The organism is Neorhizobium sp. LjRoot104, from assembly GCF_964253725.1.
In the GTDB taxonomy this organism is placed as follows: Bacteria; Pseudomonadota; Alphaproteobacteria; order Rhizobiales; family Rhizobiaceae; genus Neorhizobium.
The window spans coordinates 169933-281627 of sequence record NZ_CAXURS020000002.1 but is presented as its reverse complement, the minus strand read 5'-3'; the positions used below and the strand labels follow the sequence as shown (position 1 = coordinate 281627).

The window sequence follows — 111695 nt, the reverse complement described above, 5'->3', positions numbered from 1 at the left end:
ACACTAGCGCCTAGCATTTTGCGAGCCGACGCCTGGGCTTTCGGATCATGGGCACGTACCCACATGCCGGCCCGCTGGAGGATCGGGATGATCGATAGGGCGGCGGATTCTCGGACGTCGTCAGTTTCCGCCTTGAAGGCCACACCCAAGATGGTAACCGTTTTCGCGTGGCCCGTCGCGCCGAGCACCTGCAAAATCCGGTGCGCCAACTCGCTTTTCCGCTTCTCGTTACAATTGATCAGCGTTTCGATCAGTGGCTGAGGCGCGTCGAAGCGCTTACCGGTGGCGGCGAAGGCGCGCGTATCCTTAGGGAAGCAGGAGCCACCGAACCCAGGGCCTGGCCGCAGGAACGCCTGACCGATGCGCCGATCAAGTCCGACTCCTTTTGCGACCGCAGTCACATCACCTCCCGCATTCTCGCAAATGTTTGCGACGTCGTTGATGAAGCCAATCTTCAATGCCAGAAAGGCATTGGCTGCATACTTGATCAGTTCCGCGTCTATCGTACTGGTGGCGACGAAGGGAACGCCGCGCTCGATCAGCGGGCGGTAAAGTTCCTTCAAGGAATTCGCAGCGCCTTCGTCGTCCGCGCCAACCACAATCCGATCCGCGTTCCTGAAGTCGGCGATGGCCGACCCTTCGCGCAAGAACTCAGGATTTGAGGCGACAGTAATACGGCGGCCAGCTCTTTTAGAAGAGATGATGTCGGCGACGGTCTTTGCCGTGCCAGCCACGACCGTCGACTTGATAACCACGACAGCGTTATCGGAAAGAAAGGGGGCGATGCCGCGTGCGGCGGCATCAACAAAGGACAGATCTATATCGCCATCGGTTGTCGACGGAGTCCCTACAGCAAGGAAAACGAAGTCGGCGTCAGCAACCGATGCGCCGATGTCAGCGGAAAAGCGTAGCCGCCCCGCTTTGCGGCCCTCGACAATCAGTTCCGCCAGGCCGGGCTCATAAATCGGCATTATTCCGTTTTTGAGATCAGCGACTCTTCCCTCATCAATATCAACACAGCAGACTTTGTAGCCGAGTGACGCGAAACAGGCGCCCGTGGTGAGACCTACATAGCCCGCACCGATCATTACAACATTCATTCCTGCCACTCCGCCATCATCGCAATTACATTGGTGGATCGAACTCTGGATCCTGTGAAGAGTTCCGGATGACATTGAAGAAGATGACGTTGCATGCGTGGGCGTAACACCAGTTAGGCTGCGACGATGTCATTGATGAAGTCACTGATGTCAAAGATGTCATAGATGAAGGAACTTTTGCGACCGACTAAGGTTCGAACCTCATCGCATGGTTCATGCTTATCAACAAAGGAGCCCTCATGGCAAAGATTCTTGTGACCGGCGGGTGCGGCTTTATTGGCCGTCATGTCACAGAGGAGCTTCTGGAACAGGGTTACGAGGTCCGTATCCTGGACGCGTTCATCGATCAAGTCCATGGCGACACAGAGGCGACTGTGGCGGAAGCGGCCGAAGTTATCCGCGGTGACGTGAGGGACAAGGGTGTTGTAGAGCAAGCGCTCATAGGCATCGATGGTGTGGTTCATCTCGCCGCCGAAGTTGGCGTCGGCCAGTCAATGTACGAAATTGCCCGTTATGTCGGCGGCAACGATTTAGGTACCGCTGTTCTTCTCGAAGCTATGATCGGCAAGCAGATCAAGCGCATTGTCGTCGCGTCATCCATGAGCGTCTATGGCGAGGGACGCTACCAAACACGCGACGGACGCTCGCTCGACTTGGTGCGGCGAAAGGCCGAGCAGATCAAAGCTGGTCGATGGGCTGCGACCGGTGCCGATGGCGAAGAACTCGTTCCGGTTCCGACCGACGAGGAAAAGCCGGTCGATCTCGCCTCCATCTATGCGCTCACCAAGTACGCCCAGGAAAAACAGGTGCTGATCTTCGGCGAGGCTTACGGCGTGGAAGCCGTGGCGCTGCGCCTCTTCAACGTATTCGGCGCTGGCCAGGCGCTGTCCAATCCCTATACCGGTGTACTTGCCAATTTCGCGTCACGACTTGCGAATGGCCAACCGCCAATGATTTTCGAGGACGGTCGGCAGCGCCGTGATTTCGTTCATGTACGCGATGTCGCCCGCGGCTTCCGTCTCGCGATGGAAAAGCCGGCAGCCAGTGGCCATGTGATTAATATTGGCAGCGGCCAAGCCTACACTATTGCTGAGGTTGCGGCCTTTCTCGCCGAGGCCATGGGCGTCCCGGAGATCTCGCCCGACATCATGAACAAGGCGCGCTCGGGTGATATCCGCAACTGCTTCGCGGATATTTCAAAGGCGCGCGAATTCCTGGGCTTTGAACCCCAGCACCGTCTTGAGAATTCGCTAGGTCCGTTTGCGGAATGGGTCCGCAGCACCGGCGCAATCGACCGCGGCGCGGAGATGAAGCGTAAGTTGGAAGAACGGGGGCTCGTATCATGACGGAGCCTCAACCAGCCGCTGCACGGGACCCTCGCCAGTATGGTTTTGTAGAATGGTTCAGGCCAGGCGAATACGAACGAACGGAGCGCCTGCTGCCGCAAATCATCGCAAGCGGCGCAAGTTATCTCCGCACGCATCTCTCATGGGCCGAATACCTCGCGCCCGGCGGCGAGGAATGGTTCGACTGGCTGATGCCGCATCTGGGCAGCCAGATCGACCTGCTGCCCTGCCTCCATTACACGCCGCCGTCGCTGTCCCGGACAGGTCGTGCCAACGGGCCGCCGCAGGACCTGAAGTCCTATGCGGATTTTCTAGATCACGTTTTGACCCGCTATGGCAAGCATTTCACCCATGTGGAATTGTGGAACGAGCCGAACAACCTCCTCGACTGGGACTGGCGCGAAGACACCGATTTCCTGCTGTTTTCCGAGATGGTCGGCGGCGCGGCTTATTGGGCCAAGCAGCGCGGCTTTAAGCCGGTGCTCGGCGGACCTTGCCCCTTCGATCCCTACTGGTTGAACCTGATGGGCGAGCGCGGCGTTCTCAACGTCGTGGACGCCGTCGGATTCCATGGCTTCCCCGGCACATGGGACAGCGAAGAGGGAACCTGGGGCGGCTGGGACATGCATCTCGGCGAAACGCGCCGGATCCTCGACCGCTTCAACCCCGCATCGGAGATCTGGATCACCGAAACCGGCTACTCCACTTGGCGCAGCGACGACATGGAGCAGGCCCGCCGGTTCATGAAGGCCCTGACCGTTCCGGCAGACCGCATGTACTGGTATTCCTGGCAGGATGTGGCGCCGGACGTGCCGGTCCAGGAAGGCTTGTGGTTCGATCCGCGGCATTATCACCTGGGCGCCGTCACGCACGACAACCAGCCGAAGTTGCTGGCCCGGCTGCTGCTGGAAGGTGGCGTGTCTCGCCTTGAGGATGTGGCCAAGCTTGCCGCGCCGAACCTTTCCACCGGCGCCGCACCGATCTTGATCACCGGCGGCAGCGGCTTCATCGGCTCCAGCCTTGCTGCCAGCTTCCTAAACGACGGCGAAGACGTCGTCATCCTCGATAACCTGGGGCGCTCGGGTGTGGATCAGAACCTCGAATGGCTGACGCAGCGGCATGGCGACCAGGTTCATCCAGTGCTCGCCGACGTGCGCGACCTGCGCGGGATAGAAGCGGCGTTCACCGACGCGAAGGCCGTTTTCCACCTGGCAGCCCAGACGGCGGTGACGACTAGCCTCGTGCATCCGCTCGATGATTTCGAGGCGAACGCACGCGGCACGATCAACGTACTCGAATCGGTGCGCAAGGCGGGCAAGCGTGCGCCAGTCATCTTTGCCAGCACCAACAAAGTATATGGCGCATTGGAAGACGTGCAGATGCTTGAGCTGGACGACCGGTATGTCCCGGCCGACGAGGCGATCCGTGCACATGGGATCGGCGAAGACCGACCGATCAACTTCTGCACCCCCTATGGGTGCTCCAAGGGCGTCGCCGACCAGTATGTGCTGGATTATGCAAAGTCCTATGACCTGCCGACGGCCGTACTGCGGATGAGCTGCATCTACGGCCCTCGCCAATTCGGCACGGAAGACCAGGGCTGGGTGGCGCATTTCCTCATTCGGGCACTGGCCGACGAGGAGATCTCCATCTACGGCGACGGCAAGCAAGTGCGCGACATCCTGCATGTAAGCGACGCAGTTTCAGCGTATCGCACTGTGCTGGGGTCAATCGACCAGGTCAAGGGTAGGGCCTTCAACCTTGGCGGCGGACCTCGGAACTCGGTGAGCATCCTCAGCGTCCTGCGCGAGATCGAGCAACTCACGGGCCGACCGCTGAACACGCAGTTTGGCGACTGGCGCGCCGGCGACCAGTATTTCTTTGTGGCAGATACCCGAACGCTGGAGAGCCAACTGGGCTGGGAGGCCAAGGTTCATTGGCGCAACGGGCTCCAGCACCTCGCAGAATGGCTGGCCGACAGCCGCTTCGGCGGACGCTCCGTGCTCCGGCAGGAAAAGCGGAAAGTTTCGGCATGACGATACCTAAAGCTTCCGCTGTTCGTATCCTTATGACCATCGATGCAGTGGGCGGCGTCTGGCGCTATGGGATGGACCTGGCCGCGAGCCTGCGCCCCCGAGGCTTTGAGTTCCTGTTCGTCGGGCTCGGCCCCAAGCCGTCGGATCGCCAACAAAGGGAAGCCGCGGAGCTTGGGCATTTGCGCTGGCTCGATGCGCCGCTGGACTGGATGGTGGAAAACGAGGACGAACTCTCCCGCGTGGGGCCGCAAATCGCGGACCTGGCGCGTGCGGAAGCGGTCGATCTCTTGCATCTCAACCTGCCTTCGCAGGCGGCTGCGATCGATACGGATATACCGGTGATCGTCATGTCTCATTCCTGCGTGGTGACCTGGTTTGCCGGCGTCCGAGGTGAAGCGGTACCAATGGACTGGCAGTGGCACCATGCGATCAACCGATGCGGACTCAACCGGGCGGACCTCGCGCTTGCGCCAAGCCGCAGCCATGCCCGCACGCTGGAGGAGACGTACGGGGCGATCGACAGGCTGCATGTGGTCTATAACGCCAGCCGGTCTGAAGAGACAGCCGAGCCCAAGGATGCGATTGTCTGCGCCGCTGCCCGATGGTGGGACGATGGCAAGAACGGGGGCGTGCTCGACGAGGCTGCGGCGTTCACTGCCTGGCCTATCATGATGGCGGGACCGAACACAGGACCTGACGGCGAGACGGTGCCGATCCGTTATGCAGAACGGCTCGGCGAGCTCCCGCATGCGGATGTTATGGCGTTGATGCGCCGCTCGTCGGTCTTTGTGTCGCCTTCCGTCTACGAACCCTTCGGGCTCGCGGCCCTTGAAGCAGCGCGCGCCCATAATGCGCTCGTTCTGGCAGACATCCCCACCTACCGCGAACTCTGGGACGGGGCTGCCCTGTTCACAGACCCCAGAGACGCCAAGGCTCTGGCCGCGGCGGTCGATTGCCTTTGCGGCGATGACGATCTGCGGACACAACTCGCGGACAAGGCTTCGGAGCGCTCCAGACGCTTCGACCTGCGGTCACAAGCCGAAGCCATGGCGGGTCTATATGGGGGCCTGCTCCGACGCACTTTAACGTTTTCCGCAGCGGAGTTAGCATGAAGTTCATTTTTTACACCCACTCGCTTATATCCGACTGGAACCACGGCAATGCGCATTTCCTGCGCGGTATCATGCGCGACCTGATCCGTCGGGGCCACCAGGCAGTGGCCCTCGAGCCTTTCGAATCCTGGAGCCGCGGTAATCTCGTGCAGGACCAGGGCGAGGCGGCACTCACAAATTTCGCCACGCATTTTCCGGAACTACACGCCGAGATCTATGGTGCGGACTTCAACCATGAAGCAGCCCTTGCCGATGCGGATGTGGTTGTGGTGCACGAGTGGACGGATCCGGCACTCGTCTCCGAAATAGGCCGCATCCGTGCCAGCGGTGGCACATTCACCCTGTTGTTCCATGACACCCATCACAGGGCGGTTTCCTCGGAAGGCGACATCGCGGGGCTGAGGCTCACTGACTACGACGGCATTCTTGCCTTCGGGGAAACGCTACGCGAGCGTTACCTCAAAGCCGGCTGGGGCAGCACCGTTTTTACATGGCATGAGGCGGGGGACGACACGCTGTTTAGGCCGATGCCAGAGGTGGACAAGCGTGGGGAGCTGATTTGGGTGGGAAACTGGGGCGACGATGAGCGCTCCGCAGAGATCATCGAGTTTCTGGTGAAGCCCGCAAAGACACTCGGCCTCAAGACGCTGGTGCATGGGGTACGCTATCCCGACCATGCGAAGCAGGCGTTGCAGGACGCCAACATCACCTTTGGCGGCTGGATCGCCAACGCCAAGGTTCCCCATGCCTTTGCCCAGCATCGGGTGACGGTGCATATTCCGCGGCGCCCTTATGTGCAAAATCTTCCGGGCATCCCGACCATCCGTCCATTCGAAGCACTTGCCTGCGGCATACCGCTGATTTCGGCGCCCTGGGACGATACGGAGCATCTGTTCCGCCCTGGCGACGACTACCTCATCGTGCAGGATGGCGAGGAGATGACCGCGCGGCTGCGGGAGGTTCTTTCCGACCGGGATTTGGCGCAATCGCTTGCCCGCTCGGGCCGCGAAACCCTGATGGCGCGCCACACCTGCCGCCACCGGGTCGACGAACTTCTCACCATCCTAGCTGACTGCGGTACCGATCGCGTCACCCGCAAACTCGTTTCTATGGAGGCCGCAGAATGAAGATCGCCTTTTACGGTTCCAGCCTCGTTTCCGCCTACTGGAATGGCGCCGCCACCTACTACCGCGGCCTTCTTCGAGCACTAGCGGATAAAGATTATGACATCACTTTCTACGAGCCTGACGTCTATGACCGGCAGAAAAACCGCGACATTGAGGCGCCGGAATGGTGCAAGGTCGTCGTCTATGAAGGGACCGTCGAGGCGCTGAAGTCTGTTGCCGCAAAGGCCGGCGAGGCCGATGTCGTCGTCAAGGCGAGCGGCGTCGGCTTCGAGGACGATCTTCTTTTGGAGGAGGTGCTGCGTGCAGCGCGGCCCAGTGCCCTCAAGATCTTCTGGGATGTTGATGCTCCCGCAACGCTTGCTGAACTGCGCGCGGCCCCCGACCACCCCATGCGCAGGGCGCTTTCCGCTATCGATCTCGTGCTGACTTATGGCGGCGGTGATCCGGTGGTCAACGCCTATCGCGCGCTCGGCGCGCGCGACTGCATTCCGATCTATAATGCGCTTGATCCGATGACACACCACCCGGTTGGGCCCGATGCGCGCTTCACCGCCGATCTCGGCTTTCTCGGCAACCGCCTACCGGACCGCGAGGCTCGGGTCGAGCATTTCTTCCTCGAGCCTGCCAACCGGCTTCAGAGCGGAAGCTTCCTGCTCGGCGGCTCCGGCTGGCAGGACAAGCCGATGGCGCCGAATGTCGACTATATTGGGCATGTCTCGACGCGTGACCACAATGCCTTCAACGTGACGCCGAAGGCCGTGCTCAATATCTCCCGCGAAAGCATGGCCGAAAACGGTTTCTCGCCGGCAACCCGCGTCTTCGAGGCGGCCGGCGCCGGCGCCTGCTTGATCACCGATTTCTGGGAAGGGATCGACCTCTTTCTCCGGCCGGAAGAGGAGGTACTCGTTGCCCGCGATGGCCAGGACGTTGCCGATATCCTGGCCGGGCTGACGACGGAGCGGGCGCAAGTGATGGGCCAGAAGGCGCTCACCCGCGTCCTTGCGGACCATACCTATGCGAGCCGCGCCGTTACCGTCGATGCTATCTTCCGCACCCATGCGGCCCGGCAGATGGAGGCGGCCGAATGACGCGCCCGCTCGACATCGTCTTTATCGGGCTTTCACTGTCGTCCTCCTGGGGCAATGGTCATGCCACGACATTCCGGGCGCTGATCCGAGGGCTCAACGAGATGGGCCATCGGGTCCTCTTCCTGGAGCGTGACGTGCCCTGGTATGCCAGCCAGCGGGATCTCCTTGAGCCCGACTTCTGCCACCTTCAGTACTATTCCAGCGTTGACGAACTGACCGGATCGTTTGCTGACGCAATCCGCGCGGCGGACGCGGTCATCATCGGTTCCTATGTGCCGGAAGGCGTTGCGGTCATCGATGCCGTGGCGGCACTGTCGCCCAAGCGCCTCTGCTTCTACGACATCGATACGCCCGTGACGCTGGCCAAGCTTGATCGCGGCGACGAGGAATATCTAGGCCTACGGCAGATCCCGGTCTTCGACGCCTATTTCTCCTTCTCGGGCGGCGAGGTGCTGACCCGGCTCGAGCACGACTACCATGCCCGCCGCGCGATCGACCTCTATTGTTCTGTTGACGCGGAACGCTACGGCAATACGGGCGAAGCCTCCCGCTGGGATCTCGGCTATCTCGGCACCTATAGCGTCGACCGCCAGCCGACGCTGGAGCGGCTTCTGATCGAACCCGCGTGGGCGCTGCCGCATCTGCGTTTCGTGGTCGCTGGTCCGCAATATCCCGACACGTTCGACTGGCCGGAGAATGTGGAGCGGATCGAGCATCTGCCGCCGCAGGACCATCCGAGCTTCTACAGCCGGCAGCGGTTCACCCTGAACGTGACGCGCGCCGACATGATCGCTGCCGGCTGGTCGCCCAGCGTGCGGCTGTTTGAGGCGGCCGCCTGCGGCACGCCGATCATCAGCGACGACTGGCGCGGTCTGGACGAGCTTCTTCCGGATGGCGAGGCGATCTCCATTGCCCGCAGCACGGACGACGTGATCACGGTCCTGACCGGCATGGACGAGCCGCATCGCATGGCAATCAGCAAGGCGGCCCATGCGCGCGTCATGCAGTCGCATACCGGCGTGGCCCGGGCCCGCCATCTGGCGTTGGCGCTCGACCGTCTTGCGGCAAGGCAGTCGGCCCGCGCCGATAGGCTCGATTGAGATTTCGGTATGAGGAGTGAGGAGAACACCATGTTGCAAAGAATGCGTGACGGAAAAACCAAGACTGTTCTCGTGGCCGGCGGCGCCGGCTTTGTCGGCTCCCATTTGTGCGATGCCCTGCTGCTGCGCGGTCACAAGGTGATCTGCGTGGACAGCTTTCTCACCGGATCCAGAGCCAATGTCCGGCCTCTGGAGAACCACCCCCGGATTCGGCTGATCGAGCAGGACATCTGCCATCTGTCGGAAATCGACGAGCCCATCCACCAGATCTACAATCTGGCCTGTGCCGCTTCACCGCCCTTATACCAAGCCGATCCGGTGCACACGATGATGACCTGCGTGGCGGGAACGGGCAATCTGCTTGCACTTGCCGAACGCCATGACGCATCCTTCCTCCAGGCCTCGACCAGTGAGGTCTATGGCGATCCCGAAGAGCATCCGCAGCGCGAGGACTATCGCGGCAATGTCAGCTGCACGGGGCCCCGTGCCTGCTATGACGAAGGCAAGCGCGCCGCAGAAGCCTTGTGCTTCGACATGCTGCGGGCCGGGCGTGCCGATGCGCGCGTGGTGCGCATCTTCAACACCTATGGCCCGCGCATGCAGCCCAATGACGGCCGCATCGTCTCAAACCTTTTAGTACAGGCCTTGTCTGGCAATTCGCTCACCATTTACGGAAGCGGCGAGCAAACGCGGTCCTTCTGCTTCGTGACAGATCTCGTGGCAGGTCTGATGGCGCTAATGGATGTCAATCCTAATCCGGGCGTGCCCGTCAACATAGGTAACCCGGGCGAGTTCACGATCAATGAGCTGGCCGAGATGATCCTGACAATGGTTCCCACGGCGTCCGAAATCGTTTACCGGCCCCTGCCGAAAGACGATCCGCAGCGTCGTCGCCCGGATATAGCCCGCGCGAAGGAACTGCTTGGCTGGGAGCCGAAGATCCCACTGTCGGAAGGCCTTCAGCAGACGGCTGATTATTTTGCTTCAGTTCTCGTCGAGACTGACCTGCGTCCGAAGACCGCGAGTGCAAAGCCCCGTGCCGGTCTAACCGATGCGTTGCCGATCGGAGCCTGAGGAATGGACGCCGGAAGAAAAGCAGACGATGACATGGAGCATCGGATCGCCGAACTTGGGCCCTGGTTCCAGAATATCCACGTGCAGGGGGTGCCGACCGCCCCAGATCACTTCTTGGGCGATTATCCTTCCTTCAAATGGCAGGGCTTCAAACAGGTGGTGCCGGAGGATCTGGGCGGGTGCAGCGTTCTCGACGTCGGGTGCAACGCCGGCTTCTATTCCTTCGAGATGAAGAAGCGTAATGCCGGCCGAGTGTTGGGGATCGACGCAGATCCGCACTACCTGCGGCAGGCTCGTTTTGTGGCAGAGCAGACGGGTCTAGACGTGGAGTTCCGCCAGATGTCCGTTTACGACGTCGGAAAGCTCGGCGAAAAGTTCGACCTCGTGATTTTCATGGGCGTGCTCTACCATCTGCGCCACCCCTTGCTTGCGCTCGACCTTCTGTATGAACATGTCGTTGGGGAACAGATGTTGTTCCAATGCCTGCAGCGCGGGGATGAACGGTTGCCGGAGCTCCAGGAAAACTACGACTTTAATGAGTGGTCCCTATTCGACCGGCATGATTATCCCAAACTCTTCTTCGTGGAGGAGCGCTACGCTTCCGATCCGACTAATTGGTTCATTCCCAATACGGCAGCTATGGAAGCCATGCTCCACAGTTCGGGCTTCGTCATCGATGCCCATCCGGAACGGGAGGTCTATCTTTGTCACCGCGGCGAGCGGCATTATGCAGTCGAGGTGCCACCTCAAATCTGCTGAAGAAAGTGAAACAGCGGGACTGAAACCTGCCTTCCTCTGTTCTGCGAATGAGCCGGCACAGAAGCGTGCCGGAAAGGTACTGGAGGTGAACCTGCTGATGAACCATGCGCACGACGAAAGCCCGACGACACCAGCAGCTGATGGCCTTACGCCGGCTCTCGCGCGGAACATCGACGCTGTCATGGTGCGGCGGCGCGAAACAGCAAATGCGGCCTCATCGCAAGAACGCGCAGCCGCTACGATCAGTCGGTTCGCGGGATCGATGCCCTTCGTCTACATTCATCTCCTTCTATATGGGACGTGGATTGTCGCCAATCTGAACTGGTTACCGGGAGTGCCCGCGTGGGATCCGTCGCTCGTCATTCTTGCTATGGAAGCTTCGGTCGAAGCTATTTTTCTCTCGACTTTTGTCCTGATAAACCAAAATCGAATGGCGGCCGAAGACGATACGCGGGCTGATCTCGATCTACAGGTGAGTTTGTTGAACGAGCACGAAACGACCCGTCTAATCGCTATGGTGGAAGCGATTGCTAAGAAGTTGAAGGTGCCGATCGAGGGCGACGAGGAGCTGAGCGAGCTGAAAAAAGATGTCGCTCCCGAGGCCGTGCTGGACCGAATTGAGGCGGAGGAGAAAGGCTAGGCGTTCACGAAGGCTCCCGCAACAAAGTCTACTCGACAGGTGTTCTAGAGTGATCAACAGGTGCCGTGGGGAATCTCAACCCAGGTCTCTCAGCATTTTGGCTTCGGCCTCCAGCAATCGGGCGACCTCCTCGAGGCTCATGTGGGTGACGCACAGATGAATGGCATTCCAGAAACCGGGTCGACGACCGCCTGAGGTACGCATCCTGCTGTTCGGCGCAGATGTGAGACAGCCGGCTATCTTAGTGCTCGCTGTTGGGGATGGTTTCGTCCGGAAGAGCGGCCAACCGTCGGAGCACGGGTACGTCCCTTGCGTCCCTTCGATAATGCGAAATGGTCATCCAATTGGGCTGCTGCGCCGAGACACTATAAATGCTTTGGAATGTTCAAATAGCTTGCCGGGTTCAATCCAGTCGCCGCTTTCGCCGCGCCGAAAAACGCTCAATTTTAGACGATGCCCGGTACATCGGCACAACGCCCGAATACTACTGGCTCTCAAGCCCAACGCAACCTAAGGCTCGCTGCAATGACAAGAAGTAACCATCCTTTATCGCAAAAGACCGAAGGGGGGCGGATTGCCCGAGATATTTTCTCGTTGGAGAAGTCACGGCATCGTAAACTTAACGGCAACGAGTGCTGATCATGGCACCCTCCTAATTCGTCGATCATGCTCGGGCGATTTTCGGCCACAGGTTCATCGCCGCTGAACGCAATTCGCGATAATGTTTGGAGGGGATGTCGTGGCGCGGGATGTGGAATAGGTTGGCGATCGGGTCATGGATAGAGACAAAGCGTTGTAGACGTCGCTGTGACTTGAAGCGTTTCATGATTCGCTCTCTCCGCCGAACTGGCTGGTGGGAATTCTCCGCCCGATTGTTCAGGCCTTTGTGGGAACGATGCTCAGCACCGGGCATGATCTCTCGCCTTGCTGCGCCGTAGGATCGCAGCTTGTCTGTAATCATCACCCGCGGCGATCGGCCCTGGCCCTTCAAGAGTTTGCGCATCAGGCGCTTGGCGGCCTTGGCATTTCGGCGGCTTTGCACGAGAACGTCCAAGACGAAGCCGTCCTGATCCACAGCACGCCACAGCCAATGCTTATTGCCACGGATTGAAACAACGGCCTCATCGAGGTGCCATTTATCGCCGAGCCGACCAGCTGAGCGGCGGCGGATCTCATTGGCGAAAGTTCGCCCAAATTTCTCTGCCCACAGCCGGACTGTCTGATGGGAGACAATGATCCCGCGGGCAGCCAGCAAGTCCTCGACCATTCGCAGGCTGAGAGGAAAACGGAAATAGAGCCACACCGCGTGGGCAATGACTTCAGCGGGGAAACGATGGCGGCGATATAACGGATCACGGTCTGTCATGGCCAGTCATTCGCACATCAAATTCCACATTCCGTTAAGTTGACGATGCCATGCCGGGTCATATTACCATCGCGGTCAATTGTCTCTCGTTGAGGACTCCGTGTTGGTAGAGGGAGACAATGAGGATTGCGATCTCGACCGCTTCGGGTGTGTGCTTTTGAAAACCTCGAACCTTGCAGGCTTGGTCAAATACCCGCTGCAGCGTGGCCAGTTCGTCTGGCTCGATTGGATCGAGCACATGAACGTGCGCAATAAGCATTCGTTCACCCCAAGCATCCCGATGCCTCAGTGTAATTCAAACGGTTTCCAATTGCTATCGGACGAAGCGGTGGCCCCGCAAGCTATCGTAATGGCGCCGGGGCGCCTGGATTTCATAGGTTGCGAGCGGCCGCGCTCGGGCGGGTAGCTATGGCCGGCCCACAACTCAAACGCTGGCCGGACGCCGGCTCGCGAGGAAGACGAGTAACCCCACCGCGACAAGCAGAGCGGCGCTAAATACAATCAAGATAGGGGCAATCGGCGCCGTAGTTTCGAGGGGAAGGGTTTGGCCGGCTGTTTCTGAAATCATGGCGGCTTCGTTTCCTAAATGCGTGGTGATCAGTCCACTTTTTTCCGGGGGATGTGGCTCGCGGACTGGAAAATCTTCGAGTAGTCCGGTGGCTTGTCCCATGCAAGCTCAGAGGAGCAACGGGGGCATGGCATTCCCGCCGCGCCACAACCGCAGCAACGCGTTCCGCTCGAAGCGCGTGTTGGATGAGCCTCGCATACCCAGCCGATATCCTGACATGTTTTGCATTGTCGCATTCCCGTCCTCCATTTCACATCCGGGAAATGGAGTCATCGGCGGCATGGTCAACGAGACCGGAACAAGAACAAACGACCAAACTTCGGACCGACGCATTGAAAGTGAGTGGAACCTCAACACCATCCTGAACCTATTGACGCTCGTCGGCATGCTGGCCGGAGGGGTGTATATCTGGGCCAACACCACGCGCGATATCGAAGACCTCATGAAATGGCGCCAGTCCCACGAGGACTACCACAAGGAGCGCCTTGCCGAGACGAGAGCGAGAGAAGCCAGTTTCAACGAACGCCTTCGCGCTGAGAAGGTGAGGGGCAACGAGGTTGACCGGAAGATCGACAATCTCACCTATCGCGTGACCGTGGCGGAGCAGTCCGCTGTCAACATCACCTCATCCATCAAGGACCTTCAGACCGGTTTCAACAAGCAGGCGTCAGACATTCAGGTTGTGAAGGAGATTTTGCAGCGCATGGAGGCGGCGCAACAGGGCCGGACTTCGCGGTAGCCGTTCGATCGCCACAAATCCATGACGAGGTCCGACGTCTAAAAGACAAAGACGAACGGGGAAAGGGCGGAGATCCAAGACGGTACGATTTTCTTCAATGTCCCAGAAACGAGCGCCAGGAGCTGGACCGGAGTAACGTCGATATAGGTACAATCACGCCCGCTTCGGTATTTGAGACGAAGTTCGCGTGCGGCTGCATCATAGATCAAGCATGCTACCCGCCTTCCAAACAAGTAAAAATACTGTTTGTTGCTTTCCATTCCGGAATCCCCACGCTGCGCACAGCTACGACATCTATCGATTTAGTCAAGTAATCGCCTACTATAAACGGAGCGATTTTGAAAGCCCCGCCACGCGGACCCGCAGCAGGGCTTCCGGAGCGCAGGGGTAACGCTTTTCAACAAGGCGCGCGCATCCTGACTACGAACTGCGCAGATGGCGTCATGTTCCGCGACAGCCGGAGGGCCATCGTGCCGTCGAAGCGAACGTCAAATATTGGTTCGCACCTCGTGGAAACCCGCCCTTCCAGGACCAGCAGCGCCAGATCGACGAGGTGAAGACCGCTCAGGGCAGCGTCTACGGCCAGCGCGCCATCACCCTCGATCTTCGGGAACGTCTTGACCGGGTCGAGCGACAACGGGTTGCTTCTCCAGGAAGCTGGCGCAGCTGGGGGAGCGGGGATCTTCCAAATGCCGTAAGTTGCTCCTCGTCGCCCCGGAACGCTTGTAACAAATCGCGCTTACGTTTGGTTCTAACTACAAACGATAATTATTTTGCATTAATGGGGAGGATATCAGTGCGCAGCGAGTTTCATGTTTCGGCGCAAATGTCAACTTTTTTCGCCATTGACGTGAATCGTCAGGTTTCTTATCTCTTCTTTATCACCCACCCGTAGCTTGCTGCGGGCTCAAAGGCCGCAAGGGGGAAACCTCTTAGCGGCCTTTGCTTTACAAGGCTGGCGATGCGGACAATCGTGTATGTTGATGGCTTTAATCTATATTATCGCATGCTCAGGGAGCGGCCTCAACATAAATGGCTCAACCCGCTAGCTCTAGCAGCGGCGGTTCTCAAGCCTGGCCAAAACATCATTAAGCTGAACTACTACATCGCGCAAGTGTCTGCCCGCGCTCACGATCCGGCGGCGCCGGCACGTCAGGCAACCTATCAAATGCACTGGCAACGGTTCCGTATATTTCGATTCACGAAGGCAACTTCATTACCACGAATCCATGGATGCCTCTTGCTCAACCGCCGGAGGCGCGGCCAAGTGGTTATGTATGGGCGCAACCATCTCCAGCCGTCGTCAGAGTTGTCAAAAGCGAGGAAAAAGGGAGCAATGTAAATCTCGCGGCCCACCTTGTGCGTGATGCGTTCACCGACGCTTTCGACGTGGCAGCCATAGTCACCAATGATACCGATCTAGTCGAACCAATCCGGATTGCAGTCCAAGAGGCAAAGAAGGTAGTCGGGCTCCTAGCGCCCGTAAAGTATCCGTCCCAAAGTTTGATGAACGTCGCCTCCTTCTACAGGCGCATTCGACCGGATCACTTAGGCAAATCTCAATTTGCTAGTCAGCTGAGCCTGGGCGATGGATCTACCATATCGAAACCCAGCACTTGGGTTTAGCGTCAATGCTTGACCTGAATCGCGGTCGCCGTATCCAGCAAAATATGCAGGTCTCGGATTATGCCGGCCGCGTCAAGAAGAGCAGCCTTGACCTAGTCGAGAGATCGGTTGCCTAAGCCAAGCGCCACCGCTGTCGTCTGCAAGTCGATCACCACATCGGCCGCAGTGTTGCTGTGAGGGATCCCGATCGTCTCCCGCATATCGCGGATCGTCGTTATCGCCCGGTTGAGTAGGCGGCGAGCTTCTTCGCCGCGGAGCTTTTCGACCTCATTCGCGGCTCGCACTAGCTCTGCGATAAATTCGTTCGTCGGGGTCAATGCAGTGTGTCCTTGTCAGGCACCATACCCGCCGAGTTCATGAATCCTGCAAGGGTATCCGCGCTGTCCTGCGGTAGGTCCCAGTAAGCCTTGCCCTCGATAATCACGGTTCGCCCGGTCGTGGTGTCGAATATCTCCCACGTAAACTCGCCGTCCTTGCGGATGTCAAAGCGGAGTTCCGTTTTTGGCATCAGGGTTTCGCCATCTGACGCCGATACGTGGTTGGCGGCGGAAGCGCTTCATGAGCTTGGGCGAGCGTTTCAAGCCAAGCCGCAAGGCCAGCGGGCACCTCTTCGTTGCCAGTTTCCAGCGCTTCGATCCATGAAAGATCACACTGCAAAGCCGACGCCAGGTTGATTGGCGTCCAGCGGATATGGCGCAGGCATTCGTTGAAGCGGTCAGGGCTCATGGGATCAGCATTGCCACCCTCTGTACGGGAGTCAAGTTGCAACGGCACGCTGTGAGTAGTAAATCCGCCGAGCGAGGGCCTCTCAAATCTGAGGGTTGCGCAGCAGCCACGATATGCTCAACTGCCGCCATGACCAAAGATGAGATAGAAGCGTTCGTGACCGCCATGATCGAGGCCGGGAGCAACGTCCAGGTGGTCGGAACAATCGGATATGTCGTAGCTGAGCCGGTCGATCCGACTGACAGAGAAGCTTACGGCAGGATCGCCCTTGTCTCCTCGGCATTCGGCGAACGAGACCATCTCAAGGATGAGATCATCGCCTACCTCCACGAGGTCGGACGTTTGGTGGATATCCCAGAGGAACCCGACACGGCCGTGCTTGGTTCGTAGGGCTGGCGGCGGGTACGTGGAGAGAAGAGACTGATCCAGCCATGCGCCGCGGGATCTAGGCGCCCCTGCTCTTACTAGGACGTCGTTCCAGTGGTGCTGGCTTGGTTCAGCAGTGTTGCGATTGCCGTGATGAGTTGCGCCTCAACAAACGGCTTTTGAAGGAGGGTGCTGCCTGGCACTCCGTGAGCTGCCCAGAGGTTAGCGCTGTCTCCTGTCATATAGATGACGGGCATAGTCGGCGTTAGCTCACGGGCTCGATGTGCAACGTCCCAACCACTTGGTCCAGCGCCAAGCCGGACGTCTGTCACTACGGCAGATAAGGTGACGTCACCCTCAACTAGGTCAATAGCTTCCTGACCGCTGCTGGCTACGACGACCGCAAATCCTGCGCCCGATAAGATCTCCTCCACCGCCAGTGAAACCAGCGGGTCATCTTCGACAAGAAGGAGTAATGGAGCTTCGGATGGTTCGTTCACTGTCAATCCCTACGATATCGAGTTTCTACCCGTCCCTGAGCAAGGCGGCTAGAACGCACAATTACCTACGTAGTTCCCCGGTCGGATCACTAAGAAAGCAGGCCGTAGTAGTGCGGCGATGCGTGCCTCCGCGAGCAGGCGCCCGTTCATACCCCGTACAGGTCGTTTGGGGAATATGGCGTGCCTAGATCGAATGACTTATTCGTCGTCAGATTGGCAGGCCTCAAATGAATGCTGACTGCAAACAGATTTTCACCGAATACATAGCCCGGGAATACGGCGACTCGCCCCTGGATATTCAGGAAACGCTCTCCCTGGCATTTGAGCAAGGTACCCAGGCTGCAAAGCACCGAGGAGATGCTAGCTCCTGTCCCTACAGCGCAGTTTCTGATCCAGAGCCTTTTCTGGCGTGGGTGGAAGGTTTCGAGTGCTGTTCTGTTCGCTGAACTGATCCGAAATCACTTTGACTTCGCGACTTCAGCTTACCTGCCTCAATACACCTTTCGGAGAAATTGATCACCTCGGCACTAGAGGCTTAAGCTTCCGGAATAGGCCGGGCAAAGAGGAGTCCCGGCTGCGAAAGCCCGCGGTTCCGGGGATTGACGCGGGCTTTCCACTACCTGTCGCCCTGATTGGCGTGGCGCGCGTTGTCACCCGTCCACATCCCATTCTTCTTTTCATAGCATTTCAACAATCCGGCTTTTACCGTCACACTGTGCAAGGCTCGCTCCGGCCAAAGGAAGTATTCGACACATCGGCAGAATCAGCCGAAGAGTCGATCAATGACAGGGAGTGGGCGCATGAAGCGACAGGAACCGGTAATTCAATCCCACCTTACTCGCCTAGAAAGGGCTTTGCGGTTAGTCTTGCTTATCATGATGATCTGCGCGCTACCCGCCACCATGGTCGCCACGATGGGCGGTGCATTAGCAGAGCATCAATCCCTGCACGGCATATTCTGCGACGAGGTCCATTATGTTGATCTTCCCGCAGATCTACTGGCAGTTGCCGGGTGAGAAACATGATAGTCGTCCGCCTCGATTGAAAGCTGAAGGCATTCAGACGGCCACAAGCCCCACAAGCTTGCGATCAACGACAATGGCGTCGAGCAGCGAACTCTTTTCGTTCAGCACAGCGAGGAGCCGGTCAATATGAGGCCAAGCCAGAGTAAGCCGGTAGATTGCCATTGCCCCCAGCGGTTCGATGTCAGGGTCATTTCGCCGAAGCTCTTCCCGCTCGAATAATGCGTCGCGCTGGCATTCCTCAAGGGAAGCCGCAAAGGCCAAGGGCTCGTCGCGGCCAGGCACGATCTGATACCCAAATACAACCAATTCCATTCGGTCCCCCCTGGGAGAAGCGCCCTCAGAGGTATACCTAGTCATCGGGATGGAGGAACTCCCAAAATCGGGGGGCAAAAGCGGATATCGTGCCTGCGCGGCGGAAGTGCGGAGGCACCCTCCATGGACGAGCGCAGGAAAAGCACTTATCACCACAGGCTACAGAATACTCATCGAGTGGAACCCCTTGCGCGAAGGTTTAAACTGCTATGGACGAAGACGCGAAAATCGCAGCTGAGTTAAAGGAGCTCGAATACAGCATCGCCCACCTTGAGAACGAGAAGCAGAAGGGCTGGCTGTCGACAAGTAAGCAGAATCAGCTCGCCGAAGACCGCGCACGGCGCGACGAAATCGTTGCGAAGGCGGCCCCCGTGACGGTCAAGGATCAAGCCACTTTGGAGGCCATCAAGGTGCTCAAATATCTGGCCTAATCAACGCCCCCCCCCTGATCTGAAATCGCGCTGTGGATGTACCCGTCCTCAGTACCCGACGCGGCTTCTTGTGATCCCTGCGGGGCGACTACCAGCCTGCTGCTCGGCGCCAGGTACCGAGACGGCTACAAATACGTCGGCAGCGTTGGTACCGGGCCAAACATGACGAGGCTCGTCGGCTGAAGAAGATGCTCGACAAGCTCAATACAAAGCGCCCGCCTGTGTGGGTCCCGGGGAAGAACCTGGTGCTGACGGCTCTGGCCCTGGTGGCCGAAGTCGAATACGGAGCTTGGACGAATGACGGAAGCTGCGGCGCATCGTTCAAGGGGCTGCGCGATCCGGACGACGTGTCGGACATCTACAGGCTGCCTGATTGAGGCTCCTAATGAATATTTTCGCGCGTGGAACTTTAGCTTGAACCTGAAGTTGGCACATCGAACGCGGAGGTTGATTTCAGTGCTTCTCCAAATGCCTGTCCCCCGTCCGTCTCCGCGTTCACTCCAACCTGTCCCCTCATGCAGCTCGGCCCGCTTCGGCGGGCATTCTTTTAGAGCATCGCATGAAACGCTTCAAGTCACAGCGTAAGCGCAATTTTCGATGCACCTTGACGGCTGCGGCACCGCTGAACCGCCATTGCTCCGGTTTCGATATCCAGCTCTCTTAGGCCGCGGTGGTCGTGGAGTAGTTGAACGGCAGCAGGTCGTCGATTTCGGCCGCTTCGTGCCGCTGCGGCAACTCAGTGAACACATGGCGCAGCCAGGTCAGTGGGTCGACGCCACATGCGCGGCAAGTCAGCATCAAACTGTAGACCACGGCGCTGGCCCTGGCTCCGTCGGCGGTGTCGGCGAACAGCCAAGATTTTCTTCCGGTCGCAAAAACTCTGATGTCGCGTTCCAGAATGTTGTTATCGATCGGCATCATGCCGTCGCTGGTGTAGCGCGTCAGATAATCCCATTGGTTGAGAGTGTAGGACACGGCATCACCGAGCTTGGTATCCGGCACGACTTTCGGCGCGATGTTGTCGAGCCAAGCCTTCAGAGCGTTCAGGACCGGCAAGCTGTGCTGTTGCCGGAAACGGCGAATGCAATCGGCCGGCGTTGTATCGGCGTCGGGCTTTTTGTCTCGCGCCTGCTTTTCGATCCGGTAGAGCTGCTCGAAGAACCGGAGTGCCTGTTCCGGCCGTCCGCCTCCGTTCTTCCTGGTTTTGAGTGCCTCGACGAAGCGCCGCCGCTCTCAGCGGGGCTGCATTTGCCCAATAAACACGCTTGCGACTGGTTATTTTCACGCATCCTCTGTCCAAAGCACCTGAAATGCGTGCGAGAAAACCATGGTAAAAAACGCCCGCGGGCGCCAACCCACCGTCAGTCAGCCCCAACGGCTTATCGGCTATGCACGCGGTTCCGGCGGGGGGAGCGCCACCGGACGCTCGAGCAGCTGCCTCGACAGTTTTTATTCGAAAGCCAAACGGCAGAAAGCTCCAGCGACTTCGAAAACAAGATTCGAAGGGCTGCATCAGCGTCGCGGGCGACTCCTCGCTGCGCACACAAATTGGTGCGCTAGCGATGATGCAGGACTTCCCAGGGGATTTGCACGTCAACGACGTCCCGTGGTTTAAGCGGAGAAGTGAGCGTGGACAAACCTGCCTCAAGACAAGCCACTACAAAAGCCTCGCGTGCAATCTCAGCTGGGATTATACCGCTCAAGACACGGCGGCATCGTTTCACCGCTTGCTCATGATGTTGCCCGTGCCGTATCGGCCACTCATTTTCCAGGAAATCGAGGGCATCGTAGATGCTGGTGAAGGTGTGCTCCAGTCCACACTGGAGACGGACCTTCACAGGACGGGTCCATCGAACATCGGTCAGAGGCATCTTACATCTCCTTCCTTGCCAACTGAACATCCCAATAGTCTAATATTGTGCCTCAGCCGCAGCGATGCAAGGTGCCATCGCATCGGGGCAGGTTCACCATTTCACGGCTGATCTCGTAACTGCTTTTGCCTTCACTGGGCCGTCACGATGCCACTGTCTTGACGGCGCTAGACGGCATCCTGAATAGGAAGGCAGTCTGTTTTGTGTCGGAGTGCACCTCCAAACGACCGCCATGGCTTCGAGCAATCTCACTGCAGATAAATAGGCCGAGGCCAAGCCCCTGCTTCTCAGCAGAGCTTGTAGCGCGGAAGAAGGGCTCGAACAGGTGGTTCTTTACGTGCTCGGGGATCGGCTTGCCCTCGTTGGCAACCGATATAACGACCTCCTTCACGCCCGGTGCCGCGACGACCTTCACCGGTCGGTTAGGAGCCCCATGCGCCAACGCGTTACCCAGCAGGTTTGAGACCAATTGCGCGACCCGGCCGCCGTCACAATGTACCTCCTCCGCGATATCAAGCGAACTCTGGATGTCTCGCCCGGGATGCGCAGTCTGTAATTCCTGGACAACCTGCTCAAGCACGGCACGCAATTCGGTCGGCCTCGGGTCGATGGCAATGCCTTGGCCGGACCGACAGCGAGCAAGATCGAGCATATCCTGGATCAGGCTGGACATGCGCTCGGTGCTTTGGCTCATCATAGCCAGAACGCGCCGTGCCGTGTCGGACTGAGGCTCCCGGGACATAATGTTAAGCCCACCGGCGATGGAAGCCAGTGGATTGCGCAGATCGTGCCCCAGGATGGCGACGAACTGCTCCCTCAATCGCGCCACTTCCTTTTCCGCAAGCTATAGCGCGGCGATCAGGATGAGACGCTTGCGACAATCTGGATGAGATTCTTAGGTCGCGGTCGGGGTCAAGTTATCATGCTGATTGCCGCTGACAAGTTCTTCGTCGTTTTCTGATTGCCGCTCCGCGACAGACAGCGTTGAGGTCCTGATTGTCGCAAACGAGGCCGGTCGGCCTCGCTGGCGCTTTTCCTCCAGTGCGGTTCTGCGGCGGTAACTCTCGACGTTCATCTCGAAGATCGTCGCATGGTGTACGAGCCGATCAACCGCTGCGAGCGTCATGGCAGGATCGGGAAAGACCCGGTTCCACTCCCCAAATGGCTGGTTTGCGGTGATCAGGATCGATCTATGCTCGTATCGTGCCGATATCAGCTCGAACAGCACGCTCGTTTCCGCCTGATCCTTGGTCACGTAGGCGAGATCATCGAGGATGAGCAGGTCGTACTTGTTGAGTTTGTCGATGGCGGATTCGAGCTGCAGTTCCCGACGAGCGACCTGGAGCTTCTGGACGAGATCGGTGGTCCGGGTGAACAGGACCCGCCATCCGTTCTCGATCAGGGCCAGGCCGATAGCGGCGGCGAGATGGCTCTTTCCTCCGCCGGGGGGACCGAACATGAGGATGTTGGCTCCTTTGGCGAGCCAACTGTCGCCGGCGGTAATTGCCATGACCTGCGCCTTCGAGATCATGGGTACAGCGTCGAAGGCGAAGCTGTCCAAGGTCTTTCCGGGCGGCAGGTGCGCTTCGGCGAGATGCCGTTCAATCCTGCGATTGGCACGCTCTGCCAGCTCGTGCTCAGCAATAGCCGACAGGAAGCGAGCTGCTGGCCATCCTTCCCGGTCCGCCTGCTCGGCAAATTGCGGCCACAGCGTTTTGATCGTCGGCAGCCGGAGCTCGTTGAGCATGATGCCGAGGCGTGCTTCATCGATGATGTGGGCGTTCTTCATGCGGCTTCTCCCGTCCCGATCAAGGCCTCATAACCGTTGAGCGATGCGAGTTGCACATGGACTGTCGGCAGCTTGGCTGGATCCGGGCCGAAGAGCGTTCGCATGGCGACCAGATCCGGTAAATCGCCGGCATCGAGTGTCCTGGCCAATTCTTCGGCAAGCTCACGCTCGCAACCGCGGTCATGCGCCAATGCCAGAAGCTCAACGGTGATCTTGCAAGCCTGCTTGTCGGGAAGATGTTCGATGAGGGCTTCGAAGGCCTTGCGGTATTCCTGACGCGGGAAGAGCTTGTCGCGATAAACGAGGCCGCGGAGCGCCATCGGCTTTTTGCGCAGGGAATGGATGACGTGGTGGTAGTTGACGACCTGATCGTGCCGCCCGTCGGGCTGGCCGCGTCCGCGGCGCAACGTCATCAGATGCGTGCCGCCGACAAAGACATCCAGCCGATCGTCGAACAGGCGAACTCGTAGCCTGTGGCCGATCAGGCGGGATGGCACGGTGTAGAAGACCTTGCGCAAGGTGAAGCCGCCCGTCCGAGACACCGTGACGACAATCTCTTCGAAGTCCGTGGTCCTGCGCTCGGGCAGCGCCTGCAGATGGGATCGTTCTGCATCAATGCGTTTGCCATGGGCAGCGTTGCGACGGCTGACGATCTCGTCGACAAAGGCGCGGTAAGAACTGAGATCGTCGAATTCCTTGGTCCCCCGCATCAGCAGGGCATCATGAACAGCGTTCTTGAGATGGCCGTGGGAGCTTTCGATCGAGCCATTCTCATGCGCGACGCCTTTGTTGTTGCGCGTCGGCGTCATTCGATAATGGGAGCAAAGCTGATCGTATCGGTGGGTGAGATCGACCTTGGCATCGGCGTCGAGGTTGCGGAATGCCGCCGACAGGCTGTCGCTCCGATGATAGAGCGGCGTACCGCCCACGGACCACAGGGCATTTTGAAGCCCTTCGGCTAAAGCGACAAAGCTCTCCCCGCCGAGAATGACATGGGCATGTTCGAAGCCCGACCAGACAAGCCGGAAGTGATAGAACAGGTGATCAAGTGGCTGGCCGGCGACCGTCACACCAAGACCGCTGGCATCGGTAAAATCCGAAAGGCCCAGCCGGCCTGGCTCGTGCATCTGGCGGAAGATGACCTCCTGCGCTTCGCCATGGACAGCACGCCACGACCGAATGCGTCGCTCAAGCGTACGGCGGATACCTTCAGAAAGCTCTGGATGTCGGCGCAGCATCTCGTTGTAGACAGCGACAGCACGGATGCCGGGTGCGGTCTTCAGGAGCGGGATGACTTCTGTCTCGAATATCGGCTCCAGAGGATCGGGGCGGCGACGACCGCGGGGCGCCTTGCTCTGAGATGGGAGCTGCGTCTCCTTGTCGAGACGGTAGGCCGTAGCCCGGCTGATCGACGCTTTTGCCGCGGCGACCTCTACGGAATGTGTTTGTCGGTACTTCATGAAGAGTCTCATCTGATGATCGGTTACATGGCGACCCGGCACAAACTGGTTCTCCAATCCAGAAAACCGCAAATGTACCGAACCGACCGCGATCTTGAGACGCCGAAATCTGCGCCACGCCGGGGTATGACTACGATCGGGCTACGCCCTCACTCCGTCACACCCCGGCGCGAGTCTCATCCTGATTGACGCTGAATCTCACCGAGATTGCCGCTACGCAGCAAGCAGCCCTTGCTCGAGCTGGAGCCGCTCGGCAATGCCTGCATCAATACGTTCTTCCAGCGTTCTGTTCAGTTCCTCGAGCTCTCGGCGGGCTCGATCGGCGGCGTTCTTCGCATCCACCAGGTCGCGCTCATATCGGCGCCGATCCGCCGCCTGGAACAGGTTATGCGGGTAAACTGCACTCCCCCGTCGCTCGAACGGCGCTCGGCTGCATTTGCCAAAACGGGGAGCTTTCGTCCATCCGGGCCGACAAGATCCAGGGCGACTTCATTGAAGTGCCCCTGCATTCGCAATAGGGGTGCAAAATGGGTTTCGTAGAAAATCTTCCCCGGAACGTTGAGCAGATCGTAGAACCGCTTGCCTAGGAGGTCGAAGCTCGGCATGCCAAGCCATCCGGCGAGCGTACGGTTGGCTTTGACAATCACGCCATCAGCGGCCAGAGAGAGGTATCCACATGGGGCATTCTCGTAGAGGTCGTCCAGATCCTCCCTGATGCCCTCCAGTCCTGTTTGAGCCTCCGCCTTACACAAAGGCTTTGATCGCGGAGATGACCTGGGCAGGCGCGCTCAGGTTCGGGCAATGTCCTGTTGCATCGATGACGACCATCTCCCCCCGTGGCAAATGATCCCGTACATATTCTCCGACGCCCTGCTGGGCGATGACATCCTGCTTGCATTGGATCACCAGCGCACGTGCCTGGCAACGCGGAAGATCCGCCCGATTGTCGGACAAAAAGGTGACGCGCGCAAACGCTTTGGCAATATCCGGGTCGGTACGGCAAAAGCTATTCACAAGCTCCTCGCTGAGCTCGGGGCGATCGGGGTTGCCCATGATCACCGGGCCCATCGCGGCGGACCATCCCATGTGATTATCGTCCAGGAACTCCAGCAGTTCCTCGATCTGTGCGCTTCGTACTTACCAGGGTTGGCACGGCGCCAGTTCGCCTGCCGGGTATCGGTTTTTAGCATCGTTGCAACGGCCCCTATCAGTCCCTGCCGTGTACCACAAAGGGCCCCATTTCAGAAAGCGGCACGGGCAAGCCGAGCTAGAGACGCCGACGTTAGCAGGCACGGCTGAGAAAGTCCTCCGTCAATGCGATTTCCAACTGGACCGAAAATCGATCACCGAGCAACTCAAGTGAAGCATCGTGTGTTTCATCCGCACCGCTACAGACTGCATCTTTGAGGAGGATGACGCGATAACCGAGGTCGATGGCTCCGATGGCTGCAGCCAGGACACACACGTCAGTCTCCCCGCCGGAGATCGCCAGGGTCTCGACACCCTCCCCCGCCAGCACGCGGTGAAGCTCGCCAGTGGTCCATGGCGAATAGGTCATCTTGTCGAAGATCCTCGCTGGCGGGACCAAGGCCTTCAAGGACGGAACGAGGTCGACCATCTCCGGTCCGAGCCGCTCGAGGGTCATCGCGTCCCACTTCTCGTAGTAGATTCGCCACATACCGCGCATGTCCTCTGCCCGCTTGGGCGGCACGAAGCGCGTAAAAACCGTCCTCTGCGAATGATGCTTTGCGATTTCTTGGATCTGAGGCGAGACCTCCTGCATCCATGGCACATGCCAAGGCGTATGTTCGGCAAACATCCGCTGCATATCGATGCATAAGTGAATCCAGCTAGTATCGGTCATCGCATCCTCCCTCCATCACGAACGAGAATAGAAAGCAGGAGTTCCTTCTGGCTGAAGTCGGTGCAGTGCCTCAATCTTGCATCATGGGTTCCTCCCGACCTGGTCGATCAGTGCCACGGGTAAGGCACGCTTGTGCTCACTGGCCCGATACATCGTAAGAATCCGTAGCCGTGCAGGCTCCGCGACCGCCTTGCCTTCAAGAAAATCGTCGATCTCCTCATAGGTGACCCCATAGACCTCTTCATCAGGACGAAGGGGCGCGTCGGATTCGAGATCCGCAGTCGGCACTTTGAACACCAATTCCAACGGAGCTCCCATATGCTCGGCTAAGGCCCTCACCCGTCGTTTGGTGAGGCCGGCAAGGGGCAATATGTCGGCTGCTCCATCGCCAAATTTAGTGAAGAACCCCATCAGGGCTTCCGCAGCTTGATCCGTTCCGATGACAAGACCGCCGGTCGCGCCAGCCAACCCGTATTGCGCGATCATCCGCTGACGCGCCTTGATGTTACCGAGATGGAAGTGTTTTCGTGCCGGCTCTACCAGATCCCCGCCTTCGACCATGACTGCATCGAGCATGGCGTCAGCAGCAGGCTTGATATCGATCGTGACGACACGATCCGGACTGATCACGGCAAGGGACCTCTGTGCGTCCGACTCGTCAGCCTGGACGCCGTAGGGCAATCTGACAGCGATAAATCTGGCGTCGTATCCATCGGCGCGGAGTTCTGAGACTGCCCTTTGTGCAAGTAGGCCAGCAGCGAGAGAGTCGACACCACCGCTAATGCCCAGGACGAAGCTCCGGCATGATGACTTGCGCAGGTAGTCGCTCAGGAACTGGTTGCGCTGTTGAACCTCGCGCTCCGCGTCGAAATCGAGGCTGACGCCGAGAGTTGCTGATATTGATTGCTGTTCTTCGCCCAATGGATCCCCCCGTAGTCTATGGCTATTGATCTCTCACAGAGCCTCTATCACAGCAACGGCTTGTCCTGTTTCCAATCGCGATAGGGCGCCAGCTTTTGGCCCGGAAACCGCCGCTCGATTTCCTCTTCGACCAGCGCAATTCGGGAGAGAGTTTCGTCCCGCTCGCTGACATCGTCCTTGCTTTGTTTTTCCAGCAGGCTCATGGCGTTGAAAACTTCGTCAATCGTCATGGCCTCAAGTCGAGATGCGAAATCTGAGATGTCTTCATGCAAGATCTCTTTAGGGTTCATCGCTGGCTTCCTCCGTTCCGTGAGAAAACCATAAGAGGTTGAATTTGTTCCCTCTCTTGGAACCATGGGGCGTCGCGTTGGTTATCAGGATACTGTCAACAGGAGACCCCCATGAAAAAAACCCTCATTCTTGCGTCCATCCTTCTCGCCACCGCCGGATCCGCGGCAATGGCGCAGTCCACCGCTGAAAAAACTGGCGTCAACTCTGTCATGGGTGTCGCCCCCAACACCGAAGACTTCGTGCTTGAGGCGGCAAGCAGCGACATGTTCGAGATTGAATCCAGCAAGCTCGCTCTGGAACGTTCGGACGAAAAGACCAAGGCGTTTGCACAGCAGATGCTGACTGACCATCAGAAGACGTCTGACGAATTGAAGGCCATGGTGACGTCCGGCAAGGTCAAGGCGACAATCCCCTCCGCGATGTCGTCCGCTCACCAGGAAATGCTCGACGACCTGAAGAAGCTTCAGGGCGACGATTTCACCAAGCAGTATCACTCCGATCAGGAAGACGTGCATGAAGATGCGGTCGATCTGTTCAAGCGCTACGGCGACGAAGGCGAGAACGCTGAGCTGAAGGCCTGGGCGGCAAAGACCCGACCAGCGCTCGAACACCATCTTCAGATGGCCACGGACATGAACAAGTAACAAAACTCTGCCCCCGCCGAAAACCTTCGCGCGGGGGCTCTTCTTTGAGGACGCCAATGCTGATCGGCTATCACGCCTCTCACGAACAGTTCTCGCCAAGTGAGTTGCTGGAATACGTCCAGGCGGCGGAACGTGCCGGCTTCCAAGCGGTCATGACTTCCGATCACCTGGCGCCGTGGAGTGCTCGGCAGGGGAACTCTGGCAACAACTGGGTCTGGCTGGGGGCGGCGATGGCGAAGACGAACTTACCGTTTGGCTCTCTCGCGATCCCAGGGGGCTGGCGTTACCATCCGGTGGTCCTGGCGCATCTCGTCGCGACCTTGAGCGAGATGTTTCCAGAGCGCCTTCGATGGATTGCTCTTGGAAGCGGCGAAGCCCTCAATGAACATGCCGTCGGACGCGGCTGGCCGGACAAAACGGAACGAAACGAAAGACTTGAGGCCGGCTCAGATATCATCCGATCGTTGCTTGCCGGTGCGACGGTGAGCTCAGACCATCCATCTCTAAGGACCGACCAGGCGAAGTTATGGTCCTTGCCGGAGAAGCCACCAATTCTGTTTGGTGCTGCGCTCACGCCGGGGACGGCCAGCCGATTGGGTGAGTGGGCGGACGGGCTGGTGACGGTTCGCAAACCCGTCCACGAAATGAAACAAATAATCGAGGCATTTCGGACTACCGGCGGCGGCGGAAAACCTCTTGCACTCCAGCTTCAGGTCTCATGGGCGCCCACCGTTGATGAGGCACGAATGGCCGCTTGGCATGAGTGGCGCAACGCTGCGGTCAAGCCGGATCTCTTGGCCGAGCTTAAAACTCCCGAAGAATTCGATGCCGCGTTACAAGATGTCTCGCCTGAAGAGCTAGATGAGTTCATCCCCCTCATAACGAATGGCCGCGACCTGCTTGATCTCATCGAGGAAAGCGCCGTGTGTGGCTTCAATGAGATCTACATCCACAACGTATCTCGTGATCAGCATGGGTTTATGGGTTTCATGGCCGAGCAGGTATTCCGCCAGCTATAGGTACGCACCGACCAGCCTTGGAGGGGGAGCAATGGTTGCCTCACCGGCGAAACTCTTAAAACTCCTGACTAAAATCCGGCATGCTTATTGGGCTCTCTCGCAAAACGTACTATCGCCCCTACAAAGAACTGTTCGTCAAAAATCATAAATGCATGTAGTCCCAAGGGAAATTACGCAGGTCCATCATGTCGTTGGTCTTCGGTGCCCTCCTTCGAACCAGGTTGTGTCAGCAACCCAACCCTACCGAAGAACATCGATGACCACCGCTAAGCCGCGCGCTCGCTACGGCGCTGTCGAGGGCGCGCTCGCGAGCGGCTTCGCTACCGCCGAGCTACACCATGTAGCTCGAGCGGCCGTCCCCGGACGGGCGGGCGGTCCTTGTCGGACCTCGTCCTGATCCGGACGTCACCTTCTCCACCGTCGTCGGGGCCGCCGCGAGATGCGTGATCCGCTGATCGAGCTCGGGCTCGTCAGCTTCTGCAAGACCACCGGCGGCAAAGGAACTGCATGTGGCCCCGCCGCTTGCGGTGGCGAAGGACAAAACACTCGCCTGGCCGGAGGCGAAAGGCTTTGCCCATCATGTCTGCCCGCGGATGGCGCGAGAACCCGTAGCCTTATCTGATCAAGATGGCCAAGAACCAGCGCAACGGCCGTATCTTCTTCGACTACCTTCGCAGCGATCGCATGGCGACTGCTGTGGCGCCATTGTCGCCGCGCGCCCGTCCTGGTGCCGCCGTATCGATGCCGCTTCCCTGAGCCCAATGAAACGGATCTCGATCCGAAGCGGTTCACGATCCGCATCGTGCCGGCGCTTCTTGTGAAGACGAACGCCTGGCAGGATTACTGCGACGGACAGCGCTCGCTGGAGCAGGCAATCAAGCGGCTCGCCAAGTCGATGAGCACGCCGCCTGAACGCGCGTTCCGTCAGATACCATAGCGCCGATCTAGTTCTTTGAGGGCAGACTGCACTTCATCGATCGAAACTGGCTATGGTGTTCCCGGCAGCCGACGGAGCGCCGGCTTGGAATCGACAGCGTAAAAGGTCCGACGCCCAAGCGGCGAGGATCGCGCGCTTGTCATCGGCGGAAAGAGCCGGTGATTTCACCGCGCCGATCAGACCGTTGCCGCCTGCTGCAACATGTTGTGCACCACCGGTCTCCTCATCACACATGCGGATCTTTGTCTCGCCGCAAGCGCGACGCGGCGATCACTTCGGTTTCCGGAGCGAGCAGGTCGTGTCTCGCGGCAAAGGCAGCAAACAGCCGCGCGCGGTCTCGGCTTCAATTTCACCGCGCAGCGCGGCACTGCACGCCTTGAGGGCGACTGAGATAGGCGTCCGCTCCGCCTCTTTCGATCGAAGGCGCGTTTTGCAGGCTTAGACCGATAATCACTATACGGTCCATGAAAATATCGGGTGGGAGGAAGCTTTCCGGATCGAGGGCCTGGTAATAAGACACGGGCGGATAGGTGCGAGGGCCACCGAGTACTTGAATGAGACTTCCCGGCTCGGGCAATTCTGCCTCGATGCCTGCGCCAGTTGCGATCATGGCGGCAAAACCGTCGTCATAACCAGGCATTTCTCGCAGCACGCCGTCGCGATGCAGGCTGACGGACGCGAGGCCGGTGAGCGCCAGTCGAGCAAGTTCCTCAAGGGGAGAACCACCGAATCTTCGATCCTTCGCTCAGTTTCTCAAGTTGCCGAAAAAATGCACCCCGCTCGGCTAGGTGAGTTTATCAACTCGCCGGATCTCGGGTGCGCGGCTGCGGCCAGTTGCACCAACGCCGGTCCCGGGCAATTTTCGCATTCTTGACTTCGATCAAGATGCGCTCGCTTCAATCGCGCTAGATGGGGCCGAAAGAGGGATGGAATATGGAACGTTTAGTATTTGAGCGAGACATCTGCGGAAAAAGCTATCGGGTTTGCGTACGAACAAGGCCGCAGAACCCTCCTATATTCACTTATCAGGTCTTTCGCGCTCTCCGCGATCGAAATATTTGGCATGGTGTCCCGCCGGCATGGAGTTGTGTTAGAGCAATGATGGATGAAGCATTCGCTTCAGACTTGGCGTCTTTCCGTACTCGAGCGGTCTAGAAATTTCGCGCTCTTAGTCTCGGATGTGGAACTATTTGTGCTGTTCGCGGTTTTTCCCCTGTCGCGAGGGCAAGACCCCCGTCCCTCAATAGATCGTTCGTCGCCCCACGAACGCGCTCTCGCGACCCCCTCACCGCACGATGCGCTAATCCGTCACAGTTAATTAGCTTGTCCTCATCCACGCGGGAAGGCATACCGGCCACGCGTCGCGTTGGTGGATACTCTCCTATCCACCCGCCGCTGCCCGACGTAGTGATCACACGCGGCCTGCGTCGGGCTCTTCGAGCTCACCCACACCGCAAATTCAGCTCAAGGGGGCGTTGCAGGCGCTTAACGGAGTTCAGGGTGGAGACGCCCTTTTCGAGGGCGCATTGCCGATCCCTAGGCCGTCATGCCTGACGGCTTACTCATTGGTCGTAATCCCGCTTGCCCCGGGGCCGTGCTCCACTTGGGAGGCGGTTGACGGGGACGCCGTATCCTTATCCAAGTTGTCGAACCGGAAAGAAAAACCCGCCTGCAAGCCCGGCAACTGCAGAACATTTTTGAGCTCACTAAAGCCGAAACGAGGGTCGCAGCAATGACTGGGACCGGGATGAACCTTTCTCAATCGCGCGGGTTCTTGGAGTTTCTCCAAACACGGTGAAGACGCATGTCAGCCGTTACTTCGGCAAAACAGGAACCCCATCGCAGGCTGAATTGGCCAAGCTGATCGCAGCGATTCCAGTTGCGGCCAAACGAACGACGGCCGTAGATCCTGATCGCAATGACACTTCACCAGGGCTTTAATCCACCTCCGCCGAACTGAACAATCTTATTACCAGTGCTGAGTCCGCCCCCCTTTCATGTCCGCTGGCGCGATCTTGGCGTCATGGACGGCGACGGCCTGCAAGAACCGCTCGAGCAGCGAGTTGAAGCTTTCCGGATTTTCCCAGAAAGGCGCGTGACCAACACCCTCCATCACATGAGCTTTGCCCTCGAAGAGCAACTGGATGTTCAAGCCCGACAGATAACTGAGTTTGACAAAAGGATCCCGCGAGCCGTTCACGAAGGCAATGGGTATGTCCGCCTGTTCGACCGTGCGGCGCTGATCGATCCCCTGCCCCCTCAGCATTGCGCGCGAGAAAACGGCTCGCAACCTTCCGTCAGAGCGTGCGATCGCGTCTCGAAAAGACGAATTGGTCGTGCCTCCGAAGCAGAGAGACTGAAACCGATCGACGTCGCGGGAAGTAAAGTTCTGTTTTGATGCAAGAAGAATATCGAATGATGGGCTAAAACCCCGCAGCATCCCGACGAGACCATTTGGGACGGGCGGCGTCCCGCATAACATGAGGCCGGAAATGTCCTTGCCGCTGCCCGCCATCTCAACCGCGACATGGCCGCCAAGTGACCATCCGAATACCGGGAAGCGGTGAAGGCCCAAGCGGGCGGCCACCTCACCTATGCAGTCCGCAAGACCGGTGACGGTGTAGGTTGATTGCGGATCTCGGGCGTCGCTCGATTCGCCGTGCCCCGGAAGATCGATCGCAATCAGCCGCCAGTTCCGGGACAGATGGCTTTGCAATTGCCTTTCAAACACGTGCTTGGAGCTGCCGGAGCCGTGTATCATAACCAGCGGCGCGGCCCCAGTCATTGTGTCGCTGATACACACGGGCCCGTGGCGGGTGTCGATTGTACGGTCAAATACGGCCATAAGCTGCGGATCCCGAAAAAGCACAGCTTCAAGACTTGCACAACAATGTCTAGGGCTGGTGCATGATCATCGTAAACCGGACATAAACAAGGTTGCGTCGGTACGAAGCATTTCGATGCAATCGTGTGTCATACATCGATCATTTGCCTTGGCGATGAATACGGGCTAGGTCTGTCGGCAGCAGCAATTGTAACCAACCTTAAAATGGTGGGCATCAAGATGCACATTCTTCTCGACTTGATCATTTCGATTGCCAGCCTGACTATCGTCGGGTTCTATGCGTGGTCGCTGCGCGGCCATTTCAACTCCCCGAAGATGGAAAACGGAGCAAAGCTGATCTCGGTGGTGGTCATCGTCACGACAGCGTTTTTCCTGTATCTGGTCTGGTCTGGAGCACAGATCCGATGGGTACAGATAGTGGGACTGGGATTTGAACTCGGGGCGGCGGGCTTATTTTGGTGGGCGGTGTCGGCGTCGAGAAAGGCCAGGTTGCGCTTTGCGTTCGACCCCGAATACCCAGATAGTCTTGTCACCGACGGCCCCTACAGATACCTGCGGCATCCGTTTTACACGTCCTACCTGTTGTTCTGGTGCGGCTGGGCCCTGGCGTCTTGGTCGATATGGTCGATCCTGCCGGTCTTATTTTTTACGATTGTCTATGTGATTGCAGCCCGCAATGAGGAGAGGAAATTCTCTCTATCACCGCTGGCATCCGAATATGAAGACTATCGGCGCAAGACGGGCTTCCTGACACCACGGTTTGATCAGCGATAGTCTGCCTCCAGCCGTGGCGTACCTCCGGCACGCGGTACGGGACGAGGCCTTGGGTCAAGCGTGGCGCGCTGTTCCGTTAATCGACACAGGAAAAATGGCGCGGAGGCTGACCGCGCCATGGCTCCCAAAAGGCCGCGTCCGAATCTGGGCGCGGCTTTTTACGTTCTTTCCATCGGTGTCGCGAAAAGCGGACCGGGAACCGCCTCGACCTCGGATCCCGCTCGTGATGAAGAACCGAGGTTGTCTGCCCAAGATGCCAACCGTCGAGCACCGCTCGCACAAGAGATTAAACAATCGCGCCGAGAACTCGCACCTCCCGCTGCGAAAACGGGAGCGGGTCATGCAGCGGTTCCGTTCGCCGGGAGCGTTGCAACGCTTCGTCCGCGTCGCTCCGCGATCCGCAACCTCCTCGTCGCCCCACGCTTCAAGCGCTCAGCTATCGACCTTCACCTGCATCGCCTTGCAGCGATGGCACATTGGAAGACCATCGCCGGCGCAGCGGTCTGATCAAGATGGGCGTCCCTGAAGAGACTGTCTCCCAAGTTAACCTGACATCTCCCGAGCGGCTGCATGGCAGCTTCGTCCTCGTGCGGATGGGCAATGACCGCGACGGCGGCAAGCGCACCAACTGGCTGCTGATCATCGCACGTGCGGGTCTCGGTCGCGCTGCCGGCGTAAGGCGGCGATCACATCGGCTTCCGGCGCCAGAAGATCATGTTTCTCGGCGAAGGCGGCAAACAGGCCGCGCGCGGTCTCGGCTTCGATCTCACCGCGCAGCGCGGCACTGCATGCCTTGAGGGCGACCGAGTGCGCGCAATCCCTCTGTGACGCCGGCCATTCAACGAGATGCCGGTAGGCGTCCATTACGCCGCGAACCTCTGCCGGAAAGCCGAGGCCGACAAGAATGGAAACAGGGTGTTTGAACATATCGGGTTTCAACGCTCTCTCCTTCCCAACCCGTCGTGTTGATGGGCGCCGCCCCAACGGCGCCCGCTTCCGCAAAAACGACCAAATCAAGCGGCCTTGCGATCCTCGATCTGCGCCGGAGGAGACGTCAAGGCCGGGGCGCTTTCGATGGTAATTTTTCGCGGTTTCAGTGCTTCCGGGATTTCACGGACGAGATCGATCGAGAGGAGACCGTTGCTCAGATCCGCTCCGTTCACCCTGACATGGTCGGCAAGCTCGAACCGGTGTTCGAACGGACGGCCGGCGATGCCCCGATGCAGGTAGCCCTCGGCAGACGTTTCCTGCTTTTTGCCGGTGACGGTTAGTAGGTTTGACTGAAAGGTGATGTCAAGATCGTCCTGCGTGAAGCCCGCCACCGCGATCGAGATCCGGTAGCCGTCATCGCCGGTCTTGACGATGTCATAGGGCGGCCAGTCGCTGATCGAGCGGGCCCGCTGGGCATTTTCCAGAAGATTGAAGACCCGGTCGAAGCCGACGCTCGAACGGAAGAGAGGTGCGTAGTCATAAGATGTTGCCATAGCCATATCCTCCTTGAAGCAACATGGGTACGGAAGCGCCGAAGCGACGCCTCCAGCAAGGCCAGCCCTATCATCAGCGGCTGGCGTCAATCGATTTGGTTTTTGACAATTTCGGATTCAAGAGTGTCGCCAGAAAAAATTCCTGGCCCTTTTTCCTCTGCCGACGCCCCTCAATCGAGCTCGGAAACCGAAGCATTATCCGATGCCAAGGCGTTGTTTAGCTGCTCCTGACAAAATGGTTTTTTTGAGCCGCGCCAGATCGCGCAGTCGGTGATGGCGTCGATGAGCAGGCGCTAGCATCCTTTCCTCGAGGCTGCCTTTATAATGGTGACATGCGCGGTCATTGAGATTTCCTTCTCGAAAGATCGGACTTTCTTTCAACACATGTTCGACGCCCTCCTGGATGTGGCAAGAACGTCCCGGCTTTGCATCAATGCGGTGCCGCATCGCAATTGATCTCTACCCGTCGATCGTCCATCTCAGCGGATCAATGCTGACAAATCGCATAGATCATTCCGGATCGTCGTTGCCGCGACGCTGGCCTGTCCCATCGCATGGCTGATCTGATCCAGGCCAATCACCACGTCTCCAGCGGCATATAGGCCCGGCACGTTCGTGCGTTGGTGACTGTCGACGCAAATGCATCCTTCCTCCGACACCGTAGCACCCACCCCTGAGGCGAGCTCAGATCTGACGTCCGATCCCAAGGCTGGGTAGATGGAGTCGAACTGGAGCGTGCCCCTGCCCGTGCGGATCACGATCGCGTCTTCGACATCGATTTCAAATGGCCCAACCTTCACCAGGATGCCCAGTTCCTGCAACCGCGCCTGCTCGCCTGCGTTGAGTTGATGTTCGCCGGAGGGCGATAGCATAGTAATATTGCGGCTATAACTTCTGAGAAACAATGCTTCCATGAACGCTTTCGAGCCGTGCCCGATAATCGCCACGCGCTTGTCCGTCACTTCGAAACCGTCGCAAACCGGGCAGTAGCGGATAAGCCCTCGTTTCAGTGCCTCGTCGTGCTTGCCCTTTGGCATCGACGGCATGCGGTTCACGACACCTGTGGCGATCAGAACCGCTCGAGCCGACACGTCACCATCGGCGAAGGAAACGACGAAATCTTTTTCTGCCCTGCGCAATGCCGTCACGCGTTGATCGTGGATCTCCGCGCCGTACATGGTGGCTTGAGCGCGCATCCGGGCGAGCAGCTCGGCGCCGTTGATGCCACCGGGAAAGCCGGCATGGTTATGAGAAACGGGGATGCTGGCCGCCCGGCTGGTTCCGTCGTCGAAAACCGCCACAGACAGATGATAGCGGGCCAGATAAAGCGCAGCCGTCAGTCCCGCCGGTCCACCTCCGACGATGATGCAGTCATTTTTCGCCAGGGTCATTCCATCGTCCATTATCAGTCATCGCGTTAGGCCGCGCAAGCTTTTGGAACAACGGCCGGTAGCGATAGTTCCCGATCCCCACGAACGACAGTCGGGCGACCGCAATTTTGAATACAGGGCTCATCGTTGGATATCTTGCCTCCGTCTGTTCAGTCTGCCGCGCTTCCGCAGCTCTGGAAGGTGGTTCGCAGCGGAGACACCGCCTGCTTCTGCTGTCGGCGCTTATCCTCGTAGCGAAGCTCGGAAGTTAGGGCGAGATACAAATTCGGTGGAGCCGTAATCTCTCGGTATGTTTGCGGAACTACGGCGCCTCGAGGGTGTTCATCCGGCGAGCGCCACAAAATCGGTCGCCATGACACCGAGCCAGGAGGAACGAATGAATACGTCAAAATCCCCAGCGGTCGTTGCATTGGAGAAAGAGCGAGCTGGGCAGCAGGCCCAAAATTCCGATGCATTGGAAGCCGGCCTCGAAGGGACTTTTCCAGCGTCTGATCCAGTCTCCTCCACGGTGACATCGATTCCCGCAGGGACTACAGTACCGCCCTCGGCCGATAAGGAGGCCGCAATTGAGGCTCCTTTGGTCGATATCGCGCTGGCGAACATTCGAGAGCACACGGATATCGCGGCGAGTGTGACACCGGACGAAGAGCTGGCCGCCCTCAGGGCCGAGGTAAACAGGCTGAGCGAAAGCGTCGCCGAAATCGGATCGGCGTCGGTTCGGATTTTGCGCGCAAAGAGCGAAGGTATGCTCGAAGATGCTCGTGCACGCATCTCGGCTCAGCCGGTGAGAGCAGTTGCCTTGGCGATGCTGGCCGGGTTCTTGTTCGGCGCCGTTCGGTGAGGCGCGGCCGTGGCTGCTCTCGTCGAAATCCTGCTTCCGGTTAGCCGGAACATGGGATCAGCTTATGGGAACATCCGCAAGCAGCTTGCGGAGAAGTTCGGGGGCGTGACGTTTCACGCGAACGCGCCCGCCGAAGGCCTCTGGAAAGATGGTGAAGTAACCAAGACAGACCAGATAATCGTGGTCGAAGTCATGGTCGATGAAATCGATCGTGAATGGTGGCGTCGTTGTCGGCAAGAGTTGGAAGCGGCGTTCGAGCAGGACGAGATCGTCTTCCGAGCAACGCCAATCGAGCGGCTTTAAAACAGCCGATAGGCGCGCAGCTTCTAATATAGGCGCTCGGGGTTCTCGCCGGAACTTCGACATCACCAACGTTGTCCTGCCAGCTCACTGGAGACCGCCGCCACGAAAGTTACGCAGGCGTCGAACGGCGGGGCGTGTTTGTACATTTTTTACGCTGACCAGGAGCAATTCATTAAGCGAGGGTCAAAAGAACAGATTTAATCGAACGCCGAAAACCTTGACATCACCGTCGGCCAGCCGCGGGGGCTGACGGGCAGGGCCGAGGCCGGATCAGGGGTGCGATGGGAAAGCTGAAGTCAAACAGCCGCGGCCAGTCGGGGACCGACCCCTCGCATATCACCGCCTGATCAGGCCCAAAAATCACATCCTGCCCATCTAGCTGTTCGCTCCAGCATAACTGCAAGCCGCTCGAGAACAGCCTGGCGCTCGGGTTCACTCAGTTCGCTGAAATTCGATCGTTGAAATTCAACGCCCGATCTCCGGTGGGGGTGACGCCGGTCAGGGCTTCATGGTTTGGATTTGAGGCCGGCGCCGACACGGTTCAGCGACGGCAAGTTGACAACGATGCGCAAGCCTTGATCTTGCCATTCGCGCGTTATCCGCCCGCCAAGCTGTTTCTCGAGCACGGCACTGAGCAAAACAGTACCAAAGCCCTTGCGCGGCGCCGCGTCGTTCGCTCTGCCGCCCTGCTCGCGCCACTCGATGATCAGCTCGCTATTGTCTTCTCGCCGCCAGGTAATCGTCAGGCTGCCGTCGGGACGCGAGAGCGCTCCATGAACCGCGGCGTTTGCGGCAAGCTCGTGCATCGCAAGACCAAGCGGCTGGACGGATGGCGAAGGGACCATGATGGACGGCCCGCCAATCTCTACGTTTCTAACGCCGTAGATGCCGACCTGGAGGCGTATGATGTCGCGAAGCGAGGCCTCCTGCCAGCCGTTCTCCGCAAGGAGCATGTGCATTCTAGCAAGCGCTTGAACGCGCTGCTGCACAGACGCGGCATAGGTTGCGGCATTGTCGGAGCGGGTTAGGCGTACAATGCTATCGACGATAGCAAGGACGTTCTTTGTCCGGTGGTCCACCTCCAGGAGTAACCGGTGCTCCGCCTCTTCAAGCGTCTGAACCTTTCGATATTCGGTGACGTCGATCTGGGAGGCGAAATAATAGGCAAGACGACCGTCGTCGTCACGGATCGGGCTGAGATGCAGCTGATTCCAGAAGGCACTACCATCCTTCCGGTAATTGAGTATTTCGACGGTGCCCTCACGCATCGCGCTGACGATGGCTCGAATTTCGGCGACCGCCTCCTTGGAGGTACTTTCCCCCTGCAGAAGCCGGCAGTTTCGTCCCAGCAGTTCCTCCGCAGAATAACCGGTAAGGTCGAGGAACGCGTCGTTTGCAAGGACAATCGGGTAGTCGGGCTGCCGCGCGTCATCAACCACGAGCGGCATCCGCGTTCGCTGAAACGCGAAGGTCGCGAGTTCCTTGTGATCGACCATGCCCTGCGTCGAGGCCGCGGCCGGCTTGTCCCCATGAATGTCCGACGGCTTGGCTTCAGTCACGGCTCACCTTCTAACGCTTGGATTGCCAAACGTCGAAGCCAGACAAATGTTTCGCCCAAGACCGTGTTTTGGCGCAGGAAGTGTGATGTTATCGACTCTATCTCGCGTTTTTCACCGGATTCACGATCACGAGGAACGGCCGATGGTTTCAGTTTCGGTCGCCAACCTGTCCATCGGTTGCCTCGTCCTCATAACCATCGGCGCAAAGGCGGGTAAATGGCAAAATCGCCAGACTTAGCCGAAGCCGGACGTGGTCGGTTGGTTCGGAGAGACTTGGCGATCCGGCTTAAAAAAATCCCGCCGGACTCGCCTTGAGCGTTCTCAAGTGCCGGTGCGCTTTTCCTCATACGGTTGGGACGGCATCGGCAGTCCAAGCCGAATGCGCTGCCCTTCTGCCCACGACCAAGCGTAATCCGCGTGGTCAAACTTCCGCTCGCTGACATGATCATCAGCGATGATCCGAACGACAGTCTTGTCGTCTATTTCGAATACCTCGACCGACCTCGGCATTTTCTCCTCCGTCGCGTTTCCCGTCGTCCCTTTGGCGATTCATAGCTGTATCGTTTTGGGACAACAGTCATCCATTGGGACTAACCACCTACTCCTTCCGGCGTAGCGGGCTCGCGCTTGACTCTATCACCGCAAAATGAGAACGTAAAGCGAACACAACGCCTCACGGCACTCCGAAAATCATGTATTTTGTAAAGGTGAGAGCGCTTCGGCGCGAGGGAGAAGTCATGTCAGCAGCTCAAAAGGAATCGGAGAAGGAGCAGGCACGCGCCGAGCTTGACGAAGTGCTCGCCTATCACGGCGGAGACGCTTTAAAGGCATTGGCAACGCTCTTGGGCCAACGCCGCAACCTTCGCGACGAGCCTGCCGTTGTGGAGCAGACCATGAGCGTTGGATACGTTCGCGGCTGGAGACCAAAATACGAGTGAGCGAGCGATGCGAAAGCGCCCGGTGAACAACCTAAAGGATTGGGAAATGGAGCTTTACGAAGCGGCTCGAACCAATCTGGTGTTCTATCAGGCATGCTAGATGTGATTGCGACCGGGGAACCTGTCATTGACGCCGCGCCGACTCGGGCGACATCACTGAGGATGAACGGTCTTGGCGCGGCTCGAACTCGATGTGGCGAATGACAACGAGCCACCCATGGATGAGGAACTGGCGGACTTGATCCAAAGCGACTGGTGACACCAGCGATACCGATTTCAAAAAATTCTTAGATGAAAAATTGCAGGTTTGCTTTTCAACCCGGTTGATTAGGATTTTGGGGTCATCGGGGTGCGGGGCATGTATTTTTCGTCGAATGACTCTCTTGAACCAGAGGATTTGTCGCTTCTGCGCCGCCTGCTTGAAGAGGTATGCCTCGCAAGGAACATCTCAATAAGTCATCCGGAAGCGGAAAAGATCGCGGCAGACTTGGTGAATTGGTATCTGTTCGGGATCAAGCAGCCAGACCAACTCAAGTCGATGCTGAATCCCCTCGACCACTAGGATAATTTGCAACACCCGCATTAATGTCGGTGCGGCGGCAGGATGGGCAGGCTGTTGCCAACTTGCCGCAGTACTTGCAAAAGCAGGTTGGGGGCGCAGATGCGCCTTCAGGGACTTGCCGCAGTGATGTAATTTGACGTGGTTCCTCCCTGGAGATGCGGTCTCCTAACTGTCGATCCGGTATCTTCTAAGCCGGATCGACTTTTCTGGAGGTATCGAGCACGGCGATGTTACGCCCCCTGCGGTTTACTTCGACCTGCGGTACTGACCCGGCAATCTAACGGGTCAGTTTCGAGTCCGGAGCCTATCCTCAGCATCACGCATTATCTCCGAAAGCCGCGCCCCGTCGTGATGAACGATGTCGATCAGGTCTTGGATGGGATAGGTCCGGGGTTCCCCATCGACAACGAGGAGAACGTGCTCGGAAGTGAGCGTCACAGTACGGCTTCGGTGAATGCGCTCAACGCCCTCATTCAAAACTGACACTATGTACATATTTCCTCCGAGTTGTGCTTCCAAACACAATCTTCGGGAAAAACGATAGGTGGGACTCCTTAACGAAGGAGCACCCGAAACCTACGAGGGTAAATCTACGCAATCTTATAGTTGGACGTACGGGATGTTTTAGTCCGCTATTGTTTCAGAGAGCCGTTCTGCTCCACGTATCATATACAGCCCCACAGTCGTAAATGCTCTTCAACGTTATTTCGGGAGTATATTTCTTACTTTGTTCGATTGCCGTTGCTCGATATTTCCTAACAACATTAGAAAGACATAAAATATAAGCCAGTCGTCGTCGCCTGATGGATTGGCGAATCCTTCGCAGTCTCATACAAGGAAGGCTACCTGATATCGGACCGTAAACCGGCGCTTCGACTTATCGTGCGGGGGCATATGACGAGAGACTTCAAGTTTAATCCGGAAAAGGCTTCAGCCCTGCTGCAGCTTTTGGCTCATCCTGCCCGTTTTCGCGTCCTCGAACTGATTACTGAGAAAGAATGGGACGTAAGCTCCCTTGCTGCCGCCGTAGGCCTCAAGCAGTCAGCACTGTCTCAGCACCTTAAGAAACTTCGAAATGCGAAGCTTGTCGAAACGCGGCGAGACCGCCAGACGGTGATGTATTTTTGTCGCGAAGAGGCTGTCGGAAAAATCCTAAACACCCTCCACCCCATCGCCCATCTTCAAGGCAAGCGGCGTCGCCGCAATTAGGCGCGGAACCTGCGATTTCAGGGGGTGATGGTTACGCCTTTCGACGCACTTGCCGATCGAAACTGCAGCCCTAATTCCGCTCTCCCCGGACGCTCTGACGGTTCCGGCGATCTGGCTCGTCGGCTGTCGAGTCCTTTTCATGAGGGCATATGAACGCGTTTTTACCACTCCTTCGAGCCATGGTTGAAAATCTGCCGGACCAGTCGGCGTCAGCTCGGGCAAGTGTCTACAGCCGTGCGCGAGACAGAATGGTCCGTGAACTGGAAAATCGAGAGCCCCCTCTATCTGAGGAACAAATCGAGAAACAGGTCGTGAAAATGCGCGACGCGATCGTTCTGATCGAGCAGAGCTACGTGGTTGATGGCTCTCTTATGGAAAACGAGAAAAAGCCGTCTGCAAGCTTATAGCATACCCCCTACTTAGACCCGCCTTCCCTTCCCGAACCGCATGCCGACACTTTTGCCAGCCGGGATATTTCGTTGCCATTCGCGAACGCTAACATCTGCTTCATCGGCGGCGGCGAGGAATGCAATTCGGGCGTCGTCAGCACTTCCCTCGCCTTGCAGGGCGCCCGAGCAGGCTCGCTTGGCACGGTCTAACGCCTACCGTAGTCAAGAGGCCACCCATACAAAAGCGCTTCATCGACAGCGGCAGGCTCTTCCTGCCGTCTAGCGGACCTACCTCCATTTGCTTGGGCCATAGATGTCAGTGCTGATGTTCGGGCGGAGCGAATAAAACGAGTTCAACCCGATCGGACCCTTCGACGTAGCCGTCATGACCCGGAGGAATAACGAAGAAATCGCCTGCTCCAATCCTGGTCTCGTTGCCCGTATCGACCATACGGACGATAAGTTTTCCGCTGAAGCAATATCCGGTGTGGTGCATGGGGCAAGAATCAGGCCCGCCAAGCAGCGGCTTCTCATCAGCTTCCCATGTCCAGCCCGGTTCGAATATTGCGTGCATTCCCGCAGTCCCGTCGGTCATTTTAACTACGGAGATATGACCACGGTCTTTCATATCCAAGAGTTGGTCGGGAGTGTCAAAGCGTCTGGTTTCGATAGCGCCGGGCATAGTTCAAGCCTCCGGGGGCGTGAATGGCAATCTTGACGCAAAAAGCCCGCGCTAACCCCCGTTGCGCGGGCCTTGATACTAAATCCGACTCTTCTCAGCGAATTTAGCATGTCCAGTATACATCCACTTCAAGCGGCTTCCAGTACCACAAGGGGCTTAGCGCTTATGGGCTAAAACCGGAAACGGAACCGGCTCCTTGGGAAACCGATTCCGCTTCAAGACAGGATTGCGGGGGTAACAATCGATGTCAGCCATTAATTATCGGTGATGCGTTTCGTAGTTCAAGTTGATACTTCGGCTTATATATTGCCACCTGCAAGCCGAAAGCTCTCAACCAAAATGAAGGTGTCACGAAAGCGCGTGACATGCTGGTGTATGAGGTCAATCAGCGTCGGAAGGGATGGCGACCTACGAACGCCAGCACCCGAGCAGCGCCGCCTTGAGCGCGTTTCCAGCTGCGCGGCAGTGATGACGCTCATGGTGATTCCTGGGATTGTCCCGTTTTGATACGGGTGCTGTGGATATTTACGACTGGTTAGGTACGTCCGCTAACGGACGTGGAACCATCCAGATCAGCGGAGAAAAATCCCCCCGTCGCGACCGATCCCCCTTGGCCCGGCAGGAGGCCTGGCACGGCGGATCACACGAGTGTGCCAGGCCTCTTGCATGTCATACCGCGCGGCCATCCAGCGGCATGGCCGCGCCATTGAAACCGCTGAACTCGGTCAGGTACAAAAGCAGTCTAGACCAATCGATCTCATCTGTTCGGGTGATGCACTATCTCAAAAGTTGTGCAATTGATCTCCTCGCCAAGAGACTGTTGAGGGCTCGAACGGGAAAAACGGGCGAGCCCTCTCTTTTTTTGAACCTGTGGTATCGCGTCGGGTTGAGGGTCTGCGTCACGGCGGACCGGTGCAGGCCCTTGCTTGGCCACCGTTGTTTCTAGAGGTTCGGCAAGGCGCGCATCAGCACACCGGAGCCGATCGACTGCGAGTCTCATCGTGACGCCTCTAAATTACGCGTCACTCAAAGAGGGATGACGAATGGACGTTTCGAAATCAGGGGAATTCGAATCGCATGGCTTGCGAGCGAGATATTGATCGGTTGATGGAAGCAAAGGATCGGAAGCGCAGCACCTCGACTACGCTGCTTTCAGTTTCGCTCATCATTTATTTTTGGATCTTCTAATCAACCTTGCAAAGATGCACTCGACCCTCCTGCCCACAGTGTTTCACTCTTGGTAGGCCAGGGGTGAGGGATCGAGCAATGGTATACGAATGGCACGACTGCCGCGCACGGCGAACCAATCTCATCAAAGTGCTGTCGGCTATGGCGGCGGGCGGCATCGTAGCTGCAGTACCGGTATGGTTTGTCGTTGAGGCAATCAGCCGTTGCCGCCTGGACGAAAGGCACTAGGGCGCGTCGCTTCTTTACTCGAGTACAGGTAAACTGAATTCATGCTTGAGGGACCTCGATGAGCTATATCTTCCATGAGCATTAAGATGCGTCGGACTGCAATCCAGGTATCTATCAGAAACTTCTTGTCGCGCACGAAGAGGCCATCCCCGCCGAAGTTGCCAGGCAATCAGAGCCAGCGACCGGACGTCGGCTTCGGGGTGATTTCGCTCGATATAGAGATAAAATCAGGATTCGGCAGGCGGCTGCAGCGCCTGTCCGTAATACGCCGATAGTGCCGGCACATCATGGATGAGGATGGGTGCCAACGCCCGTTGAGTCGCGATATCGCCGCGGTAACGCGCCGCAAGGAATTCGTCGTGCGTCTTTCGTACCCGCTCCGCGCTTTCGCGAAAAGCGGTGGAAACCGGAACCTCTTCCCGTTTGCCTTTGACCGTGATCCGGTCGAGTTCAAAGACCGCAAGATAGGGGGCTATGGCCTGCGTTGTCCGCGCGCCCAGGAGCAAAGGGACACCGTATGCCTTGGAGGCACCCTCGAGCCTGGCCGCGAGATTGACGGGGTCTCCAAGCGCCGAATAATCGAAACGGCTCGCCGAGCCCATGTTTCCGACCACGCATTCGCCGGTATTGATTCCAATTCCGATCTCCAGCGGATAATGGGTCCGTCCCGTGGCCCGCGCCTCCGCCTTCAGTGTGTCGTTCAGGGCCTCCATCGAGTCGAGCATATCAAGCGCGGCGGATACGGCATGGATTGCATGAGCCGGATCATCCAGCGGCGCATTCCAGAACGCCATCAGGCAGTCGCCGATATATTTGTCGATCGTGCCGCTGTGGGAAAGAACTATCTCGGAGAGCGGCGTCAACAGCCTGTTGATCAGCACGGTCAGTTGGTGCGGGTCTTCCTTGAGTTGCTCGGCGATCGTCGTAAAGCCGCGAACGTCGCAGAACAGGATGGAAAGCTCGCGCTTCTCACCGCCAAGCTTCAGCTTGGATGGATCGCGGGCGAGTTGATCGACTAGGGCAGGAGCAAGATATTGCGAGAAGGCTCGCGTGATCTGCCGGCGGTTCTTCCGCTCCTCGGCATAATCGAGCGTTGCCTGCGCTGCGGCGATGCCGGCAAAGGCAAGCGACGACGCCATAGGCGACAAGAAAATGCGGCCGAAACGCAGCATGATATAACTGCCAACAAACAGTATCGCTATTGCCGCCGCACAGACTACCATGGTGCGCCAGCCGGTGCCCCGCCAAACGAGCACCGCCGCCGCGAGAACGGCGACCAGCAGCAGGAACTGCGTTATTGACCCGCCGGCTTCGGTAATGGCTCTCTTGAGCCGTAGATTGTCGAATATGGTCGCCTGGACCTCGGCACCGGCCAAGAGTTTACCCGTATGCACCGTAGAAGAAGTCGGATAGGCGTCCGCTCCGCCTCTTTCGATCGAAGGCGCGTTTTGCAGGCTTAGACCGATAATCACTATACGGTCCTTGAAAATATCGGGTGGCAGGAAGCTTTCCGGATCGAGGGCCTGGTAATAAGACACGGTCGGATAGGTGCGAGGGCCACCGAGTACTTGAATGAGACTTCCCGGCTGGGGCAATTCTGCCTCGATACCTGCGGCAGTTGCGATCATGGCGGCAAAACCGTCGTCATAACCAGGCATTTCGCGCAGCACGCCGTCGCGGTGCAGGCTGACGGACGCGATGCCGGTGAGCGCCAGTCTGTCGGAAAACATCTGCAGCGGCATGACGCGGATGAACTGGTCGGCCTGGTCCGAAGTCACCAGCGTCTCGGCGCCCGCCAATACCACATCCGGCCCTAGAACCGCGGCGAGCGCCTCGTCCTCGGCCGATGTCGATGGTTCGGAAAAGATGATGTCGATGCCAATCACCTTGGCGCCGGATGCGCGAAGCTTCGAGATCAGCCCGGCATGGAGACTTCGCGGCCAGGGCCACTGCACATTGATCTCGGCCAGCGATGGCTCGTCGATCGCCACGATGATCGGCCCGTCCTTGGCGAGGGGCGCGGCTCCGATGGTCGTAAGATAGTCGAAGGCCCGGTAATCGATCAGCGGCCAGCCCGGCAACCGCATGACGAGCGCCGTCGCCCCAAAGAAGAATCCCGCCAGGATGACGACTTGCGTGCCGCGCGACGAGAAGAACCGCCTCGTGGAGAAGGAAAAAACGCGCCGGCCGGTCATCAGAAGCGAACTTTGAGCGTGCCGCGAAAGGATCGGCCCCAACCGGGCGTATTGCCGTTCAACTGGATATCTTCGTCCAGAAGATTATAGGCTGCGAGCTCAAGTTCAAACAGCTTGTCAAACGGCTCCCACGTGAGGCTGGCATCAAGCGTCCAGAAGTCATCAAGTTTGGTCCCGGCCTCATTGACGCGCTCACCAACATAGTTTGCGGCTATGGTTGCCTTGACATTGGCTTCGTTCACCCACGTGAGCGCAACCTGCCCTGCCAATTCGGGAATGTAAGGTAGCTGTCCGCCGGCAATCGGAAGGTCGCTTCCATCATCTGTGTCGGAATAGGCGATGGTCGATGACAGTCCAAAGCCATGGCCGAGCAGAAAGTTGGCGTTCAAGCTGGTGCGATCGATTGTGCCTTGATCGATATCGGCGGTCGCCGCCTGCAGGGGTATCGAAATGCTCGCATTGCGAACCTCCTGGTGCTGGAATTCCACCGCTGTGAAGAAATTCGATGTCCATTCCGCATCCCAACGCGAGGCATAGGTATCCACGTAACCGCCGGGGTTCACTGCAATCTGATTTTGTTGCAATCCAACCACTCCCACGGGAGAAAGCGTCGGAGTTGCCTGATCAAGGCTGTTCCGCATAAAGCCTGCCCTCAACCACTGATCTTGGAAAGGAGACCACGCACCTCCGATACGAGGATCCAGTCTGAATTCATTCAGGGCGCTATTCTCGATGTATGTGCCGAATAGAGCGTATTCCGCCTTCAGGTCAGGGCTGATCTCGTGCAGCAGGTCGATATATGCCCGGCCAACGGTGCTGCGATCCGAGGCGGAAGCGGTGACTGAGACGGGAGGCGGCGGGATAACGACTTCAAAGCCTTGGGATTGCCGGGCATCGATCCATCCGCCCTCGATGCCGTAACGCCAAGTGAAATCTCCCGAGCCTATGCTGTGATTGATGGCGGCAATGTATGCCCTCTGGCCCACCTCATTGGTGGTCAGCGTCGCCGCAAAAGGCCCGCCAAAACGGAATTCCTGGTATTCTCGGTTCTCGCTGTCGGTCTCATTGAAGAGCAGGGCGGCATTCAGAGTGTTCTGAAAGCCGAATGTATGGCTCCAACCAACGCCTGCATTGGTCGCTTTCGTGGAAACATCCACATTGTTGAACACCGTTAACCCGCCACCCACGTCACTTTCGAAATCCCGACTGAAATCGGTGCGGCCTTGACCGAAGTACAGCACAAAACGATCGTAAGGCGTCGGGCTTGCCGTCAGATAACCCGTACCGCTGATCGGCTTGTTCTCGGTATCGAGATCGGTCAGTGCATCGAAATCCCGGCTGTCAGGCACCCTCTGCCACTGCAGGTTACCGTAGAAGCTGATCGGGAACGGCAGATTGCTGTAGCCCTGGACCTCTCCTTCCCCGATATATCCGAGCTCGCCGCCGGCCATAGCGATCCCTCCGCCGATCGAGCCTTCGAAGAACGGCCGCCGGATGATGTTGGCGGAGCGCGAACGGCCGGAAATCACATGCGGCTCGAGCATCAGGCCCTGCAGGAATGACGAGAAGGCCTGTCCGTTCGGGGTATTATTGATGGCGTTGTCGCCGTAAAAGTAGTTGTTGACGAACGGGTTGGCGCTGCCACGGAGGCTCTGGTCGATATAGGCGGTGCCGGCGAACGGATCGAAGGCAGCGTCGCTGTAATATTCGCCCCAGGCATTCAGGCCCTGGAGACGGAATGCATTGTTGAGCGTCGATCCCGCCTGTTGGTTGGCGCCGAGCGAGGTAAAATCGCCGCCGCGAGCCTTCGAGCGGCGCAGATATTCCTGCGCGTTGCGGATGGCACCTTCCGAATCGTAATTGTCGATCGCCACCGCGGTGCGAAGCGCGGAAATCACCGGATCATTGTCGTCGAGCTGTTCTGCATTATCGGTCGCCTGTTCGGCTGGGATCCGGTCGCCCTTTTCATAATGCCCGGCCGCCAGCAACAATTGCGCCTGCGAATAGGCCGGATTGGCGACGCTTGCCGCAAGCAGGTCATCGACGGCCTTGTCCAGTTCCCCTGTCTGCAGATAGTAGCGTCCCCGCGCCACAAGCGTGATGTCAAAACCAGGATCGATGGCAAGCGCCGTATCGATCTCGCGCTTGGCATCCTCGATGCGACCCATGTCGAGATAAAAAATCGCGAGGTTGGAATGAGCCAAAGGATCTTGCGGATCGAGTTCGATCGCTTTCTTGAATGCCGCCTCGGCCTCGCGGCTGGCATTGCGCGCCGACTGTATGTTGCCAATCGCGTTCCACGTCGTCGGCGCTCCGGGTGCAACCTTGATGGCCGCCTCGAGGTCAGCGAGCGCGCCTTGATAATCGCCCTTGAAGCCGGCGCGGAAATGCGAGCGAGCCTCCAGCGCGGTGGGCTCGGCGGGATCGATCGAAAGCGATCGGTTAAGCGCCTCTTCAGCCTGTGCGCGATCGTTCAAAAGAACCGCGAGCCAGCCGCGATAGGCCGGAAGCTCCGGGTCTTCCGGATATAGGCGCTCCGCCTCCTGCAGCACTTCTATGGCGGCCTTCAGGTCCTGCAGGAAGCCGAGTGCATAGGCGCGCAGGAATGCGCCGTCGGATCCACCCACCAGTGGCGGCAGCGACTCGACCCGGTTGGGATCGGCCAGGCCCCGGGCATAATAGCCACCATAAAGCGCGATGCCCCGCCGTTTGGGGTCGAGCCCGCGCTGCGCCTTCTCGAACAGCTTGGCAGCTTCCGCGTAACGGGTCTCGCTTGCGGCAAGGACCGCCTCGATCAGGGTCACGCGCGCCTGCTGCGAGGCGGAAAGCCGCCGCCCCTTGATTGTCGCAAGGGTCTGCCGCGCCCGCTGGCGTCCTTCGAGCGAAAGCTGGGCTTCCGCAAGCGCAACCCAGTCTTCGGTATTGCGGCGCTCGGCGGGGATGGCCGTGATGCGATCGGCATTGCGGCGCATCTCGGCGACGGGCTGACCCGAGGGAGGCATCCGCTCAAATGCCTCGCGCGGCGGTAGGAAGAACAGCATCTGCTCGCGATCGTCGGAATCGACAATGACGATCTTGCGCGGCGCTTGGCCGATCGAGGCGACCGCCCCTTCGCCTTGACGCACCTCGACACTGCCCTGGGGATTGCTAAACTGCACAATGCCTTCGAGAACATTGAGCGAGGTCTGGTCGCCCTTGACTGTCATCGTCCAGTCGGTGCCGCGGATCGCGGTCGTTGCCGCTGGCGTTTGAACCTGCACACCGGGCCCGCCCCGTTCCGCACGAGCCCAGATGGTGCCAGATTGAAGCTCCAGCACGGTGTCGGCGCTCGTGCTGGCGGTGATCTGCTTGACGACAAGCGAGGAATTTCGGCCCAGTCGGACCTGCGTCCTGTCCGAAAAGAGGATCGCCAGCTGACCAGTAGCATTGGTCCGCAGCACGTCCCCGCTGACGAGATCTTGCTTCAGGTCAACGAACTGCCAGCTGGACACGTCGATGAAGCGGACCTCTTCGCCTGATTTGCGCGCGATCACAGCTCCCGCTGCTTGCCCCGATCGCTGCACGGGCTCCGCAGCCGCCGGCAAGCTTACCCCGCCGGCAAGTATAGGCAGCGCAACAGCTGCAAGATAAAATCGATTGATCCCGCCCACCATGCCTGACCACTGCTTACAAACCTGCAAGATGTCAAGACGATCTTTAGCAACGGGATTGCTTTCCGGCTGAAGTGTATTAACAGGGAAACAGTTTCGTACGGAGAGAAAGAGAGATGAGCGACTTCGACAGCGCGCCGACCGAGATGCTTGAAATGCAGATGGCATCGGACGAGATCACCGAGGAATACTTTAATCATGTCCGCAAGATAAATGATGTCTTTTATGACCAGGTCAAGCTGTCTGATCAGAAGGCCGCGTACATCTTTACCTTTATGCTCGCGTTTTTGATCTCCTCAAGCGAGGGGCGCGGAGTGTTCACCTTGGCTCGTTATACCGATGGCGCCGGGCCCGTCGCCATTGTATCGGCTCTGCTCGCCATTGCTTCGGTATCCTCCATACTCTCCGCTATTCTGGTCGTGCTGCCGCGGCGGGTGGAGAAGTCCACCTCGCTCTTCTGGGGGACATGGCCACAGCACAGGGCAATATTCGAGCACGCGGCGCAGCGCAGCGATGTGGGATATCTCTTCAAGGAATATCTGGACAACGCCGATGTCCTGTCCCTCATAGCTCGCCGCAAATACCGGTGCGTTTCCTATGCATTTCGCGGGCTGATGTTCACGGTGGTCGCATACGTCCTGCTTCTCCTGACGACCTGAGATCGCATATGCCGCGTACGCAGCATCTTCACTGACAATCAGGTCCAGATCGCTCAAATCGACGCAAAGGTCAGGGGCGTGGCTGCAGGAGCGCCAGGGCGACTGTCGCTGTCGCCAGGACGGCGGTAATGGTCATCGGCCCCGCGGCGCCGAAATGATCGACGACATAGCCGCCGACAACGGCGCCGATACTGATGGCGACCTGGAACGAGACCACCATCAGGCTGCCCACCGCCTCCAGAGCATCGGGCGCGCCGCGCGAGAGATTGGTTGGCAGCACCACCGGCGCCATGCCAAAGGCAAGGCCCCAGAGTGTAACCAAGGCGATCGCGATGGCGAAATTGACGCCCCAAAACAGCAAGGCGACCGCTGCGAACGCCATCAGCCCTGCAGTGACAGCAAGTGCCATGAGGATGCTTGTGTCGGCCATTCGCCCACCGGAGATGTTGCCGATCACCGAGGCGATGCCAAATCCAAGCAGCGCTACTGCGATGGATCTGGTTTCGAGGAGCGTCACTTGTTCAAGGAAAGGACGCACATACACCGAGCCTGCAAAATGCCCCGTCATCAGCAAAAGAATGGCAAGCATTCCCATCTGAATGCTACGTCGCCGTGTCAGCCGAAATACATCGGCGAGGCTGTTGCTGGTGCTTGCCGGCAGGGTTGGCAAGCTGAATATCTGCAGCACAAGGGCAAGTGCGGCAAGGCCCGCCGTCATCGCCATGGCGATGCGCCATCCGAGCCAGTCGCTGATCAGAGCGCCCAGTGATGGCGCGGCTATCGTAGCAAGCGAAACGCCGAGCGTGACAATAGCCATGCCCCGACCTGTCGCAGCGGAGCCCACCAGTCTCGCCACGACGGCAACTGAAAGCGCCCAAAAGCCGCTAAGGGCGATGCCAAGCCCCGCGCGGCCCAACAGCAATAGCCAGAAATCGGTCGCCAAGGATGCAAGAACATTGGAGCCGATCGCCAAGACACTAAGACCAATCAGCACCCCCTTGCGGTTCAGTCTGCCGATGAGAACATTGCTCAATAGAGCGGTCACGGCGCCGACGGAAGCGGTCGCGGTGACAACCTGTCCGGCTGTTCCCTCGGTAATCCCGAGATCGCGCGCCATGGGCGTCAACAGTCCCGCCGGCAGGAACTCAGCCGATACCAGGGCGAAGCTGGTGGCCGCCATCGAAAGAACGGCAAACCACGTCTTCGCGGTCCAGCTGGCCGTCTCTCCGGTCTCCAGTCCACTTGTCGGCGCGTCAGCCTGTGATGTCGTGTCCGTCATCGAAATATCTCCTATTTCGCAGACGTCATAGACGAACGTTTTGGGATGATCTGCATCCAAAAATCCGAAATCCATGCCAATTCGTCCAGGATGCGTGCCGCATTACGATCGAAACCAGTGTGATATTGCGTTGGAGGGCCGCTGTTCGCACGCAAGGGGACGCAACTTCACCAGTTCGCCTTCCCGAGTTTGGGACGGAATGAAGCTATGTGCGCCCTGACTAGGAGGTGCGGTTTTTTTACCTCATTGGCCACAAAAGCGCACACCATGTCGTTGCTAGAAGAGGGTGTGTGACCTTGGCCCTGTTGATCGCTCAGGCGTATAAAAGATCCGCATGCCGTCCTATCGAAGCAGTGATGATTCCGGTCGACATCTCGTAAGGTTAGGCTCTAGTCCCTCCTGAACCTCCGCTTCAGCTTGCAATCTCGGAACGCTCGGCCGGGTGCGCCCGATCGACGATCCGGACGGCCGCTTGCCGCGACCCGATCAATGCCCACGAAGTCACGTCACTCGCGCACTACCGGGGATACGTTGAAACCAGGAGAGCGAACTGCACGGGCCCGTGCTGGGATCTTGCTGATCCTGCTTCCCCGCGCCCTGCCGTATGTGTAGAAACAAGCGACGCAACCAGTCGTATGCACCAGTCGCGCCAGTCACTCCTGAGGTCATCGCCGATCATGATGAAATCATCCCTCGATCACATGCCGCTGCGCAAACAGCGCGAGCTCGGCAGGGTTCTGGAAATCCTGCATGAGGAATTCGAGGACGCCCTGAAACAGGGGACGGCCGAGTTCAAGAAGCGCGGCCGGATCCTGAAGATCATTCTGTTCGGCTCCTATGCCAAGGGCGGGTGGGTCGACGAGCCGTTCACCATGAAGGGCTACCGCTCCGATTTCGATCTGCTGATCATCGTCAACGATCGCAGGCTGTGCCAATTCGCCGACTACTGGTACAAGGCTGCCGACCGGCTGATCCGCGACAAGTCGATCGAAACACCGGTGAGCTTCATCGTTCATACCAGGCGCGAGGTGAACACCTACCTGAAGGAGGGGCAATACTTCTTCTCCGATATCCGCAAGGAAGGGATAGTCCTCTATGAGCTGGATGATGAGCCGCTTGCCGACCCGCAACCGCTGTCGCCGGCGGATCGGTTACGGGTCGCGAGAGAGCACTATGAACAGCGATCTTCGACAGCGTTGAATCTTAGGACCCTGGCGATGTCAGCGATTCAAGCCGGCATGATCAACGAAGCCGCGTTTCTTCTCCATCAATCACTTGAGCAAGCCTATTCCTGTGTCCTCCTCACACTCACGAACTATGGCCCGCCGTCCCATAACATCAAGTTCCTGCGCTCGCTTGCCGAGGAACAGGACCGCCGGCTGGCCGAGGCGTTCCCGCGCGATCAGCACCGCGAGCGCGCCTCGTTCAACACGCTGAACGAAGCCTATGTGAAGGCGCGGTATTCGAAGCATTACGAGATCAGCGAGGAGGCCCTGTCGTGGCTGGGAGAGCGGGCCGCCGTATTGCTGGAATGGGTGGAGCACGTCTGCAGGGAACATCTTGAAAGACTGCAACGGGAGTAAGCCGAACTGAAACTCGGGTGAAAAGCTTGAATCGGACAACCAAACGAGCTCAATTTCAATGCTTCCTCGTCTAGCCCGCCATGACAGGCTCGCGATTGGCGCGAAAATTGCGCACCTTGAGGACCAGCGCGTCGTCTATTTGCCTTTCATTGTCCGACCTTGAAATGGGACCGCAGAATCATTTCCGGCCGAAAGCGTTCATGTGCGTTAACGCTGCTGCGTCAATCACACCCCTGCCCGGTCCATCAGTTCCTTCAGCCCCTCGGGATACGACATCCGGTTCCGCTCGCAGAACTGCAGGAAGCGATTGAATGTGGTGATCGACGGACGGATATTGAGGTTGGCAGAGGGCTCTGCCGGCTTCCGGCGGGACAACTTCTGGGCCGGTTCGCGGGCGATGAACCCGTGGCGCTCCCCGATTTCGTCAATCTTTCGGTCTGAGATCACAGGTTCAGACTCGGTGTCAGGTTTGATATCAGCAAGCTTGCCAAAGCCTAAATTCTTGCCAGTCATGCAACAGCCCTCACATTGGCTACGAGATCGACGAGTTCCTCGGCGAGCCGCAGGGCATTGTCCCTTGCGGCTGGTAGCCCGTTCACCTCGGATGGATCAAGCTCGACCAGGTCGAGCTGGTGATAGAAGAGCGCCTTGTAGGCCGAGCGCTCGTACAGGTGGTTGCGGAAGGTGGGTACATCCCCTGCCGTGAGCTGGCTGGTAATCTGTTTTTCGAGTTTGGTGGCGATCGCCGGCGACGTTCTCGTGAACAGGATGCGGTAGGGGATCGTCTTCTCGAAAGCCTGCTCCTCCTCTTGAATGAGATGGATGGCACGCGCTGCCAGCTCGGCGTCGGTCGGGCTGGCCTGGATCGGGATGACGACCAGCTGTGCCCTGGCGAGCGCACGGGACATCAACCGGCTGGCTGTGCCTTCAAGATCCACGAACACGAACTGGTATTTCTTGCGGTACTCGTCGAGCTTTGCGGTGATGGTGCTCTCGTTGACCCCGCCATCGACAATGACAGGGTTCTTTGAGGTTCCCCGCCTCCAACCCTCGATTGGCCTGTTCGGATCGCAATCCAGAATGACGACGCTGGCGCCCTGCTGGGCTAGTGTGGTTGCGAGAACGAGTGTCGTCGTCGACTTGCCGGCCCCACCTTTTGGGTTTGCAACGGTAATGACAGGCATAGAATCTCCTTTGACGCTGAATGCGTCAGGATGCTTGCCGAAGCATTACGATGCTACTGCGTTAACGCTGACGCATCAAGCGCGTTCTTTTGCATTAACGTTGATGCGTCAATTCTGAAAACCTGTTTGAAACTGCATCGTTTCTTGAGGAGTCAGCCGATGGCATCTTCCAAAACCCTGGCAACGTGTTCTTGCTGCTCAGCGGACAGATCAATCCACAACGGCAGACGCACCAGCCTTTCCGACTGAATATTGGTCACTTGCAAGTCACCATGCGTGCGGCCATACCGCTTTCCGGCCGGCGAAGAGTGCAGCGGCACATAATGGAAGACCGAGAAGATATCACTCCTCTTCAACTCAGTAAGGACTTTCTGACGATCGATCCCCGGTGCCAGCAAAACGTAATACATGTGGGCATTGTGCTGGCATTCATCCGGCACGATGGGCCGGCGAAGCAATCCTTTGGCCTCAAGCGGTTCAAGAAGTGCGTGATAATACTGCCAGAGATTCAGCCGCTGATTGGTGATTAGCTCAGCTTCTTCGAGCTGGGCAAAAAGGAAAGCTGCTATCAGCTCGCCTGGCAAGAACGAAGAACCCACCTCCTGCCAAGTATATTTATCGACCTCGCCCCTGAAAAACCGACCCCGGTCCGTGCCTTTTTCGCGGATGATTTCGGCGCGCACTGCCAGAGCGGGGTCATTCACCAGCAGGGCTCCGCCCTCCCCTGAAATTACATTCTTGGTTTCGTGAAAGCTGTAGGCCCCGAGATCTCCAATGCTGCCCAGTGCTCGGCCCTTATAGGCTGCCATCACGCCCTGCGCCGCATCTTCCACGACCTTTAGGCTATGGCGTTTGGCTATGCTCATGATAGTGTCCATCTCGCAGGCGACACCCGCATAGTGAACCGGGGCAATGGCGCGAGTGCGCGAGGTGATCGCCGACTCGATGAGGCGCTCGTCCAGATTCAAAGTATCTCCCCGGATATCGACGAACACGGGAACGCCGCCGCGCAGCACGAATGCATTGGCGGTTGAGACGAACGTGTACGACGGCATGATGATCTCGTCACCAGGCTCGATGTCGAGAAGCAGTGCCGCCATCTCCAGGGCGGCGGTGCACGAGTGCGTCAGCAGCGGTTTAACGCATCCACTTTTGTTCCTCAGCCACTCGTGGCAACGCTTCGTGAAAGGACCGTCACCAGCGAGCATGTTGCCGAACTTGGCTTCTGCGATGTAATATAACTCTTTACCGGTCATGAAGGGCCGGTTGAAAGGGATTCTCTCGCTCACTGCTTATCCTCTTGAAGCCTGTGCCACTCGTCGGCGACGCCGCGCAGATAGTCGCTGTACTCGCATGCCGGCATGCGCTCAATCAAGGTTTCAAATTGGGCAATGCTAAGGAACCCTCTCACCAGCGCGGCCTCTTCTGGACAACCAATTTTCACGCCTTGCCGGCGTTCGATTGCTTCGATGTAGGAAGAAGCCTCATGCAGCGCGGTACTGGTACCGGCGTCAAGCCAGGCGAAGCCGCGGCTCAATCGCCGCACCTGTAGCTTGCCGAGCCTCAGGTATTCCAGATTAATGTCCGTGATCTCCAACTCGCCGCGGATGGATGGTTTTACCGCCTTCGCGATGTCCAGCACGCTGTTATCGTAGACATACACACCAGGGACCGCGTAGCTGCTTTTGGGATGCCGGGGCTTCTCTTCAATGGAGATCGCCTTTCCGTTCCGGTCGAACTCCACTACGCCATAACGCTCGGGATCCTTGACGTGGTAGGCGAAAATTGTCGCACCACCCGTAAAGCTGGAGACAGCGCGGGGAAAATCGTCGCCGCCGGAAAAGATATTGTCGCCCAGCATCAGGATCACATTATCGGAGCTCACAAAATCCGCCGCGATCAAAAACGCCTGTGCAATCCCTTCGGGTCTCGGCTGCTCGCGATACTGAATTGCCACTCCCCACTGATCGCCATCCCCAAGCAAATTTTGGTACCTAGGCAAGTCGTGCGGTGTCGCAATGAGGCAGAATTCCCTGACCCCTGACGCAATCAGAACGGTCAGAGGATAATAGATCATAGGCTTGTCAAAAACAGCCTGTAGCTGCTTACTGGAGACCTGCGTCAGGGGATACAGCCGCGAGCCCGCGCCACCAGCAAGAACAATCGCTTTCATTCATGTCTCCCCACACCGATAGCGTCGCGCCGATCGGTGTCCGTTAGATGGATGCCCTTCCACTCGACAAAATGGAAGGGATACATCAGCCTCACATCTTTCTGGCGACGAGCAGTCGCGAACCACCCAAAGGCAAATCCAAACCAGCTCGGAGGAAAGCGCTTTCAGCACGCAATATCCATCTGAAAGCACTATTGAGCAGGCTTGGAAGTTGCATCTCGGTTCGAACGTCGATTTCGTCAACCGATTTATTCCGGCTTAACAAGCGCGAAGCAAGCATCGCCGGCAGCAGGAGCGAAACGAATGAGGTGTCGCGAAGGACGGTGAAGCCCGCGGCAGTAACTTTCCTGCTCAACTCGCTGGCCGTGTACCGACGGCAATGGTGAGCGTAGTCGTCAAGGGGACTCCACAGCCATGGATGTTGCGGAACAGTCACCAGCAGCGTGCCTTTAGGCTTCAGCGCGGCGTGCATTTCCTGCAGGACGGTTTCATCTTCCTCGACGTGCTCAAGAACATCAAAAGCGCCGATGGCATCAAATTCCTCCGCGAACGGTATTGCCCGCGCATCCATTTGCATCAGCCGTGCATTAGGCAATCTCTGAGAAGCAAATCGCAAGCCCTCGATAAATATCTCGCTTCCGAAAATCTCCGCTTCAGGATATCTCTTGGTAACGCCGGAAAGAACAAAACCCGTTCCACAGCCAATTTCGAGAAAGGATCGGAAATCTGGGTGATACTTGCTCAAAGCCCATTGGATGAGATCGTTTCGGGACTGAAACCAGAAGTTTGATCCCTCAAATTCAGCTAGCTGCTTAAAATAAGATACTTCGAAACCGCCGCCTCCTTGAGCATATTCGGGAGCAAAGGCTTCGAAACCATCAATATTTTCGCCGCTCCACCCACACCGACTACAAGCGGAATGGACCAGCGGGTTAGCACATTTCAAACAAATCATCATCGCTGCTGAACCCTTTCGTCATTGCGATGATGAAACACAAAAAATCGAAGTGAGGCGAAAAGGAAAAGTGCGACGACGACTATGGATATAGCTTGCACAAATAAATGATTCCAACCGACCCGATCCACGAAGAACCATAAGATGCTATAATTCATTATATATCCCGATAGGTAGACAAGCATGTAACCGCCAAACGTAGCCCCCCCATTCCCTTTGTGCCCAAACACCCATTTTCTACTCAAAATAAAATTTAGCCCAACGCCAACGACATATATGAGCGTCATCGCAGCCTTCGGTTCAATCGTTAGTTGCGTCGCGGAAAAATACAGAAAATATCCCAGCGAGTTCATCAATATGCCAACGAGCACATAACGTATAAATGGGCCAAAGAGGCGCTTTATCTCGACGAGCCTAGTCATCGGGGGATTAGCCCTGAAGTTGGTACGTCGCTCAACCAACCATTCCTCCCAGCCGAGTGCCAATAGCCAAATTTTCATAAAAGTACGCCGAGAATCCTGCTGCCTTCATTGCCTCTTGCGTCCGTTGAACATCATAGGGCACCCTATGGAGTGAAAAGCGACCCTCATGGAAAACAGCAAACGACGCGCGGGGATCACCATCTCTTGGCTGCCCCACTGACCCCGGGTTGCAATACGCCTTGCGATCGCCCTCCCATAGCATGGGGATGTGAGTATGTCCCGACGCGAAAAGCGTACCTGGAATGTCTTTGAAATAACCTGAAGACGGCTTCATATATTCGTCCAGCGGATCTCTCCAGCCTCCGTGAACAAAACTGATACCTTGAATCATTGCCTCGGATTTGTGCCGAGACAACCACAACAGATTTGCACCGGTAATAGTCGCGCGTTGATAATCCAGGCAACGGTTTGCACTACTCGAACGAGGACACCCCTCACCGCTGGTCAGATACCAGTCATGATTCCCCATGAGCATTTGAGCACGGGAATTTTGCAATAGCTCGCAACATTCATTTACCTGCGAATAATATCCTGCTACGTCCCCAAGACAGATCAGTGTTTTTACGCCGAGCTTCTCCAACTCGTTCAACACCGCAAGCAAAGCCGGACAATTACCGTGGATATCAGAAATTATCCCGATCATAAACGATGCTATCCTCTATATATCGCGCTGCGGTGCCGCGCCGGATTTTTGGCTGAGTTATCGGATTTCCATAAAGGAAATACTCAAGCGCCATTTCAGATTCGTTGTATCCGAAAGCAGCCCTTATCGAAGTCGCACTTGAGACCCGTGGATTGATTTCAAGCAGCTTCCAATCTGCGTTGAATCGCCGAAATTGTAAATTGGTCGGCCCAACAGGCTGAAAATGAGCGAATATCGGACGAAGAGTTTCCTGCAAAGAAACATCAGTCCGGACGATTGCCTTCGCGGTCGATCCATCTACAGCGAGACGTCTCTGCAAAATTATATGGGCAAGGCACGCGCCTTCACCGTCTCCAAAAGCCGCAACCGTATACTCTTCGTCATCTGTACCGATTATCGGCTGGGCGACAAGAGTTTCGCCCATCGCTGAGGCCAGACTCTGAAATCCCGCACGGTCCTTGACTCTCACCAACCCTTTGGATGCATAGCTTCTGCGAGGCTTGACTATAAAGGGCAGCCCGAGAGTGCTTTCAAGTAAGTCAAAGTCATCGCTGCGATACGTTGGAATATTAATCGCTGGAGATACAGCCTGAATCTCCTGATACATGAGCCACTTGTCACGGGAAAGGTCAATGAGCCTTTTGCTATTCAGGCAAATTGCGACGCCCATCTTCTCGATGAGAGATCGTTTATCCGAGAAAAAATGCGTATCCTGCTCAATCCCCGGCATGATGAAATCTACCCCTGCATCCGTTATGATGCGGCTCAAAACCTCCAGATAGACTGGGTCAGCTGTGAGGGGAACCTGGAAAAATTGATCTGCCCATCGCTGACCAACGGCGTCGGAATGGATGTCGATCCCCACCAATTTCACATCATGCCGAGCCATTCTCAGTGATCGCAGAATGCCGTAACCGATGATTGCGCCGACCCCAGTTACTAGAACGGTGGTCATCGCGCGCTCCTCGTCATTTTTATTCTCTCGATTCCTTGGCGTAAATCGACTGTCTCGATCATTTCAATCTTATCATAGAAGGATGCACTGTCGGGCGCGGCAAGGCTGAAGACATCCGCTTTTGTTGTATCGAATACAATCTTCCCTTGTGTTCCAAAGACATCAAAAGCGGTCTTGGCAACCTCACTTAAAGCCCAATCCCGCTGAGATGAAACCGGAAAAGTTCCAACCACCCGTTTCTGCAAAACGCGTTTAGCAACGTCAGCCAGATCGTCGATGTGCAGATAATTTCTAACCGCATCATTGCCGCCGTGCACTACAACGTCCTTCCCCTGCGCGGCTTGGCCGATGATATGATAGAACAATGGCTGATGAATGCGATAACCATCATCGGTCCCATAAACCTGAGTGGGACGCAAAACTGTCAGGGCAATCCCGAACTTTTGAGAATAAAGGGAAGCCAGTTCATCTCCGTGCCTTTTAGACAGCGCGTAGGCGTTGAAAAAAGGGTGCCCCGGAGAGTAGTACGCAGAGGACGATGACAATAACACCAAATGGTTAGCGCCGACCTTCCGCGAGATTCTCGCCACCGTTAAACTACCAATCGCATTGACAATCTCGGACCGAAAAAAATCGTCCTCCCTTTCGCCCCCGAAATCTGCAGCGCAATGAATTACTGCATCGAACTCCTCGCCCGCAGGGAAGTGATCCTCCTGACGTTCTAAATTGAGAAAAAAATCGGCGTTTTTCCGACCAGCATAATAGACCGAGTGCTCCCGTGAGAGTAGTCCGCCGATATGACGACCAATCGTTGAAGAGCTACCAACTATCAGCACTCTCATTTATTGCTCGTAGCCTCAAATAAAAGGCCCGCCGAAAGTTCTGGATAATCGACAGCTACTTTGCACATTCCATTGATTATATCCTTGCTGAGTTCCAGCGAGATCATCTGCTTTGTTGTAATAGGCTTGAGAAATATGCCTTCCTTTCGCAGGATGCTATATCCCGCCTCCTCCAATTCAGTAGTCAAAGAGTCGACCGTATAGTACCGTCGATGCCCCAATACTAAGTCGCCCTCTCCCAAAGTAAGAACGTTGTCGAGAAGCCCAGCCGCAGCGCCAAATCTTCGGTGCAGCGAAGCCGCGTTCGGAACAGAGACAAAACATCTTCCACCTGGGACCATCAGTTCGCGGTATTTGCGTAAAATATCGGCCGGCTGGGCCACGTGCTCAAGCACAAAGCCCATAATAATGATATCAAATTTTCTTTCAGAAGAAAAATCTTCGAAAAAACCTTCAACTATCTCAGCCTTTGAAGAGGGGAATACCTTTTTGAAATTTGAGATAACCGATTCGGAGCCATCAATAACCGTATAACTCTCAAAATATTCAGAAAAATGGTTGCAGCTATAGCCGTGGCCAATGCCAAGCTCCAACACATGGTTGCTTGGTTCCGTAAGCGCCATAATCCGCCTTGGATACCAGTTCAATATAATCTCATTATCGAACTGATAGGCAAAATCGGACTTATAGGCAGGCAGATGGCTATCGAGTGACATGGCGTTCTCCTTCATACGTCTTTTTGACAATAAAAAGCGGCCTTCTCTTCACCTCTTGAAAAACCTTTGCCAAATATAGTCCGACTATTCCGATCGAAAGAATAACAAGGCCGCTAAAGAACCAGATAGAAAGCATAAGTGACGCAAAACCACCAACCACGCGTTCGGGCCAAATCAGCTTCACGCCAATTATGTAGGCTGCGTAGATAATGGATGCGATCCAGGTAAGTACACCCGTAATGAACACCATAAAAAGCGGGGCAATACTAAATGACGAAAAGGACTCCGTAACCTGCAGAAGACGCTTGCCAACACTATAGGTGGAAGCATGCCCTCTTGGACGAGGAGACTTCACAAGGGGAATGCCTTTTTGCTGGAAGCCAGCCCAGGAAAACACACCCGCAAGATACAGGACGCGGTCTTCCACCGTGAGCAGGGCGTTGACATAGTCGCGCGTCATCAACCGGCACGTCATCGGATTATGCGGTATTCTCACGCTCGACATGAAGTTTATAGACTTCCAGAATATTCTCCCCAAAAGATTGGCGCCTGCAGTCGATACCCGCCGTTCCTGAACACCGTAGACAACGTCCAAATTGCAGCGTTGAAGTTCGTCGTGAAAACGGGAAAGCCACTCGGGCTGCTCTTCCAAGTCGCAATCCATTAGAAGGACCAAATCTCCCATCGACTTCTCCAGACCCGCCACAATAGCAGCATGGTGTCCAAAATTACGAGAGAGATCAATTATGCAGATTTTCGAGTTTCTCTCTTGTAGAGAAAGCGCGACCTGTAGAGAGTCGTCTGGCGAGCCGTCATTGACTAATACAATCTCATAGTCATCTGTAAGGGACCTAACGGCGGCCGTACTTCGGCTAACGAAAGCTTCCAGATATTGCGCTGATCGATACATGGTACTTACGATAGATACCTTCAAGAACTCACCCATTTCATCTTTCGCCCCGCCTCCGGTCCGCAATTGAACAACAGGTCAAGAATAGTGACGCCATGGGTGAATTCGCCCCAGAGCTGCTGGTATTCCGGATACCCGCCGTAATCAAACCATACCAACTCAATTTTCCGCTCCCGGAAGATTCCCTCGTCAATATAGTCTCTTGCTGCAGGACCAGAGATGTATTCGGTACCACCAGCTTGCGCGCATAGGTCCGCGAGCCGTTCGGTTCTCCCGTCCCCGAGGTTATAGTCCCAAGAATTGGAAATTATGGTTCGGATAGAAAGGTATTCGCAAATCGCCTCTATGAAGGCCCTGTTAATTTGCGAAAGATTGGCGAAGGTGGAACCAAGATATAGCGGTTCAAGCCACACGGCAATTTCCTTGAAGTATGCAGCACGACGATAGTTTTGGACCAATGTCTTCCAATGCACCGCCTGCCATTTGGCATCAGTAGTTACATCACGAATACGCCTGTTTATATTCTGCCCGACCGGGATCGTTAGCCACTGAACGCCCTGCGGAGTTTTGACTTGGTTACGATTTCGCCAGTCATTCTTAGTGAACTGCATGTCGTCGTAGAGTATGAACTCATCGACCGCGGCGATCATGTCAAAATAGCCCTTCCACGGGATGTAGTTGGACTGGATGATAGCCACCTTCTTCACTTCACTTCATTTCCTTCGCTCGAATGGCTCGGCAAGCGCTCAAAGCCCCACTCGGTGCCATTACATCGTAAACTTCTTTAGGACGGCTTGTATCGTCGCCGCCTGCGCCCTCTGCAGTCTGCCACATCCCTATCTGTTGATGCCTTTCCGGAAAAGCCCCCCCTAAGCTCGGCAGGAGTTCCGTCGGGCTCAAACAACACCCAAGCTGCAGCCGATCTTTTCGCACACATATGAGGCCGCCTTCTTCAGCGTGAGTCTGCCGGGATATCCGCCTATGGTTCAAGCATGGCCGAGGTCTTTAGCTCCGAGGGCATGAAGGATGCCGGAGGACTGGCCTAATAATTTATATCTCCCATAGTTTGCAGTACAACGACTGGTGACAACACCCTCTCCGAGCACGGCTTGCCGCACAACATTTTTTCTGCATCGGAGAGAACATAAAAATTCATAGAGCATGCAGCACGACCTGAGATTCTGTGAAACAATGGATCGCATTACATAAGGAACGCTATCGGATGCCTGACTTGAAAATTCCTTTTAAAAGAGCTGAATTACAATTGTTCTTTGTTTACGCAGCCGCCCATCTTCCAATTTTTCTTTTATCAGACGCCAGGTATTGGGATGACTGGAGCCTTTCTGGCGCTAGTAAAGACATGCTTATTTCTGTTTTTACGCAAGCTGGATCTCCGCTTGTCGGCTACTATCATTACGCTATACAGACGGCTGGATGGTGGCTTTACGCCCTCTCCACGTTTGTTCTATGTTATTTTATCGTTCATGTGTTCTACCTTATACTAAAATGTCTTGATTTCCCAAAATTTGAAGCATTGTCCCTATCTTTGCTGGCGGCGACCCAACCAGTATACTATGCCAGAATTGCAGCAATCAACAATCCAGCGTCATTTTTCCTACTTACCTTCGTCGTTGCCACATATATTTTTGTCACTTCTGTAAAATATAATAATAAATTTAAAGAATACTTTTCGTATTTATTATTTATATTTTCATTTCAATTAAATTCCTTGGTTCCAGCGTTTTTGCTGGTGCTTTTCCTTGGAATATACCTCTTTTACCAAAAAGCCAAAGCTTCGGCGGACGCATTTTCTGTTAAAGGCGATTCGCGCGTAATCAAATATATTATAAAAAGGACAGCTTTGATTGTGATCATACCATTTATCTACGCTATAATTCAGCATTTTTTATTCAAAAAAAGCGGAATGTTTGCGGCTGATTACAACGTGATCAACATAAAATTCTCTGTTCTGATCTCCGAAATCAAATTAATATTTTCCTACCTATTGCCATTTGATGGAATATATCTCGGAAATAAGTTTACCGTACTAATTTTCCTGGCGGCCATGCTGGCGATTTATTTCATACCCTATCAAGGGTGCAGCCACCGCGAGACACGACATAGCGGAAGAAGACTGATCAGTATCGGTGTCGTGCTGCTGGGGCTGGGCGCTTTAGCCTATGTGATGGTCGGGAAGGAACCCTCCTATGAGACTTGGCTCACGACCCGTTTTCAGATATTACTTCCGTTTGGCGCGGCCTTTTCGACGATGGGTATATTCAAGATCATATGTGACGTTTTTCCGGCGATGAACCCCGATAAACGCCATCGTATGACAGTCGCCTCTTTTGGCGGCTTAATCGCGGTGTTGGTTGTGAATTGGTGGTTCGTCTATGGTACTTTTTACCTTGACCACCTGCGGCAGGAGGCTTTTGCTGATACCATCAGGAACACTCCCGACTTGCGGAGTCGCAATTTCGTAATCCTCGACCGATCGGGCCTGCAAGCCTTCGATACCCCCGCCGGATTGGGCGAGTACGCCGGGCTACATGAATCCGTCACCGGGAAGCGCGATGCATTGGTTCTCAACTATGAGTCCGTGGTCGCCTATGGAGGCTGGTCTGGATTCGTGAATAATTTCGGAAAGTTCTTAGGCGCTTGGACGAAAGTTGAACACGCGGCATTTGATGTTCCTGGATGCCTCTATATCATTCACCGCGGACGCGCCGGGCGAAATAAATGGTCCTATGCGGCCAGGGCTTTTTTCGTCAAGATAACGCATCCTGAACGCTATGTGGCAAGACATCTCTTGAGCTTTGACGGTCCCTTTTGCCAGTCATCCCGGTGAAAACGTGACCTAATGTGATTGTCAGGCCGTGAACTCATAAATTGAGTAGAATCGGTTATGCGAGTCGGCTAGATGCCGTATTGGGCCGGCGTCTAGTCGTAGTGAGAGCGGCGGTGCAAAACTCGGCCACAGTAGCGGCGGAATAATCCAGCCGCGGGCGGAGTAAAATCCGGCCACCTATTTCCTTTTGCCGTAGCCTGATCATTCAGCTCGCCAATAGTCGGTTTGGTGCTGGTGCGTTCTCCCTGAGGAAAGTCCAGCGCGCGCTTTCGGGCGCGAAGAAGATGTCGGCCCCGATGATGATGTCACGAGCAGCATCTGAGCCGTCGAGGAGGAAGGCCCCTGGAAAACAAACCTGTGCTACTGATAGTAGACACACCACGCGTCTGCAGAGACAATCCTTAAACTCTCTGATAACAGTAACATAGTGGAGCTTAACGCACTTTTCCAGAAGGAAAAATGGTGCTGCTAGAGAGATTTGAACTCTCGGCCTCTCCCTTACCAAGGGAGTGCTCTACCCCTGAGCTATAGCAGCGTCAGCCGGCGCGAAAGACCCGCGTCGTCGGCAGCGGCCTATTGCCATAGGTTCACCGACAGTGCAAGCCGCAAATTCCAAGTTCTTTGCCAACGAGTGGGGAAAACGTCGCTTCCGCTTTCAAGAATCCCGGTTTTTGGGTATGGAGGGCCATGGCGAATGACGAAGAACGGCACGATTCAGAAGGCGGAGAGACCGGCGAGGGCCGCGGCGAGCGGCACCGCAGGGCGGTTGAAGCCCGTGAGGCGCAGCGCAAGGCAAAGGCTGCGGCCAAACTTCGCGAGAATCTGATGCGCCGCAAGACGCAGGCGCGTGCGCGGCGGGCGGGCGAGAAGGATTCGACGGAGGGGCTGCCTGCCGCAAAAACGGACGAATCATCATAGCTTATGCGCCAGGACGGGTCAGCGAGCAGGCTATTCGGGCAGGCCATTTCAGCAATCATTGAAGCAGCGGCGGATTTCGTTTAAGGACGCCACCTTTCGCGCTCAGAAGGAAGAGTTACAACTTATGGATCGCATCAGAATTGTGGGCGGCAACGAACTCAAGGGCACCATTCCGATCTCGGGAGCGAAAAACGCCGCTCTGCCGCTGATGATCGCTTCCCTTCTGACGAGCGACACGCTGACGCTCGAAAACGTGCCGCATCTGGCCGACGTGGAACAGCTCCTGCGCATCCTCGGCAATCATGGGGTCGATGTCGCCGTCAACGGCCGACGCGAGCGTCAGGAAGAGAGTTATTCCCGCACCATCAACTTCACCTGCCGCACCATCGTCGATACGACCGCGCCCTATGAACTGGTCTCGAAGATGCGGGCGAGCTTCTGGGTCATCGGGCCGCTGCTGGCCCGCGAAGGCCAGGCGCGCGTTTCGCTGCCGGGCGGCTGCGCGATCGGCACGCGCCCGGTCGATCTCTTCCTCGAAGGCCTGCAGGCGCTCGGCGCCACGCTCGAGGTCGATGGCGGTTATGTGAACGCGACGGCGCCGAAGGGCGGTCTGATCGGGGCCACTTACGTCTTCCCGAAAGTGTCGGTCGGCGCAACCCACGTGATGATGATGGCGGCGACGCTTGCCCGTGGTACGACGGTGATCGAAAACGCCGCACGTGAGCCGGAGGTCGTCGATCTCGCAAAATGCCTGACCGCCATGGGCGCCAAGATTTCCGGCGCCGGCACCAGGACCATCACCATCGAAGGCGTCACCTCGCTTTCAGGTGCGCGCCACCGGGTCCTGCCGGATCGTATCGAGACCGGCACCTATGCCATGGCAGTTGCGATGGCCGGCGGAGACGTGGTGCTCGAGGGCACCGAAGCATCGCTGCTCGACAACGCTCTCGATACGCTGTGTCTGGCCGGCGCCCAGATCACCGAGACGGAAAGCGGGCTGCGCGTCGTGCGCAACGGCAACGGCATCCAGCCGGTCGATATCACCACCGAACCATTCCCGGGTTTCCCGACCGACCTGCAGGCTCAGTTCATGGCGCTGATGACCCGCTCTTCGGGCGTCTCGAACATTACCGAGACCATTTTCGAAAACCGCTTTATGCACGTCCAGGAACTCGCCCGCCTCGGCGCCAGGATCTCGCTATCTGGCCAGAAGGCCCGGGTAGAAGGCGTGCCGCGGCTGAAGGGTGCCCCGGTCATGGCGACCGATCTGCGCGCCTCCGTGTCGCTGGTCATTGCCGGCCTTGCCGCCGAAGGCGAGACCATGGTCAGCCGTGTCTATCACCTCGACCGCGGTTTCGAGCGGCTGGAAGAAAAGCTCACCCGCTGCGGCGCGGTGGTCGAACGCGTCAGCGACTGATCGATCCGCAAGGCTGATATTTCGTAAAGGACGGCAGGGCATTACCCTTGTCGTCCTTTTTTGCATTTCTATCTCTTTGAGACGTCCATCCCCTTTCCGCCTCATATTGTTTGATCCGGCACCTCACGGAGATTTCCCCATGACCGATATTCAAGCTCCCGTCTGGTTCATCACCGGCTGCTCCACCGGCTTCGGCCGCGAGCTCGCCAAGCTGACGATCGAGCGCGGCTGGCCGACCGTGGTCACCGCCCGCGGCAGGGATCGGGTCGCTGATCTGGCCGGCGGCAAGGATCATGTCCTGGCGCTCGATCTCGACGTGACGGACATGAAGCAGATTTCCGATGCGGTCGCCGCCGCCGAACAGAAGTTCGGCCGCATCGACGTATTGGTCAACAATGCCGGCTACGGCTACCAGGCGTCGATCGAGGAGGGCGAGGAGGACGAGATCCGCGCGATGTTCGACGCCAATGTCTTCGGCCTGTTTGCCATGACCCGCGCCGTGCTGCCTGGCATGCGTGCCCGCCGCAAGGGCCACATCCTCAACATCACCTCGATGGCCGGGTTCATGGGCCTTCCGAGCTCCGGTTATTATGCGGCGAGCAAGCACGCGGTCGAAGGTTTTTCCGATGCGCTGAGCCTCGAAGGCGCGCCGCTCGGCATCAAGGTCACCTGCGTCGAGCCGGGACCGTTCCGCACCGACTGGGCCGGCCGCTCGCTGAAGCAGACGCCGAGCACGATCGCCGATTATGCCGAGACCGCCGCCGCCCGCATGGGCGCGACATCCGGCTATAGCGGCCGCCAGCCCGGCGATCCGGTGCGCGCCGGCGAGGCGATGATCGCCGCGACAGAGGCGGCGGAAGCCCCCCGCCACCTGGTGCTCGGTGCCATCGCCTTTAACAGCGTTACCCAGAAGCTGAAGGAGCGGCTCTCCCAGATCGAACTCTGGGAGGAAATCAGCCTTTCCGCCGATTTTCCGAGCTGAATGTCGGGGCGATGGGGTCTGCCTGCGGGGCAAGCCGTGTTCTGATGACAACTAAAGCCTTGCCTGCGCGAGCAGTTCACGGGTGCGCTTCAGCGTCGACAGCAGGGCGGATTTGTAGCCGTTTTCGCTGTCGAACTGCGTCTGCTCGGCCTGCTCTTCGGGGCCGTTCGGCTCCTTTCCGCGCAGGCCGAGATAGCAATAGAAGCGCAGCTGCAGCGCGCCGGCTTCATCCTCGAACAGTTCATTGATGATGGCGCCCTCGCGGGGGCCGATTGCCTGGAAGAAGGTAACCTTGCTCTGCGGCTCGAGGATGATGATTTCCCTGATGTCAGAGCCGGCGATGGTGGCTTCGCGAACGAAATGGGTGGCACTTTCCTCCAGGACATCGCAGCGGGTGCAGAGGCCGGGTGAGAGGAACTGGCGCGCATCGCGCGCCTTCAGCTCCAGGCCCTTCCAGACCTGCTCCCGAGTAAGCTCTCTTTCCCCCTCCGGGTTCACCGGAACAGTTGCGGTCGAATAGATCATGATAACAGTCCTTTGTTTTGGATCGCGCGACTGCCTGCCTCAGGTGGAGGCAGCAGTTTCCGAGGCAAAGTTGCGATAGGAGCGGAGGGGCCGTCCGAGGATCGTCATCAGGCGTTCGAGGTCGCCGCCCTCGGGCAGCATCCCGTCGCTCAGGAACCGCTCGCCCATCATGCGCATGTCATAGGCCATCCAGGACGGCATGAACTGCTTGAGGTTCTGCTCGAAGGCTGCGGTATCGCCGCCGCCGTAGCTGATCGGGCGCGCAAGTACGTCTGACCAGATGGCGGCGATGTCCGTTCCGGTGAGCGTCTCGGGTCCGACGAGGTTGATCCGGTCGAGCGCAAGCGGCTCTGCGGCCTGTTCGCGGCGCAGCAGTTCAAGGGCCGCGATCTCGGCGATATCGCGCACATCGATCATGGCGAGGCCCTTGGCTCCGACCGGCATGGAATAAACGCCGTAGCCGGCAATGACGTCCTTGATCATCAGATCGTTCTGGATGAAGTAGGCCGGGCGCAGGATCGTGGCCTTGAAACCCATCTGCTCGATCATCCGTTCGACGCCGAACTTGCCCGCGAAATGCGGCACGTTCACGTAGACATCGGCGTGGATCACCGACAGGTAGACGATCCGCTCGATGCCGGCCGAGCGGGCGACGTTCAGCGCGACCAGCGCCTGGGTGAATTCGTCCGGTACCACTGCGTTCAAGAGGAACAATGTGGAAACTCCAGACATGGCCTTTCGCAGTGAATCGATATCGAGGAAGTCGCCCTGCACCACGCTCACGCCGGCCGGGAAAACGGCTTTGGATGGGTCGCGGATAAGAGCACGGACATCAGCGCCGCGCTTGACGAGGTGTTCGACGACTTGGCGGCCAACATTGCCTGTGGCGCCGGTAACGAGAACGGTCATGGTATCTCTCCGTGTTGGATTGCTTGACACCGCGAATATGTGTGGTTCACTGGCGGCCCAATAGACGGAAATTTTAGACGCACCGTCTCGCTGGTAGGACACATATGGATCTCCTTGCCCTCGCCGATTTCAATCTCGTCGCCCGCCACGGTGGCTTCGGCAAAGCGGCAAGGGCTACCGGCCGTCCCAAGGCAACCCTGTCCCGGCGGGTTGGAGAATTGGAAAGCAGCCTTGGCCTGCGCCTCTTCGAGCGGGGTGCGCGTGACCTGAAACTCACCGAAGAAGGACGGGCGCTCTTCGAACGGACGGCGAGGCTGCTCTCCGAACTAGACGACACGGCTTCGGCGATTGCTTCGGGCGGCCATATGCCCAAGGGGAAATTGCGTATCAGCGCGCCGGCGCTTTTCTCCCAGAGCGCGATGGGCAAGATTGCAGCGGGATTTGCCCTTAAATATCCGGAGGTGAGGCTGGAGGTGACGACCGAGGACCGGCCTGTGGACATGATCGAGGAGGGCTACGATCTGGTAATCCGAGTCAATCCAGATCCCGACATAAACCTGGTCGGACGGGCGTTTCTGCGCGACCGCCTGGTCGTCGTGGCGAGCCCTGACCTTCCTCGCTCGACCGGTGCGCTCGCTGCCCCTGGGGTTGCGCGCGGGACAGGCGAACGGCAAAAATGGCACGTGAGGACACCCGCCGGCCGGTCGACGATCAAGATCGAACCCGTGCTCGCCTTGTCGACGCTCATCATGGTCCGGGACGCGGTACGAGCCGGCGTCGGTGCAGCACGTCTTCCCATTTCGCTGGTGACCCACGACCTGGCTGACGGCACACTCGTGCATTGGGGCGATCTCGACGAGCCCGAGGTCGCTTTGTGGGCGCTCTATCCCTCCCGGCGGCTGCTCAGCGCGCGGGTGTCGGCATTCCTGGACTTTCTAAAGCAGGTCTTCCCAAATGGGACGCCGGACGAACTGGCCGCCTATATCGGCAGGTGATGACGATCGAACCGGCTTTCGGCCGTAGAAAGGCCCACGGAATGCCTGGCTGCTCCATTTCCCTCCTTGACCGTGCCGACACATCCCTCGGTGCCGGCCGATAAAGGTGCTTCCGTCTCACGCCGCCGTTGCTTCTTGCCTCGTCACATCCTATCTCAAGTTCCAGGAACTTTCGCGTGAACGCGCGCCTCTGGATGGATATTGGAAGCGATGACCGACTTGAAGCTGCTGGCCCTCGATACGGACGACCTGGGTGTGATTTCCGCCCATATGCAGGATGCGGTCTTCAAGGTGGGGGACGTGCGCTGGTCGCAGCCCGAGCGGAATTTCTCGCTTGCTGCCAACCGTTTCGTCTGGGAAAACGCCGGCGAGAAAAAACGTAAAAGCTTCGAACGCCGCCGTGCGGCGATCGTTTTCAAGCGGGTCGAGGCGGTGCGCTCGACCGGCGTCAATCGCGGCCGCACGGACGAGGTCCTGTCACTGCTGGCAATCACCTTCTCGCAGAAGGGTGACGGGCCGGAAGGAACGATCGAACTGGTCCTTTCCGGCAAATCGACGATTGCGCTCGATGTCGAATGTATCGAAGTTGCTCTTGCGGATGTCGGCGGCGCATGGGAAACGGCGTCTAAGCCCCGTCATCCCTGATCTGGCCCCTTTGCCCCAGTGGTCCGACCGGGATAACATCGTTTTTTGAGCTGGAAGGGATATCCGCTTGGCAATCTGGCTGGATCAGGCGTCGCAGGACTTTGAGGCGAAGTTTTCCGCATTTCTCTCCACCAAGCGGGAGGTCTCGGAAGATGTGAATGTGGTGGTGCGGGCCATCATCGATGATGTGCGCGCCCGCGGCGATCAGGCGCTGATCGATTATTCCGCCCGTTTCGACGGGATCGACCTCGCCAAGGCCGGGATCAGGGTCACCGAAGCCGAAATCGACGCCGCACTTGCCGCGACCGACCGGAAGGTCATGGATGCCCTGAACCTCGCCGCCGAGCGCATCGAACGCCACCATGCCCGCCAGATGCCGAAGGACGATATCTACGAGGACGCGATCGGCGTCGGCCTGGGGTCCCGCTGGACTGCGATCGAAGCGGTCGGGCTCTATGTTCCGGGCGGCACTGCTAGCTATCCGAGTTCGGTCCTCATGAATGCCGTGCCGGCAAGGGTCGCCGGCGTGCCGCGCGTGGTCATGGTCGTGCCGGCGAACGGCGGCAAGATCAACCCGGCCGTGCTCGCCGCTGCCCGCATCGCTGGCGTCACCGAAATCTACCGCATCGGCGGCGCCCAGGCTGTGGCGGCGCTTGCCTACGGCACCGAAACCATCGCCCCGGTCGCCAAGATCGTCGGCCCCGGAAACGCCTATGTGGCGGCGGCCAAGCGGCATGTCTTCGGCACTGTCGGCATCGACATGATCGCCGGCCCCTCGGAAGTCCTCGTCATCGCCGACGGCGAGAACGATCCGGACTGGCTGGCGGCCGACCTGCTCGCCCAGGCCGAACACGATGCCGGCGCCCAGTCGATCCTCGTCACCGACGATGCCGGGCTCGGCCACGCGGTGGAGGCGGCCGTCGTGCGCCAGCTGAAGACGCTGTCGCGCTCGCAGACCGCTGCCGCGAGCTGGCGCGATTTCGGCGCGATCATCCTGGTGCCGGACCTCACAGCCGCCTTGCCGCTCGCCAACCGCATCGCCGCCGAGCACTTGGAGCTCGCCGTTGCCGATCCCGACACGCTATTGCCCGGCATCCGCAATGCCGGCGCGATCTTCATCGGCCGCCATACGCCGGAGGTGATCGGCGATTATGTCGGCGGTTCCAACCACGTGCTGCCGACGGCACGCTCAGCCCGTTTCTCCTCCGGCCTTTCCGTCCTCGATTTCGTCAAGCGCACCTCGATCCTCCGGCTCGGCCCCGACCAGCTTCGCCAGCTTGCGCCCGCGGCGATCACGCTTGCCCATTCCGAAGGGCTCGATGCCCATGCCCGGTCCGTCGCCATCCGCCTGAACGGGCTCCCTCTCGACGACGAGGGTTGACGGATGGGGGCGGCGGTCTACCGGCTCTACGACGTCGTTCTGGACGACTCGATCGGGCGCTCGACGCCCGATGTGGAGCACGAGCGGGCGGTCGCCATCTTCGACCTCGTCGAGGAGAACTCGTTCGAACCGCTGGGCCATGCCGGCGGCCCTTACAAGTTGAAGCTGTCGCTGGTCGATAGCAAGCTTGTACTTGGCATCACCACGGACAAGGACGAGCAGGTCGCGACCCATATCCTGTCGCTGACCCCCTTCCGGCGGATCATCAAGGACTATTTCATGATCTGCGAAAGCTATTACGAGGCGATCCGCTCCTCGACGCCGAGCCGCATCGAGGCGATCGACATGGGCCGGCGCGGTGTCCACAACGAGGGCTCGCAGACCCTGATGGACCGGCTGGACGGCAAGATCCGCGTCGATTTCGATACCGCCCGGCGGCTCTTCACGCTGGTCTGCGTGCTCTACTGGCGCGGCTGAGCATGGAGGCAGAACGCGCCCCGGAGACGAAGATCGAGACGAAGGCCAAAAAACCGGGCGCCATTCTTTTCATGTGTGGCTTCAACGTCATCCGGTCGCCGATGGCGGAGGCCATTGCAAAGCGGCTGCTGCCACCCGATATCTACATCCAGTCGGCGGGCGTGCGCTCCGGCGAACGTGATCCCTTCGTGGATGTGGTGCTGGAGGAAGTCGGGCTGTCGATCGACCGTCATCAGCCGCGCACGCTGGAGGAGCTCGAGGACGATTTTTTCGACCTGATCGTTACGCTGACGCCGGAAGCCCACCATGCCGCACTGGAACTGACCCGTTCAAATGCCGTGGATGTGGTCTACTGGCCGACCATGGACCCGACCGCTGCAACGGGCACCCGCGACCAGCTGCTGGATGCTTATCGCGAGGTTCGCGATCACCTCTGGCGGCTGATCGAGGAGCGTCTTTGGGGCACCAGCCGGCATCCGGCCGAGACCGCCTGAAACCTCCCGCAGGGGGCCGCCTGAAACGACATTGAGAATAGCGCGCAAGCGAGGTTCACAAAGCGGACATGATTGTGTAGTTTCCGCGCAAATTTCCGGGCGGGCGCGAAACGCGTTGCCGACCCAAACCCAACACAGGAAGAAAAACTATAGATGGCTAAAGAAGAAGTCCTCGAATTCCCGGGCGTCGTGACCGAACTCCTGCCCAACGCGACGTTCCGTGTGAAGCTCGAAAACGAACACGAGATCATTGCCCACACCGCCGGCCGCATGCGCAAGAACCGCATCCGCGTTCTCGCCGGCGACAAGGTGCTTGTCGAAATGACGCCCTACGACCTGACCAAGGGCCGCATCACCTACCGCTTCAAGTAACCTTATCATCCGCGGCGGGCTCTCATGGCGCTGGAACAAAAGCTGATACTGGCCTCCGGTTCTCCGCGCCGTCTCGACCTTCTCAACCAGGCCGGCATTACGCCGGCACGGCTGATGCCGATGGATATCGACGAGACGCCGAAGAAATCCGAACATCCGCGCTCGCTCGCCCGCCGGCTTTCGACCGAAAAGGCGCAGGCGGCGCTCGGCGCCATCCGCAACGACCCGGCCTGGCGGCACAGCTATATCCTGTCGGCGGATACGGTGGTCGCCGTCGGCCGCCGCATTCTCGAAAAGACCGAATACACGCAGGAAGCCTCATCCGCCCTGCACCTGCTCTCCGGGCGCGGCCACTGGGTCTATACCGGCATCTGCCTGATCACCCCCGGCGGCCAGTTCCGCCAGAAGGTTGTTCAGACCAAGGTTCGCTTCAAGCGGCTTTCCACCCGCGAAATCGAGAGCTACATCGCGTCAGGCCAATGGCGCGGTAAGGCGGGTGCCTACGCAATCCAGGGCATTGCCGGATCCTTCGTCCAGAAGCTCGTCGGCTCCTACACCAATGTCGTCGGCCTACCGCTGTTCGAAGTGACCGGGCTTCTGGCCGGCGAAGGTTTCGACGTGGCGGCCGCCTGGCCTGAGGGTTGACATTGCGGGCTGATATCGGAGGGCCGGCAGGCCGCTCCAGCGAGGCGATATCGGGCAGCCCGAAACATGCCTCCATCCGCTTCCAAGGCCTCCCTCGCCTCTTGAAAGCTATTTCGTGCCAGAATACAAAATAGGAGTGTTAAACGATGGCGTCCGAACCCATCAAGACCGGCGGCAAGGTCGAGCCGCTCAGGAAGACGAGGCCCTGCCCGGAATGCGGCAAGCCATCCTCCCGCGAAAACTATCCTTTCTGCTCCGACCGCTGCCGCACGCTTGACCTGTCGCGCTGGCTGACGGGCTCCTATGCCATTCCGGTGGCTGACGACGAAGCAAAGGCCGAAGGCTCGGACGACTGAGCCACGAATCGAGCTAGGCAGGGTGTCTGTTTTTATTCAGGAAATTACGATTTTCGCAAACCTGTCAAAAAAGTCGGTTCTGGTGCTGGACATGGCCGAACAAGATGTTATAACCCCGCTCGCTCCGGGGGAAACGCCCCCGCCGGTCCCGACCGGAAGGCTTCATAGGCCTCGATGCCCGGATAGCTCAGTTGGTAGAGCAGCGGATTGAAAATCCGCGTGTCGGTGGTTCAAATCCGCCTCCGGGCACCATTCTAAGCCTTTAATACCGTTGGTATATTTCATTAGATCAGTATTTTCTAATAAATCCGGACTTGACAGATTTATTCGCCGGGATTGACAATTTTTGTTTTTCTGTTGTTCAGGTCAGTTCCGAAGTCGACCATGACCGCAGCCGTTTGCTTGGTCCGCTCGGCGCGCATGGAGTAGTGTTTTGTCATCGCTTCGATCGCGTGGCCTAGTCGCGGCCCATTTCAGCGAGGATCGTCCCCCACGGTGTGCCCCAAGCCCTTCAAGGTGAGGCCGGATTGGATCTTGCCTTCCTCCTGCAGTTTCTTCTTGAACTTGTTCCCAATTGGTGCCGAGCCGCTATCGGTCCACGACTTGCCACGACTGTTGGCGCAAAGCGCGGTCGCATCCTGCGCCGACTGAAGCGCCAAGGGCCTATTGGACGGGCTAAAGTACGGGTGGGTAAACCGGCTGCCGGTCCTCTGGCGCCGTGTGTCGAAACCTTTTTCCGAGACGACCGTGCGCGGCAGTGCGAGGGCGTATTGAGAGTCGAGGCCATAGAACATCATGAGGCTGATCGGAACCATGTGATTTCGCAGGGCAGAAAGAACCGCCTCTCGCTCGGTGCCAGTCCGTGGCCGGGTTTGCAGCGGCTAGATATTTGGGCCGTTTGGCCAGGCTGACATGCTGGACGGGGTTTTCTTTTACGAACCCGTACTCCATCCCCCAGCTGAACAGCAGGGACAGGACAGCGCGAACATCGTTGGCGAAACTAAACTTGTGCGCAGCCTCGGCTTTGTCGCAGATCTTCACACGAAGCCCCGCGTGAATTTCTGCAGTGCCGTATCCTCGATCGGCTGAAACGCGTCGAAAACCTTCTGGTAGTCGGCGCGGTTGCGCGGCGCTCTCTTCTGAAAGCGAGGCTGGCGCGGTACCTTTTGAGCATGCCGAACGTGCCAGGTTTGGCTTCGTGGCCTTGTGCACCTCGTTGATGCGATGAACTTCCATGTCGAAGGCGAGAATGTATTGCCACCGTCTCAGGACAGCCATCCGGCACGACCCTGCGGTGGCGTGTTAAAACCTTCAACAAGAATGTCGACGTCTCTGGCGCCGTTTTGCAGTTGACTTAGATCATGGCACCAAGGGTTTTCGGGAATGCGATGATCGTTGGCGAAGTGCCGACGCTAGATCACTTCAAGCTGGCTTTCGATGCTGTCGCAAAGCAGCGGCAATACGACAATCGCCTCACCATCGTCAGCTATGAGGGTCGCACAAAGCCGCTATGGGCCGCCGAGACGGTGGCCTACATCGCTTGGCGCGATGGCGCCTTGGACTACATGTTTGACGAACTCGCGGCGGTCGAGGCGGCGAGATCGCGCCGCCGGCGATTGAAAGTTCATCGGCCCCATCACGCCGATCGTCTGGCCGAAATGATCTAAGAGGAGCCCGCAGTGCGAGGGCCTGCGTCGGTCCGCCGTGATACAGGCCCTCAACCCGACGCAGAAGAAACAGGTTCAAAAAGAAGAGGGCTCCCGCGTTTCTCCCGTTCGAGGCCTCAACAGTCTCTTGGGGGCGGGAACATCGCAGATAACCTGACATAGCGCATCCTCCATTCAGGATAGACCTTTTTGGCGTAGCGTCCCGCCGCTGCCTGATCTCGCCACTGCGGCGGCCGAGGAAAAGGTCGGCATCTTCCCTCGCGGATTATTTTTGGGGTGCTGTGGATTGTACTGGTCTTCTGCTTGAAATCGTTGCTGGGATATGCTGATGGAGGTTGATGCATCTTCCGCCCTGGAGCAGTAGAATTGTCAAAAAAGTGGTCGTCTATATTGCGGTGGACCGATCGTTACCCGCGGTTTAGCTCACTCGTTCGTAAACTGGACCCACGCCACCTCACATATCCGAATGTCGCTATTTTTGGAGCGGACCCCGTCCTTGACCTGACAGGCCGGGTTGAAGTTCCGGTCGGGACGATCGACAATCGTACTGCCATCATCGTCTTTATTGGGCAATCTCTCAGCGTCAACAACGTCCCGACGCCATATGTGCCGGCCAATTCGGCTATTGACCAACTGAACATCTATGACGGGAAGCTGTACCAAGCCAAAGACCCGTTGCTTGGCATCAACGTAAGTGGCGGCCCCGTCACAGAAAAGCGCGGGACGTGGATGCTTGCCATGGCCGATAAGCTCATTATCGATGGACACTTCGACCGCGTTATCATTGTACCGATGGCTGTCGGGAACACCCGTGCGGACCAGTGGGCAAGCTCCACCTCTGCTCCATACCTGTTCAACAACATCAATGTCGTCGGCCTCAGGCTCCGCGACCTTGGCTTGCCCTGCACTGCAATCATGTGGGGACAAGGGGAAAGCGACACAATCGCCGGCACCTCACAGGCAGCCTACACGGCAGCCTTGAACAAGGTCATTGCAGAGTTCAATCGGGCGATCCCTGGCTGCCCGTTCTTTGTCGCCGAGGAAGCCTATTATTATGGCAAGACCAGTCCGGCAGTCCTTGCCGCGCAGGCAAGCGTCGTCAACGGCACGACGGTATTCGCAGGCGAGAATGTTGAACTGATCGGTCCTTCCGGTCGCTATGACAATACCCATTTGAACGAAGCCGGCGCCCTCCAGCGAGCCTCGCTGGCTGTCGCTGCGCTCATGGCCGCTCTCTAGACCCAGCCTCATCAGAGGAACTCGACATGGACCGCCCATTTGCCGCGGGGCCTTTGCTACGCTCACTGAATGGCAGCTCCGCAAGATCAGCAAAAGCAAGTCTGCGAGGAAGAACCTGCTCAACGCCATTGTAGCAATCGCTGGTGTCCACACGCCACATGAGCTTGCGCACGTCCTGGCGCAGGTCATGCACGAAAGCGGCGGCTTGATCTACGATCGCGAGGTCTGAGACCCCCTGGCCATCTCCGCACCACTGGCGTCTTTGTCATTTCGTCGCAGTGGGTCAGCGGGTTAAGAGAGCCTCAGCCGTGTCTGTCATTGTGGCCTTTGGTGATGATCCTCTATAAGAGCTTGCGCGTGTAGCTGGGATGTCTGTGATTTCGGAAAGGATAGCGGTTGAGATATCGGCCAGAGATCGACGGCCTCCGAGCGATTGCGGTGGTTCCCGTAATATTGTTTCACGCTGGCCTCAGCTGGTTCAGCGGGGGTTTTGTTGGTGTCGATGTTTTCTTTGTCATCAGCGGTTATCTGATAACCGGGATCATCATGAAAGAGATCGGCTCCGGCAACTTTTCGTTTGCAAGGTTCTACGAGCGCAGGTTTCGCAGGATCGTGCCCGCGTTCACGGTTGTCCTGCTTTTTTGCATGATACTGTCGTGGGTTTTCTTGCTGCCAGCGGAACTGGTTTCTTTTTATTGGAGCGTCATTTACTCGTTCGTCTTTTCAGCAAATATATTTTTTCGAGGAGAGGCGGGGTACTTTGCCACGGCTTCCGAATTAAAGCCCTTGCTCCATGTGTGGAGCCTGTCGGTGGAAGAGCAATTCTATTTGGCGTTCCCGATTGCGCTGGTGTTGCTGTCTAGATCTGGACGGCAGAAAGTTCTGATATTTTTAGCCATCGTGACTTTGGTCAGCCTATACTACGCAGAGCTTCGCAATACGTCCCGGCCTCAGGCGGCATTCTTCCTTGTCGAATATCGCGCATGGGAATTGGCGTTGGGTGCCTTTACTGCGGTCATATTCGCGGAGGGCCCCAGACCTGGGGGAGGCCTGACGAAAGAAGCATTTTGCTGGGCAGGGCTGTCGCTAATTGTTTTGTCGGTTTTCTATTTCGATCATTCGACGCCTTTTCCTGGGCTTTGGGCACTGATCCCCACATTGGGCTCTGCCCTCATTCTCGTCTTCGCTGACGAAGCGACGTACTTCGGCCGGATGATGCGCTCCAAGTACCTCGTCATGGTCGGTAGATCGAGCTATGGCGCATACCTTTGGCACAACCCGATCTTCGTCTTTACTCGTTACTTCTACGAAAATGACGCTGGTCTTCCAGTGATGATGATCATGGCGAGCGTGTCGATAGTTCTTGGCTTTCTATCCGCACAATTCATCGAACGGCCTTTCCGAGACGCACGGCGCATTCCGTTCGCTACTTTGGTGTGGAGCACGGGTGTCCCACTGCTGATCATCCTTGCCGTTAGCGTTCTCGGGGTTTGGAAGAGCGGTTTCTATGAGCGGTATTCACCAGATCAGGTCGCACTGTTGCGCGAGGGCGAAACGTCCTACAGAGACAATTTTAGGAGCTACGATCTTGGTCGTTGTTTCATCGACTACGAGCAAAGCGTCGACACTCTTTTCGCCAACAAATGCGTGTCGGAGTCCTCAAAAAGACGGGTGATCGTCTTCGGGGATTCCAAAGCGGCACATTGGATGACGGGTGTTCGCAAGGTTTTTGGAAGCGAGGACTTCGCTGTACAGCAGTGGACTGGAACGAGCTGCAGAGCTGTTGACTACGCAAAGAATCCCGACCGGTGTAAGGTTTTCTATCGCGCGTTCGTGGAAAAGATTGCTCCACAGATCAGGCCAGGGGACATCGTCGTCGTGTCATCTCGCTGGATCGGCGTCGTAATTGATGGTGGTGCCGAGTCCTTCGTCGGATCTGTCCGCGCGCTTTTCGATGTTCTCAAGGCCACGAACGCGGAAGTCATCGTTATAGGAGAGACCCCGGAGTACCCCCTCCCTCCGCAATCCCTCATGGTGAGGCAAGGCCTCAAGAACACTGGAGAGGTGTATCTGAAGGCATATGATCTCGCCGCCGCAAACCAGATCCTTGCGGCAGAAGCTCAAAGATATGGCTTTAACTTTCGCGACCCGGCGGCCTACCTCTGCAAGAGGGATCCCGAGCTACGCTGCATGGTTGCGCGCGACGGTGCATCCTATTACTTCGATGGGGGCCATTTGTCACCGCTTGGTTCGATGACGCTGTTCGAGGATTTCGCGCTTTCGGGAGAGCGAAGAAAAGCATTCCCCTGATCGAGGACCGCAAACTCTCTCCCGATGATGAGGCTGCCCCGAGGGTCACAAAGGTGAAGCCTGGTCGCTGATTTTGGTCGAAATCCGCGCCCCAGTTGGAGCGTGTGTTTCCGCAACCGGCCGGACCATCTGTTCAAACGCATGCTGAACCACTATAGCGATCCGCAGCCTACAACGATGGCAGGAACAGGAAGTTAATTCTTGAAGATTTCAAAAAGCAACAGGAACGCGCTCGATAGCGACACCATTGTACGTGTTCTTAAGCGCATCGTGGCCGAAAATGGTCGTGACCACGTCATGGGATATAGCTTCGCGATCGCCTGTCTGGTCGCGGTAGCGCTTTCTACTGCCTTCACCGCCTGGATCATGCGCGTCATTATCGACGAAGCATTCGCCAACAAACGCGCAGAGGTGGTTGGGGTCATATGCTTGTCGATTTTTCTCGCGTTTGTTCTTCGTGGATTCGCAAGTTACGGACAGGCTGTGGCTCTATCGAAAATAGGAAACAACATCGTTGCTCGCTATCAAAAGCGAGTTTACGCGCATCTCATGACTTTGTCGGTCAGCTTCTATAATGAGAATAGATCAGCGCAACTGGCTGCTCAGGTCAATCAAAATATCGGCGGCATCCGCGACGTCATGAACCTGACAGTCACTTCAGTCGCTCGCGATCTGCTCACATTCATTTCGCTTGTCGGCGTCATGATCTATCAGGATCCGCTTCTTAGCCTGATCGTCTTTGTGGCGGCACCATTGCTTGTCTTTGGTCTAAGGCACCTTTCACTGCGGCTTAGGCAAGCAACAAAGGAGGCCATCCAACTTAACAGTCGCGCCTTCGGTGTGATGCAGGAGACTATTCAAGGCATTCCCATCGTAAAGGCATTTACTATGGAGCGTGAACTTGAAAAGAAGCTGAATGAGATTATTGACCATTCAGAACGCCGGGCAAACAAGATTGCCAGGCTTTCCGAACGCAATGCACCTATGACGGAGAGTTTTGCGGGTATTGCTGTGGCAGGGGTGCTTGCATACGCCGCATATCGTTCCATCTTTTACAATGTCCCTCCAGGCGCATTCTTCTCCTTTGTGACCGCGCTGCTGCTCGCATATGATCCCGTCCGACGCCTTGCCAAGCTACAGGTTTATCTCGAGCGAGCGGCGGTCAACGCCAGAATGCTCTACGACATCCTTGATATGCAGCCCAACCAGCGCGACCTTCCCGATGCGGTGCCGCTACGAACCACGGAAGCAAGAATCGAATTCCGAAATGTTGATTTTGCTTACGGTGGCCATCCGGTGCTGAAGAATATCAGCTTTGTTGCGGAAGGCGGAAAAACAACCGCACTCGTCGGGCCTTCTGGCGCGGGCAAGTCGACCATCATTAATCTGATCCCGCGGTTTTATGATCCCACAGGGGGGCAGATCTTCATCGATGAACAGGATATTGCTCATATAACGAAGGACTCGCTGAGGCGACATCTGGCCTACGTCTCACAACAACCTTACCTTTTTGAAGGCTCTATCCGCGACAACATTCGTTACGGCCGTCCCGATGCAACGGATGCCGAAGTGGAGATCGCGGCCGAGCTTGCCTACGCCCACGATTTCATAATGGCCAAGCCATCAGGCTACGACACGCCTGTAGGTGAGAACGGCGTCACCCTTTCAGGCGGAGAACGCCAACGCCTTTCCATTGCCCGAGCCCTCGTTCGCAATGCTCCCATTCTTTTGCTGGACGAGGCAACCTCCGCACTCGACACGGAGTCCGAAGCCGCTGTTCAGATGGCTCTTGACAGAGCAATGACCGGGCGCACGGTTGTTGTGATAGCGCATCGACTTTCCACGATCGTTCAAGCGGATAAGATCGTCGTCATGCAACAAGGTAACGTCGTTGAGCAAGGCACTCATGAGACCTTGGTTCAGGTCAAGGACGGCCTTTACGCCCGATTGAACAACCTTCAGCAGCCTTTGCGCGGGGGCTAAGCGAAGTCTCCAAAGGTTCGTCGCAGTCAAGGCGGTCGTTTCCATCATTGAACGTTGGCGCCTTCAATCGCTCGCTTCTCTTCGTCGTTCCCGCGGCTACGTCGCATCATCGTATGAGGAAAGGCACTTCCCTCTTTGGCGAGGGAAAAAACCAATTGTCAGTCGGCTATCGTATCAAATCGATGCAGACGACCATTTGGTCTAGTCGCTCTTGAACGATCAGACGCGGCACGATAGAAGCGACCCCAGCTGAGGGATACCCTTTTCGGCCGGATATATTATGCTGAGGATATTATGAAAAAGGTCCTGGTGACGGGTGCCGACGGTTTCATCGGGTCTCATCTCGTAGAATCGCTGGTGAAGACGGGCGTAAGCGTTCGTGCGCTTTGCCAGTATAATTCGTCCTCAAGCTGGGGCTGGTTGGATGGATCCCAATATGCGGGAAACTTCGAAGCCGTTCTCGGCGATGTGCGCGACCCCGCGCAAATGCGCTCGATCGCAAAGGGCGTCGATACGATCTTTCATCTCGCTGCGCTGATCGCAATCCCTTACTCATATCAGGCTCCGTCCAGCTACGTCGATACCAACATTCACGGCACGCTGAATGTGCTTCAAGGCGCTCTCGATGCCGGCGTGGAATGCTTCGTTCAGACTTCGACCAGCGAGGTCTACGGAACGGCGCTCTCTGTTCCAATAAATGAAAGCCACCCTCTGCAGGCACAGTCGCCATATTCGGCGACCAAAATTGCATCCGACGCTTTGGCTTTTAGCTTCCATTCGAGCTTCAGTCTGCCTGTGGTCATCGCCCGTCCATTCAATACCTTTGGGCCAAGGCAATCAGCCAGGGCGGTCATCCCCACCGTCATCACCCAGCTTCTGAACGGACAACGATCTATAAAATTGGGCTCCGTCGCCCCAACACGCGATTTCAACTATGTTCAGGACACGTGCGACGCATTCATCGCCCTGGCCAAGGCTCCTGAAGCGATCGGCAAGACTGTCAATATCGGTTCCGGCTGCGAGATTTCCGTTCTGGATACGGTCCATCTCATTGCCCGTCTCATCGATACACCAGTCAACATTCAGTGCGACGAACAGAGACTTCGCCCCGCCAACAGCGAGGTTGAGCGGCTTCTCTGCGACAACAGCCTCATTCGCTCGCTCACTGGCTTCATGCCAAGCTATTCGCTGGAAGAGGGGCTGCGAACAACCATAAAATGGATGCGCGACCCGATCAATCTGAGCAGGTACAAGGCAACTCGATACAATGTCTAGGCGAGCAGTAATTCTGGCGGGCGGCCAAGGTACGCGGCTAAGGCCCTACACCGTGGTCCTGCCTAAGCCTTTGATGCCGATTGGCGAATATCCCATTCTTGAAGTCATCGTTCGCCAACTGATCAGTGCCGGCTTCACCCACATCACTATGGCTGTGAATCATCAGGCCGAGATCATCAAGGCTTTCTTCCAAGACGGTGCGAAGTGGGGTGTTCGGATTGATTATTCCCTGGAAGATCGGCCCTTGGGCACAATGGGTGCACTAAACCTCATTCGCGATCTGCCCGACAATTTTTTGGTGATGAACGGTGATATCCTGACCGACCTGGATTTCGCGGCGTTTCACGACAGCCATGTGCGAAGAGGCGACATATTCACGATCTCCGCCAAGAACCGCGAACACCGCATCGATTACGGAGTTTTGGACACGGACCAGCAAGGCATGCTGTGCGGCTTCCGCGAGAAGCCAGTGGCCAATTATCAGGTCAGCATGGGCGTCTATATGCTCTCGTCGAGAGCGATCGCACATTTTCCCTCCGAAGGAGCCTACGGCTTCGATCAGCTGATGCTCGATCTTCTTGCCGCAAAAAAGCCCGCCTATGTTCGACCTTTCGACGGATATTGGCTGGATATTGGCAGACCTGATGATTACGCCCTTGCCATCGAGGAGTTCGAATCGATGCGACACAAATTTTTGAATGACTGACGCGGTTGTCACCGGCGCGGGCGGTTTCATAGGCCGGAACCTGATCCAGGCGCTTGAGAACCAAGGCACCGCAACCCTCGCCCTCGATCGGACACACGACGTATCCGATCCGGCGATGTGGCGCGATCTGCCGCCGGCGTCGGTGCTGTTTCACCTGGCTGGCAGAAGCTATGTGCCCGACAGTTGGACCAATGCCTCTTCCTTCCTTGCGACGAATGTCGTCGGGACGCAGAATGCACTTGAATGGTGTAAGCGTCACGGTGCTCGCATGGTATTTGCCAGCGCCTACGTTTATGGCGTTCCCGCTCGCTTGCCAATCCGGGAAAGTGACCCGGTCAACCCTAACAATCCTTACGCAGTCTCTAAAAGGTTCGCCGAACAACTGTGCGAATTCGCGGCCATCCACGAGGATGTACCTGTTACCGCGCTGAGGATATTCAACGTTTACGGCCCAGGGCAAAGGCCTGAGTTCTTGATCCCTATGCTTATCTCGCAGATAAGCTCGAGGTCGTCAGTCAATGTAATGGACCTTACGCCTCGACGGGACTTCGTTTACATCGATGATGTCGTCGATGCATTCATCGCTGCCCTACAGGCTCCAGACGGCTATAACTGTCTAAACATCGGGTCCGGCATATCCCTGTCGGTGCAAGATATAATCGATGTCATTCAGGAGGTCTGCGGAACAAGCCTCCCAGTAAGTTCGTCTTGCGCGGCTAGGCGGAATGAGATACTTGACGTGCGCGCTGACATAGGATGCGCAGAGAAGATGATTGCATGGCGCCCGAAGTGGGATTTTTCAGCTGGCATCAAGGCTATGATAGCGGAGCGTTAGATTGACGGAGCGCAACGTCCCGATCAATAAAGGCAACTATTCCATGGATACCGACGAGCGCGAAGCCGCGTTCGAGAAGTATCGAGGCGAAGGTTGGGAAACTGAATACGCGCTCTATCGCAAAAGATGGGCGGAGTATGCCAAGAACCAGGAGGTTTCCGAATATCCTCTTCTGGTTGACTTGGAGCTTGCATCAATCTGCAACCTCCGTTGCCCAATGTGCTACACCATCAGCGACGAATTCAAGAAAAGTGTCAACACGACGCGAATGGATTGGGATCTATATCGCCGTATCATCGATGAAATCGGCGGCAAGGTTCCAGCAATTCGCTTGTCGTTGCGTGGCGAAGCGACCCTTCATCAGCGGTTTGCAGACTGTGTCCGCTATGCCAAGGACCACGGGATCAAAGAAGTTTCGACCCTTACCCACGGCTTCAAGCTCAACCGTAAATACTTCGAGCAGATCGTCGATGCCGGTATCGACTGGATCACAATCTCCATCGATGGGACCGGGCAGACCTACGAAAACATCCGTAAGCCGATCAAGTTCAACGATCTGCTTGAGAAGGTCAAGGGCATCAAGGCCTATAAGGAGGAGCGCGGTCTCAACCGGCCTGTGATCAAGGTACAGGGCATATGGCCTGCTATCAGGGAAAATCCCGATCTCTATTACGAAACGTTTGCGCCCTACGTGGATCTTGTTGCCTTCAACCCGTTGATTGACTATCTCGGAAACGATACCGACGTCGCGTACCTGGACAATTTTACCTGCCCCCAGCAGTATCAGCGCCTCGTCATTGGTGCCGATGGGCTCGTCATGAAGTGCTCGAATGACGAGGAAAACCGCGAGGTGATTGGCAACGCAAAAGACCAGACGGTGCATGAAATCTGGCACAGCGAAAAGATGAACGCAGTCCGAGCGCTCCACAAAGAACCTCAGGGCTTTTTGAAGAGCGAAGTCTGCAGGCGTTGTTATCTTCCGCGCCTGACCAGTGATGAATCTGCCGAGATTGGCGGACGGAAGGTAGTTGTTCACAACTACGTAAATCGCAGTCAAGAAATCGGGATGTGAGGTTTTGACAATGGTGGATCGCGCCTCGTATCGAAACAGGGGCGGTCTCTTTCAAAGGATAGTCTCATTCTACAAAGAGAAACGCTATCTTTCGAAGTGCGGCACTGACTTCGTGTGCAAGCCGAGCGCCGAGTTCCGTCTCGTGGACCATGCGGTCCTTGAAGTCGGCGACGGGGTCACAATTCAAGACTATTGCTTCTTCCAATTAACAATGCCACATCCCCACGTTGTCATTGGGAGCAATTCTGTTATTGGCCGCCGTAATATTATAACCGCAAAGAACCGCATAGAGATTGGCCGAAACGTTCTCATCGGATCAGACGTGCAAATAATCGATCACAGCCATGGGATTGCGCGCAACCGCCTCATTCGCGAACAGCAGGCGGAGATTGGCCAAGTCGTCATAGGAGACGATGCGTGGATCGGCGCGGGAGCCAAGATACTGATGAACAGTCGCGTTGGCAAAGGAGCCGTCATCGGGGCGAACGCGGTCGTAAGAGGGGAAATTCCTGACTATGCGATCGCTGTAGGTGTTCCCGCAAAGGTCGTGAAATACAGGGAGTAGCCGATGTTCCGCAACTATCGCACCGATCGAACGTATATCATTGCTGAAATCGGGGGTAATTTTACAACCGCCGAGCAGGCTGTGCGTCTGATCGATGAGGCCAAGGCCACGGGGGTTGATGCAGTTAAGCTCCAGACCTATCGGGCTCGAACGCTATCAACGCGCGGGGCTATGTTTGACATGGAAAACACGGGGGTCACGTCCCAGTTCGAGTTGTTCCAGCGCTACGAGGTCGATGAAAGCCTTCATGAAGAGGTGTTCAGATATGCGGAAGCACAGGGGCTTGATTGGTTCTCCTCTCCCTCTCATCAGTCTGACGTCGATCTGCTAGAGAGATGCGGCGTCGGCGCGCACAAGGTGGGTTCCGACGATGCCGTGAACCTTCCGCTCCTCCGCTACCTTGCCAATACCGGTAAGCCGATCATTCTATCGACCGGTATGTGCACCTTGGACGAGGTTCGTGATTCGGTTGCCGCCATCAAAGCCCAAAGCGATAGCCGGATTATCCTGCTACACGCTATTACGAGCTATCCAACCCATCCCGAGAACGTCAACCTCGGCGCTATGCAGTCGCTGATGCGGGAATTTCCCGGCTTGGATGTCGGCTACTCCGACCACACTCTGACGCCCGTTGCCTGTCTCTGTGCCGTTGCCATGGGTGCTCGAGCCATCGAGCGCCATTTCACCTACGATAAGAACGCAGACGGTCCTGACCATATGCTCTCGGCGGATCCAGAGGAAATGAAGTGGTTGGTAGATGCCATTCGCGCCTTTGAAGTCATGCGAGGATCAGGTGTCAAAGAACCCGCCGCAAGCGAGCGAGTGACCCGTATCAACAACAGGAAGAGTATCGTGTTGGAACGCGATTTGAAGGCTGGCGATGTGATCTCGGAAGCGGACATTGCGGTCAAGCGTCCAGGCACCGGCATTTATCCGAAACACTTTGAAGAAGTGATCGGCCGGCGGGTTGCTGTCGACCTTAAGGCCGATGCGGTATTGCAGTGGAGTAATCTTGCTTGAAATTGGGAGTGATCATTCAAGCGCGAATGGGGTCAACGCGGCTACCTGGAAAGGTCTTAACCGACATCGGAGGGAAACCCCTGCTGTCTCACGTTATCGGACGGCTGGCGACGATGCGAAACGAGGCGAAGAGCGTTGTTGCGACCTCAACAGCCTCCGAAAATGACTCCATTGAAGCTTGGTGTGTAAGCCACGAGGTGGCGGTTTTTCGGGGGGATGAACTCGATGTTCTCGATCGGTACTATCGATGCGCAATAGCTTTCGGTTTCGACAATGTTATCCGCCTGACAGCCGACAACCCGTTTACGGATATTGAGGAACTAGATCGTTTAATCGACTTCCACCTTGATGGAGCCTATGATTACACCCACGCGTTCGGCCAGCTTCCGATAGGCGTCGGGGCAGAAATCTTCACTTTCGCGGCTCTTGAACGGAGCCATCGCCAAGGGCACATGCCCCACCACCGAGAGCATGTGAACGAATATTTCACCGACCATCCGAAATATTTCAGAATAGCAGAACTGCCGATACCGGTGGCGAAGAGAGCGCCTGCCCTTCGCCTCACCGTGGACACCTATGCTGACTGGGAACGTGCCGACAACCTCGTGAAAAAATCCTCCCAGAAATGGCTAGGCACTGAAGAAGCGATCCGTTTATGTTCGTATTCTGCATAGAGAGTTCCCATACGCGGGGCTTAGGCCATCTCTATCGGTCCCTAACCTTAGCTGATGAGTTGGCAGGCAGAGGTAGGAGTGTGTGTTTCGCTTTAAACCGCCACGAAGCCTCACACGATATCGTTAAAGCGCGCGGCTTCGCTGTTTATGGGTATGATTTATACGCCGAAGCCGGAAGCTGGGAACTCGAACTTATTCGCTCCCTTGGTTCTGCTACGATCTGGGTCAATGACCGCTTGAACACGCCGGTTGCACATGCCAAGGCTGTAGTAGCGGCAGGTCTCAAGCTCGTAACGTTTGACGATAGGGGGGACGGCGCGGCATTTGCCGATCTGAATATATCAGCATTGGTATTTGAGGATATTGCCGGGCTCAAGGGTAAGGATGTCCGGAGTGGTGTTGAGTTTATGATCCTCAATCCCGAGATCGAATTATATAGGCGGCACCGCGGCAGCTTGACCTCGATATTGGTAACCATGGGCGGCGCTGACACTTATGGCGTTACGATAAAGGTGGCTCAATGGCTTCGCGACAATGCGATGCATGCTACGATTGTCACCGGTCCGGCGTTTCAACATAAAGATGAACTCGACACCATCCTCAAGGGTAACACCGAAGGTTCCTTAACTCATCGAGGTGCTGTTGCCTCCCTTGCGCAGGAAATGGCGAGCCATGACATCGCTATAACGGGCGGGGGCGTGACGCCATTCGAGGCCTGCGCGGGCGGCCTTCCCTGCATTGTGATTGCCAATGAGGATTTTGAGATTCCGGTCGGAAGAGCGTTGGAAAAGCTAGGCTGCGCAAGATTTGCAGGCCACCACAGCACTTTTGATCTCGGCCCTGCTTTCGAGGGGTTGCCTATAGGAACAATGAGTCAGGCTGCACTCGACGCCGTGGATTTGGAAGGCGTGCGCCGAGTTGGCAGCCTAATCAGGGGGTTAGAGGCCTGATGCCAACGGCCGTCATCCATCAGCCGGACTTTGCGCCATATCTTGGATTCTTCCAACGATTTCAGCATGCCGATCTCTATGTTGTGCTCGACCACGTCCAGTTTGTTCACGGCACCAGCAAGAGCTGGACGCATCGTGACAAAATCAAGACAAATGAGGGAGAGCGTTGGCTGACGATCGGAATTCACAAACCTAAGTTTGGCACCCTGATCAATCAAGTGGAACTTCTCCCTGGTTTTGATTGGGCGGAGAAGAATCTGGCGCTGCTGAGGGAAAACTATCGAAAATGCCCAGGGTGGAACGAGGTATTTCCCATCGTCGAAAAACTCTATTCTGAGCGTTTCGACCTCCTCGTCGATTTTAACCTCAATTTTCTCAAAGGGATCATGGGAATGCTCGACATTCAAATCCCAATGGTCCGCTCCAGTTCGCTCGCGGTGGATGGGAGCAAGAACGAATTACTGATCAATCTTCTGCACGAGGTGGGCGCAAACCGCTATTTATCGGGGATTGGCGCGAGAGACTACATGCGACCTGACCTGTTCGAAGCTGCTGGTATAGAACTAGTCTGGCAAAAGTTCACTCACCCCGTCTATCGACAACCATTCGGCGACTTCATACCGTTTCTCAGCATTCTGGACCTCCTGTTGAATTGTGGTATTGCAGAATCCCGCGAAGTCCTAAGGAGCTGCAAATGAATGTTCTGGCGATTGGTGCCCATTTCGACGATGTTGAATTAGGTTGCGGCGGGGCTCTGGCTCGGCATACGGCACAGGGCGACACTGTCTACGTCTACGTGGCCACCGTATCCGGATTTTCCAATCAGTACGATCAGTCGGTACGCAGCAGCCAGGTCGCTCGTGCGGAAGCCGATGCGGCAATGGAGATTCTCGGCGTCGAAAAGATGTACTGCGGCGACTTCAAGACGCTGGAAATCGAGTTTGTCGATGAGCTCAACATCGAGATTCTCAAACTTGTCCAGGATTTGAAGATCGACCTGGTTTACACCCACTGGAGTGGTGACATTCATCACGACCACCAGGCTTTGTCGCGCGCTTCGCTCCACAGTTGCCGCCACGTTCCCCGGCTCCTCATGTATCGCAGCAACTGGTATCATTCGACGGTCGATTTCCGAGGCAATTTTTACGTGGATATCACACCTCATTGGGAGCAAAAAGAAGGCGCCATTCTCGCGCATGAGTCTGAAATGGAGCGTACGGGTCGCAAGTGGGTGAGCTTCTTCCGAAATGAGGCGGAAAATGCCGGCCAACGCATCGGGGTGCAATACGCTGAGGTATTCGAGGTTGTGAAATGGCTTCAGTCATGAAGCATGACAAGCGTCGATCGATTGCCGCTCTATTATCGTCTGCGTGAAAAATTGTGGCGGAACCGCGCATCCGACGACGGATAGTCGTTTATTTAGACTTAAGCGACAGGTTATAGGTCTGAGGAATGCTTGGAACCGACCGCCGGACTTCGTTCGACAGCATCATCAAAGGCGGAGATCCGACACTTCGATGCCGGCGGAAGCATGCTAATCTGCCACCCAGTCCCAATCCGGAAAAGTAACGAGCCAACCCAGGCACGGAACTTGTTAGGCTGCCGTTCATTTTAGCTCAGCTATTTTGGCTGATTACCGTTGCTAGGAGAGAAACAAATGAAAACGACAAAAAGTGGCTTGCTGGCGACCATATTGGCGTTGTTGACAAGCTTCGGCGTTCCATCTGCACCTGCCACAGCCCAAGGATTCGAATTTGAGTTCGGAGAACGGGGCGTTAGGGTCGAACGCCCCGATGACTATGACCGCCGATACTACCGCCGCGATGACTATGACCGCCGACACTATCGCCGCGATGATCGCCGCGACCGGCCAGGTTGCAGCCCACGGGCGGCGTTGTCCGCTGCCTCACGGCACCTGAATGACCCGTTCATCAACGCTGAGAACCGAAGCTACTATTATATTGGCGGGTACGGCAAGCGGGGCGGTGCCCGGGGGCGTGTCGATTCGGTGATCATCTCCAAGGCGCCTGGGTGCCCGCGCGTATAGTAGTGGGGTGTTCCGCCAGGGGCGGTAACGGATCAAGGCTAGCGGGCGCACAGCCGTCCGTTATCGGCACGGCATCGGTAGCTCGGGTAGAAAGGTTAGTCCGACCCTCGGCAAGGTCTTAAGCCCCGTCGGTCCTTGGGTCTGCCTGCGAAAAGCCACGAGCATCTGAATTAGCCCCAAGGGGCTTGATATCGTCACTCATGATGAACTGCCAATATATCAGAGTTGGGGTAATTTTGTTACAGGCAAACACTTTTGCTGCCTCACCAGCGAGAAGCAGGAACCGCTGCCGATCCTGGCGCCACAGACATAGCCTCCATTTCTTGCGCCGGTATCCTGGAAACAGGTTTGCCCGAGGGTACCGGTGGTGACCGACGCGACAGATCGCAGGAAGCTTCTGATTGTGGAGCGAAAGCTTGAAAACAATCGTGGGCATCATCATACCCAGATTTCTGCGTTGAAGATGTTGCTCCCGGAGTTTGATGCGAACGTTGTGGCCGGAGAATCATATGATGGGTTTCTCGGGGCGGCGGTTGGAAAACTTAGCGCGACGTCGATTAAATTGGCTAGGTTGCGATCCCGATTGCAACATGGGACTGCACCTCAGAGATTGGGCGCGCTGTTCGGTGGCCTTAAGCTCGCTCATTCGGTCAGGTTGCCTAGTTCTGCCTTCGGAGCGTCGCTGGCCACGATATGCCGGCAGCTGCAATTGGGCGCGGCTGATCTTATCATCGTGCCAACAGCAGATCTTGATAGCTTTGAGTCAGCGGTTGAACTGGCGACTATATTGGCGGACAAGGCACCCAGAGTGTGCCTTCGTTTTCTTAATTCGGAATTGGGGGACCGAGATGAAAGGATCCGTGCTAAGCGGCTGAGGGCGATTCTTAGGAGATTGCCGGCGAATGTTCTCTTGTTTACCGAGACAGAGGAACTCGCAGACTATTTCCGCGACCACTTTGAAATGCCCGTGGGAGGAGGGTTTTACCTGCCTTGCAGTGTACCTGCCAGAGAAGTCCCTGACGCCGCGATCGATCGGAAGGGTAGATTCCGAATAGGGGTTTTCGGTGAGCCGAGACCTGAAAAAGGCAGTCAACGGCTTAAGTATATCGTTGCGGCAGTTGCCGAGTTGGCGGAGACTGGAAGCACGCCCCTGATTGATTTCGTCATCCAAGGTTCGGCGACGGATTTTCGTGAAGGAGGCATCTACGGAGACTTGCGGGGCTTTCTCGATGGCGGACAGAATGTGACAGTTTCTCCTCAAGACAACCGCCTTTCCCCGGAGCAATTCCAAAAGCTTTTTCATTCAGTAGATGCGGTTCTCCTGCCTTACGAAAGGACGATCTATTGCCTGCAGGGATCCGGTGTCGTTCAAGATGCAGTCGCCGGGTATAAGCCGGTCATCCACACTCAAGGAATGTCGATGATGGCGCTTCTCGCCCACGGAAATGGCGTGCCAGCGACTACGGACCGGGAATTCGCTGAAGCTATCTCAAGGGTGGCAACCGATCCTTTGCGCTTTCAGCAAGGTACAGCTCGTGCAGCCGCTTATTTTCAGGATGCCCTCGCCGCCAATCCGCTTCTGCCTCTCTTGGGCGCCCCGCTGCAAGGCAGGTGATCGGATTTAGTCGTCTGCCATACCGAAGCGGAGGTCTGGGGGCGTGTCTGATTTCGGGCTGGGGCAAGAAGTTAAGTGTCTCACTGAGTGCATAGACAGACAAGACGGTTCATCTTCGTGAGCTCCTTTGTTGCCGTTCAGAAATACCCTTGCGGCACACGTTGTGCCCGCGAAAGGCCCTTCGCATTGGAGCCGCCGCTAAGCATCCGCAGGCATCCCGGACAACCAAACCCCGAACCTATTACTGAGCTAAAAGCAGAACGTCGAGCAATTCCGGCGCGCCCTCGCCGGCTACTTGACTTTCGAAGCAGATCATTGTTCCTGCCCTTCTTGCGTAAGCAGGTGGCTTTGGGGTGAGGCGGACAAGAACGAATCCGAAAAAGCTGCAAGATTGGCGGCCTCGAAATCGATCCTCCGCCGGATATTCAACCGTCGAAGATCGAAACCCACCGTTTTACGGCGGGTTCTTATTCTTCTTGGCACGCCACTTCGTCGCCATGTAGTGGTGTGCTCGATAGCTGTGTCAAGGGTACACTGGAATATAGATTTCCTCGACGCAGCCATCCTAAAAAGGAATGTTATGTCACTGCGAAAATGGTGGTCACGACGCAAACAACGTAAGTCAGTTCTGCGAGCCCACAAAGGAGTGTCAATCTCGAAGCAAAGCCGCTTCGATAGATATACAGTATTCTCTGAGCATAACGTCCTACATAAGAACGCGGTCCTAGCAAGGACAAAACTCGGGCGCTTTACGTATATCACCGGGGCCTCCGTCACGAATGCGACGATTGGGCAGTTCTGCTCTATCGGCCCAGGTGTAAAAATAGGAGGCTTCGGTCGACACCCGGTCGATTGGGCGACGACCCACCCGGTTTTCTATTCGACGAGCAAGCAAGCCGGTGTGAGCTTCGTTGACAGTGATCATTTCGAAGAAAATGTCGGACCAGTGGACATTGGAAACGATGTCTGGATTGGCGCGAACGTTCTTATCTTGGATGGTGTAACCGTCGGTGACGGAGCAATTATCGCGGCGGGCGCGGTAGTTACTCAAAACGTTGCTTCATACGCGATTGTTGGGGGGGTACCTGCGAAGCTTATTCGCTATCGGTTTCCGCCAGTAGTAATTGAGCGCTTTTTACAGCTAAAGTGGTGGGATTGGCCGGAGGAGGAACTTCGGCGCAGAGCCGCGCAATTCCGAATGACGGCAGACGGCAATAGCCATCCTTTGTTTGAGGGCAAGCAGGCATGAAGAGCATTTTTAAACTCCTCCACCGTTCGGGAAGAGCGGCCTTGAGGACGCGTGCTCGCCAACGAAAGGATTGGCTTAAAAAAACAGACGAAGAGCGTAAGCTGCTTCTTGCAACGCAGGAGCTCCAGGATCGCCATTCGGGCCAGCGCTGCTTTCTCCTTGGAGCAGGATCATCGATTTCCCGTCAGGATCTGAGCAAGCTGGAGGGGGAAACCGTCATCAGCGTGAGCAACACGTTCGTTCACCCCCTGTTCCGAACGTTCCGACCTCGCTACCACGTCTTGCCGCCCCTAGTGTCGAGTCACGGCAAAATATACCCGACGGAAAAATTCGTCGCGTGGCTGCATGACATGGAGCAGAAAACTTTCGACGCAGAAATGGTCCTTCACATCGGCGACCGGAACATGGTTGAGCAAAATGGCCTTTTTCGCGGGCAGGTGGTCCATTGGGTTGAATACGGCTCGTGGGATGGTAGCTTCGACTTCCCGATCAATCTCGCATATATCCCTAAAATCTGGTCGGTCTCCGAGGCCGCTGTCACGCTTGCGGTTTATATGGGGTTTAGCGAAATATATTTAATTGGCTTCGATCATGACTGGTTCAACGGCAAGTTGGTGTATTTTTTCGACCATACGAAACAACACGCTATGCGGCCCGACCAAGCAAACCTTGATTTTGTGGACGCTGAATTTCAAATGCGTCGACATGCGGAAATATTCAGGAAGTATAAATATTTGAATGCGTTCCAAGGAAACATATACAATGCTAACGCCGACGAAAACCATTATTTGGATGTTTTTCCTAAGGTCGACTTTGACGGGATTTTTAGCAGCGAGTGAACTGAGCGAACCTAGGGTCTCGGTCTCCACAAATCCTAAATGGCGGTTGCCTAATCCTGCGATAGGTCATCCCTCACCCCCGGGGCCGATTCTGAATCGGTTCCATTGGCGGGAGAGGTAAATAATTGTCAAGTTCAGGCGGCACGGCCACCATCCGCCACTGGTCAACCGATCTGCCCCATTGCATGCATTCAAAATCGTTGGAAGTACCGGGATATAAAACTTGCGCGGAGTCCTGCTAAAGGGTCTCAAACGTGAGAATTGACGCCAGCACTTTTAAGACATCCATATAGATACTGCCGCGCGGTACTTGTCTCCTCTCTCTGATAATACACCCCCAATGCAACGGATTAGCCCCTTTCTGCGTTGGGCGCCATTGGCTCGCATGGTGCGGGTCGACAACATGGCATGCTGATGCGGCTCGGCGCAATTCTTGATCGCTGGAACGACCAGTCCCTCGCCCGGCAATTCCTGCTGACGGGCGGTTTGATTGCCTTCGCGGCCATGCTTCTGGTCGGCGCTTTCGTGACCAGCCTCATCGAAGCGGCAGTCACCCGCAATTCGGCCGCTTCCACCGCCCTTTATGTCGACAGCATCATCGCCCCGCTACTTCCGGACATGAAGACCAACCAGACGCTCGACGACGTCACGACCCGCGCGCTCGACGAGACCTTCGGCCAAGGGGCCCTCGGCGGTAAGGTCATATCCTTCAGGCTCTGGCGCAGGGACGGCACGATCCTCTATGCGACTGACAAAAGCATGGTGGGAAAGGAATTCGGCCCGAGCGAGAGCCTGCGGACCGCGTTTTCGGGGCAGATGGTGGCGCGCTTCGGTCTGGCCGAAGACCCGGAAAGCAAGGTCGAGCGCGCGACCGGCATACCACTTCTCGAAATCTACAATCCCATCCTGCAGCCCTGGTCGGGAGAGGTCGTCGCGGTCTCGGAATTCTACGAGGTCGCAGGTGATTTCGAGCGCAGCCTTTATCAAGCGCAGCTTCGAAGCTGGGCGGCGGTCGCCGGCGTCACGCTCGCCTTCTTCCTGATCCTCTCGGCGATCGTTTTCCGCGGCAGCCGCACGATCGACCATCAGCGGCAGGCGCTGACGCAGCGGGTGGCGGAACTCTCCGAGCTGCTTTCGCAAAACAAGGCCCTTCACGCCCGGGCCCAGCGGGCCTCGCGGCGCGCCACCGCCCTTAACGAGAGCTACCTGCGCCGGCTCGGCGCCGACCTGCATGACGGGCCGGCGCAGCTTGTGGCCTATGCGGCATTGCGGATCGACAGCCGGCTCCTGACCGATCCGGCAACACCGCCGACCGCTCGCGAAGCGGAGGTCACCACGATCAAGGCCCGCCTCGATGAGGCGATGGACGAGATCCGCAGCATCTGCACCGGGCTGGTTCTACCGCAGATCGAAGCCGCCGAGCTGCCGGACGTGCTCCACCGCGCCGTCAACGCGCACCGACAGCGCACTGGCGTCGATGTCGCGCTGGCGGTGTCGAGCGGGTCGCGGCAGCTGTCGCCCTCGGCCAAGATCTGCATCTACCGGTTCGTGCAGGAAGCGCTCAACAACGGCTTCCGCCATGGCAGAGGCATAGACCAGAGCGTTCGCCAGAGTTTCGACAACGGCAACGTCGTCATCGAAGTTGCCGACCGGGGGCCGGGGTTCGATCCTCAACGCATACGCCCCGAAGGTCTCGGGCTCGCAGGGCTCAGGGAGCGGATCGAAAGCCTCGGCGGCACATTCGCGCTCACCACATCGAAGGATGGAACCAAGGTCAGAATGTCGCTGAACGTGCATGAAATGGAGCAGGCCTGATGACAGGAATAAAGATTGCGGTCGTCGATGATCACCCGTTGTTTCGCGAAGGGGTGACGCGCAGCTTCGGGGAAATCGAGGATTTCGAGATGGTCGGCGAAGGGGGTTCCCGGGACGACGCGCTGCGCATAGTGCGGGAATTGTGCCCGGACGTGATGCTGATGGATATTTCCATGCCCGGCAACGGGCTCGAGGCAATTGCCGAAGCGCTCGATCATTGCCCGGATCTCAAGATCGTCATGCTCACCGTTTCCGAGACGAGCGAAGACATCGCGACCGCGCTGAAGCTCGGCGCAAAAGGTTATGTTCTCAAGGGCGTCGGCTCGCGCGGCCTGGCAGATGTAGTCAGAACCGTGGCGTCCGGGGAGAGCTATGTTTCGCCTGCCCTTTCGGCGCGGCTGATCGCCGGCCTGTCGGCCTCCCCGCCAAAGCCCGATCTTTTGTCCGAACTGACCGACCGCGAACAGGAGGTCCTCAGGCTGGTGGCCTCCGGACTGAGCAACAAGCGGGTGGCGCGGGAACTCGATCTTCATGAGAAGACCGTCAAACATCACATGACACGCATCCTGTCGAAGCTGAAGGTGACCAACCGGACGGAGGCAGCACTCGCTCTGCGCGATGCAACCGATCAACGCTCAGCGACCGAACGACCGCAACCTTGAGGTATCCGAGGGTGTCGCGGTTCGGTTGACGATCGTGCGGGACCGGGAATCCCGCATTTCGTAACGCCCTTGGGAAATCCGCTCCGTCGTGCCGTTGTGATGGCGCACGGTAATCGAGGTTCCACGAACGTCGACCTCGACCCCGGCTTTCGATGGAGTTGCCGGGGTTGCAGGTTGCGCGGGCGCCGCCCCGCCAGGATTTGCGGCTCCGCCTCCCGGGGCCGACCCCGCGCCCGTACCGGTTCCAGAGCCACCGGTACCTCCACCGGAGCCGGTATCGGTTCCGCCGCCGTTTCCGTTGCCGCTATTGCCGTTACCCGAACCATTTCCGTCATTACCGGATCCGCCGGCATTATCACTACCGTTGCTGTTCCCGCCGGAGCCGCCGTTGCCGTTTCCACCGTTGCTTTCGCCCGCGCCCCCGCCATTGCCATTGCCCTCCTGGGCCGCAACGCTCGACAGCGCGACCCCGAGCAAGCCATCCGCACCGGCGACAACCTTCAATGGCAGCACAGTTGCAACAATTGCGGTGAGCGCTCCGCTCAAGAACAGCATTCTACGCGTCGGCATCTTTGGCTCCTGGGTGGCCGTCTCCTGCGTGAGGCATTTCTGAAACTGTTTTGCAGGGCTAAACCCGGCATCCGCCCTGATGGTTCCGTGGCCCTCTTGCCGGTCAAAGAGCCCGCGGACCGCGATATCGGCAGCCAGCCGACAAGGCTCTGCGCTGAACAAGGACCGATGATCGCGCAGGAACCGATTCCCTCAGACAGAGAGCGCTCCCAAAGTGGCGATGAACACAAAAAGCCCCGCGACGGGAAGCAAAAGCCATCTGGCCTGGAAAACGCTGTTGTCCATGACGGAACCTCCTGAAAACCTTCAGGATCAACGACACCTTATCAGCACAGTTCCGCTATTTCATCCTCCTTTGGACCTTTACCTCGCCAGGTCGGACCAAAGGCCCAAAAATCATCAGGCCGAAGTCCCTGCCCCGCCCGACTGAAGCCCGAAGCCCGGAACGGGCCGTCGCGGCCGGAGTTCGAGCGGTGAATGCTACCCGCCCGCGGTTCGCAGGCGAACCAGAAAATGGAGGAAACATCATGAGACCATCAATGAAACACGCGCTCGCGATTGCGCTCCTGGCCGGATCAACGCTTTCGGTTGCGCCGGGGATCGCGCAAAGTCAGGCACCGGCAGCCGGAGAGGATGGCAAATCGGGCGCTCCGATCCTGCCACGCAAAGTCGTGCCGGGTTCGGATGATTCATCCGGCGCCATGAAGGCTCAGCCTCAGCAGGATATGGGCGCCGCGACACAGCAGCCACAGGGTTCGACCGGCGGTAACACCAACGCCCAGGCCCAGTCCGGCGACCAGCAGCGCCAGATGCCGAAGGGCGATAGCGCAGCTCAGGAAAAGTCCGCCAATCCGTCGAAAGCACAGGCCACCCAACCGCGCGCCAACGACAACACGGCGCAGCAGAAAACGACCGGCCAGAGCGACAGTTCCACCACCGCAAATTCCGGTTCGGGCTCGGGAACCGACGCCCGCAAACCGGCAACCGATGATACCGCCCGCCAGAACAACGACACACAACAGCCCGGTTCAAACCAGGCCGCCACCACCGATAAACCCTCCAACGAAACCACCGGCAGCATCAATATTTCGTCCGAACAGAGGACGGAAGTGCGCAAGATCCTGGTTCAGAACAAGGTCGAGCCGGTCGATGTCGATGTCGAGGTCAATGTCGGGGTCGCCATTCCGACGACGGTGGAATTGCATCCGTTGCCCCCGCGCATCGTCGAGATCGTGCCGGCCTATCGCGGCTACGAATATTTCGTGCTTGCCGACGGTCGGATCATCATCGTCGAGCCTTCGAGCCACAAGATCGTCTACATCCTGGTCGGCTGAGTGCTGAACGCAGGAGGGAAACCATGGGTGACCGAGAACCGACAGGGATCCATACGGGCGGCAGCGGCGGCTGGGCCGTCGCCGTCATCCTCCTGATCGCCGCCATCACAGGCGGGCTCTTCCTCTTCGAAGGGGGTTACCTCGGAAACCGTGACATCGGCATCAAATTGACCCTGCCAAAGATCGAGGTGCCGGCGCCCGTCACACGATAGACGGCCTCGATCGCATTTCACGGGTGCGGTGCCAACCAACCAACCGCCCCATAAAACCCAGAAGGAGATCCATCATGAAGACCAAGATCCTCGTTCTTTCCGCCACAATGCTGGGCGTCCTCGCCCCCGTCGCCTCGGCCCAGCAGGGTACCGTCAATGGTGCAGCCGGCGGAGCCGTCACCGGTGCGATCATCGGAGGCCCGGTCGGTGCAGCGGTTGGCGGCGTGGCCGGCGCGGTTGCCGGGACCGCAATCGACCCGCCGCCAGAACGCGTCGTTACCTATGTTGAAAAGGCCCCTGCCCCGGCATCGCCCGTCGTCGTCAAGGAGAAGATCGTCGTCGGCAAGCCCATCCCGGAGACCGTCGTGCTGACCCCGGTTCCGGACAGCCCGAAATACGCCTATGCGGTGGTGAACGAACAGCGTGTGATCGTCGATCCACAGACCCGCACAGTCGTCCAGGTCGTCCGCTAAATCCCCAACAGCCTCGGCAACAGCTCGGGGAGAGACGGAACCCGTCTCTCCCCGAGCTGCATCAAAAATTACCAGCCGGACCGCCTGCCACGCTCACTGGGTCGTGTCGTCGTCGCCCATGCCGTCGACGTCCGAAAGGCGCACGAATTCGACGCCGCGTCGTTTCAGGGCAGTGAGCGCGCGGGCCACGCCCTCGCCGGCCGCATGGGTCGGCTGGTTGATATGCGCGAGGACGACATCGCCGTCCTTAGCGGCGGCGATGCGTTTTTCAGCGACGTCAGCACCGAGCAGGGAGCCACCGTCGCCATTCAGCGAATAACCGGCGACCCGATACCCCATATCCCGAATCTGGCGGATGGCGGACGGATCATATTTGGCGGTCGAGCCGCGGAACCAGCGCGGCGCGGCCAAACCTGCCGCAAGCATGGCATCGGCGCCACCTGACACTTCCTGGCGAACGGCTTCCGGTGACCCGGCAGCGGCGATGCCGTAGATCAGGACCGGCTTATCGACCGCCGGCACATGGTTCTGGCCGTGGTTCTGCAATTCGAACAGATCGAGGTTGTTCAGAAAGATTGCCACCGACTGCGGGTTGTTTCTCAGCCAGCGGGCGGTGACGAAAATGGTCGCGGGAATGCGTTCCCGAACCAGCGTCGATAATATGCGCTCGTCCGCCTTGCCCATGCAGGCATCGAAGGTCAGCGCCACCCGGGGGCGGCTGGCATTGCCGGAACGGCTGACATGCAGATGCGGCTCAACCAGCTTGGGAGCGGGAATGGCGCCTTGTATCACGGATGGCCCTGGGGACTGCTTCTGGGGCAGATTTTGAGCATCGACCGTTGGAGGCAGCAGTAGGAGGAAGATAGATAGCAGAGCGTGTCGCATGATGGGGTGCCGATATCGGGAAGCCTTCCCTTATCGACAAATCCTTAAAGACGCCATGCGACGGAATCGACTCCTACTAAAAAAGGCCGCTCCGTTGCGGGGCGGCCTTCTTCGGGAAAAGACATTCTGTATCAGCAGTTCGTAGCCTGGCCGTTGGTGTTCGTGCCGGCCTGGCCCGAGGGAACCGATGCGGTGCCGGTCGGGTCAGGCGTAGTGGCAGAACCGCTGGTCTGAAGGTTCGGTGCGCAGTTGGTGCGCGTGTCCTTCGTGCCCGCCGCATTGCCCATGGCGCCGCCGCTCGTGCTGTTGGTGGCGCTGGGATCGATCTTCTGGCTGCCGCTGCTATCGCTCGCCGAGGTCCCGCCGGCACCTGCATTCCCCTGGACGCTGGCCTGGGCGAGCGCGCCGCCGGCCGCCAGGCCGAGGGAAAGCATCGATACGGTAATAAGCTTGAAAGTCATGGAATTTCCTCCGTTAGACCACCGGCACAACCGGCGAATTGGGTTAGCCCGTCGAAGGTCAAACCCGGAAGAGCCGAGGATGTTCCATGAATTCCCGTGTCGATCGGGACTTTAGAAGCGTGCCGAGGCCAGCCTGCTCTGCAGCGACTTGAGGTCTTCGGCCTTGCGGGAAGCCAGACCCTTCTCCCAGGAAATCGCGGTCTCGACGATGAGATCGAGATCGTCGTGGCGCGGGTTCCAGTCAAGCAGCCGGCGCGCGAGCGTCGAATTGGCGACCACGCTTGCAGCATCGCCCGGCCGCCGCGGACCATAGCGGATTTCGAACTTGCGACCGCCGACCCGCATCACCGCGTCCAGAACCTCAAGGACCGAATAACCGCGGCCGTAGCCGCAATTGGCGACCAAGGGCTCGCCGCCGCGACGCAGGTAGCTCAGGGCCTTCAGATGCGCCTCCACCAGGTCCGTGACATGGATATAGTCGCGGATGCCGGTGCCGTCCGGTGTCGAATAATCGGTTCCATAGACATCGACCCCACGGCGTTTGCCGAGTTCGGCCTCGCAGGCGATCTTGATGAGATGGGTGGCACCTTCGGTCGACAGTCCCGTGCGGCCGAGCGGATCGGCGCCGGCGACGTTGAAATAACGCAGCGCGACGAAACGGAAATCATGGGCCGCTGCGGCATCGCGCAGCATCATCTCCGACATCAGCTTCGATTGACCATAGGGGTTCTTCGGATGCAGGTCGGCGTTCTCGAAGACGGGAGTGTCGTCTTTCTGGTCTCCATAGACGGCAGCCGTCGAAGAGAAGACAAAATGGCGAATGCCGGCAGCGATCGCGGCTGCGGCAAGCAACCTCGTATTGCCGGTGTTGTTTTCGTAATAATCGAGCGGGTTGGCGACCGATTGCGGCACCACGATCGAGCCCGCGAAATGCAGGATCGCATCGATGTTATTTTCCGCGAAGACCTGCGCAAGAATGGTCCGGTCGCCGACATCGCCGAGATAGAAACGCGCCTCGGCCGGCACGGCCCAGCGAAAACCGGTCGAGAGCCTGTCGAGAACGACAACTTCCTCGCCCGCGTCGAGCAAAGCCCAGGCCATGTGACTGCCGATGTAACCCGCGCCGCCTGTCACCATAACTGCCATGTCTATACTTCCCTGCTTTCTTATCGTTGGCAGGAGAAAAACATGGGCATTCTTCAGCAATGCTTACCCGACGCCGGTCGCGCCGGGTTTATCTGGACCCAAGGCAAACATGCTCTTGAGCAGATCGCTCGAATTTTATCGTTTGTGTGCCGGAACGGCTCAAAGGCGCTTGATGTAGTCGGAAAGGCGGCCGGCTGCCTCTTCGATCTGCTTCGGATCGCGCAGGAAGCAGGCGCGCAGGAAAAGCTCGCCGCCCTTGCCGAAAGCCGAGCCGGGCGCCAGCGCCACGCCAATCTTGTCGACGATATCGAGCGCCGCGCTGCGGCTGTCGGTGATGCCATCGACCTTGACGAAGGCGTAGAGCGCACCATCGGGCTTGAGGGTTTCGACCCGGTTGGTGGCAATCAGCGCGTCGCAGAGGATGTCTCGCGCCTGGGTCGCCCTGGCGATATTCGCGTTCACGAAATCGTCCCCCTGGTTGAGCGCCACGACCGCACCGCGCTGCAGGAACTGGGCGACGCCGGAATTCGAATACTGGACCAGGTTTTCGATGACCTGTCCCATTTCCGGCGGAGCGACGATCCAGCCGACCCGCCAGCCGGTCATCGACCAGTTCTTGGAGAAGGAATTGGCGAAGATGATCCGGTCGCCCTCCTCCATGATGTCGAGGAAGGACGGAGCGCGGGCAGTGCCGCCGTAATAATAACGGGCATAGATCTCGTCGGCGATGATCCAGATGCCGTGCTTACGGGCAAGCGCCAGGATGTTCTCCAGATCTTCGAGGGTCGCGGTCCAGCCGGTCGGGTTGGCCGGGGTGTTGATGAACAGGCCCTTCGTCTTCGGCGTGATCCTGGCCTCCAGCTTGGCGAGATCGAGCGACCAGCGGCCACCGACGAAATCGAGCGGCAGGCCGACGGAATGGGCGCCGGAAATCTCGATCGCCGAAATGATGTTCGGCCAGGTCGGCGAGAGATAGATCAACTCGTCGCCGGGCGAGGTCACGGCTTGCACCGCCAGCATGATCGCATGCATGCCCGAACCGGTGACATAAAAGTGCTCGACCGGCAAGGAAACGGAAAAATGCCGCGCGTAGTAGTCCGAAAGCGCCTGACGCAGTTCGGGAATGCCGCGCTGCCATGTGTAGAAGGTTTCGCCGCCCAACAGCGCTTCGGTGGCGGCCCGGTTGATGAAATCCGGGCTCGGCAGATCGCCTTCACCGGCCCAGAGCGGGATCAGTCCCTCCCGCCCGCGGGCGTAGTTGAGGACCTCGACAATGCCGCTTTCGGGCGCCGCAACGGCGCGGGGGCTGAGACTGGAGATGATCGACATGGGATTCCCTTGGCTTGTTTCCCACTTCTTTAGCGCAGGAAAGCCGCGAGATCCCATGATAATCCGTGACGCGGAGATCGATTCCGATGATGAATCGTGGCAATGTGATCAAAAGATCACTTCGCCTTCAGGATGTCGCGGATTTCGCTCAGCAGCTGAATGTCGGCTGGCGGCGGGGCCGGCGCTTCTTCAGCCGACTTCTTTTCATCGGCGAGGCGCATCTTGTTCACGGCCTTCACCATCAGGAAGATGATGAAGGCGAGAATCACGAAGTTGATGAGGACGGTGATGAAATTGCCGTATGCAAAGACCGCGCCCTGTTCGCGGGCAGCGGCGAGCGACGGCGCCGTGACCGCGCTCGACAGCGGCAGGAAGTAATTCGAGAAATCGAAGCCGCCGCCGGTGATCGCGCCGACGATCGGCATCACGATGTCATCGACCAACGATTTTACGATGCCCGTGAAAGCGGCGCCGATGATGATACCGACCGCGAGGTCGATGACATTGCCCTTGGCAATAAAGGAACGGAATTCGCTGATCATCGACATCGCCAACATCCCCCATGGCTTTTTCAGGTTTCAATAAAACGCAACATAGCGTTTTCTGCCGATGTGAAAAGATCCCGTTCGCCAAAGGCTTAAATGCGACCGTCTATTGGACTTTTTGCCGAGAGACCGCCTGATTTCCAAGCGCATGCTTTTCCCCTAATGTTCAACTCCTGGGACGTTTGCGGAGGAGTGATGCTTCCTGGCTGGGTCATTTTCGTTTCGGCTTTCGCCTATGTCCTGCTGTTGTTTGCAGTGGCGAGTTACGGCGACCGGCGGAGCCGTGTCTTCGGCGTGCCAAGGAACGGCCGTCCGATCGTCTATGCGCTGAGCCTTGCGATCTATTGCACCTCCTGGACCTATTTCGGTGGCGTCGGGCTCGCTTCGCAGAAGGGCCTGGAATTCACCGGCATCTATATCGGCCCGATCCTCGCCTTCACGCTCGGCATGCCGATCATCCGGCGCATCGTCGAGCTCGCCAAGGCCGAGAAGCTGACGTCGGTCGCGGATTTCATCGCTGCCCGCTACGGCAAGAATTCCACAGTGGCGATGATCGTCGCGATCATCGCGCTGGTCGGCACCATCCCCTATATCGCGCTGCAGCTGAAGGCGGTGTCGAGCTCCGTCGCCGTCATGGTCAATCCGTCGGATTACGGGATCGGCAGCGGCAATCTCTATTTCATCGACCTGGCGCTGATCGTCACGCTGATGATGGCCTGTTTCGCAGTCATCTTCGGCACCCGCCACACGGATGCGACGGAACACCAGGACGGGCTGATCCTCGCGGTGGCGATGGAATCTGTGGTCAAGCTGCTCGCGTTTGCGACGGTCGGCTTTTCGGTCTTCTTCATCCTGTTCGACGGGCCGTCCGACCTGCTCGCCAAGGCGTCGGAAAACATGCTGGTCGGTTCGGCGCTCGCCTACGAGACGCCGATCAGCCGCTGGCTGATCCTGATCGCGCTGTCGGCGTTTGCGATCATCATGCTGCCGCGGCAGTTCCACGTGACCGTGGTCGAGAACCGCACGACCAAGGAACGCAAGATGGCGAGCGCGCTTCTGCCGCTCTACCTCGTCGCCATCAATATCTTCGTGCTTCCGGTCGCCATGGCCGGGCTGATCACCTTCGGCGGTACCGGCGACGCCGACCTCTACGTGCTGACGCTGCCGCTCGCCGGCGAACTGAAGGTGGTTTCGCTGATCGCCTTCATCGGCGGCTTCTCCGCCGCAACGGCGATGGTCATCGTCGAATCGGTGGCGCTTTCGATCATGGTGTCGAACGACATCATCATCCCGATCTTCCTCAGGCAGCGGCTGATGGCAGCACGCTCCGGCCAGCGCACGGACTTTACGCGCACGCTGCTGCACATCCGCCGCGTCGCGATCTTCGGCGTTCTGATCCTCGGCTATGCCTATTACCGCATGGCCGACAGCCAGTCCGGCCTCGCCTCGATCGGCCTGCTGGCCTTCGCGGCGATCGCGCAGGTGGCGCCGGCCCTCCTCGGCGGTCTCGTCTGGCGCCGTGCCAACGCCCGTGGCGCGATCCTCGGCATGTCCTTCGGCTTCCTCGCCTGGGCGTACCTGCTGTTCGTGCCGAGCCTGGGCGGTCCGGACAATTCCCATGTTGCCACCGCCGTCCTCAATTTCCTGTTCCCCGGCACCGGCCTATTCTCCGGACCACTGACGGACCCGCTGGTCAACGCGACGATCTTCAGCCTGACGCTCAACATGCTCGCCTTCATGCTCGGCTCGCTGTCGCGCAATCCGCGTCCGGTCGAACGTATCCAGGCCGGCATCTTCGTCAAAAGGCACCTGCGCTCGCAATTCGCCACCCGCGGCTGGAAGACCCGGGTCAGCGTCGGCGACCTCAAGACGGCAATCGCCCGGTATCTCGGCGAGGAGCGCATGCGGCGCTCCTTCTCCAATTACGAGAAGACGGCCGGCCGTACGTTCAGCGACGACCAGCCCGCCGACATGGCGATGATCCATTTCTCCGAACAGCTGCTCGGCAGCGCCATCGGCTCGTCCTCCGCCCGGCTTGTCCTGTCGCTGATCATGCAGAAGGCGGAGGATACCAATTCCGACACCGCCTGGCTGCTCGACCAGGCAAGCGAGGCGCTGCAATATAACCAGGACATGCTGCAGACCGCCCTTTCGCAGATGGACCAGGGCATCGCCGTGTTCGATAATACGGAACGCCTGACCATCTGGAACCGGCGCTTCCGCAACCTGCTCGACCTGCCGGAACAGGTCGGCCAGGTCGGTTTTCCGCTGGCCGACATGGTCGCCATCCTTTCGGAACGCGGCGATATCGCGGCAGTCGATCAGGCCGCAGTGATCCGCCAGTTCCAGACGCTCGATGCGCCCTTCTCGCTGGTGTTGAACGGCGGCGAGCGGATCATCGAAGTGCGCTCCAATGCCATGCCGGACAAGGGCATCGTCGCGACCTTCACCGACATTTCCGAGCGCGTCGCCGCCGACCAGGCCCTGAAACAGGCAAACGAGACGCTGGAACAGCGGGTCGGCGAACGCACCGCCGAGCTTACCCGCGTCAACAAGGAGCTCGCCGAGGCGCAGGCCTCCGCCGACGAGGCGAATATCGGCAAGACGCGGTTCTTTGCCGCCGCCGGCCACGACATCCTGCAGCCGCTGAACGCCGCCCGGCTTTATTCCTCGGCGTTGGTCGAGCGGCTCGGCGCATCCGACAACAATGGCTCGCTGGTGCGCAACATCGATTCGGCGCTGGAATCGGTCGAGGCGATCCTGGGCGCCGTTCTCGACATATCGAGGCTCGATACGGGCGCCATGAAGCCGCGTTTCACCACCGTGCCGCTCGATGACCTTCTGAAACGCATCGAGACCGACTATGCGCCGATGGCGCGCGAAAAGGACCTGGAATTCCTGGTCATGCCGACCTCGCTGAAGGTACGCTCGGATGCCAACCTGTTGCGGCGGCTGGTGCAGAACCTCGTCTCCAACGCGATCAAATACACGATCGACGGCAAGGTGCTGCTCGGCGCCCGCCGGCGGGGGGACCAGGTCATCATCGAGGTGCTCGATTCCGGCATCGGCATCCCGCCTTCGAAATTCCGCACCGTGTTCAAGGAATTCGCCCGGCTGGACGAAGGCGCCAAGACCGCAACAGGCCTGGGGCTCGGCTTGTCGATCGTCGACCGCATTTCGCGGGTGCTCAACCATCCGGTCCAGCTCGCCTCGACGCCCGGCCGCGGCACGACCTTCCGGGTACAGGTGCCCATGGACCTCACCGCATCGCAGACGGTCCGCGCCGCCGACCAGGTCGAGCGCCGCAAGCGCTCGCAGCCGCTCAACGGGCTCAGGGTTCTCTGCATCGACAACGAACCGCGGATCCTCGAAGGCATGGCGCTGTTGATCACCGGCTGGGGCTGCACGGTCGGCCAGGCGGATTCGCTCGCCGCCCTCGACGAGATCGTCGCCCGCCGCGAACCGCCGCCGGAGATCATCATTGCCGACTATCATCTCGACGACGGCAACGGCATCGAGGCCGTTCTCAAACTTCGCCAGAAATACCAGGCGGACATCCCGGCGCTGATCATCACCGCCGACCGCACCCCGGAAGTGCGCGCTGAAGCGGAGCGGCACGACATCGGCGTGCAGCACAAGCCGGTGAAGCCCGCCGCCATGCGGGCCTACCTCACGCAGGTTGCAGGGCTCAAGCGCGTCGCGGCGGAATAGTCTGAACGCCAACCAACCTGGCGTTCATCGCGGAGTCATCACGCACAGTTTACGGTAGATCAGGTCTAAACGCTCAAATAGGGCTGGAACTGTCCGGCTTTTTGCCGCGTTTAGCCGCGTACATCCTGGCCCGCAGAGGCCTTACGGACCGAAGGGCGAAAGCTGTCGGAACCGGCAAAGACGGAGACGGCGACCGATGAAACGCTTTGATATTATTGATGGTATGCGAGGATATTTCCTCGTGTTCATGGTGCTCAACCACCTGATCTTCGCCGGCGGTTATCTTCTGGTGAAGATCAACCACAATCAGCTCGCCTTCGTGGAGGATGCCCAGGGCTTCGTCTTCCTGTCCGGCCTGCTGATCGGCATGGTCTATGCGAAAAAGATGCTGAAAAACGGCTATGCGGCCGGCCGCACGGCGATCTACAACCGCGCCTTCGAGCTTTATCGTTATGCGATGGGCATCGTACTAGTTGTGCTTGTCGCCCAGATGCTGTTGCCCGGGGCCTATTCGGTCTGGTTCAATTGGCTGGGTTACACGACCTTCGATGACCCGCTGCGTCTAGCCGCGATCGCGACCTTCCTGTACCAGCCGACCTTCATGGACATCCTGCCGCAATATATCGTCTACATGCTGTTTGCCCCGATCCTGGTGAAGCTGGTGCTGGAGGACAAGTGGCATTATGTCGTGGCCGGTTCGGTGATCCTGTGGATGGCGGCCCAGCTTGGCCTGCAGCAGATCGCCACGACGCCGCTCAACGACATGGTGATGGGCGCGGACGACCAGGGGATCCGGGTGTCGTTCAACCTGCTCGGCTGGCAGGTCGTGTTTTATTCGGGTCTCGTGCTCGGCGCGCTGACCTCGGCCGGCAAGATCAAGTGGGGCAATATCCTGTCCCCGGACAACACCTTCATTCCGAAGGTGGCGCTGTTGATGGTGCTCTTCTTCCTGCCGCTGCGCCTGATCACCGCGCATGAGCTGATGCCGCCGCACATGATCGGCAAATTCGCCTCGATGGAAATCCGCGCCGATTTCGGCCCGGTCTATCTCCTCAACTTCGCCGCCGTCGCAATGCTGGTGACCTGGCTGATCGTCGCGGGTCCGAAGCACAAGGACGAGTGGGTGCGCCGCATCGCCGGTGCGATCACCTGGGTGTTCTCGATCAAGTACCTGCAGCTGCTCGGCCGCCACTCGCTCTATGTCTATGTGTGGCACGTCGCGATCGTCTATTTCGTCTATTATTTTGACGGACGGACGCCCGAACTCAACGAGTTCACCAAGACCGCGATTGCCCTAGTCTCGATCGCGCTGCTGTCGCTGCCCGCCCTGTGGCGCGAACGCGACAAGCTGTTCGGCACGGCGGAACCGGCCCCGGTCAAGGTGCAGCAGCCGGCAAATCCGGGAGCACCGCAGCAGATGGTCATCCGGTAAGGCGGCACGAGCCCGAAGTGAAAAAAAGGGCAGTGGCTAGGCCACTGCCCTTTGAGTTTCAACACGTCGCAACAGATCCGCCATCATCCGCACAACCAGCCACGGATCTCTCCGGCCAAGCCGGGGGATGACGGAGGGTGGGCGCCACGCTTTTATGAGCTCAAGGTCGGTGCACGGATCCGCGATGCTTCGGTCCGCGCACCAACGCCCCTCAGCGTCGAAGCCGGACAACAAATCGCAGTGGGGCTTACGGAACCACCGCAACATACTCTTAAATCAACGCAAGATTTGCCAAAGCAAAAAAATGGCCACCTCCAAATTCAGGGGTGGCCGTTCTCTTTTGCCGGTCGGGGAAGAAAGCAGCCGTCACGAGCACGGCGCCGTCCGTCGACGTCACCGGCGGTAGCCTGCCGGGCTCATGGTCAGGCTGGGCGGAAATCTGCTCAGAATTCGATCTCAAGCCCGTCTTCGCAGAAATCGAACTTGGCGGGTTCAGATTCGCTGCCGTCTGCGTAGGTCGCCTTGACCCATTGTACGCAGCTTTCGCTATTTGTGGTCTGGTCCCATACGAGGTTTGCAGTCTTGCCTGGCTTGATGCCGCTGCCAACGTCAAAATAGCCCCAGTCTTTTTTATTTTCAGACACCAATACCTTGGTTATGGCGGCTTTGGTTGTATTGGTAGCTGTGAAAGAGAACTCTGCCGCATGGGCGGCAGTGGTCGTCAATCCATTCCACGCGACACTGAAAGTGATTGCAACAACACTTAGGCGCATTCCATTGAAATTCATTTTATATCCCCGGATGAGTGTGAGTTTTATACTGACCCTTCTTGCATTGTACTTAATGGAAGTCCATGGAAATAATTGTCTCCCGTCCTTCTTGGTAAATGCCGGCTTTTGGAAGTTGACAATGCTGGTTCAACAACCCGCATGAAGGCGCGAAGCTACCTCGAAGACCGTAACGCTCTTTGTCGCTTCGGGCGGGAAACCGACGACAACTTCCCGTGAGCAGCCCAAAAGCATGCAGCTTTGGTACGGAAGGTCGATTTAACGGCTCACTGCCACTGATCGTGCGCGCCGATTTCAGGTCTGTTGCGCGAGTTCGTTTTGAATCCCTTTGATCGTCGGGTCTTCCCGCCAAAAATTTGGTAATCTTGGCTGTTGCCATGAATGCCATCTGATCTTGCGGGTTACACCTACGAACACGCTCTCTCGGCCCCCTCACCTCCGGTGCGCCAATCCGCCATACTGTATCAGCTTGCGCTCATAGATGCCGCCCGCCATATCGACGCAGCGGCGCATCCCCGGATACCCTCCTATCCACTTGCCCGTCGCCCGGTACGGGGGCGCTGCCTGCTGTTCGGCCGACCGATAGGCGGCAATGACTTCCTCCTTAGTCATCACGGTGTGTTCCGGGTGCGCCCGATCGAACGAGGCACGTAGCTGCCGCGGCCGGTCGGGATCAGGATCTTAGTGTTCTATGGCGAGAAGTCGCTGAAGACGGCGCTTAGTTCCGGTTGCATTCGTAAGCACTCGCAAGCGGCCTCAACCAGCTTGTCGCTTCGGTTTTGGAGCTGCTGCCGGGGCCGCTGGCTTTGGAGCAGACTTGGCGGGCGGCGCGGTATTGCATCCCTTGCTCATCATCGCTGACTGGA

113 protein-coding genes, 2 tRNA genes and 8 pseudogenes (2 of these 123 only partly in view) are annotated in these 111695 nt (G+C 57.7%); 66 read left to right on the top strand and 57 right to left on the bottom strand.

From position 1 onward, the window contains the following. Positions 1–1100, bottom strand: the 5' portion of a protein-coding gene (locus ACSQ8R_RS23445) for a UDP-glucose dehydrogenase family protein (protein WP_436255779.1). Its footprint begins 286 nt before the window's first position; 1100 of the gene's 1386 nt are visible here — the first part of the coding sequence; it begins with the start codon at positions 1098–1100; its stop codon lies beyond the left edge, outside the window. 239 nt (positions 1101–1339) lie between these two features. Between ACSQ8R_RS23445 and ACSQ8R_RS23440 the strand changes: the two genes are divergently transcribed. The 9 genes from ACSQ8R_RS23440 to ACSQ8R_RS23400 all read left to right on the top strand — a co-directional run bounded on the left by ACSQ8R_RS23440 (position 1340) and on the right by ACSQ8R_RS23400 (position 11382). Beyond that, entirely contained in the window at positions 1340–2446 is a 1107-nt protein-coding gene (locus ACSQ8R_RS23440; protein ID WP_436255778.1) for an NAD-dependent epimerase/dehydratase family protein, read from the top strand. Further along, complete coding sequence (locus tag ACSQ8R_RS23435) at positions 2443–4482, top strand: NAD-dependent epimerase/dehydratase family protein (RefSeq protein WP_436255777.1); 2040 nt, start codon at positions 2443–2445, stop codon at positions 4480–4482. The genes ACSQ8R_RS23440 and ACSQ8R_RS23435 overlap by 4 nt, the downstream gene beginning before the upstream one ends. A gap of 32 nt (positions 4483–4514) precedes the next feature. Next, positions 4515–5594 (top strand): glycosyltransferase family 4 protein, encoded by a 1080-nt coding sequence (locus ACSQ8R_RS23430; protein WP_436255776.1) that lies wholly within the window; start codon positions 4515–4517, stop codon positions 5592–5594. After that, entirely contained in the window at positions 5591–6721 is a 1131-nt protein-coding gene (locus tag ACSQ8R_RS23425) for a CgeB family protein (RefSeq protein ID WP_436255775.1), read from the top strand. Before ACSQ8R_RS23430 ends, ACSQ8R_RS23425 begins: the two co-directional genes overlap by 4 nt. Then, entirely contained in the window at positions 6718–7809 is a 1092-nt protein-coding gene (locus ACSQ8R_RS23420) for a CgeB family protein (protein WP_436255774.1), read from the top strand. Before ACSQ8R_RS23425 ends, ACSQ8R_RS23420 begins: the two co-directional genes overlap by 4 nt. Next, positions 7806–8909 carry a CgeB family protein gene (locus ACSQ8R_RS23415; RefSeq protein ID WP_436255773.1) on the top strand — a complete coding sequence of 368 codons (1104 nt, stop codon included), beginning with the start codon at positions 7806–7808 and terminating at the stop codon, positions 8907–8909. Before ACSQ8R_RS23420 ends, ACSQ8R_RS23415 begins: the two co-directional genes overlap by 4 nt. Before the next feature lie 30 nt (positions 8910–8939). After that, complete coding sequence (locus ACSQ8R_RS23410) at positions 8940–9983, top strand: UDP-glucuronic acid decarboxylase family protein (protein ID WP_436255772.1); 1044 nt, start codon at positions 8940–8942, stop codon at positions 9981–9983. A gap of 3 nt (positions 9984–9986) precedes the next feature. Further along, on the top strand, positions 9987–10742 hold the full coding sequence (locus ACSQ8R_RS23405) for a TIGR04290 family methyltransferase (RefSeq protein WP_436255771.1): 756 nt from the start codon (positions 9987–9989) through the stop codon (positions 10740–10742). A 97-nt stretch (positions 10743–10839) separates the two neighbouring features. After that, on the top strand, positions 10840–11382 hold the full coding sequence (locus tag ACSQ8R_RS23400) for a DUF1003 domain-containing protein (protein ID WP_436257257.1): 543 nt from the start codon (positions 10840–10842) through the stop codon (positions 11380–11382). Positions 11383–12046: 664 nt separating this feature from the next. On the opposite strand, the gene ACSQ8R_RS23395 is transcribed toward ACSQ8R_RS23400, so the two are convergent. Next, positions 12047–12748, bottom strand: coding sequence for an IS6 family transposase (locus tag ACSQ8R_RS23395; RefSeq protein ID WP_436255770.1), 702 nt, complete (start codon positions 12746–12748; stop codon positions 12047–12049). 58 nt (positions 12749–12806) lie between these two features. Continuing rightward, positions 12807–13007: a hypothetical protein gene (locus tag ACSQ8R_RS23390; RefSeq protein ID WP_436255769.1), complete on the bottom strand. Its 201-nt coding sequence runs from the start codon at positions 13005–13007 to the stop codon at positions 12807–12809. 436 nt (positions 13008–13443) lie between these two features. Between ACSQ8R_RS23390 and ACSQ8R_RS23385 the strand changes: the two genes are divergently transcribed. Beyond that, the gene (locus ACSQ8R_RS23385; RefSeq protein ID WP_436255768.1) at positions 13444–14055 is read left to right on the top strand and encodes a hypothetical protein; all 612 of its coding nucleotides are present in this window, start codon (positions 13444–13446) and stop codon (positions 14053–14055) included. A gap of 397 nt (positions 14056–14452) precedes the next feature. On the opposite strand, the gene ACSQ8R_RS23380 is transcribed toward ACSQ8R_RS23385, so the two are convergent. Then, a complete protein-coding gene (locus tag ACSQ8R_RS23380) occupies positions 14453–14692 on the bottom strand; it encodes a hypothetical protein (RefSeq protein ID WP_436255767.1) in 240 nt (79 codons plus the stop codon). A gap of 596 nt (positions 14693–15288) precedes the next feature. Here ACSQ8R_RS23380 and ACSQ8R_RS23375 point away from each other — a divergent pair. Continuing rightward, positions 15289–15681, top strand: a complete 393-nt coding sequence (locus ACSQ8R_RS23375; protein WP_436255766.1) for an NYN domain-containing protein — start codon at positions 15289–15291, stop codon at positions 15679–15681. A gap of 92 nt (positions 15682–15773) precedes the next feature. On the opposite strand, the gene ACSQ8R_RS23370 is transcribed toward ACSQ8R_RS23375, so the two are convergent. The 3 genes from ACSQ8R_RS23370 to ACSQ8R_RS23360 are packed head-to-tail and all read right to left on the bottom strand — an operon-like array spanning position 15774 to position 16407. Next, positions 15774–15998 (bottom strand): hypothetical protein, encoded by a 225-nt coding sequence (locus ACSQ8R_RS23370; protein ID WP_436255765.1) that lies wholly within the window; start codon positions 15996–15998, stop codon positions 15774–15776. Then, entirely contained in the window at positions 15995–16189 is a 195-nt protein-coding gene (locus tag ACSQ8R_RS23365; RefSeq protein ID WP_436255764.1) for a hypothetical protein, read from the bottom strand. Before ACSQ8R_RS23365 ends, ACSQ8R_RS23370 begins: the two co-directional genes overlap by 4 nt. Continuing rightward, positions 16189–16407 carry a hypothetical protein gene (locus ACSQ8R_RS23360; protein ID WP_436255763.1) on the bottom strand — a complete coding sequence of 73 codons (219 nt, stop codon included), beginning with the start codon at positions 16405–16407 and terminating at the stop codon, positions 16189–16191. The genes ACSQ8R_RS23365 and ACSQ8R_RS23360 overlap by 1 nt, the downstream gene beginning before the upstream one ends. A gap of 129 nt (positions 16408–16536) precedes the next feature. Between ACSQ8R_RS23360 and ACSQ8R_RS23355 the strand changes: the two genes are divergently transcribed. After that, positions 16537–16797 carry a hypothetical protein gene (locus ACSQ8R_RS23355; protein ID WP_436255762.1) on the top strand — a complete coding sequence of 87 codons (261 nt, stop codon included), beginning with the start codon at positions 16537–16539 and terminating at the stop codon, positions 16795–16797. Positions 16798–16871: 74 nt separating this feature from the next. Here the strand turns inward: ACSQ8R_RS23355 and ACSQ8R_RS23350 are convergent, their stop codons facing one another. Then, positions 16872–17273 carry a response regulator gene (locus ACSQ8R_RS23350; RefSeq protein ID WP_436255761.1) on the bottom strand — a complete coding sequence of 134 codons (402 nt, stop codon included), beginning with the start codon at positions 17271–17273 and terminating at the stop codon, positions 16872–16874. 800 nt (positions 17274–18073) lie between these two features. On the opposite strand from ACSQ8R_RS23350, the gene ACSQ8R_RS23345 reads away from it, so the two are divergent. After that, entirely contained in the window at positions 18074–18289 is a 216-nt protein-coding gene (locus ACSQ8R_RS23345; RefSeq protein ID WP_436255760.1) for a hypothetical protein, read from the top strand. A 42-nt stretch (positions 18290–18331) separates the two neighbouring features. Here the strand turns inward: ACSQ8R_RS23345 and ACSQ8R_RS23340 are convergent, their stop codons facing one another. Further along, positions 18332–18610: a hypothetical protein gene (locus ACSQ8R_RS23340; protein ID WP_436255759.1), complete on the bottom strand. Its 279-nt coding sequence runs from the start codon at positions 18608–18610 to the stop codon at positions 18332–18334. 209 nt (positions 18611–18819) lie between these two features. Here ACSQ8R_RS23340 and ACSQ8R_RS23335 point away from each other — a divergent pair, with 209 nt between their 5' ends. Continuing rightward, positions 18820–19041 carry a hypothetical protein gene (locus tag ACSQ8R_RS23335; RefSeq protein ID WP_436255758.1) on the top strand — a complete coding sequence of 74 codons (222 nt, stop codon included), beginning with the start codon at positions 18820–18822 and terminating at the stop codon, positions 19039–19041. 188 nt (positions 19042–19229) lie between these two features. After that, positions 19230–19418, top strand: a complete 189-nt coding sequence (locus tag ACSQ8R_RS23330) for a hypothetical protein (protein ID WP_436255757.1) — start codon at positions 19230–19232, stop codon at positions 19416–19418. 283 nt (positions 19419–19701) lie between these two features. On the opposite strand, the pseudogene ACSQ8R_RS23325 reads toward ACSQ8R_RS23330, so the two are convergent. The 10 genes and pseudogenes from ACSQ8R_RS23325 to ACSQ8R_RS23280 all read right to left on the bottom strand — a co-directional run. Beyond that, positions 19702–20271: pseudogene (locus ACSQ8R_RS23325) on the bottom strand (IS66 family transposase); the annotation flags it as partial. Between the two features lie 326 nt (positions 20272–20597). Further along, a complete protein-coding gene (locus tag ACSQ8R_RS23320) occupies positions 20598–20912 on the bottom strand; it encodes a DUF982 domain-containing protein (protein ID WP_436255756.1) in 315 nt (104 codons plus the stop codon). Positions 20913–21054: 142 nt separating this feature from the next. After that, on the bottom strand, positions 21055–21732 hold the full coding sequence (locus tag ACSQ8R_RS23315) for a sensor histidine kinase (protein ID WP_436255755.1): 678 nt from the start codon (positions 21730–21732) through the stop codon (positions 21055–21057). Positions 21733–21807: 75 nt separating this feature from the next. Next, positions 21808–22701 (bottom strand): IS21-like element ISRel5 family helper ATPase IstB, encoded by an 894-nt coding sequence (istB, locus tag ACSQ8R_RS23310; protein ID WP_436253891.1) that lies wholly within the window; start codon positions 22699–22701, stop codon positions 21808–21810. After that, positions 22698–24203: an IS21 family transposase gene (gene istA, locus ACSQ8R_RS23305; RefSeq protein ID WP_436253892.1), complete on the bottom strand. Its 1506-nt coding sequence runs from the start codon at positions 24201–24203 to the stop codon at positions 22698–22700. The genes istB and istA overlap by 4 nt, the downstream gene beginning before the upstream one ends. 276 nt (positions 24204–24479) lie before the next feature. Further along, positions 24480–24886: pseudogene (locus tag ACSQ8R_RS23300) on the bottom strand (PAS domain-containing protein); the annotation flags it as partial. Positions 24887–24905: 19 nt separating this feature from the next. Next, positions 24906–25292: pseudogene (locus tag ACSQ8R_RS23295) on the bottom strand (alpha/beta fold hydrolase); the annotation flags it as partial. 151 nt (positions 25293–25443) lie between these two features. Then, complete coding sequence (locus tag ACSQ8R_RS23290; protein ID WP_436255754.1) at positions 25444–26025, bottom strand: cysteine hydrolase family protein; 582 nt, start codon at positions 26023–26025, stop codon at positions 25444–25446. Between the two features lie 81 nt (positions 26026–26106). Beyond that, the gene (nadE, locus tag ACSQ8R_RS23285) at positions 26107–26946 is read right to left on the bottom strand and encodes an ammonia-dependent NAD(+) synthetase (protein WP_436255753.1); all 840 of its coding nucleotides are present in this window, start codon (positions 26944–26946) and stop codon (positions 26107–26109) included. 47 nt (positions 26947–26993) lie between these two features. After that, positions 26994–27236: a hypothetical protein gene (locus tag ACSQ8R_RS23280; protein ID WP_436255752.1), complete on the bottom strand. Its 243-nt coding sequence runs from the start codon at positions 27234–27236 to the stop codon at positions 26994–26996. 111 nt (positions 27237–27347) lie between these two features. On the opposite strand from ACSQ8R_RS23280, the gene ACSQ8R_RS23275 reads away from it, so the two are divergent. The 3 genes and pseudogenes from ACSQ8R_RS23275 to ACSQ8R_RS23265 all read left to right on the top strand — a co-directional run. Further along, the gene (locus ACSQ8R_RS23275; RefSeq protein ID WP_436255751.1) at positions 27348–27881 is read left to right on the top strand and encodes a DUF4142 domain-containing protein; all 534 of its coding nucleotides are present in this window, start codon (positions 27348–27350) and stop codon (positions 27879–27881) included. Positions 27882–27937: 56 nt separating this feature from the next. Beyond that, on the top strand, positions 27938–28900 hold the full coding sequence (locus ACSQ8R_RS23270; RefSeq protein WP_436255750.1) for a TIGR03885 family FMN-dependent LLM class oxidoreductase: 963 nt from the start codon (positions 27938–27940) through the stop codon (positions 28898–28900). 354 nt (positions 28901–29254) lie between these two features. Then, positions 29255–29837: pseudogene (locus tag ACSQ8R_RS23265) on the top strand (DNA ligase D); the annotation flags it as partial. Here the strand turns inward: ACSQ8R_RS23265 and ACSQ8R_RS23260 are convergent. The 3 genes and pseudogenes from ACSQ8R_RS23260 to ACSQ8R_RS23250 all read right to left on the bottom strand — a co-directional run bounded on the left by ACSQ8R_RS23260 (position 29825) and on the right by ACSQ8R_RS23250 (position 30477). Further along, a pseudogene (locus ACSQ8R_RS23260) lies at positions 29825–30071 on the bottom strand (hypothetical protein). The pseudogenes ACSQ8R_RS23265 and ACSQ8R_RS23260 sit on opposite strands and share 13 nt — an antisense overlap. Further along, positions 30064–30227 (bottom strand): annotated as a pseudogene (locus tag ACSQ8R_RS23255) (DUF982 domain-containing protein); the annotation flags it as partial. The pseudogenes ACSQ8R_RS23260 and ACSQ8R_RS23255, both read right to left, overlap by 8 nt. After that, entirely contained in the window at positions 30187–30477 is a 291-nt protein-coding gene (locus ACSQ8R_RS23250) for a hypothetical protein (RefSeq protein WP_436255749.1), read from the bottom strand. The gene ACSQ8R_RS23250 and the pseudogene ACSQ8R_RS23255, both read right to left, overlap by 41 nt. Positions 30478–31631: 1154 nt before the next feature. On the opposite strand from ACSQ8R_RS23250, the gene ACSQ8R_RS23245 reads away from it, so the two are divergent. Then, the gene (locus ACSQ8R_RS23245) at positions 31632–31778 is read left to right on the top strand and encodes a hypothetical protein (protein WP_436255748.1); all 147 of its coding nucleotides are present in this window, start codon (positions 31632–31634) and stop codon (positions 31776–31778) included. A gap of 28 nt (positions 31779–31806) precedes the next feature. Here ACSQ8R_RS23245 and ACSQ8R_RS23240 read toward each other — a convergent pair whose 3' ends face one another. Continuing rightward, positions 31807–32682: an alpha/beta fold hydrolase gene (locus tag ACSQ8R_RS23240; protein WP_436255747.1), complete on the bottom strand. Its 876-nt coding sequence runs from the start codon at positions 32680–32682 to the stop codon at positions 31807–31809. A 219-nt stretch (positions 32683–32901) separates the two neighbouring features. Here ACSQ8R_RS23240 and ACSQ8R_RS23235 point away from each other — a divergent pair, with 219 nt between their 5' ends. Both ACSQ8R_RS23235 and ACSQ8R_RS23230 read left to right on the top strand, forming a co-directional pair. Further along, complete coding sequence (locus ACSQ8R_RS23235) at positions 32902–33456, top strand: methyltransferase family protein (RefSeq protein WP_436255746.1); 555 nt, start codon at positions 32902–32904, stop codon at positions 33454–33456. A gap of 262 nt (positions 33457–33718) precedes the next feature. Then, a pseudogene (locus ACSQ8R_RS23230) lies at positions 33719–33841 on the top strand (DDE-type integrase/transposase/recombinase); the annotation flags it as partial. A 254-nt stretch (positions 33842–34095) separates the two neighbouring features. Here ACSQ8R_RS23230 and ACSQ8R_RS23225 read toward each other — a convergent pair. The 3 genes from ACSQ8R_RS23225 to ACSQ8R_RS23215 form a co-directional block, all read right to left on the bottom strand. Beyond that, positions 34096–34395, bottom strand: coding sequence for a DUF982 domain-containing protein (locus ACSQ8R_RS23225; protein ID WP_436255745.1), 300 nt, complete (start codon positions 34393–34395; stop codon positions 34096–34098). Positions 34396–34469: 74 nt separating this feature from the next. Beyond that, positions 34470–34940: an Hsp20 family protein gene (locus ACSQ8R_RS23220; RefSeq protein ID WP_436255744.1), complete on the bottom strand. Its 471-nt coding sequence runs from the start codon at positions 34938–34940 to the stop codon at positions 34470–34472. 479 nt (positions 34941–35419) lie between these two features. Beyond that, positions 35420–36331 (bottom strand): NAD(P)/FAD-dependent oxidoreductase, encoded by a 912-nt coding sequence (locus tag ACSQ8R_RS23215; RefSeq protein WP_436255743.1) that lies wholly within the window; start codon positions 36329–36331, stop codon positions 35420–35422. 376 nt (positions 36332–36707) lie between these two features. Between ACSQ8R_RS23215 and ACSQ8R_RS23210 the strand changes: the two genes are divergently transcribed. Both ACSQ8R_RS23210 and ACSQ8R_RS23205 read left to right on the top strand, forming a co-directional pair. After that, entirely contained in the window at positions 36708–37172 is a 465-nt protein-coding gene (locus tag ACSQ8R_RS23210) for a hypothetical protein (protein WP_436255742.1), read from the top strand. Positions 37173–37181: 9 nt separating this feature from the next. After that, positions 37182–37475, top strand: coding sequence for a hypothetical protein (locus ACSQ8R_RS23205; RefSeq protein WP_436255741.1), 294 nt, complete (start codon positions 37182–37184; stop codon positions 37473–37475). Positions 37476–37981: 506 nt separating this feature from the next. Here ACSQ8R_RS23205 and ACSQ8R_RS23200 read toward each other — a convergent pair. Continuing rightward, positions 37982–39034: a PAS domain-containing protein gene (locus ACSQ8R_RS23200; RefSeq protein ID WP_436255740.1), complete on the bottom strand. Its 1053-nt coding sequence runs from the start codon at positions 39032–39034 to the stop codon at positions 37982–37984. A gap of 737 nt (positions 39035–39771) precedes the next feature. Here ACSQ8R_RS23200 and ACSQ8R_RS23195 point away from each other — a divergent pair. The 3 genes from ACSQ8R_RS23195 (at position 39772) to ACSQ8R_RS23185 (ending at position 42150) form a co-directional block, all read left to right on the top strand. Continuing rightward, positions 39772–39972: a hypothetical protein gene (locus ACSQ8R_RS23195; protein WP_436255739.1), complete on the top strand. Its 201-nt coding sequence runs from the start codon at positions 39772–39774 to the stop codon at positions 39970–39972. Positions 39973–41428: 1456 nt separating this feature from the next. Beyond that, complete coding sequence (locus tag ACSQ8R_RS23190) at positions 41429–41743, top strand: ArsR/SmtB family transcription factor (protein WP_436255738.1); 315 nt, start codon at positions 41429–41431, stop codon at positions 41741–41743. Positions 41744–41892: 149 nt separating this feature from the next. Then, entirely contained in the window at positions 41893–42150 is a 258-nt protein-coding gene (locus tag ACSQ8R_RS23185) for a hypothetical protein (RefSeq protein WP_436255737.1), read from the top strand. A 12-nt stretch (positions 42151–42162) separates the two neighbouring features. Here ACSQ8R_RS23185 and ACSQ8R_RS23180 read toward each other — a convergent pair whose 3' ends face one another. From ACSQ8R_RS23180 to ACSQ8R_RS23165, 4 genes are all read right to left on the bottom strand, one after another. Beyond that, the gene (locus ACSQ8R_RS23180) at positions 42163–42309 is read right to left on the bottom strand and encodes a hypothetical protein (RefSeq protein ID WP_436257256.1); all 147 of its coding nucleotides are present in this window, start codon (positions 42307–42309) and stop codon (positions 42163–42165) included. Positions 42310–42448: 139 nt separating this feature from the next. After that, entirely contained in the window at positions 42449–42814 is a 366-nt protein-coding gene (locus ACSQ8R_RS23175) for a hypothetical protein (RefSeq protein ID WP_436255736.1), read from the bottom strand. A gap of 1643 nt (positions 42815–44457) precedes the next feature. Next, positions 44458–46425 (bottom strand): CHASE2 domain-containing protein, encoded by a 1968-nt coding sequence (locus ACSQ8R_RS23170; protein WP_436255735.1) that lies wholly within the window; start codon positions 46423–46425, stop codon positions 44458–44460. Next, complete coding sequence (locus ACSQ8R_RS23165) at positions 46425–50078, bottom strand: FecR domain-containing protein (protein ID WP_436255734.1); 3654 nt, start codon at positions 50076–50078, stop codon at positions 46425–46427. The genes ACSQ8R_RS23170 and ACSQ8R_RS23165 overlap by 1 nt, the downstream gene beginning before the upstream one ends. Positions 50079–50191: 113 nt before the next feature. Between ACSQ8R_RS23165 and ACSQ8R_RS23160 the strand changes: the two genes are divergently transcribed. Further along, the gene (locus ACSQ8R_RS23160; RefSeq protein ID WP_436255733.1) at positions 50192–50734 is read left to right on the top strand and encodes a Pycsar system effector family protein; all 543 of its coding nucleotides are present in this window, start codon (positions 50192–50194) and stop codon (positions 50732–50734) included. A 70-nt stretch (positions 50735–50804) separates the two neighbouring features. On the opposite strand, the gene ACSQ8R_RS23155 is transcribed toward ACSQ8R_RS23160, so the two are convergent. Further along, a complete protein-coding gene (locus tag ACSQ8R_RS23155; RefSeq protein WP_436257255.1) occupies positions 50805–52013 on the bottom strand; it encodes an MFS transporter in 1209 nt (402 codons plus the stop codon). A gap of 677 nt (positions 52014–52690) precedes the next feature. Here ACSQ8R_RS23155 and ACSQ8R_RS23150 point away from each other — a divergent pair. After that, positions 52691–53596, top strand: coding sequence for a nucleotidyltransferase and HEPN domain-containing protein (locus ACSQ8R_RS23150; protein WP_436255732.1), 906 nt, complete (start codon positions 52691–52693; stop codon positions 53594–53596). Positions 53597–53821: 225 nt separating this feature from the next. Here ACSQ8R_RS23150 and ACSQ8R_RS23145 read toward each other — a convergent pair whose 3' ends face one another. From ACSQ8R_RS23145 to ACSQ8R_RS23090, 12 genes are all read right to left on the bottom strand, one after another. After that, positions 53822–54109 (bottom strand): hypothetical protein, encoded by a 288-nt coding sequence (locus tag ACSQ8R_RS23145; protein WP_436255731.1) that lies wholly within the window; start codon positions 54107–54109, stop codon positions 53822–53824. Further along, positions 54106–54780, bottom strand: a complete 675-nt coding sequence (locus ACSQ8R_RS23140; RefSeq protein ID WP_436255730.1) for an AAA family ATPase — start codon at positions 54778–54780, stop codon at positions 54106–54108. The genes ACSQ8R_RS23145 and ACSQ8R_RS23140 overlap by 4 nt, the downstream gene beginning before the upstream one ends. Before the next feature lie 152 nt (positions 54781–54932). Further along, positions 54933–56069 (bottom strand): dTDP-4-amino-4,6-dideoxygalactose transaminase, encoded by a 1137-nt coding sequence (rffA, locus tag ACSQ8R_RS23135; protein WP_436255729.1) that lies wholly within the window; start codon positions 56067–56069, stop codon positions 54933–54935. After that, positions 56066–56953, bottom strand: a complete 888-nt coding sequence (gene rfbA, locus ACSQ8R_RS23130; RefSeq protein WP_436255728.1) for a glucose-1-phosphate thymidylyltransferase RfbA — start codon at positions 56951–56953, stop codon at positions 56066–56068. Before rfbA ends, rffA begins: the two co-directional genes overlap by 4 nt. 91 nt (positions 56954–57044) lie before the next feature. After that, a complete protein-coding gene (locus ACSQ8R_RS23125) occupies positions 57045–57911 on the bottom strand; it encodes a class I SAM-dependent methyltransferase (protein ID WP_436255727.1) in 867 nt (288 codons plus the stop codon). Continuing rightward, entirely contained in the window at positions 57908–58330 is a 423-nt protein-coding gene (locus ACSQ8R_RS23120; protein WP_436257254.1) for a GtrA family protein, read from the bottom strand. The genes ACSQ8R_RS23125 and ACSQ8R_RS23120 overlap by 4 nt, the downstream gene beginning before the upstream one ends. Positions 58331–58361: 31 nt before the next feature. Then, positions 58362–59033 (bottom strand): metallophosphoesterase family protein, encoded by a 672-nt coding sequence (locus ACSQ8R_RS23115; RefSeq protein WP_436255726.1) that lies wholly within the window; start codon positions 59031–59033, stop codon positions 58362–58364. Then, a complete protein-coding gene (locus ACSQ8R_RS23110) occupies positions 59014–59988 on the bottom strand; it encodes an ATP-grasp domain-containing protein (RefSeq protein ID WP_436255725.1) in 975 nt (324 codons plus the stop codon). Before ACSQ8R_RS23110 ends, ACSQ8R_RS23115 begins: the two co-directional genes overlap by 20 nt. After that, positions 59985–60830, bottom strand: coding sequence for an NAD-dependent epimerase/dehydratase family protein (locus tag ACSQ8R_RS23105; protein WP_436255724.1), 846 nt, complete (start codon positions 60828–60830; stop codon positions 59985–59987). Before ACSQ8R_RS23105 ends, ACSQ8R_RS23110 begins: the two co-directional genes overlap by 4 nt. Continuing rightward, entirely contained in the window at positions 60827–61546 is a 720-nt protein-coding gene (locus tag ACSQ8R_RS23100) for a methyltransferase domain-containing protein (RefSeq protein ID WP_436255723.1), read from the bottom strand. The genes ACSQ8R_RS23105 and ACSQ8R_RS23100 overlap by 4 nt, the downstream gene beginning before the upstream one ends. Continuing rightward, on the bottom strand, positions 61533–62492 hold the full coding sequence (locus ACSQ8R_RS23095) for a glycosyltransferase family 2 protein (protein ID WP_436255722.1): 960 nt from the start codon (positions 62490–62492) through the stop codon (positions 61533–61535). Before ACSQ8R_RS23095 ends, ACSQ8R_RS23100 begins: the two co-directional genes overlap by 14 nt. After that, positions 62477–63163: a WbqC family protein gene (locus ACSQ8R_RS23090; protein ID WP_436255721.1), complete on the bottom strand. Its 687-nt coding sequence runs from the start codon at positions 63161–63163 to the stop codon at positions 62477–62479. The genes ACSQ8R_RS23095 and ACSQ8R_RS23090 overlap by 16 nt, the downstream gene beginning before the upstream one ends. A gap of 515 nt (positions 63164–63678) precedes the next feature. Here ACSQ8R_RS23090 and ACSQ8R_RS23085 point away from each other — a divergent pair. Then, entirely contained in the window at positions 63679–65304 is a 1626-nt protein-coding gene (locus tag ACSQ8R_RS23085) for a hypothetical protein (RefSeq protein ID WP_436255720.1), read from the top strand. Between the two features lie 460 nt (positions 65305–65764). On the opposite strand, the gene ACSQ8R_RS23080 is transcribed toward ACSQ8R_RS23085, so the two are convergent. Beyond that, positions 65765–65839: transfer RNA gene (locus ACSQ8R_RS23080), tRNA-Thr, on the bottom strand. Positions 65840–65991: 152 nt separating this feature from the next. Here ACSQ8R_RS23080 and ACSQ8R_RS23075 point away from each other — a divergent pair. The 3 genes from ACSQ8R_RS23075 (at position 65992) to ACSQ8R_RS23065 (ending at position 68621) form a co-directional block, all read left to right on the top strand. Beyond that, on the top strand, positions 65992–66222 hold the full coding sequence (locus tag ACSQ8R_RS23075; RefSeq protein WP_436255719.1) for a hypothetical protein: 231 nt from the start codon (positions 65992–65994) through the stop codon (positions 66220–66222). A gap of 124 nt (positions 66223–66346) precedes the next feature. Next, positions 66347–67639, top strand: a complete 1293-nt coding sequence (gene murA / locus ACSQ8R_RS23070; protein ID WP_436255718.1) for a UDP-N-acetylglucosamine 1-carboxyvinyltransferase — start codon at positions 66347–66349, stop codon at positions 67637–67639. A 139-nt stretch (positions 67640–67778) separates the two neighbouring features. Next, positions 67779–68621, top strand: a complete 843-nt coding sequence (locus tag ACSQ8R_RS23065; protein WP_436255717.1) for an oxidoreductase — start codon at positions 67779–67781, stop codon at positions 68619–68621. Positions 68622–68672: 51 nt separating this feature from the next. Here the strand turns inward: ACSQ8R_RS23065 and ACSQ8R_RS23060 are convergent, their stop codons facing one another. Together ACSQ8R_RS23060 and ACSQ8R_RS23055 are read right to left on the bottom strand one after the other, a co-directional pair. Beyond that, positions 68673–69146, bottom strand: a complete 474-nt coding sequence (locus tag ACSQ8R_RS23060) for an AtaL-like protein (RefSeq protein ID WP_436255716.1) — start codon at positions 69144–69146, stop codon at positions 68673–68675. A gap of 39 nt (positions 69147–69185) precedes the next feature. After that, the gene (locus ACSQ8R_RS23055) at positions 69186–70055 is read right to left on the bottom strand and encodes an SDR family oxidoreductase (RefSeq protein ID WP_436255715.1); all 870 of its coding nucleotides are present in this window, start codon (positions 70053–70055) and stop codon (positions 69186–69188) included. Between the two features lie 104 nt (positions 70056–70159). On the opposite strand from ACSQ8R_RS23055, the gene ACSQ8R_RS23050 reads away from it, so the two are divergent. From ACSQ8R_RS23050 to ACSQ8R_RS23010, 9 genes are all read left to right on the top strand, one after another. Then, a complete protein-coding gene (locus ACSQ8R_RS23050) occupies positions 70160–71050 on the top strand; it encodes a LysR family transcriptional regulator (RefSeq protein ID WP_436255714.1) in 891 nt (296 codons plus the stop codon). Positions 71051–71260: 210 nt separating this feature from the next. Further along, entirely contained in the window at positions 71261–71695 is a 435-nt protein-coding gene (locus ACSQ8R_RS23045) for a DUF2948 family protein (protein WP_436255713.1), read from the top strand. Positions 71696–71762: 67 nt separating this feature from the next. Beyond that, entirely contained in the window at positions 71763–73076 is a 1314-nt protein-coding gene (gene hisD, locus ACSQ8R_RS23040) for a histidinol dehydrogenase (protein WP_436255712.1), read from the top strand. A gap of 3 nt (positions 73077–73079) precedes the next feature. Beyond that, complete coding sequence (locus ACSQ8R_RS23035; protein WP_436255711.1) at positions 73080–73553, top strand: UPF0262 family protein; 474 nt, start codon at positions 73080–73082, stop codon at positions 73551–73553. A gap of 2 nt (positions 73554–73555) precedes the next feature. Beyond that, positions 73556–74047 carry a low molecular weight phosphatase family protein gene (locus tag ACSQ8R_RS23030; protein WP_436255710.1) on the top strand — a complete coding sequence of 164 codons (492 nt, stop codon included), beginning with the start codon at positions 73556–73558 and terminating at the stop codon, positions 74045–74047. 153 nt (positions 74048–74200) lie between these two features. Further along, a complete protein-coding gene (infA, locus tag ACSQ8R_RS23025; protein ID WP_004435948.1) occupies positions 74201–74419 on the top strand; it encodes a translation initiation factor IF-1 in 219 nt (72 codons plus the stop codon). Positions 74420–74443: 24 nt separating this feature from the next. After that, positions 74444–75064: a Maf-like protein gene (locus tag ACSQ8R_RS23020; RefSeq protein ID WP_436255709.1), complete on the top strand. Its 621-nt coding sequence runs from the start codon at positions 74444–74446 to the stop codon at positions 75062–75064. Between the two features lie 146 nt (positions 75065–75210). Further along, on the top strand, positions 75211–75420 hold the full coding sequence (gene yacG, locus ACSQ8R_RS23015) for a DNA gyrase inhibitor YacG (RefSeq protein WP_436255708.1): 210 nt from the start codon (positions 75211–75213) through the stop codon (positions 75418–75420). 176 nt (positions 75421–75596) lie between these two features. Further along, a tRNA-Phe gene (locus ACSQ8R_RS23010) sits at positions 75597–75672 on the top strand. A gap of 221 nt (positions 75673–75893) precedes the next feature. Here the strand turns inward: ACSQ8R_RS23010 and ACSQ8R_RS23005 are convergent. Then, positions 75894–76235 carry a hypothetical protein gene (locus ACSQ8R_RS23005; protein ID WP_436255707.1) on the bottom strand — a complete coding sequence of 114 codons (342 nt, stop codon included), beginning with the start codon at positions 76233–76235 and terminating at the stop codon, positions 75894–75896. Between the two features lie 573 nt (positions 76236–76808). Between ACSQ8R_RS23005 and ACSQ8R_RS23000 the strand changes: the two genes are divergently transcribed. From ACSQ8R_RS23000 to ACSQ8R_RS22905, 20 genes and pseudogenes are all read left to right on the top strand, one after another. Next, complete coding sequence (locus ACSQ8R_RS23000; RefSeq protein ID WP_436255706.1) at positions 76809–77087, top strand: hypothetical protein; 279 nt, start codon at positions 76809–76811, stop codon at positions 77085–77087. Between the two features lie 366 nt (positions 77088–77453). Continuing rightward, the gene (locus tag ACSQ8R_RS22995; RefSeq protein WP_436255705.1) at positions 77454–78326 is read left to right on the top strand and encodes a sialate O-acetylesterase; all 873 of its coding nucleotides are present in this window, start codon (positions 77454–77456) and stop codon (positions 78324–78326) included. Between the two features lie 396 nt (positions 78327–78722). Next, positions 78723–80636: an acyltransferase family protein gene (locus tag ACSQ8R_RS22990; protein ID WP_436255704.1), complete on the top strand. Its 1914-nt coding sequence runs from the start codon at positions 78723–78725 to the stop codon at positions 80634–80636. 201 nt (positions 80637–80837) lie between these two features. Beyond that, positions 80838–82619, top strand: coding sequence for an ABC transporter ATP-binding protein (locus ACSQ8R_RS22985; protein ID WP_436255703.1), 1782 nt, complete (start codon positions 80838–80840; stop codon positions 82617–82619). A gap of 294 nt (positions 82620–82913) precedes the next feature. Beyond that, positions 82914–83894, top strand: a complete 981-nt coding sequence (locus ACSQ8R_RS22980) for an NAD-dependent 4,6-dehydratase LegB (RefSeq protein WP_436255702.1) — start codon at positions 82914–82916, stop codon at positions 83892–83894. After that, positions 83887–84600 carry a nucleotidyltransferase family protein gene (locus tag ACSQ8R_RS22975; protein WP_105423322.1) on the top strand — a complete coding sequence of 238 codons (714 nt, stop codon included), beginning with the start codon at positions 83887–83889 and terminating at the stop codon, positions 84598–84600. The genes ACSQ8R_RS22980 and ACSQ8R_RS22975 overlap by 8 nt, the downstream gene beginning before the upstream one ends. Then, a complete protein-coding gene (locus ACSQ8R_RS22970; RefSeq protein ID WP_436255701.1) occupies positions 84593–85435 on the top strand; it encodes an NAD-dependent epimerase/dehydratase family protein in 843 nt (280 codons plus the stop codon). The genes ACSQ8R_RS22975 and ACSQ8R_RS22970 overlap by 8 nt, the downstream gene beginning before the upstream one ends. A 1-nt stretch (position 85436) precedes the next feature. Next, positions 85437–86507, top strand: coding sequence for a radical SAM/SPASM domain-containing protein (locus ACSQ8R_RS22965; protein ID WP_046607353.1), 1071 nt, complete (start codon positions 85437–85439; stop codon positions 86505–86507). A 10-nt stretch (positions 86508–86517) separates the two neighbouring features. After that, positions 86518–87072: an acyltransferase gene (locus tag ACSQ8R_RS22960; RefSeq protein ID WP_436255700.1), complete on the top strand. Its 555-nt coding sequence runs from the start codon at positions 86518–86520 to the stop codon at positions 87070–87072. A gap of 3 nt (positions 87073–87075) precedes the next feature. Next, positions 87076–88092 carry an N-acetylneuraminate synthase family protein gene (locus ACSQ8R_RS22955; RefSeq protein ID WP_436255699.1) on the top strand — a complete coding sequence of 339 codons (1017 nt, stop codon included), beginning with the start codon at positions 87076–87078 and terminating at the stop codon, positions 88090–88092. After that, entirely contained in the window at positions 88089–88766 is a 678-nt protein-coding gene (locus ACSQ8R_RS22950; RefSeq protein ID WP_436255698.1) for a cytidylyltransferase domain-containing protein, read from the top strand. The genes ACSQ8R_RS22955 and ACSQ8R_RS22950 overlap by 4 nt, the downstream gene beginning before the upstream one ends. An 80-nt stretch (positions 88767–88846) precedes the next feature. Further along, the gene (locus ACSQ8R_RS22945; protein ID WP_436255697.1) at positions 88847–89716 is read left to right on the top strand and encodes a PseG/SpsG family protein; all 870 of its coding nucleotides are present in this window, start codon (positions 88847–88849) and stop codon (positions 89714–89716) included. After that, positions 89713–90414 (top strand): WbqC family protein, encoded by a 702-nt coding sequence (locus ACSQ8R_RS22940; RefSeq protein ID WP_436257253.1) that lies wholly within the window; start codon positions 89713–89715, stop codon positions 90412–90414. The genes ACSQ8R_RS22945 and ACSQ8R_RS22940 overlap by 4 nt, the downstream gene beginning before the upstream one ends. Then, positions 90411–91043, top strand: a complete 633-nt coding sequence (locus ACSQ8R_RS22935; RefSeq protein ID WP_255737722.1) for a PIG-L deacetylase family protein — start codon at positions 90411–90413, stop codon at positions 91041–91043. The genes ACSQ8R_RS22940 and ACSQ8R_RS22935 overlap by 4 nt, the downstream gene beginning before the upstream one ends. A 330-nt stretch (positions 91044–91373) precedes the next feature. Beyond that, positions 91374–91763, top strand: a complete 390-nt coding sequence (locus tag ACSQ8R_RS22930) for a hypothetical protein (protein WP_436255696.1) — start codon at positions 91374–91376, stop codon at positions 91761–91763. Between the two features lie 367 nt (positions 91764–92130). Next, a complete protein-coding gene (locus tag ACSQ8R_RS22925; RefSeq protein ID WP_436255695.1) occupies positions 92131–93378 on the top strand; it encodes a hypothetical protein in 1248 nt (415 codons plus the stop codon). 946 nt (positions 93379–94324) lie between these two features. Continuing rightward, positions 94325–94534: pseudogene (locus ACSQ8R_RS22920) on the top strand (CatB-related O-acetyltransferase); the annotation flags it as partial. 89 nt (positions 94535–94623) lie between these two features. Next, positions 94624–95466: a hypothetical protein gene (locus ACSQ8R_RS22915; RefSeq protein ID WP_436255694.1), complete on the top strand. Its 843-nt coding sequence runs from the start codon at positions 94624–94626 to the stop codon at positions 95464–95466. Between the two features lie 408 nt (positions 95467–95874). Further along, a complete protein-coding gene (locus ACSQ8R_RS22910) occupies positions 95875–97281 on the top strand; it encodes a sensor histidine kinase (protein WP_436255693.1) in 1407 nt (468 codons plus the stop codon). After that, entirely contained in the window at positions 97278–97943 is a 666-nt protein-coding gene (locus tag ACSQ8R_RS22905) for a response regulator (protein WP_436257252.1), read from the top strand. Before ACSQ8R_RS22910 ends, ACSQ8R_RS22905 begins: the two co-directional genes overlap by 4 nt. Here the strand turns inward: ACSQ8R_RS22905 and ACSQ8R_RS22900 are convergent. Beyond that, entirely contained in the window at positions 97917–98513 is a 597-nt protein-coding gene (locus tag ACSQ8R_RS22900) for a hypothetical protein (protein WP_436255692.1), read from the bottom strand. The two genes, ACSQ8R_RS22905 and ACSQ8R_RS22900, sit on opposite strands and share 27 nt — an antisense overlap. Positions 98514–99040: 527 nt before the next feature. On the opposite strand from ACSQ8R_RS22900, the gene ACSQ8R_RS22895 reads away from it, so the two are divergent. From ACSQ8R_RS22895 to ACSQ8R_RS22885, 3 genes are all read left to right on the top strand, one after another. Continuing rightward, positions 99041–99847 (top strand): DUF1236 domain-containing protein, encoded by an 807-nt coding sequence (locus ACSQ8R_RS22895; RefSeq protein ID WP_436255691.1) that lies wholly within the window; start codon positions 99041–99043, stop codon positions 99845–99847. A gap of 23 nt (positions 99848–99870) precedes the next feature. Further along, complete coding sequence (locus tag ACSQ8R_RS22890) at positions 99871–100059, top strand: hypothetical protein (protein ID WP_436255690.1); 189 nt, start codon at positions 99871–99873, stop codon at positions 100057–100059. Positions 100060–100133: 74 nt separating this feature from the next. Beyond that, positions 100134–100532, top strand: a complete 399-nt coding sequence (locus ACSQ8R_RS22885; protein WP_436255689.1) for a DUF1236 domain-containing protein — start codon at positions 100134–100136, stop codon at positions 100530–100532. Positions 100533–100625: 93 nt separating this feature from the next. Here the strand turns inward: ACSQ8R_RS22885 and ACSQ8R_RS22880 are convergent, their stop codons facing one another. The 5 genes from ACSQ8R_RS22880 to mscL form a co-directional block, all read right to left on the bottom strand. Then, positions 100626–101417, bottom strand: coding sequence for a polysaccharide deacetylase family protein (locus tag ACSQ8R_RS22880; protein ID WP_436255688.1), 792 nt, complete (start codon positions 101415–101417; stop codon positions 100626–100628). 131 nt (positions 101418–101548) lie between these two features. Beyond that, complete coding sequence (locus ACSQ8R_RS22875) at positions 101549–101878, bottom strand: hypothetical protein (protein ID WP_436255687.1); 330 nt, start codon at positions 101876–101878, stop codon at positions 101549–101551. A gap of 111 nt (positions 101879–101989) precedes the next feature. Beyond that, positions 101990–103024 (bottom strand): UDP-glucose 4-epimerase GalE, encoded by a 1035-nt coding sequence (galE, locus tag ACSQ8R_RS22870; protein ID WP_436255686.1) that lies wholly within the window; start codon positions 103022–103024, stop codon positions 101990–101992. A gap of 159 nt (positions 103025–103183) precedes the next feature. Then, positions 103184–104353, bottom strand: a complete 1170-nt coding sequence (locus ACSQ8R_RS22865) for a pyridoxal phosphate-dependent aminotransferase (RefSeq protein ID WP_436255685.1) — start codon at positions 104351–104353, stop codon at positions 103184–103186. Between the two features lie 116 nt (positions 104354–104469). After that, entirely contained in the window at positions 104470–104895 is a 426-nt protein-coding gene (gene mscL, locus ACSQ8R_RS22860) for a large conductance mechanosensitive channel protein MscL (protein ID WP_436257251.1), read from the bottom strand. 198 nt (positions 104896–105093) lie between these two features. Here mscL and ACSQ8R_RS22855 point away from each other — a divergent pair, with 198 nt between their 5' ends. Together ACSQ8R_RS22855 and ACSQ8R_RS22850 are read left to right on the top strand one after the other, a co-directional pair. After that, positions 105094–108609, top strand: coding sequence for a hybrid sensor histidine kinase/response regulator (locus ACSQ8R_RS22855; RefSeq protein WP_436255684.1), 3516 nt, complete (start codon positions 105094–105096; stop codon positions 108607–108609). Between the two features lie 196 nt (positions 108610–108805). Continuing rightward, positions 108806–110041 (top strand): OpgC family protein, encoded by a 1236-nt coding sequence (locus ACSQ8R_RS22850; RefSeq protein WP_436255683.1) that lies wholly within the window; start codon positions 108806–108808, stop codon positions 110039–110041. 443 nt (positions 110042–110484) lie between these two features. Here ACSQ8R_RS22850 and ACSQ8R_RS22845 read toward each other — a convergent pair whose 3' ends face one another. The 3 genes from ACSQ8R_RS22845 to ACSQ8R_RS22835 form a co-directional block, all read right to left on the bottom strand. Beyond that, positions 110485–110829, bottom strand: a complete 345-nt coding sequence (locus tag ACSQ8R_RS22845) for a hypothetical protein (protein WP_436255682.1) — start codon at positions 110827–110829, stop codon at positions 110485–110487. Positions 110830–111261: 432 nt separating this feature from the next. Next, positions 111262–111441: a hypothetical protein gene (locus tag ACSQ8R_RS22840; protein WP_436255681.1), complete on the bottom strand. Its 180-nt coding sequence runs from the start codon at positions 111439–111441 to the stop codon at positions 111262–111264. A gap of 144 nt (positions 111442–111585) precedes the next feature. Continuing rightward, positions 111586–111695: the final stretch of a hypothetical protein gene (locus ACSQ8R_RS22835; protein ID WP_436255680.1), read on the bottom strand. 334 nt of this gene lie beyond the right edge of the window; 110 of the gene's 444 nt are visible here — the last part of the coding sequence; the start codon falls outside the window, past its right edge — the gene reads right to left on this strand; it ends in the stop codon at positions 111586–111588.

What these genes read in the sequence shown, in the direction of transcription:
- ACSQ8R_RS23440 (WP_436255778.1), top strand. Translation starts at nt 1,340, where the DNA reads ATGGCAAAGATTCTTGTGACCGGCGGGTGCGGCTTTATTGGCCGTCAT.
- ACSQ8R_RS23435 (WP_436255777.1), top strand. Translation starts at nt 2,443, where the DNA reads ATGACGGAGCCTCAACCAGCCGCTGCACGGGACCCTCGCCAGTATGGT.
- ACSQ8R_RS23430 (WP_436255776.1), top strand. Translation starts at nt 4,515, where the DNA reads ATGACCATCGATGCAGTGGGCGGCGTCTGGCGCTATGGGATGGACCTG.
- ACSQ8R_RS23425 (WP_436255775.1), top strand. Translation starts at nt 5,591, where the DNA reads ATGAAGTTCATTTTTTACACCCACTCGCTTATATCCGACTGGAACCAC.
- ACSQ8R_RS23420 (WP_436255774.1), top strand. Translation starts at nt 6,718, where the DNA reads ATGAAGATCGCCTTTTACGGTTCCAGCCTCGTTTCCGCCTACTGGAAT.
- ACSQ8R_RS23415 (WP_436255773.1), top strand. Translation starts at nt 7,806, where the DNA reads ATGACGCGCCCGCTCGACATCGTCTTTATCGGGCTTTCACTGTCGTCC.
- ACSQ8R_RS23410 (WP_436255772.1), top strand. Translation starts at nt 8,940, where the DNA reads ATGTTGCAAAGAATGCGTGACGGAAAAACCAAGACTGTTCTCGTGGCC.
- ACSQ8R_RS23405 (WP_436255771.1), top strand. Translation starts at nt 9,987, where the DNA reads ATGGACGCCGGAAGAAAAGCAGACGATGACATGGAGCATCGGATCGCC.
- ACSQ8R_RS23400 (WP_436257257.1), top strand. Translation starts at nt 10,840, where the DNA reads ATGAACCATGCGCACGACGAAAGCCCGACGACACCAGCAGCTGATGGC.
- ACSQ8R_RS23395 (WP_436255770.1), bottom strand. Translation starts at nt 12,748, where the DNA reads ATGACAGACCGTGATCCGTTATATCGCCGCCATCGTTTCCCCGCTGAA.
- ACSQ8R_RS23390 (WP_436255769.1), bottom strand. Translation starts at nt 13,007, where the DNA reads ATGCTTATTGCGCACGTTCATGTGCTCGATCCAATCGAGCCAGACGAA.
- ACSQ8R_RS23385 (WP_436255768.1), top strand. Translation starts at nt 13,444, where the DNA reads ATGGCATTCCCGCCGCGCCACAACCGCAGCAACGCGTTCCGCTCGAAG.
- ACSQ8R_RS23375 (WP_436255766.1), top strand. Translation starts at nt 15,289, where the DNA reads ATGCCTCTTGCTCAACCGCCGGAGGCGCGGCCAAGTGGTTATGTATGG.
- ACSQ8R_RS23365 (WP_436255764.1), bottom strand. Translation starts at nt 16,189, where the DNA reads ATGCCAAAAACGGAACTCCGCTTTGACATCCGCAAGGACGGCGAGTTT.
- ACSQ8R_RS23360 (WP_436255763.1), bottom strand. Translation starts at nt 16,407, where the DNA reads ATGAGCCCTGACCGCTTCAACGAATGCCTGCGCCATATCCGCTGGACG.
- ACSQ8R_RS23355 (WP_436255762.1), top strand. Translation starts at nt 16,537, where the DNA reads ATGACCAAAGATGAGATAGAAGCGTTCGTGACCGCCATGATCGAGGCC.
- ACSQ8R_RS23345 (WP_436255760.1), top strand. Translation starts at nt 18,074, where the DNA reads ATGAAGCGACAGGAACCGGTAATTCAATCCCACCTTACTCGCCTAGAA.
- ACSQ8R_RS23340 (WP_436255759.1), bottom strand. Translation starts at nt 18,610, where the DNA reads ATGGAATTGGTTGTATTTGGGTATCAGATCGTGCCTGGCCGCGACGAG.
- ACSQ8R_RS23335 (WP_436255758.1), top strand. Translation starts at nt 18,820, where the DNA reads ATGGACGAAGACGCGAAAATCGCAGCTGAGTTAAAGGAGCTCGAATAC.
- ACSQ8R_RS23330 (WP_436255757.1), top strand. Translation starts at nt 19,230, where the DNA reads ATGCTCGACAAGCTCAATACAAAGCGCCCGCCTGTGTGGGTCCCGGGG.
- ACSQ8R_RS23320 (WP_436255756.1), bottom strand. Translation starts at nt 20,912, where the DNA reads ATGCCTCTGACCGATGTTCGATGGACCCGTCCTGTGAAGGTCCGTCTC.
- istB (WP_436253891.1), bottom strand. Translation starts at nt 22,701, where the DNA reads ATGAAGAACGCCCACATCATCGATGAAGCACGCCTCGGCATCATGCTC.
- ACSQ8R_RS23290 (WP_436255754.1), bottom strand. Translation starts at nt 26,025, where the DNA reads ATGACCGATACTAGCTGGATTCACTTATGCATCGATATGCAGCGGATG.
- ACSQ8R_RS23280 (WP_436255752.1), bottom strand. Translation starts at nt 27,236, where the DNA reads ATGAACCCTAAAGAGATCTTGCATGAAGACATCTCAGATTTCGCATCT.
- ACSQ8R_RS23275 (WP_436255751.1), top strand. Translation starts at nt 27,348, where the DNA reads ATGAAAAAAACCCTCATTCTTGCGTCCATCCTTCTCGCCACCGCCGGA.
- ACSQ8R_RS23270 (WP_436255750.1), top strand. Translation starts at nt 27,938, where the DNA reads ATGCTGATCGGCTATCACGCCTCTCACGAACAGTTCTCGCCAAGTGAG.
- ACSQ8R_RS23250 (WP_436255749.1), bottom strand. Translation starts at nt 30,477, where the DNA reads ATGCCTGGTTATGACGACGGTTTTGCCGCCATGATCGCAACTGGCGCA.
- ACSQ8R_RS23240 (WP_436255747.1), bottom strand. Translation starts at nt 32,682, where the DNA reads ATGGCCGTATTTGACCGTACAATCGACACCCGCCACGGGCCCGTGTGT.
- ACSQ8R_RS23235 (WP_436255746.1), top strand. Translation starts at nt 32,902, where the DNA reads ATGCACATTCTTCTCGACTTGATCATTTCGATTGCCAGCCTGACTATC.
- ACSQ8R_RS23220 (WP_436255744.1), bottom strand. Translation starts at nt 34,940, where the DNA reads ATGGCAACATCTTATGACTACGCACCTCTCTTCCGTTCGAGCGTCGGC.
- ACSQ8R_RS23215 (WP_436255743.1), bottom strand. Translation starts at nt 36,331, where the DNA reads ATGACCCTGGCGAAAAATGACTGCATCATCGTCGGAGGTGGACCGGCG.
- ACSQ8R_RS23210 (WP_436255742.1), top strand. Translation starts at nt 36,708, where the DNA reads ATGAATACGTCAAAATCCCCAGCGGTCGTTGCATTGGAGAAAGAGCGA.
- ACSQ8R_RS23195 (WP_436255739.1), top strand. Translation starts at nt 39,772, where the DNA reads ATGTCAGCAGCTCAAAAGGAATCGGAGAAGGAGCAGGCACGCGCCGAG.
- ACSQ8R_RS23190 (WP_436255738.1), top strand. Translation starts at nt 41,429, where the DNA reads ATGACGAGAGACTTCAAGTTTAATCCGGAAAAGGCTTCAGCCCTGCTG.
- ACSQ8R_RS23185 (WP_436255737.1), top strand. Translation starts at nt 41,893, where the DNA reads ATGAACGCGTTTTTACCACTCCTTCGAGCCATGGTTGAAAATCTGCCG.
- ACSQ8R_RS23175 (WP_436255736.1), bottom strand. Translation starts at nt 42,814, where the DNA reads ATGCCCGGCGCTATCGAAACCAGACGCTTTGACACTCCCGACCAACTC.
- ACSQ8R_RS23170 (WP_436255735.1), bottom strand. Translation starts at nt 46,425, where the DNA reads ATGACCGGCCGGCGCGTTTTTTCCTTCTCCACGAGGCGGTTCTTCTCG.
- ACSQ8R_RS23165 (WP_436255734.1), bottom strand. Translation starts at nt 50,078, where the DNA reads ATGGTGGGCGGGATCAATCGATTTTATCTTGCAGCTGTTGCGCTGCCT.
- ACSQ8R_RS23160 (WP_436255733.1), top strand. Translation starts at nt 50,192, where the DNA reads ATGAGCGACTTCGACAGCGCGCCGACCGAGATGCTTGAAATGCAGATG.
- ACSQ8R_RS23155 (WP_436257255.1), bottom strand. Translation starts at nt 52,013, where the DNA reads ATGACGGACACGACATCACAGGCTGACGCGCCGACAAGTGGACTGGAG.
- ACSQ8R_RS23150 (WP_436255732.1), top strand. Translation starts at nt 52,691, where the DNA reads ATGATGAAATCATCCCTCGATCACATGCCGCTGCGCAAACAGCGCGAG.
- ACSQ8R_RS23145 (WP_436255731.1), bottom strand. Translation starts at nt 54,109, where the DNA reads ATGACTGGCAAGAATTTAGGCTTTGGCAAGCTTGCTGATATCAAACCT.
- ACSQ8R_RS23140 (WP_436255730.1), bottom strand. Translation starts at nt 54,780, where the DNA reads ATGCCTGTCATTACCGTTGCAAACCCAAAAGGTGGGGCCGGCAAGTCG.
- rfbA (WP_436255728.1), bottom strand. Translation starts at nt 56,953, where the DNA reads ATGAAAGCGATTGTTCTTGCTGGTGGCGCGGGCTCGCGGCTGTATCCC.
- ACSQ8R_RS23125 (WP_436255727.1), bottom strand. Translation starts at nt 57,911, where the DNA reads ATGATGATTTGTTTGAAATGTGCTAACCCGCTGGTCCATTCCGCTTGT.
- ACSQ8R_RS23120 (WP_436257254.1), bottom strand. Translation starts at nt 58,330, where the DNA reads ATGACTAGGCTCGTCGAGATAAAGCGCCTCTTTGGCCCATTTATACGT.
- ACSQ8R_RS23115 (WP_436255726.1), bottom strand. Translation starts at nt 59,033, where the DNA reads ATGATCGGGATAATTTCTGATATCCACGGTAATTGTCCGGCTTTGCTT.
- ACSQ8R_RS23110 (WP_436255725.1), bottom strand. Translation starts at nt 59,988, where the DNA reads ATGACCACCGTTCTAGTAACTGGGGTCGGCGCAATCATCGGTTACGGC.
- ACSQ8R_RS23105 (WP_436255724.1), bottom strand. Translation starts at nt 60,830, where the DNA reads ATGAGAGTGCTGATAGTTGGTAGCTCTTCAACGATTGGTCGTCATATC.
- ACSQ8R_RS23100 (WP_436255723.1), bottom strand. Translation starts at nt 61,546, where the DNA reads ATGTCACTCGATAGCCATCTGCCTGCCTATAAGTCCGATTTTGCCTAT.
- ACSQ8R_RS23095 (WP_436255722.1), bottom strand. Translation starts at nt 62,492, where the DNA reads ATGGGTGAGTTCTTGAAGGTATCTATCGTAAGTACCATGTATCGATCA.
- ACSQ8R_RS23085 (WP_436255720.1), top strand. Translation starts at nt 63,679, where the DNA reads ATGCCTGACTTGAAAATTCCTTTTAAAAGAGCTGAATTACAATTGTTC.
- ACSQ8R_RS23075 (WP_436255719.1), top strand. Translation starts at nt 65,992, where the DNA reads ATGGCGAATGACGAAGAACGGCACGATTCAGAAGGCGGAGAGACCGGC.
- murA (WP_436255718.1), top strand. Translation starts at nt 66,347, where the DNA reads ATGGATCGCATCAGAATTGTGGGCGGCAACGAACTCAAGGGCACCATT.
- ACSQ8R_RS23065 (WP_436255717.1), top strand. Translation starts at nt 67,779, where the DNA reads ATGACCGATATTCAAGCTCCCGTCTGGTTCATCACCGGCTGCTCCACC.
- ACSQ8R_RS23060 (WP_436255716.1), bottom strand. Translation starts at nt 69,146, where the DNA reads ATGATCTATTCGACCGCAACTGTTCCGGTGAACCCGGAGGGGGAAAGA.
- ACSQ8R_RS23055 (WP_436255715.1), bottom strand. Translation starts at nt 70,055, where the DNA reads ATGACCGTTCTCGTTACCGGCGCCACAGGCAATGTTGGCCGCCAAGTC.
- ACSQ8R_RS23050 (WP_436255714.1), top strand. Translation starts at nt 70,160, where the DNA reads ATGGATCTCCTTGCCCTCGCCGATTTCAATCTCGTCGCCCGCCACGGT.
- ACSQ8R_RS23045 (WP_436255713.1), top strand. Translation starts at nt 71,261, where the DNA reads ATGACCGACTTGAAGCTGCTGGCCCTCGATACGGACGACCTGGGTGTG.
- ACSQ8R_RS23035 (WP_436255711.1), top strand. Translation starts at nt 73,080, where the DNA reads ATGGGGGCGGCGGTCTACCGGCTCTACGACGTCGTTCTGGACGACTCG.
- ACSQ8R_RS23030 (WP_436255710.1), top strand. Translation starts at nt 73,556, where the DNA reads ATGGAGGCAGAACGCGCCCCGGAGACGAAGATCGAGACGAAGGCCAAA.
- infA (WP_004435948.1), top strand. Translation starts at nt 74,201, where the DNA reads ATGGCTAAAGAAGAAGTCCTCGAATTCCCGGGCGTCGTGACCGAACTC.
- ACSQ8R_RS23020 (WP_436255709.1), top strand. Translation starts at nt 74,444, where the DNA reads ATGGCGCTGGAACAAAAGCTGATACTGGCCTCCGGTTCTCCGCGCCGT.
- yacG (WP_436255708.1), top strand. Translation starts at nt 75,211, where the DNA reads ATGGCGTCCGAACCCATCAAGACCGGCGGCAAGGTCGAGCCGCTCAGG.
- ACSQ8R_RS23005 (WP_436255707.1), bottom strand. Translation starts at nt 76,235, where the DNA reads ATGGTTCCGATCAGCCTCATGATGTTCTATGGCCTCGACTCTCAATAC.
- ACSQ8R_RS23000 (WP_436255706.1), top strand. Translation starts at nt 76,809, where the DNA reads ATGATCGTTGGCGAAGTGCCGACGCTAGATCACTTCAAGCTGGCTTTC.
- ACSQ8R_RS22980 (WP_436255702.1), top strand. Translation starts at nt 82,914, where the DNA reads ATGAAAAAGGTCCTGGTGACGGGTGCCGACGGTTTCATCGGGTCTCAT.
- ACSQ8R_RS22975 (WP_105423322.1), top strand. Translation starts at nt 83,887, where the DNA reads ATGTCTAGGCGAGCAGTAATTCTGGCGGGCGGCCAAGGTACGCGGCTA.
- ACSQ8R_RS22970 (WP_436255701.1), top strand. Translation starts at nt 84,593, where the DNA reads ATGACTGACGCGGTTGTCACCGGCGCGGGCGGTTTCATAGGCCGGAAC.
- ACSQ8R_RS22960 (WP_436255700.1), top strand. Translation starts at nt 86,518, where the DNA reads ATGGTGGATCGCGCCTCGTATCGAAACAGGGGCGGTCTCTTTCAAAGG.
- ACSQ8R_RS22955 (WP_436255699.1), top strand. Translation starts at nt 87,076, where the DNA reads ATGTTCCGCAACTATCGCACCGATCGAACGTATATCATTGCTGAAATC.
- ACSQ8R_RS22935 (WP_255737722.1), top strand. Translation starts at nt 90,411, where the DNA reads ATGAATGTTCTGGCGATTGGTGCCCATTTCGACGATGTTGAATTAGGT.
- ACSQ8R_RS22930 (WP_436255696.1), top strand. Translation starts at nt 91,374, where the DNA reads ATGAAAACGACAAAAAGTGGCTTGCTGGCGACCATATTGGCGTTGTTG.
- ACSQ8R_RS22915 (WP_436255694.1), top strand. Translation starts at nt 94,624, where the DNA reads ATGAAGAGCATTTTTAAACTCCTCCACCGTTCGGGAAGAGCGGCCTTG.
- ACSQ8R_RS22910 (WP_436255693.1), top strand. Translation starts at nt 95,875, where the DNA reads ATGCTGATGCGGCTCGGCGCAATTCTTGATCGCTGGAACGACCAGTCC.
- ACSQ8R_RS22900 (WP_436255692.1), bottom strand. Translation starts at nt 98,513, where the DNA reads ATGCCGACGCGTAGAATGCTGTTCTTGAGCGGAGCGCTCACCGCAATT.
- ACSQ8R_RS22895 (WP_436255691.1), top strand. Translation starts at nt 99,041, where the DNA reads ATGAGACCATCAATGAAACACGCGCTCGCGATTGCGCTCCTGGCCGGA.
- ACSQ8R_RS22890 (WP_436255690.1), top strand. Translation starts at nt 99,871, where the DNA reads ATGGGTGACCGAGAACCGACAGGGATCCATACGGGCGGCAGCGGCGGC.
- ACSQ8R_RS22885 (WP_436255689.1), top strand. Translation starts at nt 100,134, where the DNA reads ATGAAGACCAAGATCCTCGTTCTTTCCGCCACAATGCTGGGCGTCCTC.
- ACSQ8R_RS22880 (WP_436255688.1), bottom strand. Translation starts at nt 101,417, where the DNA reads ATGCGACACGCTCTGCTATCTATCTTCCTCCTACTGCTGCCTCCAACG.
- ACSQ8R_RS22875 (WP_436255687.1), bottom strand. Translation starts at nt 101,878, where the DNA reads ATGACTTTCAAGCTTATTACCGTATCGATGCTTTCCCTCGGCCTGGCG.
- galE (WP_436255686.1), bottom strand. Translation starts at nt 103,024, where the DNA reads ATGGCAGTTATGGTGACAGGCGGCGCGGGTTACATCGGCAGTCACATG.
- ACSQ8R_RS22865 (WP_436255685.1), bottom strand. Translation starts at nt 104,353, where the DNA reads ATGTCGATCATCTCCAGTCTCAGCCCCCGCGCCGTTGCGGCGCCCGAA.
- mscL (WP_436257251.1), bottom strand. Translation starts at nt 104,895, where the DNA reads ATGATCAGCGAATTCCGTTCCTTTATTGCCAAGGGCAATGTCATCGAC.
- ACSQ8R_RS22855 (WP_436255684.1), top strand. Translation starts at nt 105,094, where the DNA reads ATGCTTCCTGGCTGGGTCATTTTCGTTTCGGCTTTCGCCTATGTCCTG.
- ACSQ8R_RS22850 (WP_436255683.1), top strand. Translation starts at nt 108,806, where the DNA reads ATGAAACGCTTTGATATTATTGATGGTATGCGAGGATATTTCCTCGTG.
- ACSQ8R_RS22845 (WP_436255682.1), bottom strand. Translation starts at nt 110,829, where the DNA reads ATGAATTTCAATGGAATGCGCCTAAGTGTTGTTGCAATCACTTTCAGT.
- ACSQ8R_RS22840 (WP_436255681.1), bottom strand. Translation starts at nt 111,441, where the DNA reads ATGACTAAGGAGGAAGTCATTGCCGCCTATCGGTCGGCCGAACAGCAG.